100 protein-coding genes, 1 riboswitch and 1 other annotated feature (2 of these 102 cut by a window edge) are annotated in these 115,343 nt (G+C 27.8%); of the genes, 15 read left to right on the plus strand and 85 right to left on the minus strand.

Annotated elements, in window-relative coordinates:
- The 6 genes from OM90_RS00255 to OM90_RS00280 all read right to left on the minus strand — a co-directional run.
- A protein-coding gene (locus tag OM90_RS00255; RefSeq protein ID WP_058484875.1) for a GldG family protein crosses the window boundary here: on the minus strand, window positions 1-576 show its beginning. Its footprint begins 837 nt before the window's first position; the window shows 576 of its 1,413 coding nt (coding positions 1-576); its start codon is at window positions 574-576; its stop codon lies beyond the left edge, outside the window.
- Window positions 577-586: 10 nt separating this feature from the next.
- On the minus strand, window positions 587-1,450 hold the full coding sequence (locus OM90_RS00260) for an ABC transporter permease subunit (protein ID WP_058484876.1): 864 nt from the start codon (window positions 1,448-1,450) through the stop codon (window positions 587-589).
- On the minus strand, window positions 1,447-2,397 hold the full coding sequence (locus OM90_RS00265) for an ABC transporter ATP-binding protein (RefSeq protein WP_058484877.1): 951 nt from the start codon (window positions 2,395-2,397) through the stop codon (window positions 1,447-1,449). The genes OM90_RS00260 and OM90_RS00265 overlap by 4 nt, the downstream gene beginning before the upstream one ends.
- Window positions 2,398-2,511: 114 nt before the next feature.
- Window positions 2,512-5,622 carry an efflux RND transporter permease subunit gene (locus OM90_RS00270; protein ID WP_058484878.1) on the minus strand — a complete coding sequence of 1,037 codons (3,111 nt, stop codon included), beginning with the start codon at window positions 5,620-5,622 and terminating at the stop codon, window positions 2,512-2,514.
- Between the two features lie 35 nt (window positions 5,623-5,657).
- Window positions 5,658-6,938 carry an efflux RND transporter periplasmic adaptor subunit gene (locus OM90_RS00275; protein WP_058484879.1) on the minus strand — a complete coding sequence of 427 codons (1,281 nt, stop codon included), beginning with the start codon at window positions 6,936-6,938 and terminating at the stop codon, window positions 5,658-5,660.
- 23 nt (window positions 6,939-6,961) lie between these two features.
- Window positions 6,962-7,423 (minus strand): MarR family winged helix-turn-helix transcriptional regulator, encoded by a 462-nt coding sequence (locus OM90_RS00280; RefSeq protein ID WP_058484880.1) that lies wholly within the window; start codon window positions 7,421-7,423, stop codon window positions 6,962-6,964.
- A gap of 180 nt (window positions 7,424-7,603) precedes the next feature.
- Here OM90_RS00280 and OM90_RS00285 point away from each other — a divergent pair, with 180 nt between their 5' ends.
- A complete protein-coding gene (locus OM90_RS00285) occupies window positions 7,604-8,083 on the plus strand; it encodes an S-ribosylhomocysteine lyase (protein WP_058484881.1) in 480 nt (159 codons plus the stop codon).
- A gap of 325 nt (window positions 8,084-8,408) precedes the next feature.
- On the opposite strand, the gene pheT is transcribed toward OM90_RS00285, so the two are convergent.
- The 4 genes from pheT to OM90_RS00305 all read right to left on the minus strand — a co-directional run bounded on the left by pheT (window position 8,409) and on the right by OM90_RS00305 (window position 12,943).
- Window positions 8,409-10,796 (minus strand): phenylalanine--tRNA ligase subunit beta, encoded by a 2,388-nt coding sequence (pheT, locus tag OM90_RS00290; protein WP_058484882.1) that lies wholly within the window; start codon window positions 10,794-10,796, stop codon window positions 8,409-8,411.
- 12 nt (window positions 10,797-10,808) lie between these two features.
- Window positions 10,809-11,828, minus strand: a complete 1,020-nt coding sequence (gene pheS, locus OM90_RS00295) for a phenylalanine--tRNA ligase subunit alpha (RefSeq protein WP_058485027.1) — start codon at window positions 11,826-11,828, stop codon at window positions 10,809-10,811.
- 56 nt (window positions 11,829-11,884) lie between these two features.
- Window positions 11,885-12,101 (minus strand) — a binding site (T-box leader).
- An 81-nt stretch (window positions 12,102-12,182) separates the two neighbouring features.
- Window positions 12,183-12,422 (minus strand): hypothetical protein, encoded by a 240-nt coding sequence (locus OM90_RS00300; protein ID WP_058484883.1) that lies wholly within the window; start codon window positions 12,420-12,422, stop codon window positions 12,183-12,185.
- 278 nt (window positions 12,423-12,700) lie between these two features.
- Window positions 12,701-12,943 carry a hypothetical protein gene (locus OM90_RS00305; protein ID WP_058484884.1) on the minus strand — a complete coding sequence of 81 codons (243 nt, stop codon included), beginning with the start codon at window positions 12,941-12,943 and terminating at the stop codon, window positions 12,701-12,703.
- Window positions 12,944-13,185: 242 nt separating this feature from the next.
- Between OM90_RS00305 and OM90_RS00310 the strand changes: the two genes are divergently transcribed.
- Window positions 13,186-13,737, plus strand: coding sequence for a biotin transporter BioY (locus OM90_RS00310; RefSeq protein ID WP_058484885.1), 552 nt, complete (start codon window positions 13,186-13,188; stop codon window positions 13,735-13,737).
- Between the two features lie 119 nt (window positions 13,738-13,856).
- On the opposite strand, the gene OM90_RS00315 is transcribed toward OM90_RS00310, so the two are convergent.
- The 5 genes from OM90_RS00315 to trkA form a co-directional block, all read right to left on the minus strand.
- The gene (locus tag OM90_RS00315) at window positions 13,857-16,019 is read right to left on the minus strand and encodes a sensor histidine kinase (protein ID WP_058484886.1); all 2,163 of its coding nucleotides are present in this window, start codon (window positions 16,017-16,019) and stop codon (window positions 13,857-13,859) included.
- Window positions 15,997-16,686 carry a response regulator transcription factor gene (locus OM90_RS00320; RefSeq protein ID WP_058484887.1) on the minus strand — a complete coding sequence of 230 codons (690 nt, stop codon included), beginning with the start codon at window positions 16,684-16,686 and terminating at the stop codon, window positions 15,997-15,999. Before OM90_RS00320 ends, OM90_RS00315 begins: the two co-directional genes overlap by 23 nt.
- 176 nt (window positions 16,687-16,862) lie before the next feature.
- A complete protein-coding gene (locus tag OM90_RS00325) occupies window positions 16,863-18,236 on the minus strand; it encodes a sodium-dependent transporter (RefSeq protein ID WP_058484888.1) in 1,374 nt (457 codons plus the stop codon).
- Window positions 18,237-18,378: 142 nt separating this feature from the next.
- Complete coding sequence (locus tag OM90_RS00330; protein ID WP_058484889.1) at window positions 18,379-19,827, minus strand: TrkH family potassium uptake protein; 1,449 nt, start codon at window positions 19,825-19,827, stop codon at window positions 18,379-18,381.
- The gene (trkA, locus tag OM90_RS00335) at window positions 19,824-21,185 is read right to left on the minus strand and encodes a Trk system potassium transporter TrkA (protein ID WP_064505464.1); all 1,362 of its coding nucleotides are present in this window, start codon (window positions 21,183-21,185) and stop codon (window positions 19,824-19,826) included. Before trkA ends, OM90_RS00330 begins: the two co-directional genes overlap by 4 nt.
- A 161-nt stretch (window positions 21,186-21,346) precedes the next feature.
- Between trkA and OM90_RS00340 the strand changes: the two genes are divergently transcribed.
- From OM90_RS00340 to OM90_RS00360, 5 genes are all read left to right on the plus strand, one after another.
- A complete protein-coding gene (locus OM90_RS00340) occupies window positions 21,347-22,900 on the plus strand; it encodes a spore germination protein (protein ID WP_058484890.1) in 1,554 nt (517 codons plus the stop codon).
- A gap of 7 nt (window positions 22,901-22,907) precedes the next feature.
- The gene (locus tag OM90_RS00345; RefSeq protein ID WP_058484891.1) at window positions 22,908-23,999 is read left to right on the plus strand and encodes a GerAB/ArcD/ProY family transporter; all 1,092 of its coding nucleotides are present in this window, start codon (window positions 22,908-22,910) and stop codon (window positions 23,997-23,999) included.
- Entirely contained in the window at window positions 23,996-25,213 is a 1,218-nt protein-coding gene (locus tag OM90_RS00350; protein ID WP_058484892.1) for a Ger(x)C family spore germination protein, read from the plus strand. Before OM90_RS00345 ends, OM90_RS00350 begins: the two co-directional genes overlap by 4 nt.
- Window positions 25,214-25,319: 106 nt before the next feature.
- Entirely contained in the window at window positions 25,320-26,162 is an 843-nt protein-coding gene (locus OM90_RS00355) for an undecaprenyl-diphosphate phosphatase (RefSeq protein WP_058484893.1), read from the plus strand.
- 185 nt (window positions 26,163-26,347) lie between these two features.
- Window positions 26,348-26,896 (plus strand): NADH peroxidase, encoded by a 549-nt coding sequence (locus OM90_RS00360; RefSeq protein ID WP_058484894.1) that lies wholly within the window; start codon window positions 26,348-26,350, stop codon window positions 26,894-26,896.
- 48 nt (window positions 26,897-26,944) lie between these two features.
- Here the strand turns inward: OM90_RS00360 and OM90_RS00365 are convergent, their stop codons facing one another.
- The gene (locus OM90_RS00365) at window positions 26,945-28,888 is read right to left on the minus strand and encodes a 5'-nucleotidase C-terminal domain-containing protein (RefSeq protein WP_058484895.1); all 1,944 of its coding nucleotides are present in this window, start codon (window positions 28,886-28,888) and stop codon (window positions 26,945-26,947) included.
- A gap of 322 nt (window positions 28,889-29,210) precedes the next feature.
- Between OM90_RS00365 and OM90_RS00370 the strand changes: the two genes are divergently transcribed.
- Window positions 29,211-29,804, plus strand: a complete 594-nt coding sequence (locus OM90_RS00370; protein WP_058484896.1) for a chromate transporter — start codon at window positions 29,211-29,213, stop codon at window positions 29,802-29,804.
- On the plus strand, window positions 29,779-30,345 hold the full coding sequence (locus tag OM90_RS00375) for a chromate transporter (RefSeq protein WP_058484897.1): 567 nt from the start codon (window positions 29,779-29,781) through the stop codon (window positions 30,343-30,345). The genes OM90_RS00370 and OM90_RS00375 overlap by 26 nt, the downstream gene beginning before the upstream one ends.
- Window positions 30,346-30,388: 43 nt before the next feature.
- Here the strand turns inward: OM90_RS00375 and nifJ are convergent, their stop codons facing one another.
- From nifJ to OM90_RS00400, 5 genes are all read right to left on the minus strand, one after another.
- Window positions 30,389-33,925 carry a pyruvate:ferredoxin (flavodoxin) oxidoreductase gene (gene nifJ / locus OM90_RS00380; protein WP_058484898.1) on the minus strand — a complete coding sequence of 1,179 codons (3,537 nt, stop codon included), beginning with the start codon at window positions 33,923-33,925 and terminating at the stop codon, window positions 30,389-30,391.
- A 283-nt stretch (window positions 33,926-34,208) separates the two neighbouring features.
- Window positions 34,209-35,174, minus strand: a complete 966-nt coding sequence (gshAB, locus tag OM90_RS00385) for a bifunctional glutamate--cysteine ligase GshA/glutathione synthetase GshB (protein ID WP_058484899.1) — start codon at window positions 35,172-35,174, stop codon at window positions 34,209-34,211.
- Window positions 35,175-35,189: 15 nt separating this feature from the next.
- On the minus strand, window positions 35,190-36,593 hold the full coding sequence (locus OM90_RS00390; protein ID WP_058484900.1) for a glutamate--cysteine ligase: 1,404 nt from the start codon (window positions 36,591-36,593) through the stop codon (window positions 35,190-35,192).
- A gap of 115 nt (window positions 36,594-36,708) precedes the next feature.
- Window positions 36,709-37,125 (minus strand): arsenate reductase ArsC, encoded by a 417-nt coding sequence (locus OM90_RS00395; protein WP_058484901.1) that lies wholly within the window; start codon window positions 37,123-37,125, stop codon window positions 36,709-36,711.
- A gap of 18 nt (window positions 37,126-37,143) precedes the next feature.
- Window positions 37,144-37,512 carry an ArsR/SmtB family transcription factor gene (locus OM90_RS00400; RefSeq protein WP_058484902.1) on the minus strand — a complete coding sequence of 123 codons (369 nt, stop codon included), beginning with the start codon at window positions 37,510-37,512 and terminating at the stop codon, window positions 37,144-37,146.
- A gap of 234 nt (window positions 37,513-37,746) precedes the next feature.
- On the opposite strand from OM90_RS00400, the gene OM90_RS00405 reads away from it, so the two are divergent.
- Window positions 37,747-39,204 carry a polysaccharide lyase 6 family protein gene (locus tag OM90_RS00405; RefSeq protein WP_058484903.1) on the plus strand — a complete coding sequence of 486 codons (1,458 nt, stop codon included), beginning with the start codon at window positions 37,747-37,749 and terminating at the stop codon, window positions 39,202-39,204.
- 123 nt (window positions 39,205-39,327) lie between these two features.
- Here the strand turns inward: OM90_RS00405 and OM90_RS00410 are convergent, their stop codons facing one another.
- The 14 genes from OM90_RS00410 to OM90_RS13430 form a co-directional block, all read right to left on the minus strand.
- Window positions 39,328-39,750 (minus strand): DUF134 domain-containing protein, encoded by a 423-nt coding sequence (locus tag OM90_RS00410; protein WP_058484904.1) that lies wholly within the window; start codon window positions 39,748-39,750, stop codon window positions 39,328-39,330.
- Window positions 39,735-40,196, minus strand: a complete 462-nt coding sequence (locus OM90_RS00415) for a Fur family transcriptional regulator (protein ID WP_330381804.1) — start codon at window positions 40,194-40,196, stop codon at window positions 39,735-39,737. Before OM90_RS00415 ends, OM90_RS00410 begins: the two co-directional genes overlap by 16 nt.
- Window positions 40,197-40,234: 38 nt before the next feature.
- On the minus strand, window positions 40,235-40,591 hold the full coding sequence (locus OM90_RS00420; RefSeq protein ID WP_058484906.1) for a NifB/NifX family molybdenum-iron cluster-binding protein: 357 nt from the start codon (window positions 40,589-40,591) through the stop codon (window positions 40,235-40,237).
- A 17-nt stretch (window positions 40,592-40,608) separates the two neighbouring features.
- On the minus strand, window positions 40,609-41,475 hold the full coding sequence (locus OM90_RS00425) for an ATP-binding protein (protein WP_058484907.1): 867 nt from the start codon (window positions 41,473-41,475) through the stop codon (window positions 40,609-40,611).
- Entirely contained in the window at window positions 41,466-42,296 is an 831-nt protein-coding gene (locus OM90_RS00430; protein WP_058484908.1) for a nucleotide-binding protein, read from the minus strand. The genes OM90_RS00425 and OM90_RS00430 overlap by 10 nt, the downstream gene beginning before the upstream one ends.
- Before the next feature lies 1 nt (window position 42,297).
- Window positions 42,298-42,687, minus strand: coding sequence for a NifB/NifX family molybdenum-iron cluster-binding protein (locus OM90_RS00435; RefSeq protein ID WP_058484909.1), 390 nt, complete (start codon window positions 42,685-42,687; stop codon window positions 42,298-42,300).
- Between the two features lie 14 nt (window positions 42,688-42,701).
- A complete protein-coding gene (locus tag OM90_RS00440) occupies window positions 42,702-43,532 on the minus strand; it encodes an Mrp/NBP35 family ATP-binding protein (RefSeq protein ID WP_058484910.1) in 831 nt (276 codons plus the stop codon).
- 235 nt (window positions 43,533-43,767) lie between these two features.
- Window positions 43,768-44,865 (minus strand): type I phosphomannose isomerase catalytic subunit, encoded by a 1,098-nt coding sequence (locus tag OM90_RS00445; RefSeq protein WP_058484911.1) that lies wholly within the window; start codon window positions 44,863-44,865, stop codon window positions 43,768-43,770.
- 88 nt (window positions 44,866-44,953) lie between these two features.
- Window positions 44,954-46,246 carry a TRAP transporter large permease gene (locus OM90_RS00450; protein WP_242860832.1) on the minus strand — a complete coding sequence of 431 codons (1,293 nt, stop codon included), beginning with the start codon at window positions 46,244-46,246 and terminating at the stop codon, window positions 44,954-44,956.
- Window positions 46,228-46,743 (minus strand): TRAP transporter small permease, encoded by a 516-nt coding sequence (locus OM90_RS12545; RefSeq protein ID WP_058484912.1) that lies wholly within the window; start codon window positions 46,741-46,743, stop codon window positions 46,228-46,230. Before OM90_RS12545 ends, OM90_RS00450 begins: the two co-directional genes overlap by 19 nt.
- 77 nt (window positions 46,744-46,820) lie before the next feature.
- On the minus strand, window positions 46,821-47,876 hold the full coding sequence (locus tag OM90_RS00460) for a TRAP transporter substrate-binding protein (protein WP_058484913.1): 1,056 nt from the start codon (window positions 47,874-47,876) through the stop codon (window positions 46,821-46,823).
- Between the two features lie 222 nt (window positions 47,877-48,098).
- The gene (locus tag OM90_RS00465) at window positions 48,099-49,163 is read right to left on the minus strand and encodes a LacI family DNA-binding transcriptional regulator (protein WP_058484914.1); all 1,065 of its coding nucleotides are present in this window, start codon (window positions 49,161-49,163) and stop codon (window positions 48,099-48,101) included.
- Window positions 49,164-49,344: 181 nt separating this feature from the next.
- The gene (locus tag OM90_RS00470; RefSeq protein WP_058484915.1) at window positions 49,345-50,235 is read right to left on the minus strand and encodes a LysR family transcriptional regulator; all 891 of its coding nucleotides are present in this window, start codon (window positions 50,233-50,235) and stop codon (window positions 49,345-49,347) included.
- A 46-nt stretch (window positions 50,236-50,281) separates the two neighbouring features.
- Window positions 50,282-50,395 carry an ACT domain-containing protein gene (locus tag OM90_RS13430; protein WP_144428515.1) on the minus strand — a complete coding sequence of 38 codons (114 nt, stop codon included), beginning with the start codon at window positions 50,393-50,395 and terminating at the stop codon, window positions 50,282-50,284.
- Window positions 50,396-50,611: 216 nt separating this feature from the next.
- Here OM90_RS13430 and OM90_RS00475 point away from each other — a divergent pair, with 216 nt between their 5' ends.
- Entirely contained in the window at window positions 50,612-51,733 is a 1,122-nt protein-coding gene (locus tag OM90_RS00475; RefSeq protein ID WP_058484916.1) for an aldo/keto reductase, read from the plus strand.
- Between the two features lie 59 nt (window positions 51,734-51,792).
- Here the strand turns inward: OM90_RS00475 and OM90_RS00480 are convergent, their stop codons facing one another.
- The 5 genes from OM90_RS00480 to OM90_RS00500 form a co-directional block, all read right to left on the minus strand.
- Window positions 51,793-57,270 (minus strand): CBM96 family carbohydrate-binding protein, encoded by a 5,478-nt coding sequence (locus OM90_RS00480; protein ID WP_058484917.1) that lies wholly within the window; start codon window positions 57,268-57,270, stop codon window positions 51,793-51,795.
- A 450-nt stretch (window positions 57,271-57,720) separates the two neighbouring features.
- Window positions 57,721-58,731: a siderophore ABC transporter substrate-binding protein gene (locus OM90_RS00485; protein WP_058484918.1), complete on the minus strand. Its 1,011-nt coding sequence runs from the start codon at window positions 58,729-58,731 to the stop codon at window positions 57,721-57,723.
- A gap of 28 nt (window positions 58,732-58,759) precedes the next feature.
- A complete protein-coding gene (locus OM90_RS00490; protein WP_334292075.1) occupies window positions 58,760-59,512 on the minus strand; it encodes an iron ABC transporter ATP-binding protein in 753 nt (250 codons plus the stop codon).
- Window positions 59,512-60,462, minus strand: coding sequence for an iron chelate uptake ABC transporter family permease subunit (locus OM90_RS00495; protein ID WP_058484920.1), 951 nt, complete (start codon window positions 60,460-60,462; stop codon window positions 59,512-59,514). The genes OM90_RS00490 and OM90_RS00495 overlap by 1 nt, the downstream gene beginning before the upstream one ends.
- On the minus strand, window positions 60,462-61,406 hold the full coding sequence (locus tag OM90_RS00500) for an ABC transporter permease (protein WP_058484921.1): 945 nt from the start codon (window positions 61,404-61,406) through the stop codon (window positions 60,462-60,464). Before OM90_RS00500 ends, OM90_RS00495 begins: the two co-directional genes overlap by 1 nt.
- A gap of 217 nt (window positions 61,407-61,623) precedes the next feature.
- Between OM90_RS00500 and OM90_RS00505 the strand changes: the two genes are divergently transcribed.
- Complete coding sequence (locus tag OM90_RS00505) at window positions 61,624-61,968, plus strand: helix-turn-helix transcriptional regulator (protein WP_058484922.1); 345 nt, start codon at window positions 61,624-61,626, stop codon at window positions 61,966-61,968.
- A 180-nt stretch (window positions 61,969-62,148) separates the two neighbouring features.
- Window positions 62,149-62,817 carry an NAD(P)H-dependent oxidoreductase gene (locus OM90_RS00510; protein ID WP_058484923.1) on the plus strand — a complete coding sequence of 223 codons (669 nt, stop codon included), beginning with the start codon at window positions 62,149-62,151 and terminating at the stop codon, window positions 62,815-62,817.
- Between the two features lie 147 nt (window positions 62,818-62,964).
- Here the strand turns inward: OM90_RS00510 and OM90_RS00515 are convergent, their stop codons facing one another.
- The 6 genes from OM90_RS00515 to OM90_RS00540 form a co-directional block, all read right to left on the minus strand.
- A complete protein-coding gene (locus tag OM90_RS00515; RefSeq protein ID WP_058484924.1) occupies window positions 62,965-64,593 on the minus strand; it encodes a BCCT family transporter in 1,629 nt (542 codons plus the stop codon).
- A 279-nt stretch (window positions 64,594-64,872) separates the two neighbouring features.
- A complete protein-coding gene (locus OM90_RS00520) occupies window positions 64,873-66,060 on the minus strand; it encodes a cation:proton antiporter (protein ID WP_058484925.1) in 1,188 nt (395 codons plus the stop codon).
- Between the two features lie 56 nt (window positions 66,061-66,116).
- Window positions 66,117-66,175, minus strand: a riboswitch (Fluoride riboswitch).
- 56 nt (window positions 66,176-66,231) lie between these two features.
- The gene (locus OM90_RS00525; protein WP_058484926.1) at window positions 66,232-67,338 is read right to left on the minus strand and encodes a diguanylate cyclase; all 1,107 of its coding nucleotides are present in this window, start codon (window positions 67,336-67,338) and stop codon (window positions 66,232-66,234) included.
- Window positions 67,339-67,415: 77 nt separating this feature from the next.
- Window positions 67,416-67,919, minus strand: a complete 504-nt coding sequence (locus OM90_RS00530; RefSeq protein ID WP_058484927.1) for a GAF domain-containing protein — start codon at window positions 67,917-67,919, stop codon at window positions 67,416-67,418.
- Between the two features lie 208 nt (window positions 67,920-68,127).
- Window positions 68,128-68,559 carry a DUF2383 domain-containing protein gene (locus tag OM90_RS00535; RefSeq protein WP_058484928.1) on the minus strand — a complete coding sequence of 144 codons (432 nt, stop codon included), beginning with the start codon at window positions 68,557-68,559 and terminating at the stop codon, window positions 68,128-68,130.
- Between the two features lie 114 nt (window positions 68,560-68,673).
- Complete coding sequence (locus OM90_RS00540; RefSeq protein WP_058484929.1) at window positions 68,674-69,819, minus strand: CdaR family transcriptional regulator; 1,146 nt, start codon at window positions 69,817-69,819, stop codon at window positions 68,674-68,676.
- Between the two features lie 229 nt (window positions 69,820-70,048).
- On the opposite strand from OM90_RS00540, the gene OM90_RS00545 reads away from it, so the two are divergent.
- On the plus strand, window positions 70,049-71,191 hold the full coding sequence (locus tag OM90_RS00545; RefSeq protein WP_058484930.1) for a glycerate kinase family protein: 1,143 nt from the start codon (window positions 70,049-70,051) through the stop codon (window positions 71,189-71,191).
- Window positions 71,192-71,225: 34 nt separating this feature from the next.
- Here the strand turns inward: OM90_RS00545 and OM90_RS00550 are convergent, their stop codons facing one another.
- The 7 genes from OM90_RS00550 to OM90_RS00580 form a co-directional block, all read right to left on the minus strand.
- A complete protein-coding gene (locus OM90_RS00550) occupies window positions 71,226-73,352 on the minus strand; it encodes a DUF4962 domain-containing protein (protein ID WP_058484931.1) in 2,127 nt (708 codons plus the stop codon).
- 330 nt (window positions 73,353-73,682) lie between these two features.
- Window positions 73,683-75,398, minus strand: coding sequence for a dihydroxy-acid dehydratase (gene ilvD / locus OM90_RS00555; RefSeq protein WP_058484932.1), 1,716 nt, complete (start codon window positions 75,396-75,398; stop codon window positions 73,683-73,685).
- A gap of 154 nt (window positions 75,399-75,552) precedes the next feature.
- Window positions 75,553-75,981, minus strand: coding sequence for an RbsD/FucU family protein (locus tag OM90_RS00560; RefSeq protein WP_058484933.1), 429 nt, complete (start codon window positions 75,979-75,981; stop codon window positions 75,553-75,555).
- A gap of 21 nt (window positions 75,982-76,002) precedes the next feature.
- Window positions 76,003-77,283: a TRAP transporter large permease gene (locus tag OM90_RS00565; RefSeq protein ID WP_058484934.1), complete on the minus strand. Its 1,281-nt coding sequence runs from the start codon at window positions 77,281-77,283 to the stop codon at window positions 76,003-76,005.
- 50 nt (window positions 77,284-77,333) lie between these two features.
- On the minus strand, window positions 77,334-77,813 hold the full coding sequence (locus tag OM90_RS00570; protein ID WP_058484935.1) for a TRAP transporter small permease: 480 nt from the start codon (window positions 77,811-77,813) through the stop codon (window positions 77,334-77,336).
- A 30-nt stretch (window positions 77,814-77,843) separates the two neighbouring features.
- Complete coding sequence (locus OM90_RS00575; RefSeq protein ID WP_058484936.1) at window positions 77,844-78,905, minus strand: TRAP transporter substrate-binding protein; 1,062 nt, start codon at window positions 78,903-78,905, stop codon at window positions 77,844-77,846.
- Window positions 78,906-79,022: 117 nt separating this feature from the next.
- Window positions 79,023-80,162, minus strand: coding sequence for an iron-containing alcohol dehydrogenase (locus OM90_RS00580; protein WP_084757894.1), 1,140 nt, complete (start codon window positions 80,160-80,162; stop codon window positions 79,023-79,025).
- Between the two features lie 339 nt (window positions 80,163-80,501).
- Between OM90_RS00580 and OM90_RS00585 the strand changes: the two genes are divergently transcribed.
- Window positions 80,502-81,605, plus strand: a complete 1,104-nt coding sequence (locus tag OM90_RS00585) for a GntR family transcriptional regulator (protein ID WP_058484937.1) — start codon at window positions 80,502-80,504, stop codon at window positions 81,603-81,605.
- Window positions 81,606-81,703: 98 nt separating this feature from the next.
- On the opposite strand, the gene ptsP is transcribed toward OM90_RS00585, so the two are convergent.
- From ptsP to xdh, 32 genes are all read right to left on the minus strand, one after another.
- Window positions 81,704-83,428: a phosphoenolpyruvate--protein phosphotransferase gene (gene ptsP, locus OM90_RS00590; RefSeq protein WP_058484938.1), complete on the minus strand. Its 1,725-nt coding sequence runs from the start codon at window positions 83,426-83,428 to the stop codon at window positions 81,704-81,706.
- Window positions 83,429-83,440: 12 nt separating this feature from the next.
- Window positions 83,441-83,713, minus strand: coding sequence for an HPr family phosphocarrier protein (locus OM90_RS00595; protein WP_058484939.1), 273 nt, complete (start codon window positions 83,711-83,713; stop codon window positions 83,441-83,443).
- 19 nt (window positions 83,714-83,732) lie between these two features.
- The gene (locus OM90_RS00600; RefSeq protein ID WP_058484940.1) at window positions 83,733-84,998 is read right to left on the minus strand and encodes a zinc-binding dehydrogenase; all 1,266 of its coding nucleotides are present in this window, start codon (window positions 84,996-84,998) and stop codon (window positions 83,733-83,735) included.
- A gap of 5 nt (window positions 84,999-85,003) precedes the next feature.
- Entirely contained in the window at window positions 85,004-85,942 is a 939-nt protein-coding gene (gene pfkB / locus OM90_RS00605; protein ID WP_058484941.1) for a 1-phosphofructokinase, read from the minus strand.
- A 12-nt stretch (window positions 85,943-85,954) separates the two neighbouring features.
- The gene (locus tag OM90_RS00610; protein WP_058484942.1) at window positions 85,955-87,832 is read right to left on the minus strand and encodes a PTS mannitol transporter subunit IICBA; all 1,878 of its coding nucleotides are present in this window, start codon (window positions 87,830-87,832) and stop codon (window positions 85,955-85,957) included.
- A 13-nt stretch (window positions 87,833-87,845) separates the two neighbouring features.
- Window positions 87,846-89,960 carry a BglG family transcription antiterminator gene (locus OM90_RS00615; RefSeq protein WP_058484943.1) on the minus strand — a complete coding sequence of 705 codons (2,115 nt, stop codon included), beginning with the start codon at window positions 89,958-89,960 and terminating at the stop codon, window positions 87,846-87,848.
- 188 nt (window positions 89,961-90,148) lie between these two features.
- Window positions 90,149-91,150 (minus strand): ABC transporter permease, encoded by a 1,002-nt coding sequence (locus OM90_RS00620; protein WP_058484944.1) that lies wholly within the window; start codon window positions 91,148-91,150, stop codon window positions 90,149-90,151.
- Between the two features lie 11 nt (window positions 91,151-91,161).
- The gene (locus OM90_RS00625) at window positions 91,162-92,271 is read right to left on the minus strand and encodes an ABC transporter permease (protein WP_058484945.1); all 1,110 of its coding nucleotides are present in this window, start codon (window positions 92,269-92,271) and stop codon (window positions 91,162-91,164) included.
- Between the two features lies 1 nt (window position 92,272).
- Entirely contained in the window at window positions 92,273-93,127 is an 855-nt protein-coding gene (locus tag OM90_RS00630) for an ABC transporter ATP-binding protein (protein WP_058484946.1), read from the minus strand.
- 134 nt (window positions 93,128-93,261) lie between these two features.
- Window positions 93,262-94,038 (minus strand): GNAT family N-acetyltransferase, encoded by a 777-nt coding sequence (locus OM90_RS00635; protein WP_058484947.1) that lies wholly within the window; start codon window positions 94,036-94,038, stop codon window positions 93,262-93,264.
- Between the two features lie 196 nt (window positions 94,039-94,234).
- The gene (locus OM90_RS00640; protein WP_058484948.1) at window positions 94,235-95,350 is read right to left on the minus strand and encodes a copper amine oxidase N-terminal domain-containing protein; all 1,116 of its coding nucleotides are present in this window, start codon (window positions 95,348-95,350) and stop codon (window positions 94,235-94,237) included.
- A 668-nt stretch (window positions 95,351-96,018) separates the two neighbouring features.
- Window positions 96,019-96,423 (minus strand): hypothetical protein, encoded by a 405-nt coding sequence (locus OM90_RS00650; RefSeq protein WP_058484950.1) that lies wholly within the window; start codon window positions 96,421-96,423, stop codon window positions 96,019-96,021.
- Window positions 96,416-97,084, minus strand: a complete 669-nt coding sequence (locus tag OM90_RS00655; protein ID WP_058484951.1) for an ABC transporter ATP-binding protein — start codon at window positions 97,082-97,084, stop codon at window positions 96,416-96,418. The genes OM90_RS00650 and OM90_RS00655 overlap by 8 nt, the downstream gene beginning before the upstream one ends.
- Window positions 97,085-97,087: 3 nt before the next feature.
- Entirely contained in the window at window positions 97,088-97,498 is a 411-nt protein-coding gene (locus OM90_RS00660; RefSeq protein ID WP_058484952.1) for an FtsX-like permease family protein, read from the minus strand.
- The gene (locus OM90_RS00665; protein ID WP_058484953.1) at window positions 97,477-98,334 is read right to left on the minus strand and encodes a hypothetical protein; all 858 of its coding nucleotides are present in this window, start codon (window positions 98,332-98,334) and stop codon (window positions 97,477-97,479) included. Before OM90_RS00665 ends, OM90_RS00660 begins: the two co-directional genes overlap by 22 nt.
- Window positions 98,334-99,383: an FtsX-like permease family protein gene (locus OM90_RS00670; protein ID WP_058484954.1), complete on the minus strand. Its 1,050-nt coding sequence runs from the start codon at window positions 99,381-99,383 to the stop codon at window positions 98,334-98,336. Before OM90_RS00670 ends, OM90_RS00665 begins: the two co-directional genes overlap by 1 nt.
- A 331-nt stretch (window positions 99,384-99,714) precedes the next feature.
- Complete coding sequence (locus OM90_RS00675) at window positions 99,715-100,440, minus strand: putative ABC transporter permease (protein ID WP_058484955.1); 726 nt, start codon at window positions 100,438-100,440, stop codon at window positions 99,715-99,717.
- A gap of 38 nt (window positions 100,441-100,478) precedes the next feature.
- Complete coding sequence (locus tag OM90_RS00680; protein WP_202813773.1) at window positions 100,479-101,057, minus strand: TetR/AcrR family transcriptional regulator; 579 nt, start codon at window positions 101,055-101,057, stop codon at window positions 100,479-100,481.
- A 334-nt stretch (window positions 101,058-101,391) separates the two neighbouring features.
- Window positions 101,392-102,426 (minus strand): BMP family protein, encoded by a 1,035-nt coding sequence (locus OM90_RS00685; RefSeq protein ID WP_064505465.1) that lies wholly within the window; start codon window positions 102,424-102,426, stop codon window positions 101,392-101,394.
- Window positions 102,427-102,507: 81 nt separating this feature from the next.
- Entirely contained in the window at window positions 102,508-103,449 is a 942-nt protein-coding gene (locus OM90_RS00690) for an ABC transporter permease (protein WP_058484957.1), read from the minus strand.
- Window positions 103,449-104,504, minus strand: coding sequence for an ABC transporter permease (locus tag OM90_RS00695; protein ID WP_058484958.1), 1,056 nt, complete (start codon window positions 104,502-104,504; stop codon window positions 103,449-103,451). Before OM90_RS00695 ends, OM90_RS00690 begins: the two co-directional genes overlap by 1 nt.
- Before the next feature lie 14 nt (window positions 104,505-104,518).
- Window positions 104,519-106,033, minus strand: a complete 1,515-nt coding sequence (locus OM90_RS00700) for an ABC transporter ATP-binding protein (protein WP_058484959.1) — start codon at window positions 106,031-106,033, stop codon at window positions 104,519-104,521.
- Between the two features lie 125 nt (window positions 106,034-106,158).
- On the minus strand, window positions 106,159-107,415 hold the full coding sequence (locus OM90_RS00705) for an amidohydrolase family protein (protein WP_058484960.1): 1,257 nt from the start codon (window positions 107,413-107,415) through the stop codon (window positions 106,159-106,161).
- A gap of 28 nt (window positions 107,416-107,443) precedes the next feature.
- On the minus strand, window positions 107,444-107,935 hold the full coding sequence (locus tag OM90_RS00710; protein ID WP_058484961.1) for a nucleoside-triphosphatase: 492 nt from the start codon (window positions 107,933-107,935) through the stop codon (window positions 107,444-107,446).
- Window positions 107,929-108,750, minus strand: coding sequence for an XdhC family protein (locus tag OM90_RS00715; protein WP_058484962.1), 822 nt, complete (start codon window positions 108,748-108,750; stop codon window positions 107,929-107,931). Before OM90_RS00715 ends, OM90_RS00710 begins: the two co-directional genes overlap by 7 nt.
- A gap of 12 nt (window positions 108,751-108,762) precedes the next feature.
- On the minus strand, window positions 108,763-109,386 hold the full coding sequence (locus OM90_RS00720) for a hypothetical protein (RefSeq protein WP_144428510.1): 624 nt from the start codon (window positions 109,384-109,386) through the stop codon (window positions 108,763-108,765).
- Between the two features lie 20 nt (window positions 109,387-109,406).
- Window positions 109,407-110,720: an amidohydrolase family protein gene (locus tag OM90_RS00725; RefSeq protein WP_058484964.1), complete on the minus strand. Its 1,314-nt coding sequence runs from the start codon at window positions 110,718-110,720 to the stop codon at window positions 109,407-109,409.
- Window positions 110,721-110,734: 14 nt separating this feature from the next.
- The gene (locus tag OM90_RS00730) at window positions 110,735-111,814 is read right to left on the minus strand and encodes a 4Fe-4S dicluster-binding protein (RefSeq protein ID WP_058484965.1); all 1,080 of its coding nucleotides are present in this window, start codon (window positions 111,812-111,814) and stop codon (window positions 110,735-110,737) included.
- 146 nt (window positions 111,815-111,960) lie between these two features.
- Window positions 111,961-112,554: a TetR/AcrR family transcriptional regulator gene (locus OM90_RS00735; protein ID WP_058484966.1), complete on the minus strand. Its 594-nt coding sequence runs from the start codon at window positions 112,552-112,554 to the stop codon at window positions 111,961-111,963.
- 62 nt (window positions 112,555-112,616) lie between these two features.
- Window positions 112,617-114,314 (minus strand): adenine deaminase, encoded by a 1,698-nt coding sequence (ade, locus tag OM90_RS00740; protein ID WP_242860833.1) that lies wholly within the window; start codon window positions 114,312-114,314, stop codon window positions 112,617-112,619.
- Window positions 114,315-114,336: 22 nt separating this feature from the next.
- Window positions 114,337-114,933 (minus strand): nucleotidyltransferase family protein, encoded by a 597-nt coding sequence (locus tag OM90_RS00745; RefSeq protein WP_058484968.1) that lies wholly within the window; start codon window positions 114,931-114,933, stop codon window positions 114,337-114,339.
- Window positions 114,934-114,951: 18 nt separating this feature from the next.
- A protein-coding gene (xdh, locus tag OM90_RS00750; RefSeq protein ID WP_058485031.1) for a selenium-dependent xanthine dehydrogenase crosses the window boundary here: on the minus strand, window positions 114,952-115,343 show its 3' end. It continues 2,161 nt past the right edge of the window; 392 of the gene's 2,553 nt are visible here — the last part of the coding sequence; the start codon falls outside the window, past its right edge; it ends in the stop codon at window positions 114,952-114,954.

Consider the following 115,343-nt stretch of genomic DNA (forward strand, 5'->3'; position numbering starts at 1 on the left):
TTGTTTTGTTATGTAGTAAGGTAATTCAGTCTCATCGTGTCCTTTTAATGTATATAAAACAGTGTTTTTATCAGATATAACATATTGTATTGCACTGGTAACTTTCTGTTCTACTGCTAAAGACTCTGCAGTGGATTGAAAAGTGTATTGATTAAAACTATAATTAACTAGCTCATAAGGAGATATTACTTTAAATTTATTATTAGATCCTACAACTATCAAGCTTCCTGTTTCAATTCCTTCTCCATCTTTGTCATATTGAGAAGCAAATTGAGGATATAAAATAGGGTCCTTATATTCTATATGAATTTTTTTAGAATAACTACTATATTTTTTTAATATTTCATCAAAAGTAGGAGCTTCTTTTCCTGTTTCATATAAAGCATATATAGTAACATCTTTATCTAAATTATCTAATATATTTATAGTTTGTTCTGATAAAGAATAAAGTTTATTTTCTGTTAAATCTAATTTTAAATTTAATTTACCTGCTAATAAATTTATTACTATCAATACTGCTAGAACTATTCCTGTCATGGCTGTCATATATCCGCCAAACTTAAATTTTTTATTCATTTTATCCCCCCTAGCTCCAGCGTCTTTTTTCTATAGATTGAATAGTTAAAAATATGAATCCATAGGAAAAAGTAATGAAATATACCACAGAACTAACATCAAAAATTCCCATTTTAAAACTTTGATATCGTTTAAGCAAAGAAAACCACTCAAATATTTTTATCATAAATCCATCATATAAACTAACTTTAAAAATATAAATTGCTACCATTATCAATATTCCTACAACTAATACACAAATACTTATATATATATTTCTCATATTAAAAAATATATACGTAGCTAAAGCTAATACAAGTATTCCCGCAAATATAATAGAAGATATTCTATCTTTAGGAAGTGCTTGAACAATTGTATCCATAATCCAAAAAACAATTAAAACTACTACTGTTGCTACTGCTGCCACTACTTGACTATCTGTTAATGATGATATAAATATCCCTACAGAAATAAATGCAGCTCCTAATAAAAAGAAACCTATATATCCTCCTATTATTTCTCCCACTGCTAAATTTCCAAAAAAACTTAAAATAATAGGATATAATACAGTAATAAGCAAAGTAATTAAAAATAATCCTAAAGCTGCTAAATATTTCCCATACACTATCTCCCATACTTTAAGTGGAGTCGTCAAAAGTAGTTGATCTGTCTTTTGTTTAGTTTCTTCTGAAATTAATCGCATAGTAATCATAGGAACAACAAATAAAAAAATAAATGTAATACTAGATAAGACATCGTTATATACAGGACTTTGAGAATATAAATTAATAATTGAAAAAAAGATTCCGGATATTAAAAGAAAAAATCCCATAAAAATATATCCTGTTGCTGAAGTAAAATAAGAACGGAATTCTTTTCCAAAAATTGCTATCATAATATATCCTCCTTTTGACCATTTGTTACTTGCAAGAATATTTCTTCTAAAGTTAAATCTATAGATTTCATCATCAAAATAGGATAATTTTTCTTACTTAAAGCATAAAATATATTTTCACGAATATCTTTTTCCTCTTTTCCTTCAGCTAAAATATCTACTGTCCCTTCTTCTTTAATTCCTTGAAACTGAGCCTTACTTATATCTTCAATATTTTTTATTATATTCAAAACTTCTTTTTTTGGTCCTTTAACTCTTAAAAGTATTCTATTACTTTGACTAAGTTTTTTAGATAGATTTTCTGGAGTATCAATAGCTACTACTTCCCCTTTATTAATAATTAACACTTTATCGCAAACGGCACTTACTTCAGATAAAATATGGGAACTTAGAATAATGGTATGTTTTTTGCCTAAACCTTTTATTACATTACGGATTTCAATAATTTGCTTAGGGTCTAATCCTACTGTTGGTTCGTCTAAGATTAGAACTTCTGGATCTCCTATCATTGCTTGAGCTAAACCAACTCTTTGCTTATATCCTTTAGATAAGTTTTTAATTAATCTACTCTTTACATCATTAATTTTTACTGCATTCATAATATTATTTAACATTTCTTTTCTATCAGAGGCTTTTACTTTTTTTATTTTACATACAAATTGTAAATATTCCTCCACCGTCATATCTACATATAAAGGAGGTATTTCTGGTAAATATCCTATTCTTTTTTTAACTTCTTGTGGTTGTTCTAAAATATCAAATCCATCTACTTTAACTGTTCCTTCTGTAGCCGAAATATATCCTGTAATAATATTCATAGTAGTAGATTTTCCAGCTCCATTAGGTCCTAAAAATCCTAATATTTCTCCCTTTTCTACTGTAAAATTTATATTATTTACTGCATTAAAATTCCCATACTTCTTACTAAGATTTATAACTTGTATCAAAATATCCCCCTCCCTATAATATAACTGCTAATAATTTATCAAAAAATTTTTAATAAATTGTTAATAAATTATGAATAATAAAAAGCAGCCTAATGGCTGCCTTATCCATATTATTTACAATGATATATTTTTATTTTTCCTTCTTATTCTTCTTAATTTTCTAGATATATCATCAAATATTGTATAATTAAGCGGAATAATAACTAAAGTTAAAAGTGTTGATAAACTTAATCCTCCAATAACTGCTGTTGCAAGAGGAGACATGGTTTCAGCTCCTTCTCCTAACTCTAAAGCCATAGGAAGCATCCCTAAAATAGTTGTAAGAGTAGTCATAAGAATCGGTCTAAGTCTTGTAGGCCCTGCTTCTAGTATAGCCTCTTCTCTGCTATATCCTCTGCGTCTAAGTTGAATAATATAATCAATTAATACGATCGCATTATTAACAACTATCCCTGATAGCATTATTATTCCTATAAAGGAAGGCATGCTTAAAGTTCTTCCTGTTATAAATAATCCTAGAATTGCTCCTGTTAAGGCCAATGGCACTGAAAACATAATTGTAAATGGATGTAAAAAGGATTCAAATTGAGCTGCTAAAACCATATACACTAAGATAATGGCCAATACTAATGCTAACCCAAGGCTTGAAAAAGATTCCATCATCTGTTCTACTTCTCCGCCAAATTCATATCCATATCCATCTGGCATATTATATTGTTTTAACTTTTCATCTATCATATTTTTAGCAGTATTTACATCTATTCCAAAAAGATCTGCACTTACAGTTACTACTCTTTTTTGATTTTCCCTTGCGATACTTGCTGGACTCTTATCAATAGAAATATCAGCTACTTCTGATAAAGGAATATCTACTCCCATAGGTGAAGGAATTCCTATACTATTGATATCTTTTAAATATTCTATTTTGGATGGATCATATATAATCCTTACATCTATTTCTGTACCATCTACTTTATACTTTGTTGCTACAGACCCTTGCACTGCAGTTTTTAAAGTACTAGAGATAGTTGCCATATTAAGACCATATACTGAAGCCTTTTTTCTATTTATAGCAATTTGTGCTTCTGGAAATCCATCTTCAATAGAACTTGTTACTTCTCTTGTTCCTTCCACACTTTTTACAATATCTACAATATCATTTGAAATCAATTCTAATTGTTCTAAATCATCTCCCGAAATTTCTATAGAAATTGGACTTCCTCCCGTTGCTCCCATCATAGAGTCACTTATTGAAATAGAAAATTCAGCACCTGGAATATTGGATATAAGAGTTCTTACTTCATCTGCAATTTCATCTATTGAACGTTCTCTGTCTTTTACAGATCCTACATCAACAGTTAAACTAGCATGATTCGAGGAAACACTAGAACCAATCATTCCGCCACTACCACCTATATTTACGAATATCTCATTTATTTCTTCTATTTGTTCTAATCTTTTTTCAACAACTTCTACTACTTCAAAAGTTTCATCTATAACTGTCCCTTTAGGTAAATTTACATTAATAGTAAATTGCCCTTCATCAGAAGCTGGGAAAAATTCCATTCCTACTAATCCAAAAATAGGAATAAGTAAAGTACCAATAAATATAATAAATGTAATTAAAGCTGTTTTTATTCTATGATGAATACTCCAGTTGAGTATTTTCCTATATCCTTTGTCTATTTTATTCAATATAGAAGTCCAACCATCAAATATTTTAGTTGTTATTCTTTTTCTTTTTATATTGTCAATTTTTTCAATCTTTAAAATTTTAGAAGCCATCATCGGAACTAAAGTTAAAGCCATAATCAAAGAAGCTACTAACGAAAATGTCACTGTTAGAGCCATTTCTTTAAATATTGTAGCTGCCCATCCTTCTACAAACACAATAGGTAAGAATACAGCAATTGTTGTAAGAGTTGAAGCAATAACTGCCATACCAACTTCTGTGCTTCCTTTATCCGCTGCTTCTATTCTACTTTCTCCTTTTTCTCTATGTCTATATATATTTTCTAAAACAACAATAGCATTATCTACTAACATCCCAACTCCTAAAGCTAAACCACCTAAAGAAACCATATTAAGAGTTAATCCACTAAAATACATTAAAGCAAAAGTAGCAATAACAGATACAGGAATAGATACTCCAACTATTAATGTACTTCTTATATTACGGAGAAAGATAAAAAGTATAATTACTGCTAAAATTCCACCCATAATTGCAGTAAACGAGACATTTCCAATAGATGCATTAATAAACTCTGCACTATCATAAATTGTAGTTATATTTATATCATTTAATTCATCTTCTAATTTCTCTAATTCTTCATTTACTTTTTCTGATACTTTAACTGTATTAGCAGTGGATTGTTTTTGAATTGATAAACTAATACTTGGATTCCCATTAATATATGCGTAAGAATCCATATCTTTAAATGTTTCTTCAACTTCTGCTATATCTCTTAAATAAATTATCCCCCCAGCTGTAGTAATTGGAATATTTTCTATTTCTTCTATACTTTGAAATTCTCCTACAGAACGAAGGGTAAGTGTACTAATTCCTTGTTTTACTTCTCCTAAAGGAAGATTTAAATTTTCTGCCGCTATATATTGAGCAACCATTGAAGGAGTTATATTATAACCTATTAATTTATCTGGAAATAATGTTACTTTTATTTCTTTTTCTTTACCACCATTTACACTAACAGATGCCACTCCTTCTATTCGTTCTATTCTTCCAACTATTTTATCCTCTACTATATTTTTTAATTCTACTAAATCTTTTTCTCCACTAATTCCTATTTGCATAATAGGCATCATATTAGGGTCAGCTTCTAATATAATAGGTTCTTCTGCCTCTTCTGGCAAATAATCTTTTATCATATCTATTTTTTCTCTCATATCTAACATTGCAACATCCATATCCGTACCTTCATTAAACTCAAGTATAACCATTGAAGAACCATTAGAAGATGTTGAAGATATATTTTTTAAATTACTAACAGTACCAACTGCACTTTCTATTGGTTTTGTTATTAATGTTTCTATTTCTTCAGGTCCTGCTCCACTATACTCAGTCATAACTAATGCATAAGGAAGAGTAAACTGAGGTAATAAATCTACCGATAATCTTCCTATTGAAACTATTCCAAGTAATATAACAATAAACATTGCCATGACAGTGGTTACAGGACGATTTATAGATATTTTTGAAAGCTTCATTACTATTCTCCTTTCACTAAACAATACTAATTTGATTATTCTACAATTTCAACTTTACCACCGTCTTCAAGATAATTTTGTCCTCTTACTACTATTTGGTCTCCTTCTTTTAATCCTGTGACAACTTCTACTTTTTCTCCATTATCAAGACCTAATTCAACTTCTACTTTTTTAGCTTTATCTCCATCAATTACATAGACATAATCTATATCTCCTTCAGTTAATACTGCTTCTCTTGGAACTATTATGGTATTATCTACTGTATCAATAGAGAACTCTACTTCTGCAAACATCCCCGGTTTTAAAATACTATCTTTATTATCTATTTCTATTTTAACAGGATAGGTTAAAGTATTTTCATTAGCAACAGGACTAATCGTTTTAATTATACCTTTAAAAGGTTCATCAAAAGCAGATTTTACATAAATATCTACATCTTGTCCTGTCTTTATTTTATTTATAATTTGCTCTGATACATTTACGTCTACAAATACTGTATCCATTTGCACAATAGTGAAAGGAGCAATAGCAGCACTAACCATTTCTCCTGGGTCTATCATACGGCTGCTTACTATTCCATCAATTGGACTTTTAACCGATGTATCATTTAAACTATCATAAGCATTAGCTAATTGAATTTCTAATGCTTCTTTTGTGGCTAATGCTTGAGATAATTGATTTTGAGCTAATTCAACATTCTCTTCCGAAAGATTATTTATAAATAAATCATATGCTTCTTTTGCTGATTCATAATTAATCATTGCTGTTTTATATGCCGTTTCTAATTGATCTAATTGTTGTTTTGAAGCTGACCCAATATCATATAAAACTTTCGTATCTTCATATGCCTTTTTTGCGTCGTTAAGTTGAATTTCTGCCATTTTTAAAGAAGCTTCTAATTGGTTCTTTTGCTGTTCTTGCTGACTTCCTTTAGCACTTTCTAAATTTAATTTACTCATATTTACTGAAGCTTCAGCTGACTTAAGTTGTGCTTCTAAATTATTTATAGTATTTTGAATATCTCTTTCATCTAAAGTAAACAGTATATCTCCTTCTTTTACACTATCTCCAACATCAAAATTTACTTCCTTTACTTTACCTACTATTTTAGGGGTTACTGATATTTGCTGTTTAGGATTAATTTTCCCTCCATAAATTAAAGTATTAGAAATCTCTCCTTTTGAAACACTTTCTACCTTAACATAAGTTACTTTTTCTTCTTCTACTTGATTAGTTGATTCTTCATTTACTTGACTACATCCAACAACTGATAACCCTAATATAATTATTATTAAAACTAAATTTTTCAACTTCATATAAAATCCTCCTAGCCTTTTTATTAATCATTAAAAACATTATTTAATTTTTTTATTCCTTCTTTAAAATCTTGTTTTTTATTTTCATTTAAATTATTATAAAAATCATCAAATATTGTATTTAGCCTGTTATAAAACTTTATAAGTATATCTTTTCCTTTATCAGTTAACGATAAATAAACTTTTCTTCTATCTTTATCTTCTATATCATAAGACCTTTTTAAATATCCTCCCTTAACTAATTTAGAAACTACTATAGATAAACTACTATTACTTACGTTTAATTCTTTTTGCAAGTCTGATATAGTACACATTTTTAATCTATGAACAAAAACTAATATAGTAAACTGTCTGTCACTAATACAATGATTTTTATTACCATTAATATTAAATTCTTTAAAATAATTTTTATGCAACCATTTGGTTAAATTAAATATAAATTTTAGAAATTGTTCATTTAGATAATTTATTTTATTTTCCTTCATAATTATCACCTATATATTTATAATAAAATAGTTTTACAATAAACATATTATAGTGGGAAAATAATTTTATTTCAACATAATTTTCAAATAATATTCTATATTTTAAAAAACATATTTTTTATTGTAAAGTTACTTTATATAATACATAATAAATAATATAAAAAGATTGGAGGAATGATTTTGAAAAAAATTACTAGCTTTACCGTAAATCACATTAAACTTTTACGAGGAATCTATGTTTCTAGAAAAGATTCTGTAGGTAATGAAATAATAACTACTTTTGATATAAGAATGAAAAAACCAAATACAGAACCTGTTATTAATACTGCAGAACTTCATACCATTGAACATTTAGGAGCAACTTTTTTAAGAAATCATGAAATTTATGGTAAAAAAATAATTTATTTTGGTCCTATGGGCTGTCGAACAGGTTTTTATCTTGTAATCCATGGAGATTTTTCCTCAGAAAATATACTTCCTTTAATAAAAGAAATGTTTGAATTCATATCAAACTTTGAAGGAAATATTCCTGGTGCTTCTGCCATTGAATGTGGAAATTATTTAGATATGAATCTACCCATGGCTAAATATGAAGCAAGAAAATTTTTAGAAGAAATTTTAAACAATATAAAACAAGAAAATCTATATTATCCTAAATAATAATATTACAATTATCTCCTCACATATATATTTTTTTATTACATAAACTATTATCGAAAATATATAAAGGAGAATTATTATGATTAAATTCCCTAACTCATCTTTTCGTAAATACAGTTATCCTCAAAATAATAGTTTAAAATTAAGATCAATTAATTCTTTTTTAGTTTCTCAAAATTATATGCAATACGAAGATTGTGAAACATATAATAAAAAAGATAATAATATTAACAATTCGATAAAATAAAAACTTTTTTAACAACAAATGATTGTATTATAATAGGCATATAAAATAGTGCCTATCCTTTTTTGATAGGCACTATTTTTAACTTCTTAATTTAGCTCCTAATCCTTCTAAACCATTTAATATTTTTTTCATTGTCTTATTTACTTCTTCTTCTGTTAAGGTTCTATCAGAAGCTCTAAAAGTAATAGAATAAGCCACTGATTTATACCCTTCTTCTATTTGCTTTCCTTTATAAACATCAAATAATTTATAAGATTCTAAAACTTTTCCTCCTCTTTGTTTTATTATTTTTTCGATATCTTTTACTGGCATTGTATCTTCAACTAGCATAGCTATATCCCTTGTTACTGCTGGATATTTAGGAAGAGGTTTGTATTCTCTTTCTAAATTAGCATATTCTATTATACTAGGAACATCTATAACTCCTATATAGACTCTAGTGTCTATTTCATAATTTTTAGCTACATCAGGATGAACTTCCCCTATATAACCTATTTCCTTTTTATTAATAGAAATAATTGCTGTTCTTCCAGGATGCATCCAAGTTAAATCTTGTTTTAAATCATATTCTACTTTACTATCCATTCCTAGCTTTTCAAATAATACTTCTACTACTCCTTTTAAATCATAAAAATCTACTTTACCATACATACCTATAGTAAGTTTATTTATTTCCTCAGGTAATTCTTTTAAAGGCAATTCTTTTGGTATGTAAACTTTTCCTAATTCATAGAGAAAAGCTTCTTCATTTCTTCTGTTATAATTAGTAGAAAGAGAAGTAAGCATACCATTTAAAGTTTGAGTTCTCATTATACTAAAATCTTCTCCTAAAGGATTAGAAATTGTAATAACTTTTCTAAGGTCGCTATCTTCTTTAATATTTAACTTATCAAATACCTTAGGGCTTTCAAAAGAATAATTCATTATTTCATAAAAACCTTGAGCTTCTATAGTATCTTTTATTATATATTCTATATTTTGAGAATAAGATCTTTTTCCAACAGTTGGTGTTCCTGTTTCTAAAGTAGTTTCTATCTTATCATATCCATATAATCTTGCCACTTCTTCTGCTAAATCAGCATTTCCTTCTATATCAGGGCGAAATGTTGGTATAGTAACTGTTTTCGCTTCTTTATTTACTTTAAATTCTAGACGAGTTAAATAATCTATTATTTCATCTTCTGATAAGGAAGTTCCTAATAAAGCATTAATTTTTTCTATGGAATATGATATAGTCTTAGGTTCTCTTTTATTTGGATATACATCAACAATCCCACTAACTACTTCTCCTGCTCCTAATTCTACTACTAATTGAGCAGCTCTATTTAAAGCATCTATTACAATATTAGGATCTAATCCTTTTGAGTATTTTACTGAAGCATCTGTTCTAAGTCCTAATTTTTTAGCTGTAACCCTTATATTAGCTCCATTAAAATTAGCAGATTCAAATAAAATAGTATTGGTTTCTTCTGTTACTTTAGTTTCTTCTCCACCCATAACACCTGCAATGGCTAAAGGTTTTTCTCCATCTGTAATTAAAAGCATGGATTCATCTAGATTTCTTTCTTCTCCATCTAATGTCATAGTCTTTTCTCCAGGCTTTGCATTACGCACTACTATTTTTTTCTTCTCTAATTTTGAAAGATCAAAAGCATGCATTGGCTGTCCCATTTCAAGCATAACATAGTTTGTAATATCCACTATATTATTTATTGGTCTAATTCCTGCTGCTAAAAGACGTTGTCTCATCCATTTAGGAGAAGGTTCTATTTTTACATTTTTAATAACTCTTGCAGCATATCTTGGACATAACTCTTTATTTTCTATTTCTACTGAAATATAATCAGAAACATTTCCTCCTTTTTCATCTACAAAAATTTCAGGATAGCCAAAGGGTTCATTAAAAGTAGCTGCTACTTCTCTAGCAATCCCTACTACGCTAAAACAATCAGGTCTATTAGAAGTTATTTCATACTCTACTACTATATCATTTAGTCCAAAAATTTCTTTTACATCTTTCCCTAATGGGTATTCTTGTTGAAAAATATATATACCATGCTCTGGTGCTTCTGGATAATCTGTACGATCAAATCCTAATTCTTCAATAGAACACATCATACCTTGAGATTCTATTCCACGAAGTTTTCCAGTTTTTATTTTTATTCCTCCAGGAAGAGTTGACCCATTAAGAGCAACAGGCACATAATCTCCCTCTGAAATATTATTAGCTCCTGTAACTATTTGAAGTACTTCTTCTCCTACATCAACCTTAGTAATTACTAATTTATCTGCATTAGGATGTTTTTCTATGGATAAAATTTTCCCTACTACAACTTTATTAATCTCTTTTCCTAATTCTTCATAAGTTTCTACTTTAGAACCAGACATAGTCATTCTATCTACAAAAGTTTCTATATCACATCTAATTGGCACATAATCTTTAAGCCAAGACATAGGTATATTCATGCTTCTTCCTCCTTAAAATTGTTCTAAAAATCTAACATCATTTTCTACAAATAAACGTAAATCTTTTACTCCATATTTACTCATAGCCAATCTTTCAAGTCCCATTCCAAAGGCAAACCCTGTATATATATCAGGATCAATTCCTGCCATTTTTAAAACTTTAGGATGTACCATTCCACAACCTAAAATCTCAATCCAACCACTACCTTTACAAATATTACATCCCTTACCCCCACAAGCTACACAGGATATATCCATTTCTGCACTTGGCTCAGTAAAAGGGAAAAAATGAGGGCGAAATCTTACCTTAACCTTATCTCCAAATAATTCCTTTGCAAACACTTCTAAAGCCCCTTTAAGGTCTGCAAAAGTAATATTTTTATCTACTACTAATCCTTCTAATTGATGAAAAACTGGTGAATGGGTAGCATCTACTTCATCAGAACGATATACTTTCCCTGGGCATATTATACGAATTGGAGGTTTTTCCTTTTCCATTACCCTAACTTGAATAGGAGAAGTTGCTGTACGAAGCATAAAATTTTCATTAATATAGAATGTATCTTGCTCATCTCTTGCTGGATGTTCTTTAGGAATATTAAGAGCTTCAAAATTATAATATTCTGTTTCTATTTCAGGGCCTTCTGCTATTTTATATCCCATTCCAAGAAAAATTTCTTTTATTTCATCTACGACCAAATTCATAGGGTGGCGATGACCTAATCTTCTTTTTTTACCAGGCATAGTGACATCTATTACTTCTGATTTTAATCTTTCTTCCTGTTCTTTTTTCATTAATTCATTTTTAACTTCCTCTATTTTTTCCTCAATAGCTTCTCTTATATTATTTGCCAATTGTCCAATGGCTGGACGTTCTTCAGGAGATAAGTTTTTCATTCCACGTAAAACCTTAGTTAATTCTCCTTTTTTACCTAAAAACTCAACTCTAATTTCGTCTAACCTTTTTAATTCCTTTACATTATTTAAAAGGTCCATAGCCTTTTCCCTAATAGCTTGCAAGTTTTCTTTCACAATAAAAACTCCTTTCTCTATTATAAATTCACACATCAAAAAACTCCGTCCCCATAAAAAGGGACGGAGTATAATCCGCGTTACCACCCTAATTCCTACAAAAGTAGGCTCTCAAAACCCTTAACGGAGGTTAACCGATATTTCTTACTAAAACTTCAGAAATATAGCTCCAGTGGGAAATTCGATAATGAAAGAACCTGAGAATGCTTTCAGCCTTTGACATTCTCTCTCTGAAGGGATTTCATTATCTACTTTTAGCTTAAAAGCTAACACACCTTCATAGCCTTTAATATTTACTTACGTATCATTTTAACATATATCTCTATGTTGTCAAGATTACAAATCTAAAGCTTTTTAATTTAATTTATTATTTTTTTTAAATAATAAAATATAAGTCATCCATCCAATGAAAATCAATAGTACTCCTGTAAAGATTGTTGAAAATATCGTAACAACTATTTCAATACCTAATCCAATAAATACAAATAACAACAAAATCGTAGTAGCTAAGTCCGTACTACTATAAATTCCATAAAACACAACTACAATACCTACAATTAAACATAATATTATATTTCTAGTTAGTTTATTCATAATTTTTCCCCTTTTCTTGTATAACATTTTTATCGTTATATACGAAAAAAAATAAAATATGTACATCTCTAGAATCAGATCCAAAAGACATTATCAAAATTAATAAAAAACGTTGAGAAATACTAAAAAAGCAAAAAAGTACGCAAAAAAATAAAATATTAAAAAAGCTTGTAAGGCTCTTTTCATAAGGGTTTACAAGCTTTTAATGTTCTACAAGTGTCAAAAACGAGATTTTAACATATATCTTTATGTTGTCAAGATGACAAATCTAAAGCTTTTTAATTTAATTTATTATTTTTTTTAAATAATAAAACATAAATTATCCATCCAATTATAATTAATGGTACTACTATAAAAATTAGTCCAAATATTAGCCCAATTATTCCAAATCCTAATCCAATAACTCCAAAAACCAAACCAAACATAGCAGTGACTAATTTTATAATAATAGGAATTCCGTAAAATACAGCTACAATACCTAAAAATAAATATAATATTATATTCCCAACATGTTTATTCATAATTTTTTCTCCTTTTCTTGTATAGTATTTTTATTATTATATACGAAAAAAAATAAAATAAGTATGAATGTCAATAAAATTACAAATGGTAATATTTCTTAAGCTTATATTTTATAAACAACTCAAAATATATTGTTAACTTATATTTAAATATATGTTGACAATATCGTTTTTTTTATATATACTTCAAATATATTTTATAAAATTTTAATAATAGATTAACATCAGAAAGGGGTAAAACTATGGAAAATAAATCTCATTTATATCAAATGGTCTATATAGGAGTTGTGACAGCAGTTATTTGCATTCTTGCTCCATTATCTATTCCTATTGGATTAGTTCCTATTTCCTTTACTAATCTAGCTATTTATTTTGCTGTTTACATACTTGGAATGAAGAAAAGTGTTCTAAGCTGTATACTATATATATTGATTGGCTTTATAGGTGTACCTGTATTTTCTCAATTTACTGGAGGTCCCGCTAAACTTTTAGGTCCAACTGGAGGATATATTATAGGTTTTATATTTATGGCTTTAGTTTCTGGGTTTTTTATTGACCGTTTCTTTGATAAATGGTATTTATGTTTTACAGGTATGGTATTAGGAACGATTGTATGCTACATCCTTGGAACTATTTGGCTATCCTATCAAGCTAATTTATCTATTAGTTCTGCTCTTGGCGTAGGAGTTATTCCCTTTATTCCTGGAGACTTAATTAAAATTGTGATTGCTACCTTTATTGGTCCTCTTATAAGAAAACAATTAATGAAATCTAATATGTTTTTTAATTATTAATATTTAACGAATATAAGATTATTAAAGTAGATGATAAGCTTTTTCATGCTTTATGAATAGTTATAAAATAAGAAAAAAGATTGTATTTTTAATAAAATACAATCTTTTTTCTTATATAATTATAATCCACGAGGAACTACTATAATAGTTTTAAATAAATCTCCATCAATTTTAATATCTAAGTTTCCACCATGATTGTCTACTATAGATTTAGCTATAGCTAATCCAAGCCCAGAGCCTTCCGTATTTCTTGACTTATCTCCTCTTTTAAACCTTTCTAAAAATTCTTCTACATTTTCTCCTAATTCATATTTAGAAATATTTTTAAAGCTAATTACTACCTCATTATTTTTTTGTTCAATATTAATATACACCCTTGTATTATCCATGGAATATTTTAAAATATTATTAATTATATTTTCAAATACCCTCCACATTTTTCTACCATCAACTACTGCATATATATGAGAACTACTAGATGATACTTTAAAATCAAGGAGTGATTCTTTTATTTTTTCATCATATTCTGCTAAAGCTTGATTAATTAATAAAACTATATCTGCTTTTTCTTTTTTTAATTCTATATTCCCTGTTGCCATCTTAGATACTTCAAATAAATCATCAATTAATACCTTTAATCTTTTAGACTTCTTTTCTATAATCTCTATATATTCTTTTTTCTTATCTTCTGTAATATTTTCATCTTTAAGAAATTCCGTATAATTTATAATAGAAGTTAAAGGAGTTCTAAGGTCATGACTTACATTAGATATAAGTTCTGTTTTTAATCTTTCACTTTTTATTTCAGACATTCTCGATTTATCCATACCTGCTTTTAGCTTATTTATATTTTCTGCTAAATTGCTTAATAATCCTCTCCCCTTTAGATTAATATTTGCATTATTATTTCCCAATAGAATGTCTTCACTAAATTTTAAAATTTGATTAAAATACCCTAATTTACTAAAAACATAATAAAGAATTCCTCCTCCTAATATTAATGCAATGGGAATATATAATACAATTAACTCTATTCCAAAAAGAATAACAACTGCTCCTACTCCTAATACAAATATACTCCCCATAATAAATAGTATCTTAAATACTGCACTTTTAAATATAAAACTTTTTTCTAAAGATTTTTTTATCCTACAAAAAATACTATCTTTCCATTGTAATTTAAACTCATCTAAAGATTTAAATACTGGTATTAAAAAATATATTTGAACAATTAAAATTCCTAATAATATAGTATATACCATTAACTTTTGAATTTTTATGCTTAAATATTTAATATTAATATCAAAAAAGGTAATTCCTATTTGGCTACTTAAAAACAACATTAGTAACACGCTAAACAGACGGATATCTATAGGTAATCTATCATAATATTTTTTTAAGGGATCAACTGTCTTTAAAATATCTTTTCTATATTTTATACCTATTATAACAGCAGTTATAAAGGTGAAAATTGAAATTAAAAAATATATTAAAAACATAGTAGCCTCTTCTTTGTAATCATAAAAATTTTCCACGATTAAACTATGTTTATCCTTAGGAATAGCTATAAATCCTTGCAAATTTCTAGTAATAAAAAACCTATTGACTGATGTCATATTATCTTTAAGCTTCGTATGATAAGGAAACTCTTGTATGTAAAGGCTTGACTCTTTTAAAATATTGATATCTTGAATGTCATCTGAAAGATTAGAATATTTTTTCCCATTCGATTCTACTATATAATACTTTATATAATCCTGTTTATATAAAAATCTAGATTTAACATTTTGTATCTCATTTTGTAATTCATCTATTTTTTTATTTTTTATTTCTTCTACTAATTCTTCTTTTGTTTTTGTATATTGCTTTTTTATTTCTTCTATTTTTTTATCTCTTTCCCTTAATAATTCTTCAACATAAGCTACAGCATTATTATTAGTAGCTTCTACTATTCTATTTTCATATTCTAATTTAACAGAAGATATCTCTTCATTCATTGTAGTTTCATATTGTTCTTTTAAATTTTCTATATCATTATAATCTACTTCCATATTTTCTTTAACTTTATCTATATCTCCATAATCTAAATAAATATATTCAAATAAATCAATAAAATCCTCTATATCCTCTGCAAATTCTTCTGTTTTAAAATAACTTCCTTTTAATCTAAAATGAAATTGTCCTAAACTATCTCTTAAAGTTCCAAGACCATAGGAAAATAATAAAAGAAATATTATTCCTAAAATTATTTTACTTGATTTATTTTTCAATTTTATATCCAATACCCCACACCACCTTTAAATACTTTGGATCTTTAGGATTAATCTCTATTTTTTCACGAATTTTTCTAATATGAACTGCTACCGTATTTGCTGGATTAAAACTTGGTTCATTCCATACTTTTTCATAAATTTCATCAATGGAGAAAACTCTTGGAGCATTTACCATTAAAAGTTCTAAGATTTTATATTCCGTTGGAGTTAACCTAACATTTTCTCCATTTACTATTACTTCTTTTGTTTCTTGATTTAATATAAGTCCATTTATGTCAATTACTTTTTTAAGCCCTTCATATACTCCTAACTTCATATATCTTCTAAGTTGTGATTTTACTCTTGCCACTAACTCTACAGGATTAAAAGGCTTAGTTACATAATCATCAGCACCTATTTGAAGTCCTAATATTTTATCTGTATCCTCACTTTTAGCTGATAACATAATAATTGGTATATTTTTATCTTTACGGATTTTAAAAGTTGTACTAATTCCATCTTGTTTAGGCATCATAATATCCATAATAATTAAATGTACTTCATTGTGTTTTAAAATTTCTATTGCCTCTATCCCATCTTTAGCTTTAAGTACATCTATGCCTTCATTTTTTAAATAAATTTCAATAGCATCTCTTATTTCCTTTTCATCATCTACAATTAAAACTATATTTTTCATAATACACCTTCCTTTAATATTAAAAAAACTATTATAACATAATTTATCACCTCTCTTATTATTGATAAACTTATTATAAAAATCAATTCTAAAATATCTCTTAATAAAATTCTTAAATTTTTCTTAAGATTTAACAAAAAAAAGATAGGCACATAGCCTATCTCCAAAACAATATTTTAAGCAAATTTTTCTATATATCCGAAAACAAAAATAATCAAAACAATAATTGGTAAAATAAATGTAAGATAAAATCTTAATCCTTGAGGAAATTTTAGTCCTACTCCTGTATTGGCTTCTTTAATAAAGTTATCCCATCCCCAGCCATAACGGGTAACACAAAAAAGTACATATACTAAAGATCCTAAAGGTAATATATTATTACTAACTATAAAATCTTCTAAATCTAAAATAGTACTGCCTTCTCCAAAAGGAGTAATAAAACTCCACATATTAAAACCTAAAGCGGCTGGTAAAGATAAAATAACAATAGCAATAAAATTAATAAGTACTGCCTTTTTCCTTGATAAACCTATAAGATCAATCCCAAAAGAAACTATATTTTCAAATACAGCAATAACTGTAGACAAAGAAGCAAAAACCATAAATACAAAAAATGCTATACCCCAAAAACGACCCATGGGCATATGATTAAAGATATTAGGTAAAGTAACAAAAACAAGCCCTGGTCCACTATCTGGATTTACTTCAAATGCAAAACATGCCGGGAATATAATAAGACCAGCCATCACAGCTACAAAAGTATCTAAAATTGTGATATTTAGTCCTTCTCCTAATAAACTTCTTTCCTTAGAAACATAACTCCCAAATATAGCCATACTTCCCATACCAATACTTAGAGTAAAAAATGCTTGACCCATAGCTGCATAAATGGTGGACCATATACCATTTTCTTCTAATCCTTTAAGATTTGGCAATAAGTAAAATTTAAGTCCTTCTCCTGCATTAGGTAAAGTAACTGAACGAATTACTAAAGCAATCATTATTAAAAATAATGCAGACATCATAACCTTTGTTATTTTTTCTACTCCATTTTGGAGTCCTAAAGAACATACTCCAAAGCCTAAAATAGAAACAATAATCATCCAAAATACATTAGCTCCGGGATTTGAAATAAGTGAACCAAAAACTTCTCCTACTTCTTCTGGAGTAATATTAACAAAATCTCCTCTTATCATAAAAAATAAATAAGCTAACATCCAACCTGATACAGTAGTATAAAACATCATAAGTAGATAATTCCCTGCCATAGCAAACCATTTGAAAATATGCCATTTACTACCTTTAGGTTCTAATACATCAAAAGAAGTAGCAACACTTTGCTTACTAGCACGTCCAACAGAAAATTCCATAACCATAATCGGCAATCCTAATATTAAAAGAAAAATTATATATATTAGTACAAAAAGTCCTCCTCCATAGACTCCTGTAATATATGGAAACCTCCATACATTTCCTAATCCAATGGCACATCCCACTGAAATTAGTATAAATCCTAGCCGTGATGAAAAATTTTCTCTTTCTTTAACCATAACCTTCCTCCTTGTATAAATTTTCAATACTATTATAATGTATTTCTTTTAATATTAAAATATAAATTTATTTTTTATATCTTTTTACTGAGATTTTTTACACTATTATTTTATAAATAAAAAAGCCCATTATTTATGGACTTTATATCTCATTTCTCCAACCTTTAGGAGAAATTAACGCTATAATTGTAAATAATTCTAATCTTCCCAGCAACATAAGCAACGATAACAATATCTTACTGAAAGGATTAAAAAATACAAAAGTTCTAGTAGGTCCTACCATTCCAAAACCAGGTCCAATATTCCCAAGAGTAGCCGCTACAGCACTAGCCGCACTTTCTAAATTTATCCCTTCTAGAGAAATTATTATAGTAGATATAACAAAAATTAAAAAATACAATATAAAAAAACTTGTAATTGCTGATATCGTTTCTTCTTTAATTATTTTTTCTCCATTTTTTATTGGTATCATTGCTCTAGGATGAAATATCTTTTGAATATCCCTTTTTATAATCTTTAATAACACTAAAATTCTAATACCTTTTATTCCTCCTGCTGTAGAACCTGCGCATCCACCGACAAACATAAGCATAAATAAAATTGACTTACAAAAAGATGGCCATAAATCAAAATCATCTGTAGCATATCCTGTAGTAGTAATAATCGAACTAACTTGAAATAGAGCATCTCTTAAAGAGACTCCTATACTCTTTTGAGTATTCATTTTTAATCCCAAAGATATTAATATAACTGATACAAAAATAATCCCTAAATATAACCTTAATTCTTCATTTTTTAATACCTCTTTCCACTTTCCTTTAAATACTGAATAATATAAAGAAAAATTTATACCTGATAATATCATAAAAATAGAAATTACTATATGAATATATACACTGTTATAAGCTCCTATACTTTGGTTTCTTGTAGAAAATCCTCCTGTTCCCACAGTTCCAAAGGTATGAATAATAGCCTCAAATAAATTCATTCCTCCTATAAGTAAAAGCACTATTTGAATTATAGTAAGAGATAAATAAGTTATATATAAAAGTTTTGCTGTATCTTTTATTCTTGGAACAAACCTATCAGCAGTAGGCCCTGGGCTTTCTGCTTTAAAAATTTGAAAGCCTCCTACTCCAACCATAGGTAAAAGTGCAACTGTAAAAACTAATATCCCCATGCCTCCTATCCAATGGGTAAAAGAACGCCAAAATAAAATTCCTTTTGGAAGTTTTTCAACATCATTGATTATGGTAGCTCCTGTTGTAATAAATCCAGAAACCGTCTCAAAAATAGCATCTATAAAAGAAGGAATACTTTTCGATAATACAAAGGGTAATGCTCCAAATATAGAAATTAAAATCCAACCAAAAGTAGCTATAGCTAATCCTTCTTTAATTTTTATTACATTTTTCTTAACATTTAACTTATACATAATATATCCAATTATTAAATTTAATGTTATACAAATTAAAAAAGCATATTTATCTTCTTGATTATAATACATTGATATCAAAAAAGATGGGATCATAAATATAGCTTCAAAAATAAGCATAATGCCTAGTATCTTTCTTATTATTCCGTAATTCATTTGAAAAATCTGCCTTTCACTGGTTTTATAAATTTTTCTAAAGATTTAACATCCGATGATAAACAGAAAATAATTAACCTATCATTAGGCTCTATAATAGTATTCCCATTAGGAATAGTAACCTTCCCTTTTTGTACCACTGCTCCTATAATAATGCCCTTAGGTAATCCTAATTCGGATATAGGTTTTCCTACAATACGAGAATCTTTAATTGCTATTACTTCAGTAACTTCGGCCTGTTCCCCTAATAAAAGAGAAACTGAAACAACTTTTCCCCCTCTAATAAATTTAAGAATATTACTAGAGGCAATATTAGTAGGATTAAAGGCAACATCTATACCCAAATTATCAATTATCTTTACATAATTTGGTCTACTTATTTTTGCTATTGTCTTTTTTACTCCAGCTTGTTTAGCCATTAATGTCATAAGTAGATTTTGCTCATCATACCCTGTTGCAGAAATAAAAGCATCTATTGATTCTAATCCTTCTTCTTCTAAAAGATTAATATCAGTTCCATCTCCCTTTATAACTAATACTCCATCTAATTTTTCGGATAAATACTTACATCTTTCTTGATCTTGCTCAATTATACTAACTTTCACGTTAGATAGTTTTAATTTTTTAGCTAAATAATATGATATATTCCCTCCACCTAAAATCATTACATTTTTAGCTTTACCATTATCAGTATCTAAATTGAAATTTTGTGCTAACTTATTGATATTATCACAACTACCTATTACATGAATTATATCATTTTCAAGAAGCTTAGTATCTCCATAAGGAATAATAATATTATCATTTCTTGTAATAGCTGCTATAAGTAAATTTTCCATGTTATTAAGTTCTACTATTTTCTTTCCAACAAGCTCTGGAGAATTTTTTAAGCAGATATCTACAATAGAAACTTTCCCTTTAGCAAAATCTTCCGAATAAAAATTATAACTTTTAAGCAAATATCTGGCTATTTCATTAGCAGTAGCTAATTCTGGATTTATAATGTGGTCTATTCCCATTTCTGACTTTATAAAGTCTATTTGTTTGCTATATTCTGGATTCCTTATTCTCCCCATAGTTTTTTTACAACCTAATTTTTTTGCTATACTACAAATAATAACATTTGTTTCATCACTATATGTTGTAGCTATTAATAAATCATATGATTTTATATTTAACTCTTTTAAAGTTTCAATTTCCAATCCATTAGCTGGAACAGTAAGCACATCTAAATACTCATTTACCCTTTCTAAAACCTTAGGATTTCTATCTATCAAAGTAATATTAATATCTGTATTTATCATAGCTTCTGCTAGCTTATACCCTAATTTGCCAATACCAACTATAGCCACTTTCATGATTATCACCTTTCATTTTTATCATTATATCACTTAAGTTACTATAATATAATATTCAATAATATTATTTAATAGTTCATACATAAAATTATCTTTAATGAGATAATATATCTTTATAATCATAAAGTCAACCAAAATAATTATAAAAAAGAGGTGGAAAAATGCCCACATCTTATCGTAAACTCACTAAAAAAAATTCCTCACTATCGCCTTCTTTTAAAAAAAATGATCAAAATATTAATAAAGAAAAGTTAACCGGAGATTTATCTAAAGATTTAGAAACTCTTGAAAATATATTTTTTTCTTCTAAAAACCATGATTTCATTATTCGCCCAGTGTATATCTCTGCCCTTAATATTAAAGGAACTTTAGTATATCTAAGTGGGTGTGTATGTGTCAATACCCTAACCAAAGATATTATAGAACCATTAATAAATACTATACAGACTTCAGGAAATGACATTATATCAAGTATCATTAATAATATCATAACTAATAAAAATGCTAAAAAAATTACTGATATTCCCCTTATTACTAAAGCTATCATACAAGGAAATACCATATTACTTTTAGAAAATTGTAAAGAAGCTATTTGTTTTTCTACACAAGAATTTGAACATCGTGCCATAGAAAAACCCGTAATAGAAAATACTATAAAAGATTCAAAGGAAGCCTTCGTTGAATCTGCAGAAGTTAATCGTTCTTTAATAAGAAAATATCTTAAATGTGAAAATCTAATATCTGAAAGTATAGAAGTTGGAGAAAAATATAAAAACACCATTTACGTGATGTACATCGAAGGAATTGCAGACCCTGATGTAGTCAATGATGTAAAAAATAGAATTAAAAATATACCATTTGATACTATATTAAATGTTTCACTATTAGAACAATATATAGAAAATAGGAGTTATTCCCTTGTACCCACTTTACTATATACTGAACGACCTGATAGAGCTACATTTTTTTTAAGTGAAGGACATGTAATTTTAATTATAGATGGATCTCCGTCTTGTTTAATTGCTCCTGCTACTTTTTGGGCATTATTTCATGCTGCTGAAGACCAATATCAACGAATGCCTTACGGAAATTTTATAAGAATAATTAGACTTATAGCATTTCTTATTGCTCTTTTACTTCCTGCTTTATATGTTGCCATTACTAGTTATCATTCGGAAATGATACCCAGTGATTTAGCTGTATCCATAGCTTCTGCTAGAGAAGTCCTTCCTTTTCCAAATATTATAGAAGTAATTTTAATGGAAATATCCTTTGAATTAATAAGAGAAGCAGGAGTAAGAGTTCCCACTACCATAGGGCCTACTATAGGCATTGTAGGAGCTTTAATATTAGGGCAAGCTGCCGTAGATGCAAATATAGTTAGTCCTATTTTAGTAATTATAGTTGCTCTTACAGGTTTATCTTCCTTTGCTATTCCTGATTCTTCTTTAAACTATGCAGTTAGAATGATGAGATTTGTATTTATACTTGTGGGAATTTCCATGGGTTTTTTAGGAATTGCCATTGCTTTAATTGTATCCATTACTTATTTAGTTAATGTTACTACTTTTGGAATTCCTTTTTTATCTCCTATTGCTCCTAATTATCCTTCTTCCCATGACACATTTACTAGAGGTTCTCTTTTAAAACAAAAAATCAAACCTTTTAATATTTCAACTTTAAATCCTTTAAAAAGAAAAACTAGACGAAAGTAGTGATATAGTGATTAAAAAATATGATGGTAAGATTGGGGCTAAAGAGCTTTTTTCTATTATTTTCTTTGCTATCGGAATAAAATTTTCAGATTCAACTCCAAATCTACTTATTGATGCAGGATTAAATGCTTCTTGGGTAATTCCTATTATTTCTGGATTAATTATGATTATTCCTCTTTTATGCCTTCTTTCATTACTAAAACTTTATAAAAATAAAAATTTACTAGAAATTATTTCTCATCTTATGGGTAAATATTTAGGATTGATTATTATTTTATTACTACTTTTTTCTAGTTTAAAAAATACCGTCATATTTACAAGGGATTACACAGATATTCTTAGTACAATGTTTTACTTAAAGACTCCCATGCCTTTTATATTATTTATCATAATTATAAGTAGTGCTTATATTTCAAGTAAAGAAATTAACATAATAGGAAGTTTAGGTTGGTTTTTATTCCCTATTATGGAAGCTTCAACAGTTTTATTAATTGTAATGTCTTTTAACAAAATTGATATTCATTATATATTTCCTCTAGGAGGACCTGGAATAAAAACTATATTAAAACAAAGCTTATACTTTTCAACCATACTATGCGAATTAATTTTTCTTGCCATATTTTTCCCTAGGATAAGATTCTATGAACAATATAAAAAAGGTATTTTATGGGGATTTATTTCATCTATAATACATTTTTCATTGTTTATGTTAATTTATATAACGGTTTTTGGATATGCTACCTTATTAACTCTTAATTACCCTTTACATCAATTAACTAGACTAGTGCAAATAGGTCGTTTTATAAAAAATGTAGAAGCACTATTTTTAGGATTTTGGGCTATGGCCTCTTCTATACGTCTTGCAATTTATTTTTATATAACTTCTTCAATTTTAGCCTTTTTACTAAAAAAAAATGTAAAAACAATAATATCCTTTGTTTCAATTATAGTTTTTTTAATTGCATTAGTACCATCAAACTATGTATCATATATTTTACTTACTCATAAAATGCAATCTTACTTTTATTGTATTTCTATTATATTTTTCCCTGTAGTTTTGTATATAATTGCTAAATTGAAAGGAGATTACAAAAATTGAAACTCTTAAAATTCATTCCTATATTATTAATACCATTCTTACTTACGGGATGTTGGGATGAAATACAAATAGAAGAATATGCCTATGTATCAGTTATAGGTATTGATAAAGGTACTGATGATAAAATAAGTGTAACTTTTCAAATTATAAATCCTCAGATTGGAACGGCCACCTCAATAGAAGCAAACGAACCTCCTAGTGATATTCTTACTTTTCTATCTCCAGACCTTGTTTCTGCTAGGGATTTATCTAGCATTTCTATTGCAAGAAGATTGACTTTCTCCCATACAAACGCAATAGTAGTAAGTGAAGAATTTGCAAAAACAGACCGTTTTTTCCCATTATTGGAAGCAACTCAAAGAGATGTAGATATGAGACGAGAATTTAGCATTATTATCTGCAAAGAAAAAGCTTATGAATTTATTAGAAATAATAAACCACCCTTTGATACAAGAACTTCTAAATATTATGATTTTTTAACATCTAAATGGAAAGAAACAGGATTAGTTCCTCTATCTACTCTTCATAAAGTTTCTCAAAAAACTCTAGATGATACTGGTCTACTTTTAATGGCTTATGCTACTACAAAAAAAGAAGATGTAAAAACCAACTTTGATAGTGAAGGAGATTTTATTGCAGGGCAAATTGATAAAACAGATGATAATCCAATTCAAATGATAGGAGCTGGAGTTCTAAAAAAAGGTAAAATGATCGGGGTATTAACAGGAGATGAAACTAGATTATCTCTTATGTTAAGACCTCATGTAGTAACAAATAATATGTTAGCAACTTTTCCTGACCCTTTAGCAGAAGATTTTAAAATATCCGCAAAGGTAAGTAAAAGAAGTAATAAAATAGATATAAAAATAACAGATGACTATCCTATTATAGATGTTACTGTTCCTATAATACTTAGTATAACTGCTATTCCCAGTCAAATTGATTATGTAGAAAATATGGAAAATCAAAAAACCCTCATTAATTACTTAGAAAAACGTTTAGAAGAAAAAACTATGAAATTAGTTAAAAAAACTCAAAAAGAATTTGAAGGAGAACCTTTCTTTTGGAGTTATGTGGCAAGACAAAAATTTTGGCTTTATGAAGATTTTAAAAATTATAATTGGATGGAAAAATATAAAAATGCCAAAATCACTATAAAATACGATGTTAAAATAGAAGATTTTGGTAAACATAGAATAGACCTTAAAATATAATATTTTTAATATCTAAATATAAAAAGCATAAAATTTAATAGTACTTTTATTTATCTTTACATTATGTTAAAATTTAATAATATTGTGTTTATTGAAGGGGGATTATATGGAATATATAAGTTTTATAATTAAATCTATAATCTTAGGAATAATAGAAGGACTAACTGAATTTTTACCAGTATCTTCTACTGGACATCTTGTTATTTTTCAAAATTTAATAAAATTTAAGGGAATAACGGAAAATTATGTAGAAATGTATACCTATGTAATACAACTTGGAGCAATTTTAGCTGTCATTGTTCTCTACTGGTCTAAAATTTATGACACTTTAATAAACTTTTTCCCTCAAAAAGTAGGCTATGAAAAATCAGGGTTTAAATTCTGGTTTATGATATTTATTGCTTGTATTCCCGGTGGAATCTTTGGAATATTATTAGATGATTTAGCTGAAGAGTATTTATTTTCTCCAGTTCCTGTAGCACTCACCTTGTTTTTAGGAGCATTATGGATGATATATGCCGAAAGAAATTTTAGAAGCACTAAAAGACATAAAGATTTAAATGTAACAATAAAACAAGCAATAATAATAGGTTTATTTCAATGCTTAGCAATAATTCCTGGTATGTCAAGATCTGCTTCTACCATTATAGGTGGTTGGGTAGCCGGTCTTTCAACTGTTGCTGCTGCTGAATTTTCATTTTTTTTAGCTATACCTGTTATGGTTGGTATGAGCCTTTTAAAAATTATAAAAATAGGGGGTTTATCAACTATTACTTCTCAAGAAATGATATCTTTAGTAGTTGGTTTTATAACTTCTTTTATAGTGGCTGTAGTAGTCATTGATAGATTTATTACATATTTAAAGAAAAAGCCTATGAAAGTATTTGCATATTATAGAATGGTATTTGCTATTATAGTCTTATTATCTGGAATCTTAGGATTTTTCTAAAAATTTATATTTACATAAATAAATCATAAACTTAATATTAAATAAAAATTCGCAGTTTTTAGTATATAAATTATTAACTGCGAATTTTTATTTTTTTATAAAAACTATTGACAAATATTAAAATAGTGATAAAATAAACTTATAATAATTATTAAAAAATAACAATTATTAATGGAGGTATTGAAATGAAAAAATTTATTTGTACTGTCTGTGGTTATGTTTATGAAGGAGAAGAAGCTCCTGAAAAATGTCCTCAATGTGGAGCTCCAAAAGACAAATTCCAAGAACAAAGTTCAGAAAATTTAACTTGGGCTGACGAACATAGAATTGGTGTAGCTAAAGATGTTGACCCTGAAGTATTAGAAGGATTAAAACAAAACTTCATGGGAGAATGTACAGAAGTAGGAATGTATTTAGCAATGTCTAGACAAGCTGATCGTGAAGGATATCCTGAAGTTGCTGAAGCTTATAAAAGAATTGCTTGGGAAGAAGCAGAACATGCAGCTAAATTTGCTGAACTTCTAGGAGAAGTAGTAGCTGCTGATACTAAGAAAAATCTTCAAATGAGAGTGGATGCTGAACACGGTGCCTGTCAAGGTAAAAAAGACCTTGCTACTAAAGCAAAACAATTAGGATACGATGCAATCCATGATACAGTTCACGAAATGTGCAAAGATGAAGCACGCCATGGTGCTGCATTCAAAGGATTACTTGATAGATACTTTGGAAAATAAAATAAATATACATAAAAAAGAAAGGCTTAAATTGCCTTTCTTTTTTTATTATGCTGCATTTGGTAACTCTATATCCACTTCACTAATTGGGTCAATTGCTTTAATTCTTCCATCTACTTTTGCAGCGTTAAATCCATTCTTTTGAATATAATTAATTAATTCTTGGTCTAATGTGTTATATTCAGCAACTACCTTTTTATTTACTAACATATCATATCCATCTCCACCAGCTGCTAAGAAATCATTTGTTACCAATGTATAAGTTTTATTTTCATCTAATGGCTTTCCTACAACTTTAATTTCTACTACTCTATTCCCTGCTTCTTTACTTGGATCAAAGGTTACTGTCATTCCTGCGATATGTGGAAATGCTCCTAATGGTTCAGGATAAGTACTTAATCCCTGTTCCATCATAGCTTTTATATCTGCTCCTGTTACTTCAAGAACTCTAACTGTATTTCCAAAAGGTAAAACTGTAAGAACTTCTCCCTTTGTTACTTCTCCTGCTGGAATTGAAGCTCTAATTCCTCCGCCATTCATAAGAGCTACATCTGCACCACTTACATCTAGCATAGCTGCTGTAATAAGATTCCCTAAATTAGTTTCTTTAGTTCTTACATTTTCTCTTTCACCATCTAAATCAATAGGACTATTGGCAACTACTTCATTTTCTATTTTTTCGTTTTCAAGTTTTATTTTATCTATTAAAGTTTTAATAGTTTCATCTTCTTGTAGGTAACTTGCTTCTTCCTTGCTAAATAAATAACCATATTTACTTACTAATTCTCCATCTTTAAATGCTAATTGAACAACTCCTAAATTATTGCTTTTTTCTCCTGCTTGTACAATTAAAGTACCATTTTCTACTCTATTTTCAACGACACTATGACTATGTCCATCAATAATTACATCTATTCCTTCTACATTTTGGGCTAACTTAATACTCGTATCTTCTCCCTCAATTCCTAAATGAGCAAGAGCAATAATTACATCAGTTTGTTCTTCTAATTCCTCTACCATTTCTTTAGCTGTTTCTACAATATCGTTAAATTTAAGTCCTTTTGTATTATCTGGGTGAGACTTATATGTGGTTTCTGGAGTAGTAAGCCCAAATATTCCAACCTTAATACCACCTACTTCTTTAATTACATATGGAGTTAGGAAATCTGTTCCATCTTCATATTTTATATTTGCACCAAGAATTGGAAAGTTAGCCATCTCTTCTAATTCTTTTAACCGTTCTTTTCCATAATCAAATTCATGGTTCCCTGCTACCATAACATCATAGTTCATTTCATTCATGACTTCAATTGCTGCTTCCCCTTCATTTAAAGTAACAAGATTTGACCCTTGAATAGCATCTCCAGCATCAAGTAAAAGTACATTTTCTTGTTTTGCCTTTGTTTGATTGACTTTTGTAGCTATTTTAGCGTACCCCATGCCATCATAAGCTCCTTCTTCCATAAAGCCATGAATATCATTGGTATGAAAAATTGTTAAAGTGTCATATCCTGAAAGTTTTCCTTCTTCAATAAGTTCATTTACATTAATAGATTTTACATTAAAAGCTTCAATGGTCTTATCTAAAAAATCTTTTCCAAAATTAAATTCATGATTTCCCAATACCCAAATATCATCATTTATTGTATTTAAAACTTGAATCATTAGATGTATAGGAAGATCATTAAATAGTTCTTCACTATTATCTTGCACCGTATCTCCCATACCCATTAAAATAACATTGGAGTTTTCTTCCTTTTGTTTTTTTATTATAGTTTGAACCTTTGCTAGCCCTGCATCAGAGTCTTCAGAATCTGTAGCATAGTCATATGTATAAATTCGTCCATGAATGTCAGATGTACCAAGAATAGTAATTTTAACTACGTTAAAACTAGCTGCATTTACTGGCACTGTAACCATAATATTAGCTAGTAATATTGTAAGTCCTAATGCAATGGATAATAAACAGTTATATTTTTTCTTTCTTTTCATTTTGCCCTCCTCCATTCTTTTATGTTATATACTACATATACATTTTAATATATCAAATAAATATTTTCTATATTTTTTAATATTTTTAAATATTTTTTAACATTGACAAAATATTGATTTAACAAAAATTACATACACAAAATATATATTTGTAATTTAAAAATTGATTTTCTGTTTCTATAATAGATAATTTTTTATCATATCTTACCTAATACTTGTATTTATAATAAATTATTATATTATCATAATATGATATTATTTTACTTATAAATCCTTCCACTATATAATGTAACTTATAATATAAATTTTTAAGGAGGCACATATGAAACATAATTTTAAAACTTATATTAAACTTTTTACTTCAACTTTTTATATAAGTGCATTTACTTTTGGAGGAGGATTCGTTATTATCCCTTTAATGCGGAAAAAATTTGTAGAAGATTTAAAATGGATTGAAGAAGAAGAAATGATTGATTTAACAGCCATTGCACAATCTTCTCCCGGAGCAATTGCTGTAAATGCTTCTATTTTAGTAGGATATCGTGTTGCAGGACTTTTAGGAGCTTTAATAACTGTTCTTGGAACTATTTTACCTCCTCTTATTTGTTTATCTATTATATCTATGTTTTATACAGCTTTTAAAAATAATGCTATAGTTAGTGCTGCTCTTAAAAGTATGCAAGCAGGAGTAGCTGCTGTTATAATCGATGTTGTTTTAAGTATGGGAAACGATATTATAAAGCAAAAAAGTATCCTATCTATAATTATTTTAATAATTTCTTTTATTAGCGTATATTTTTTTAAAATTAATGTTATTTACATTATCATTACTTGCATTATTCTCGGAATTATTCAAGCCTTTTTAAATAATAGAAAGGATGATCATAATAATGATTTACCTAAAAATATTTCTTAGTTTCATGCAAATAGGTCTATTTAGTATAGGTGGAGGATATGCAGCTATTCCTCTTATACAAAATCAAGTTGTAGAAGTTAATCATTGGCTTAGTTTATCTACATTTACAGATTTAATTACCATTGCGGAAATGACTCCAGGTCCTATTGCAGTTAATTCAGCAACTTTTGTAGGTCTTCAAATCGCAGGATTACCTGGTGCTATTATTGCTACTTTAGGTTGTATTTTCCCTTCTTGTATTATTGTTTCTATTTTAGCTTATGTATATTATAAATATAGAAATTTAAGTACAGTCCAAAGTGTTTTAAAAAGCTTAAGACCTGCTATAGTAGCTTTAATTGGTTCTGCTGGCTTATCAATTCTTATTTTAGCACTATGGGGTGAAAATGGATTTTCTTTTAATTTTACAGATATCAATTTTTCATCACTGTTTGTATTTGTTGTAGGTATTTTTATTTTAAAAAAATTTAAACCTAATCCTATTTATGTTATAGGAGGGTCTGGAATTTTAGGTATCATATTTTATTTTATAACTTATTAAAAAACTCCTGTGCTTTTAAGCACAGGAGTTTAATTTTTTATTTTTATTCCATATTAGCTAATTTTTGATAAGCTTCAAATCTTTCTTTTGCATCTTTTTCTGATTGTTCGAATAGCTTATCTGCTATTTCTGGGAATGTTCTTGTAAGAGCTGAATATCTTACTTCATTCATTAGATATTCTTTATAATCTGCTGTTGGAGCTTTAGAATCTAATATAAATGGATTCTTTCCTTGTTCCTTAAGAAGAGGATTATATCTATATAAATGCCAGTATCCTGCTTCTACAGCTTTCTTACTTTCAATTTGAGCACATCCCATTCCACCTTTAATACCATGGTTAATACATGGAGCATAAGCAATAATTAAAGATGGTCCTGGATAACTTTCTGCTTCAACTAAAGCTTTAATTAATTGATTTTGATTTGCTCCCATAGCCACTTGTGCTACATATACATATCCATAGGACATCATCATTCTTCCAAGGTCTTTTTTCTTTATTGGTTTACCAGAAGCTGCAAATTTAGCAACGGCACCTGTTGGAGAAGCTTTAGATGCTTGACCTCCTGTATTAGAGTAAACTTCTGTATCAAATACAAGAACATTTACATCTTCGCCTGAAGCTAATACATGGTCTAAGCCACCAAATCCGATATCATAAGCCCATCCATCTCCACCAATAATCCATTGAGATTTTTTAACTAAGAATTCTTTTTTATCTAGAATTTCTTCAAAAATTTCTTTAGCTTTTGCATTGCTTCCGTCATAAGCTTCTAATAAAGGTAATAATGTTAATGTAGCTTTCTTAGAACCAGCTGCATTATTCATATTTTCTACCCAATCTTTTAAAGCTGCTTTCAATTCATCAGAAATATCTAACTCAGCTGCTTCTAATGCTATATCTTTAAGTCTATTTCTTATTTGTTTTACAGCTATATACATACCAAATCCATATTCTGCATTATCTTCGAATAAGGAGTTAGCCCAAGCTGGTCCATATCCTTTTTCATTTACTGTATATGGAGTAGATGGTGCACTACCTCCCCAAATTGAAGAACATCCTGTAGCATTAGCAATATACATTCTATCTCCAAATAATTGAGTTACAAGTTTTGCATAAGGAGTTTCTCCACATCCTGCACAAGCTCCTGAGAATTCAAGTAATGGTTGTTCGAACTGACTTCCTTTTACAGTGTTAACATTTAAAGGATTTTCTTTCTTGGATAAAGTCATTGCATATTCCCAATTTTCAATTTCTTTAGTTTGAGTTTCAATAGGTTTCATAACTAATGCTTTATTTTTAGCTGGGCAAACTTGAGCACAGTTTCCACAACCTGTACAATCAAGAGCTGATACTTGAATCTTATATTGATAATTTTCTAATCCTTTACCAATTGCTTTCTTTGTTTTAAATCCTTCTGGTGCATTGTTTGCTTCTTCTTCTGTTAATAAGAATGGACGAATTGCAGCATGAGGACATACATAAGAACATTGATTACATTGTATACAATTATCAATTTGCCATTCTGGTATTTCTACAGCAATTCCTCTTTTTTCATATTTAGCAGTTCCTTGTGGGAATGTACCATCTTCTCTACCAACAAAAGCACTAACAGGAAGTTTATCCCCTTCTTGTCTATTCATTGGTTCTAAGATTTTTGTAATAAATTCTGGTACATCTTTTGTTGCTGCTGCTTCTTCTTCAGCTTCAGTAGCATTAGCCCAACTTGCTGGAACTTCTATTTTCTTAATTTCTTTTATACCTCTATCTACTGCTGCATGGTTCATATTAACAATTTTTTCACCTTTTTTACCATAGGAATCTACGATAGCTTGTTTCATATATTTAACAGCATCTTCTATAGGAATAATATTAGCTAATTTAAAGAATGCTGCTTGTAATACTGTATTAACACGGTTTCCTAAACCAATTTCTTTAGCAATATGAACACCATCAATTGTATATAAATTGATTTTTCTTTCTGCAATGATTCTTTTCATTTTTGCAGGAAGTTTTTTGTCTAATTCTTCTAAATCCCAACCACAGTTAAGTAAGAAAGTTCCACCTTCTTTTAAGTCTGATACCATATCATATTTATCTACATAAGATGGATTATGGCAAGCTACAAAATTAGCTTTATTAATTAAATATGTAGATCTAATAGGATCTTTACCAAAACGAAGGTGAGAAATTGTTACTCCACCAGATTTTTTGGAATCATAAGCAAAATATGCTTGAACATACATATCTGTATGATCTCCAATAATCTTAATAGAGTTTTTATTAGCTCCTACTGTTCCATCAGAACCAAGTCCCCAGAACTTACAGCTAATTGTATTTTCTCCTGATACATCTAATTCTTCTCCTATTGGAAGAGATTTGAATGTAACATCATCAACAATACCAATTGTAAAACCATTCTTTGGATTGTCTGATTTAAGATTTTCATATACTGCAGCAATTTGTGCTGGAGTTGTGTCTTTAGAACCTAATCCATAACGTCCGCCTACAATAACTGGACGTTCTGCTTTATCAATATAAGCTGAGCATACATCAACATAAAGAGGTTCTCCAACTGCTCCTGGTTCTTTTGTTCTATCTAATACAGCTATCTTCTTAACTGTATTTGGAATTTGTTTTAAGAAATGTTCAATAGAGAATGGTCTATATAAGCGAACTTTAACAACTCCTACTTTTTCACCTTTACTATTTAAATAATCTACTGTTTCTTCTATTGTATCAAGCACAGAACCCATAGCAACAATTACTCTATCTGCATCAGGAGCTCCATAATAATTGAATAATCCATAATTTCTTCCAGTGATTTTATTAATTTCATTCATATAATCTTCAACAATAGCTGGAACTCTTTCATAGAAAGGATTAGAAGCTTCTCTTGCTTGGAAGAAAATATCAGGATTTTGTGCTGTACCTCTAAGAACTGGATGTTCAGGATTTAAGGCATTTTTTCTAAATGCTCTTACAGCATCCATATCAATTAATTTTTTATATTCTTCATAATCTATTAATTCAACTTTTTGAATTTCATGAGATGTTCTAAAACCATCAAAAAAGTGAAGGAATGGAACTCTTGCTTTTATAGCACTTAAATGAGCTACAGAAGCTAAATCAATTACTTCTTGAACATTAGTAGATGCAATCATTGCAAATCCTGTTTGACGGCAAGCCATAACATCAGAGTGATCTCCAAAAATAGAAAGAGCATGACTTGCTACTGCACGAGCACTTACATGAATAACTCCAGGTAATAATTCCCCTGCAACTTTATACATATTAGGAATCATAAGAAGTAACCCTTGAGAAGCTGTGTATGTAGTTGTTAATGCACCTGCTGCTAAAGAGCCATGAAAAGTTCCTGATGCTCCAGCTTCAGATTGCATTTCAACAACTTTTACTGTTTGACCAAAAATATTTTTCTTACCATTAGCAGCCCATTCATCAACATGTTCAGCCATAGGTGATGATGGTGTAATAGGATAGATACCAGCAACTTCTGTAAATGCATAGGAAACATGAGCAGCTGCTGTATTTCCATCCATAGTCTTCATAACTTTTGACATATCTTTACCCCCTTGAAATAAAAATATATTTATATAATACAATAGATAGCGTATATTGTATACATCTATTATATCATATTTAATACATTTAGTAAAATATCTTAAATATTTTTACTAAAATACCTTTTCCCCTTTGAATTTATTATATTATAAATCTTAAAAAATGCCAACCTTCTAAAAAAGTTTGAAGTTTTATTGGAATACTCAATTTTACCTTTAGATTTAATTTATAAAAATTTATAGCCTAAAGATATTATAACATGAAAAATTAATTTATACTATTTTAAAAACCTAATAAATCTAATAACTTTCTTTCTACATGTCTATTTTCCCCTTTATAAGGAAAATTGTGCATATAGATTGCTGGATTAAAATTTAATTCGATAATACTATGGTTGCCTCTATTTGGAAATTCATCTATATTTTTAATTATCATATCAACACCACAAATTTTAGCTCCTACCGCCTTTGTAGCATCTACTGCTATCTTTTTATATTCCTCTCCTATTATATCTGTAAAATCTATGCTTTCTCCTCCAGTACTTACATTAGAATTTTCTCTTAAATAAACTATTTCTCCTTCTTTAGGAATATAATTAATATCTTTCCCTTGAGATTTTAAATAATCTAATTCTATTTTCCCTAACTTAATTTTTTCAAAAGGAGTAGTATGGCCTTCCCCTCTTAAAGGATTTTTATTTTTTTCTTTTACTAATTCTTCAATGGTCTTATTCCCATCTCCTATTACATTAGCAGGAATTCTATGAATTATTCCTACTACTTCTTCACCCATAACTAAAAATCTGTATTCTTTTCCAGAAATAAATTCTTCAATTAAAACTGTATCATCATACTTTAAGGCTTGTTTTATAGCATCTATATACCATTCTTTAACATTATTTTCAGGGAGTATTACAACCCCTGTCCCAAAATTTGTATTTTTAGGTTTTATAACTGTTGCTTTATAAGCAAAATTTTCCCAAAATTTTTCTCCTTCTTCTATAGATTTTACTATTACTCCTTCTGGCACACAAAATCCCGATTCTTTTAAAATAATTTTAGTTACTAATTTATTTTCCATAATAAGGGGTGCAATATATGTATCTAATGAAGTCTTTGTGGCTTGTTTTATATATTCTATTTTATTTCCTTTTTTAAGACGAATAAAATTATCCTGTTCATCTAATATATCTACTTCTATATTTCTATTTTTGGCTTCTTCTATAAGAATTTTTGTAGAAAGTTCCATTTTTACCTCCTGAATTTATTTTATTTGTTTATTTAATATAGCTCGTCTAAGACCAAATTCTAAAAAAGTTTCATTACATTTATGCATTTCATTAATAATTTTAGAAGATAATATTCCTGATGTATTTAATACCTTTTCATATTCTTTATTAATTATATATTCATATTTTTTGTATTTTTGGCATTTATCCATAAATATTGCAATATCCCTGATTTTTCTAAAAATATCTTTGCTCCAATTTTTTAAATTAATTTTACTACCATCATAATTTTCTAATATTAAATTATCTTTTCTTCCATAAAGAGACACTAAATCATGATTTCTATTAATTTTTTTCATTATTTCTTTACTTATTTTTTCTGAAGTTTCAAATAAACAAAAGAGCATAAAAACATGCATAAAATATAATTGATCTATAGAAATCCCTGTTTTTTCAAAAGGATTAATATCTAAAACTCTAACTTCTATATACTTTATTCCCCTTTTTTGTAAGGCTTGCAAAGGAGTTTCTCCCTTATTAGTAGCTTGTTTAAATCTGATACAAGAATATAACTCTCCTTCTGTTTGAAGAATATTATCATTTAATTGAATTTGTTCACCATTCTTATAAATACCTAACTTTGTGAATTGGGGATTTTTTGTATTTAACAATTTTTTTACATCTTTTATATGTTCTGATAAACTATTATAACTTATATAATATTTATCTCTAGATATGTTTCCATATCCTAGTGGACTAACTCTTATTGATGTAGCGAAACTCAAATCTTGATTATTAAACGAACCAAAACTATTATCAAAATTTGGCGAAGCTCCAAAAAGATATATTAAAAGCCAACGATATTTTAAAAAATTTCTTGCCATACAAAAATAAATTTCATCTATAAATTGTCTTTTATTTTTACCTTGTCCAAAATGTTCAAATAAATAATCAATAATTTTATTTCCTAAAGAAAAATTATAATGAATACCTGATATCATCTGCATCTTTTTACCATATCTTATGGCTAAACCTCTTCTATATATTTCTTTTATCTTTCCTTCCTCTGTGTTATTAAATTTTGCAATAGGTATATCTTCTTCTTTAGGAAGTCTTGGTGGCATACTCATGGACCATAATATTTCATCTTTAAGAATTTCTTCTGTTTTTATATGCAAACTTTTTAATTCTTCATAAACTTTTTCTAAAGAGTTATATGGAAATGTAATAAACTCTAATTGACTTTCACCAAAATCCGTAGTAATATTAGGATTTTCTAATTTATCTCCTAATTCTTTTGGATGATTGGTTAAAGCAATATCTCCTGTATTAGTTATCCTGTGAGTTTCCCTTTCTAATCCCCACATTCCATCTAATAATAAGTTAACTTTATTATCACTATCAAATAAATTTAGTATTTTATAAAAATTCCAAGTCATAAAAACCCTCTATTCATATATATATTATAATTATATTATATATAAATTTATCAAATTATCCAATGAAAAAAGTTCTCATAAAAGAGAACTATTACATATAAATTTGTTAAAAATATTATTTTTCTAAATTAATTTCTTTGTTTTTAATTCTTCTTGCTAAATCTTTTACTTTTTCTTCTATGATCTTTGCAGTTTTTATGAATTCTTCATCGGATTTCCCTGATGGGTCTTCTAATCCCCAATCTTCTTCATATTTTGAAGGTAAATAAGGACAAACCACATTACATCCCATCTTAATTACAATATCTACCTTTGGGATATCTGTTAATAATTTAGACTTTTGAGTTTTATTCATATCTACATTATATAATTTTTTAATAATTCTCACTGCATCTTGATTAATCTGATCTTTTAATTGAGTCCCAGCAGAATAAGATTCAAATACATCTGAAGCAAAAAGTTTTCCTAAAGCTTCCGCCATTTGAGACCTACAAGAATTATGCACACATATAAAAGCCACCTTCGGTTTCATTATAATACCTCCATAATTTTATTTAAAATATAATTTTCCACATTTTAAATCATCACAACTTACTCCACTATCTTTATATCTTTTTAATTTTTTATAGTCTTTATTATATGGTTCAAGTTTAAAAGTATTATGACTTAATATTTCATTTATAAAAGGATATTCTTTTATAGTATCCTCATTAAGTTTGTAATATACATACTTTGCTACTTTATAATGGTTTACTATTTTAGCATTAGTTAGTTTATTTAGATGTCTTGACACATTTGATTGACTCATACTAAGCAAAATTTCTAACTCGCAAACACACAAATCTCCATATTTTAAAAGATTTAATATTCTTATTCTATTTTCATCAGAAAGAGCTTTTAAAATCTGTATTAAGTTCAAATCTTCTCCTCCTTAACTCATATGAACGTATTCATTTTTAATCATATGTTACTTTTATAATACTTAATTTTTGTTCATTAGTCAACATATTTATAATTTTTCTATTTAAAATTACAATTTTTTATTTTAATTCTTTATTTATTTAAAATTTAATATTTTTCAATTTTTAATCAAAATTTTTATTGGAAATCATATAATGTAAATGTATATTTTTATAAATAAAGGAGGTCAAAAATGAGAAAATTTTATACTATTATTCTTATTTTATTTTTAACTCTAAGTACTTTTAATGAAAAAATGAATGTTTACGCTACTTCTACTGAAACAAATAATATATATGTATCTACAAATGATGAATTAGAAGATGCGGTAAATAATGCTGTACCAGGTGATACAATTATTGTGGCAGATGGAAGTTATGAAGCTTTTAAAATTAAAAATAAAATTGGAACAGAAGATGCTCCTATTACAATAACTGCTGAAAATACATTAGGTGCAACCTTTGATGAAGGACAATTACACTTTTATGAATGTGAATATATTGTTTTTAAAGGCTTTGGAATCTATACAGATTCAGAAATTAAAATCGAGGGGTCCAATCATATACGTTTAACAAATAATCATATAAGATTAAATGAAGAAGATACGGATTCTTTAAAATGGATTAGAATTTATGGAGAAAACAGTGGTTATAATCAAATAGATCATAATATATTTGATGAAAAAACAAAACTTGGAAATTTTATTACCATTGATGGAACAAATGAAGATGATCATGGTTCTTGTGTTTCTTCTCAATATGATGTTATTGAATATAATTATTTCTATAACATTGGTCCACGGGCAGATAATGAAATGGAAGCTATCCGGGTTGGTTGGAGTGAAATGTCTGAATCAAGTGGCTATACAACTATTCAATATAATCTATTTGAAGAATGTGATGGTGACCCTGAAATTATATCTATTAAAACTTGCGATAATATAGTTAGATATAATACCTTTAGATCTTGTCAAGGAGTAGTAAGTTTAAGACACGGTAATCGCAATGAAGTATATGGGAATTTCTTCTTTGGAGAAGGTAAAGAAGGAACTGGTGGTATTCGTGTTTATGGTTCCGACCATAAAATATATAATAATTATATGGAAGGATTAACTGGTAGTGGATACTCTGCACCTATAATCTTAGATGGTGGAGATGTTGACACTAGTGGAGCTTTAAATAAACATTTTAGAGTATACAGAGCTGAAGTTGTTAATAATACAATAGTAAACTGTGATTATGGTATAGAAATAGGTACAAATTATTCTTATGCTCCTTCTGATTGTATCATTGCTAATAATCTAATTGTAAATTCAGAAAATGAAGCCATTGCAGAGTATAATGAACCAGTAAATATGACATATGAAGGAAATATAGTATCAGGTTCTGGAGATATTATCACATTTTCTTCTATAACTGATGATGAAATTAAATTTGTAGAAGAAGTTGAATTAGAATTAAGTAATGATGGACTTTATAGATTAAAACAAGATAGTGTATCAATAGATTCCTCTGTTGGAAATTATTCATATGTCACAATAGATATGGATGGACAGTCAAGATCTTTAGCTGATGTAGGAGCCGATGAATTTTCTTCTGACGATATTGTTATATATCCTTTAACTTCGTCAGATGTAGGTATAGATAATTAACAATTTTTTAGTTCTAAGGGGATATTTATTTTTTAATATATTCCCTTAATTTTTATTTACCTACTTTTTTATCTATATTCTTAAATAAAAATAGCCTCTTTTATGAGGCCTGTAAAAATTTATCTATCTATGACAAAATCTATTTCTTTTTTGACAAATAATTTCTTTAGAACCACAGTGAGGACAAATATGTCTATTATGTTCATCATTTAAATCATAAATTTCTCCACAATTTAAACATTTAAATTTACATGAACCTAAAGTATAGTTTCCTCCACTTATGTGTATTGCATTTCCCTTAGTTAAAGCTATAGTTACTTTTTTTCTTGCACTATCTATAATATTTTGAAAAGTTTGTCTTGAAACCTGCATTTTCTTCGCACATTCTTCTTGATTAAGTTCTTCAATATCTTTTAATCTCATAGCTTCGAGTTCTTCAACTTTAAGAATAATTTCTTCTATGTCACATTTTCTTTTTCCTAATGGTATAAAATAAGTATTTTCTGGGAAAAATTCTACTTTTCTACATTTTATTGGCCTTGGCATTTATTTACCTCCCTGCATCTTTTACACAATCCAATAAGCATTATATTAATATCATATATTTCCAGTTCATTCTTGTCTTCTATAACATTATTTAATTTCAAATATTCTAAGGAAATATCTTTTTCATCAATATCTATTATATCATGACATTGGATACATTTAAAATGTATATGCAGGGGTTTTTTACTATACATTTTTAATTCGTAATAACTTACTCCATCCACTACAATTTCTTTTATTATTCCCATATTACTAAATATTTTTACATTCCTATATATTGTAGCAAGACCAATATTCGTCCCTTTTAATCTATCATATATCTCTTCCACACTTAAATGCTTATTAGCAAGAAAAAATTCATTAATAATTAATTCTCTTTGTTTTGTAAATTTAAATCCATGTTTTTCTATTATTTTTTTAATTTTATCATAATATTCTACTATCAAAATATTATTTATCCCCCCGCTCATAAATACCTTTTTAACTATTCATTACAGTGTCCTGCATGTTGATGTTCCCTACATACACTTCCTGTTGATCTTAATTCATTTTTTAAATATTTATCTATAACTTCATCACTAACCCCTTCCACTCCTACTATTACTTCTATATTATTTTGATTAAATAACTGTTGGGCTGTTTCACCCATACCTCCAGAAATTATAACATTTATGCCTAATTCATTTAAATATTTAGGCAAAAATCCTGGTCTGTGTCCTGGGTTTTTAACAAACTCTTTATTTTTTATCTTATTTTCTTCTACTTCATATACTGTAAATCCTTCACAATGTCCAAAATGTCCACTAACCATTTTTCCTTCACTAGCAACTGCTATTTTCATTTTTAAATTCCTCCTTCTTAAAAATTATTTTTTATTTGATTTATATGTTCTTTAATATTTTCCCACATACTTCTTATAGCTTTATTAGCCATACTATTTTCATAATAAATAATAGGTTTTAATTCATTAATTGACTTTATAACTGTATCATCATAAGGAATTTTACCTACCAAATGCACATGATTTTCTTCACAGAATTTTTCAATATTTTCCGACATTACTTTGTTTATATCATATTTGTTTATACATACTAATGTAAGAATTCCAAAATGATTACAAAGTTCCATTACCCTTATAAAATCTTCCATTCCTGACTGAGTTGGTTCTGTAACAATAAGTACAGCATCGCTACCTGTAATAGATGAAATTACAGGGCATCCAATACCTGGAGAACCATCTATAATAATAAGGGTATTATCCTCTGTAACCTCTCTTATATTTTGACGAAGTTTAGTAATTAATTTCCCTGAGCCTTCAGCACCTATCTCCATATCAGCTCTTGAAATAACACCTTTTTTAGTTTTTGTTATATAAGTATTAGCAGTTTTATAATCTTCTAAAGTAATGGCATTTTGAGGACAAACTAAAACACAAGCTCCACATCCTTCACATTTAAAAGAATTTATTATGCCATTTTCTATAGCATCAAATCGACATATATTTTCACAAGTCTTACATCCGTTACAAATTTCTTTATTAATAACTGCTTTTTTTTCTCCATAAAAAACTTCTTTTTTTATATCTATTCCTTTATGAAAAAGATATAGATTAGGAGCATCCACATCACAATCTGCCTTAGCCACATCTTTAGCCAGCTCAGATAATGATAATGCTATTGTAGTTTTACCGGTGCCACCCTTTCCACTTATTACTGTTAGTTCCAAGGGAACACCTCCTTTAAATTCTTAACTATTTCTTTAAATGCTTTTTTATATTCTTCTATTTCTATAATCATTTTCCCAGAAGAATATGTTTCTGCCACTTTTCTACTATAATTTATAGTTCCTAATATTTTTATATTTTCTTTTTGACAATATTTTTGAATTCTATTATCTTTAGGATTATATTTATTAATAATAACTCCAAAAGGTATATGAAAATTTCTCACCAAATTTACTGCCATATTTAAATCATGTAATCCAAAAGCAGAGGGTTCGGTTACAAGTATCGCTCCATCTGCATATGAAAGAGAATTTACCACATTACAAGAAGTACCTGGAGCACAATCTATAAAATTTATACCATTAGGAAGGTCTTTTAATACATCTTTTATTACTGGTACTGCCATAGGTTCTCCTATATTTAATATCCCTCTTTTACAAATTATATTATTGTATTTACCTTCTTCTATTATCCCAATTTCTCTCTTTTTAAAACTTATAGCTTCATATTTACAAACTATCTTACAAGCATGACAGCTGTGGCAAAGTTTATCAAATAGAATAATATTTTTCTTAGTTCTTACTAGAGCATTAAACTGACATACTTTAGCACAATCTCCGCACAAAGTACAATTATTATCATTAATAACTGGATAATCTACTTTTACTTCTTCTTTTTTTAAATCTGAAGGATTTAAGAATATAAATCCATTAGGTTCTTCCACATCGCAGTCTATATAATTCCCTCCTGCCATAACTGCAAGATTAGTGGATATAGTAGTCTTTCCTGTACCTCCTTTGCCACTTAATATAGCTATGTTCAATTTATCTTCCTCCTCTAAAACCCCTTCTTGCTCCCATTCCTGCGTGAGCAGGGCCTGCTTGCGATATCTCTTCCAATTTTTGTTCTTTTAATAATTCTATAGCCCTCTCAACCTTCATGCTTCCACAAGAATAAACTTTTATATCAGAAGTTTTAAAAAGATTAAAACTATTAGGCCCCATATTTCCTGTAATTACAGCGTCTACATCTTCATCAATAATTTGCTGAGCTGCAGCTATTCCTGCTCCTCCTCCTGATACTTGTCCTCTATTTGCAATGGCTTTTATAAACCCTTTATCTGTATCATAAATTATAAAATAATTACATCTTCCAAATCTTATATCAACCATATCATCTAAATTTTTTCCTATAGAAGAAACTGCTATTTTCATAAAACATCTCCCCTTTATTTTTTATTCACTGAAGTTATTATCTTTTCAGTAATACTTTTTATAGTATCATCTATATCCTCCGTACTTTTACTTTTATCTTCCATAGCTATATTCGCTATATCTTGACACATAGGTAATTCTCCAAGAAGTTTTAAATCTAATCCTTCTAAAAATTCCTTTGTATTTTTGCTATCAAATATTCTAATTTTTTTATTACAATCTGGGCATAAAATATAACTCATATTTTCAACTACTCCAATAACTTGTATATTCATTTTTTTAACCATATTTACTGCTTTTGCTACTATCATAGATACTAAATCTTGAGGAACTGATACCATAACTATTCCATTAATAGGAATAGATTGCATAACAGTAAGTGCAACATCTCCTGTTCCTGGTGGCATATCAATAATTAAATAATCAAGGTCTTCCCATAAAACATCAGTCCAAAATTGTTTTACCATTCCTGCTATTAGAGGTCCTCTCCATATAACAGGCTGTTGTTCATCTTCCATAAGTAAATTAAGAGACATAACTTTAATTCCAGTATCAGTAGTAACTGGCAAAATCCCTAGTTCATGTGGTTTTGCTTTTTTATCTTTTACCTTTAAAAGTCTTGGTATACTAGGGCCTGTAATATCCGCATCCATAATTCCTACCTTATATCCTTTTTTACTTAACTCCTCTGCAATAAGAGCCGATACCGTTGATTTTCCTACCCCTCCTTTCCCACTCATTACTCCAATTATTTTCTTTACAGAATTGTATGGACTATTTTCTATCATACATTCTCCTTGTGTTGTACAATTATCTTTTGTAGGACAATTATCACAATTAGACACCTTTAACACCTCTTTTTTAGTTATTAGCATATGCTATTTATATTATATGATTGTTTTATGTTATTGTCAAATGCCATTTATAATTTTATAAAATAAAACCTTACAGTAAATAGAAAAACTATTTATCTGTAAGGTTAAGCTACCCTCGTATCATAAAATAATTCATAAATAAAAATTTTATATTTATATTTTTATATAATAACCCCGTTCCATCTACAAATGAAAAAACTAATTTTTATTTTATCTTTGGACCATAAAATTTAATTAATTCTATTGGTTTGTCTTTTGCTTTAATGGTAAATTCTTTACATACAGAGGGTATAAAATATTGATCAGTTGCATTTATATATCTCTCTCCATTAATTGAAATCAATTTTCCAAAACCAGATAGTATATAGATACCATAAAATTCATTTTCTCCTTTTAAGTCAATTTGAGAATTAACTACTATTTTTTCCATTTTAAAACATTCTGTATTTTCATAGTCTATAAGAGTAATTAATTCATTATCATTAATTTTCTTTTTTCTTTCAGGTATTTTATATGAATCAATTATCTCTTTTAAACTTTTCCCATCATAATTAAAACAATCAAACATTTTTTCAAAGCCTATGCCTTGATGACAAGATAAATCATCTATTTTGTAACCTGCCGGTGTAGTTTTTTCAACTCTTAATGTATAATCTGTAGGTTCCTGAATTTCAATTAAAGTACATCCTGGACCTATAGCATGGGGTAATCCTCCAGGAATAATATAAGTTTCGCCTTTTTTTACCTTTATTTTATGTAAAAAGGATAACATTTTTTCTAAATCTTGTTCTTCAAAACATTTTATAAATTCTTCTTTTGTAACATGTTCTTTAAATCCCATATACACACAAGGTTCTTCTTCTTCATCTTCTCTTGTATCTAATATATGCCAACACTCTGTTTTTCCATAATCAGAATTAAAATATTGCCTTGCCTTTTCTTTTGTGGGATGTACTTGTATAGTCAATCTCTCTTTAGAATCTATAATTTTTACTAAGACCCCCATTTCTCCTTTTAACTTTTTACTATGTTCTTTCCCTAGCATTTCTTCAGGATATGTTTTAATTAAATCTAGTAAACTGACTTCTTCATTATTTAATTGTATTTTACAAATTCCTTCAATTATACCTTCCCTTTGACTGTTATTAGCTTGTACAGTTGAGAGGATCCATAATTCTGGAAAATGATTATCCTCAATATTTTCTTTTCCCATCATTTCATCTATTTTTTTACCACCAACATACGTACGCCAAACTCGTTCTCCTTTTGAAAACAAGGGTTCATATAAGTCTTCTTTTTGCATTGAATTAGCAGACCTCCTCTGATTTGTTTAAAAAGTAGTTAATATATTATAGTATACTCTTATTAAAATTGATATTATTTAAAATTTATTATAATATTTTAGATGGAAGCCATAAACATAATTGTGGAAATGCTATAATAATAGTTAATAATAACAATATAGCTAAATAAAATGGTAAAAATGCTTTTATTGATTTTTCTATTGGAAGTTTTGCGATTGCACATCCTACAAACAAGGAATTTCCTACTGGTGGAGTACATAATCCAATTCCTAAGTTTAATATCATAATAACTCCAAAATGTATAGGACTATAACCTATTTGAGTCGCAACGGGCAATAGTATTGGAGTTAGCATAAAAATAAGTACACTCATATCCATAAACATTCCTGCTATTAAAAGTATAATATTAATCATTAACATTATTAATATAGGATTATCTGTTATACTTAACATTCCTTCAGAAATCATTGCAGGAACTTTCAAATATGCTAATATATATCCAAACATAGAAGACATAGAAATAACCGCCATAATTGTTGCTAATGAACTAAGAGAAGATACAAATACTTTTTTTAATTTTTTAAATGTCATTGTTCTATAAACAAAAGTAGTAATAATAAGACCATATATTGCTGCAATTCCAGCTGATTCTGTAGGAGTAAATACTCCACCTACAATACCACCTATAATAATAACAATAGTTATTAATCCTAAAATTGAATCAACTGTAGCTCTTATAGCTTCTCCCATAGAATATCTATCTCCTACTGGATAATTCCTTTTTACTGCTACAAAATAAGCTACTATCATAAGTACAATCCCAAGTAAAACTCCTGGAATATATCCAGCCATAAACAATTCACTGATAGATAATCCTCCTGCAGCAATTGCATAATAAATCATATTTTGACTTGGTGGTATAATAATACCCTGGATAGATGAGGTTACTGTTACAGCTACGCTATAATCTTTGTCATACCCTTCTTTTTCCATAGCTGGAATTAATAATGCACCAATGGATGATACATCTGCAACTGAAGAACCAGAAATTCCACCAAATAACATACTTACTACTATGTTCACCATAGCTGTTCCGCCTCTGATTCTTCCTACCAATACATTGGCAAATTTCATTAACTTATCACTAATACCCCCTTCAGTCATAATAGCAGCAGATATTATAAAAAAAGGAACTGCTAGAAATCCAAAATTATATAAAGAAGTAACCATTTTCTGAAATAAAAGAAATAAATCTATCTTTAAAAAAAGTGCTGTGATCAGACTTGAAATCCCTAATGAAAATGCAATAGGTATTCTTATAAACATTAAGAGTGCTAAAATTCCAAATAACATGATAACTCCTATAGTTTCTGATCCCACAATTCTTCCCTCCTATTATTACGAATAATATTTATTATCGAATTAATAAATAATACAATACTATATAAACACATCATTATAGCTGCTAAAATTACTGGAATATACATAAATATTTTAGGAATACCACTAACCGGTAATTTATTTTTACCAATAGACATGGTTATCACAAATAAATATTTAGTCATAATTACAGAATATATAGTAATTATAAGATGTCTTATTATATCTAAAATTTGTTTCACTTTTTTAGGGAACTTATCATAAAACATAACAATAGCTATATGATTTTCATAATATAATTCATTTGAAATAGAAAAGAAACCAAACCATATTAATAATAATAAAGAGGTTTCTTCTGACCAAATTAAAGGACTATTCATAACATATCTAAAAAATACATGTAGAGATGTAATAATTAACATAATTCCTAACAAAACAGAACAAAAATTTCTAAACAAGTCAATACATTTTGAAATAATTTTATCAATGTAGTCCATAATACACCTTCTTTCATTTAATTATAAAGGTTTATCCAATAATTAGAAATTACTGGATAAACCTTACTAACTTAAAATTATTGCATTGCTTTAATTTCTTCTATTATTGGTTTTAAATCTTCATATTCATCATACATTGGAGCAACTGCTTCTTGAAATTCTGTCATATCGACTTCTGTAATAGTTGAACCAGCTTCTATTACATCTGCCTTACATTCTTCTTGTTCTTTAACCATAGCTTCTCTTTGCCATTCAGCAGCCTCTTTAGCGCATTCTTGAAGAATCTCATACTGTTCTTCAGTTAATTTTTCTTTTATAGCATCGCTAGTTATAAAAACTCCAAATCCTGCAGTATGTCTATCTACCATATAGTATTTTGCAACTTCAAAATGTCCTGATGTTTTATAACTAACATAATCATTTTCTGCTCCATCTATTACTCCTGTTTGAAGAGCTGTAAAAACATCTGAATATGGCATTGGAGTAGGAGTTGCTCCTAAATATTTAATCATATTAACATTAGCTGCTGAATCCATAACTCTAATTTTCATTCCTTTTAAATCTGCTAAAGAAGTAGCTTTTTCTTTCGTATAAAAACATCTCCAACCAGAATCAAGAAAAGCTAAAACATTAATACCTGTTTCTTCAGCTAATTTTTTATTAATGGATTGTCCAATTTCTCCATCTGTTACACTCCATCTATGCTCATCACTAGAAAACATATAAGGAAGTGTGAATACTTCATATTCTTTTAAATATTGTGTTAATTGTATTACATTTACCCTTGCTAAATCTAATACTCCAGCTTTTACTTGTTCAGTAGTTTCTGCTTCTTCTCCTAATTGAGCATTAGGATAAACTTCTATCCTAACAGCCCCATTAGTTTTTTCTTCCACAAGTTCACTAAGTTTTTGTCCTGCTTGTGCTAATGGACTTTCAAGAGGTTGATTATCTGCAAGTTTTAACACAATAGTTTCTTGTTGTAAAGACTGGTCTTGAGATTGTTCTTGAGATTGTGTTTCAATATTACTTTCTGTTGAATTTGCAGTAGTTTCTTCCTTATTATTACACCCTGTAAATAACATTAGTATCAATGCTGAAATCAAAAACAAAGTAAAGATAGTCTTTTTCATTTTAATACTCCTTCCTCATTTTTTCGTTTTGTAAACTTAAATGAAAGAAACTTTTGATATTTTTAAAACTAAATTTGAAGTTATTCTATAAAACATTACGTTAATTTTTCATTTTAATTTATAAAATCTATATTTTTCGGATTATCAATAAATACTGTATTAATCATCTAGATTATTTTTATTAATTTAGGACATCGATTTCCTAAAATGCAAAAATATATATTAATTTTGTCTAGGGATATCCGTACTCTCTCTAATAATCAAATTCACATTTTTTGAATAATCTTCGAAAATTTTAGTTGTATCATTTTCTATCATTTTTAATAATAATTGTACAGTTTTTTTCCCTAATTCATATTTATTAATCTTAAGAGTTGTAATTTTAGGGTCAATTAAATTAGAAAAAAATGTATCATCAAAACCTATAATAGAATAATCTTTTGGAACTTTATATCCATTATTTTTAAGTACTAACATAGCTCCTAAAGCCACTAAATCATTCATGCATACAATCCCTGTAACTTCTTTACTAGTTGCTAACATTTTTTTTGCACAATTGATTCCCGTATTACAATCTGGAACAGAATCTAAATCTGTTAAATTTTCATTTTCACTAACAAAAAGATATTTTTTATAATCTGTTATTCCATATTCTGCAAGCGCTCTTTTATATCCTTCTAGTTTATCTTTACGAATGCGATTAGTAATAGGTGATAAAAACATAGCTATTTTACGATGCCCTAGTTCTAATAAATGTTTTGTAGATATATAAGCCTCATTGACTTTATTAAAACATATCACCCCCAAATTTCGATATTCTGGATAGGGTTGACCTTTGGTCCCTATAGATAATACTTTCCCTCCACGTTGAATAAAATTTTCTAGTGTCTTAGGCATATTATCTAAATAAATAGTAATGATTCCACTTACTCTATTCCCAATTAATGTTTCTAAATATTTATCTGTTCTTTGTTCTTCTCTATCACAGCTACAAATATGTATAGAATAATTATTAAGAATTGCTTCATCTTCCATTCCACGAACTATTGATGGATAAAATGGATTGGATATAGAGGGTAAAATCACTCCTATTGTGTAATTATTATTAGTTTTTAAACTTCTAGCAATAGTATTAGGATAATAATTCATTTTTCTTGCAGTTTCTTCTATCAACTTTTTTGTTTTAGGATTAACCCTATGTGTAGAATTACTTAATGCACGGGAAACTGTACTAGGAGATAAATTTAATTCTTTTGCTATATCATAAATTGTTACTTTCTTTTTCATCATCTTTCCCTTTCTGTTTGGAAATCGATTTCCTTATATAAAAATAATATCATTTTACATATCACATGTCAATATTTTTTATGAAATTTCACTAAATTATAAACTTTTTATTTTTACATTCGCTTTTTATTATGCAATATATTTAAAAATACCCTTAATTATTATAATAAATAGTATATATTTATGATATCGTTTCTTTAATACAAAATCTTATAAATTCATCAATAAATTGTTCCTTTTTATCCTTTAAATATATAAAATTAAATTCTCTAACTATATGTAAATCTCTAATAGGTACAATTTTTATACTCCCCATTTCTAATTCCTTTTTTATTGTTTCTTTTGAGATTATCGTGTATCCAAGATTTTTTTCAACTAATGATTTAATAGCACTAATACTTCCTATTTCCATATAATTATCTATATCTTTTAAAGCATAACCCATATTAATAAGTTTGTCTTCTAATATTTTTCTAGTTCCAGAACCTCTTTCTCTTAGAATTAAATTTCCTTTTATAACATCTTCTATATCTACAACCTTTTGTTTTGCAAAGGGATGATTTGAAGAAACAGCTAACACCAATTCTTCTTCTTTAAACTTTTTAAAATTAAATTTTTTCTTATCAAAAGGTCCTTCTACAATGGCAAAATCAAGTTTTCTATTTAATAATTTTTCTATAATATCTTTAGTATTATATACTTGTAAAAGTAAAGTAATGTTTTTATATATCTTTTTATGCTTCGCCAAAATTTCTGGAAGTACATATCCTCCAATAGTCATAGTGGCTCCTATATTATATGTTTTTAAAACTCCTGATTTATTTTTTATTTCTGTTTTAACAGTTCTATATAAGTTTTTTATTTCCTTTGCATATTTAAATAATATCTTTCCTTCATCAGTTAATTCTATTTCTCTCCCATTTTTTTTAAAAAGTTTGGCATTATAATATTCTTCTAAAAATTTAATATGTTGGGAAACTGCTGGCTGAGTTAAATTTAAAATTTCAGCAGTTCTCGTATAATTTTTTACTTGCGAAAGGGTTATAAAAGTATTTAACTTAACATCTATCAATTTCTTCCCTCCCAATATATTTATAAATAAAAAATTTAATTAGATCTTATCTTAAAATTTCATAACCTTCTTTAATAAGAACGTTAATAGCTTTATCTATGTATCCATTTTTAACTAGAATATAATCTGTATTATATGTAGAAATGACAAAAATACTTATTCCTTATTTTAAACTTAAATTTGAAATTTTTTAAAAATAATCTTATTTTAATAAATAAATTATAATATATATTTTAAACTAATTTAAAAACAAAATTAATATTTCTCAATCATTGAATAATAATTCTTTTTAAATTACAATTATATATGAACTTTATTGATAATATTACATTTTTATTAATTCCCCCTTTATTAATATTTTATGGAGGTATTTATTATGGCTAATTCACATATTGAATTTACTATTCCAAAACTTGGATTTGGATTAATGCGGTTACCAATGGTTGGAGAAGAAGTAGATATGGAACAAACTATATCTATGGTAGATTACTTTATGGAAAAAGGGTTTACTTATTTTGATACAGCCTATCCTTATATTAATGGTAAATCAGAAGTAGTAGTTCGTGAAGCTATAGTAAAACGTTATCCAAGAGAGTCTTTCCAATTAGCAACCAAAATGCCTGTTCTACTATGTAAAACTTATAAAGACCTTGAAAAAATATTTAATATACAATTAGAACGTACAGGAGCTTCTTATTTTGATTTTTATCTTTTACATGCCCTTAATCGTGATAGAATAATTCATGCTGAAAAAATCAAGGCATGGGATTTTATAAAAGATATGAAGAAAAAAGGCTTTATAAAACATATTGGATTTTCATTTCATGATACTGCAGAATATTTAGATAAAGTTCTTACATCTCATCCTGAAACAGAATTTGTACAACTACAAATTAATTACGCAGATTGGGAAGATAAAAAAATCCAATCTCGTTTATGTTATGAAGTAGCTCGTAAACATAATAAACCTATAATTATTATGGAACCAGTAAAAGGTGGTAATCTAGCTTCTATGTTACCACAAATACAAGATATTTTAAAATCTGCCAATCCAAAAGCTTCTATTGCTTCCTGGGCATTACGTTATGCTGCTTCATTAGATGGAATTATAACTGTATTAAGTGGTATGTCTAATATGGAACAACTAATTGATAATATAAATTCTATTTCTAATTTCAAACCATTAAATGAAGAAGAAAAATTAATTATTCAAAAAGTACAAAAAGAACTTTTAAAAATTAAAACTATCCCCTGTACATTATGTCAATATTGTGTAAAAGATTGTCCACAAAGTATAAATATTCCTAAAATTATTTCAATTTATAATACATATAAAGTTTACAATAATTTTGAAAAATCTAGAAATAATTATTCTAAACTTATAAAAAAATGGGGTAAAGCTTACGAGTGTATCTCTTGTAAATCTTGTGAATCCAACTGTCCACAGCATATTAAAATAATTGATACTTTAAAAGAAGCTGCGAAACAATTTGAATAATTAAATAAAAAATTATAAAAAAGGGTGTGATTTATTATCACACCCTTTTTTTATTATTACTATTGTATTGGAAGTAATACTGGTCCTGCTGGATTTGGTGCATATATATGCACTTCTGTTATACTAGTCCAGCCTTTTCCATAAGATCCATCAGATAAATTATAGTAACCATAACCATTGATTCTTACATAACGACCTTTTACTATTTGTGAGAATAGATAAGCTTCCATATCTGTAGTAGTTCCACTGCTCTTACCACTGTAAACAGTAACCCAATTATTACCGTCTTCTGATACTAGAATTTCTAGTTTTGTTTTTCTCACGTCTCCTTTAGAAAGAGCTATACCTAAATATCCAATCTCTTTTACTTCTCCTAAGTCGTATTGAATCCATTGTGCTGTTGTTTCTGATGGACTTTCTGATGACCATCTTGTTGATAGATCACCGTCTAATGTATTTTCTGGAACATTTCCGTCATTTTCACTGTCTGTTACAGCTACTGGAATTAATAGTACTGGTCCTCCAGATTCTACTATTTCTTTTTCAACTACTACTCCCTCTGATTGATTTCCTTGTACATCTACAGTTTTGATGACGAATTTATAATCATCATTATAAGTAACTCCTTGTATTGTATGTCCTGTTGCATTGCCATCTAATATATCAATTAATTCTCCTTCGCTGTAAATTAATATTGCATCTATATCTTGTTCTGGATTGTTCCATTTGATTACTAAACCTTCACTGTTTAAATCACTTTCTAGATCTTTAATATCTGAAACTTTTTTATCACTCAATGTTACTTTAGTTTTAGCCATCATAACTGAAGTAGGATCACTTTCTAATCCATTACTTACAGCACTTACAGTATAATAATATGGTATTCCATTAATTACATCATTATCTGTATAAGTAGTTTCTTTAGTCTTAGCTATAACATCAAAATCATATCCATTAATACTTCTTCTTACAATGTACTCTTCTGCATCTTCTACTGCATCCCAAGTTATTGTATGAGTTTTACTAGCAGATATTATTTGAATATTTGCAGGAGTATCTGGTAATACAATTTCTTCAGTTTTCCCTACTAAAATTAATTTTGGATATGTGTCTTCACTTGTTTCTTGAGTTGAACGGAACCAACCATAAGCATTATTTTGATCTTGGTCAGATATCATTAAAGCTACTATTCCATCTTTATTATCAGAATGATTTTTAATGTAATCTGTAATATCTAGTTCAACTTTATGATATTCTCCAAAGTTTACAGTAACTTTTCCTAGGAATGTAGCAGTTTCTCCTAATCCTACAACTTTTGCAGAACCTGGTTCATGGTTTGGAGAATTATTCCATGTTAAATCTGTTTCTGACCATGTGTCATCTGTTAAACCATGTATAGATATATCAATTGGTGGATATACTTCAGAGGAACTACTAGTTTTTCCTTCAAGTTCTATATAAGCTTTATCTATCTCTCCTTTAAAATTACTAATGTCAAATTTTAAATATCCTATTCTATCGTCACTACCTTTAGAAGTTCCTTTAAACTTCAATTGTTTTGATGTTGCAAAATTACTATCTACAGTTGAAGATTTATTTTCAACATAAGTATCATCTGTTGGATATAAGATAGTATCATTAGTCATAGGCTCAACTACTGCTTCTAAGGAATCTTGAGTTTCTCCTATTTCTGTATTACCACTTACAACATAAGAGTACCCTAAACTCTTATATACATTAGTATCTTCAAAACTTGTGCCTTTTACATTTCTAGCAATTACTTTATAGTTATCATCTTCTATTCCTTTTCTCTTAATATTATAACTTTCTACACCTTCTAATGCATTCCATTCTAAATTAACTTTATCTCCATCACGAGTAGCTGTAAAGTTAAGTGGTTTACCAATTCCCATAACTGGTTTAACTGCTAAGCTACCTTCTCCAGTTGGTATATAATCTAAATCATTAGAAATTGCCAACTTATCAATATTAGCAGCTTTAGAAGCTTTTATAATTATTGTGTTTTTACCTGCTTCTAAGTAAATTCCACTTATAACTTTTCCCCAATTAAATCCATTATTAGAACTACTTAATGCAATAGGTGTTTCGTTATTAATTGCTACATTAAGATTTTGAGTTCCTTTTGTTCTTAGAAGAATATTATAACGACCACTAGATGGCACATTTATTTCATAAGTAACCATAGCATCATCATTTACTGCAGTAATATATTGTCCATTAGAAGCTTCTGCTTGTGATGCATTAACAAATCCATTTACTGATGTTGCATACTCTGCTTCAATATATGCTATATCATCTTCAACTAAGTGTGTAATATGTCCTCCATTTACATCTCCATTAATTGCTAAAATATATGAATCTTCTCCTTGGGCAAATTCTTTTTCTGCTGTTATTATATAATAATATGTTTTTTCATTATCTAAGGATGAATCTGTAAAAATATTAGATTTAATATTTTTAGCAATAACTTCATAATTATTTCCTGTTGTACTTCTCTTAATAGTATAACCTTCCGCTCCAGATACCTTATCCCATGTTATAACAACGCTACCGTCTCCAACAGAATATTGTACATTTTCAGGAGCAGATAATACATCTAAAATTGGTTTTACTTCTATAACTTCAGATTTTGCACTTCCTTTAGAGTTAATAGCAGTTACTACAAAATAGTAAGTTGTTCCAGCTTTTAAGTCTTTAGCTATATACTTAGTATCTGAAACTGTTGCTACTACACTTAAGTTGGAAGGATTTGTACCTTGTCTTACTTCATATTTATAAGCATTATCAACTTCATCCCATTCAATAGTTACTTGATTTTGGCTTGAAGTAATTTTTACATTAGTTGGTTGTTGTGGAGCTTTTGTAGCTTCTGGTGTAGCTTTTATAATCTTAGAATCTCCACTTGTTCCATAAGCATTTTTTGCTTCTACACTATAGAAATAAGTTTTTCCATTTTCAACATCTAAGTCAATATATTCATTTTCTTTAACAATTTCAATTTCTTCTAAATTTGATTCATCTGTGCCTCTTTTAATTACATACTCTTCTGCTTGAACTGCTTCCCAAGTTAATTTAACCTTCTTATCATTTACTTTAACATTTACTTCTGGAACTTCTGGAGCTACTCCTTCTCCAAAATTAATATTTATATCTCCACCTTCTGCTACTTGAATAACAGTATATCCATCTTCTACACTAAATTCAATATTTTCACCATTAACTACCACTGATTCTGTTGGTACTCCAACTGGATTTTTAACTCTTAATTCTACAGTTTCATTTAAAGCAGCAATTGTTCCTTTATATTGAGTTTCATCACTAATATCTAATGCAAAGGTTATAGGTTTATTTGATACAAAAATATTTTCGCCTTTATAATCTAATGATGTTCCTTGTCTTACTGAAAAATGCTGTAACTCATTATTTGAATTTTCGTTAGTATATGCAAAAGTAGCATCTGTTGTAATATCTCCCAAAGAATTTTCAGCATTGTTTAATTGTTGCATAAAAGTATCTTTTTCATTATCTTTTACTACAGTTCCACCTACTACATCATCTGTACTTAAATCTACTACTTCTGGAATATCAGCATATTTAGAAAGAGGAACTATAATTTGCATAAACATAGTATCTTTTGCTATTTGTCTTGCATTTAAATATCCATAACTATTAAATGCTCCTGCTTCATAGTTTACTTCTCCTTCTTTATCTATAAATATAGATTCTTTAGAAGGAAATACCCAAGCTGCCATTTTTGCTTCTTGACCATATCTATCATCTTCATAAGTCCAAAGACGATAATTACCTTCTCCAGACATTTCTCCACGACCACCATGTAAATATAAATCATATTGCACTTCTTTATCACTAAATAACTGGTCTGCTACTACAAAATAATCTTGTCGTGGGAAACCAATAGCACGAATTTGTTTACCACTAAAATCATAAGAATTCTTTTCTGGGAAAGTAAATCCATCATAAACTGCTTCTTTTTCTTGGAAATCAAAGAAATCAGTATCCATATCATAACGTGATACAGGAGTAGTATTTTCGCTTACATCTTTTGGATGCTCTCCATTAGCAGTAATAACATTATGTGCTTCAGCTGTTAAATACCAGCTAGTTCTTATCCCTTCTCCATAACTATTTCTAGAATATCCAGAATCACTTGCCATCATTTGATTTTCTGCATGGATGATAAAACTTAAATGATCATAATGATAGTGATTATCTGCTTCAGCTACCCCTTGGAAAAGCAAATATCGAGAATTTGGATTATTAAAATTCCAATCACTTCTAAAAACTGTTTGCCCACTATTATTCATAAAAACTGTTCCTGAAACATCTGGCTTAATCTGTTCAATAGTACTATCATATGTTAAATATTGGTCTATATCCCATGTATCATCATAGGATGCTCCTGTGTAAGAGCCATCTGGTTCCCAAGGTCTAAAATCTGTATTAAAGTAAGACCATTGTAAAATATTTGCCAATTTTGCAGTAGAATGTAAATCTGTATCTGTATCTTTATATTGAGATGCCACCATATGTGTTGGAGCAGGTTTTATCCATGAATCCTCTACATTTGGCATCCATCCTCTTCCATTTCTTATTTTAACTGCCCATTCAAAAATATTTTTATATTCTGGGAAATAATTTACACCAGACACATTTTTATAATGATATAAAAATGGAATTAAATTTACCAATGAATAAACATAATAATGTGCACCTTCTCTATAATGACCATCTTTATTAAAGAAATACAAAGTATTGGTATTTGCTGCTTCTAAGGCACGATTTAACCATTTTGAAGCATCTGGATGATCAGATAATGTAAGTGCTAATGTACCTAATCCCCAAGCTGGTTTAGATAAATGGTTATGTGGTCTTGGACCCCAAGTGTATAAATTTTCATATACTACTTGAGCTTCTTTTGCTAAACGTTCTCTAATAATTTCATCATCTTCATCTGATAAGTATGGTTGAATCCAGTCATAAGCTGTTGCAAAATTTTGAGCCCAAACAGCTCTATAAATTTCGTCTACTCCACTTCCTGAAACTGTAGGGTCCATTTCATATATAGGACCATCAAACGCTCTTTTTAAAGCTTCAGTAGCCCTTAATCTATATTCACTTTTCCCTGTCATCAAATACATAAAAGCATTATATTTTGCTATTCTTGACATATTCCCATAATACTTATGTATATCCGTATCACTATCAGTAGCACTAGGAATATCTGTTGGTATTTCCATAGTCAAATAAGGACTGTTAGAAATTTCTTCCCATAATTCAGCTGTAAATGAATCTTCATTTTTCTTTTCTTTAATTTTTTGAATATCACTTTTTGTAAACCATAAAGATGGATGAACTTCTTTTTCCGGTAATACTGGCTCTTCTGAAACTTTAAAACCATCATAAGTTTCATAGTTTGCTGCCATTACATAACTTTGATTAAAGAAAAGAGAAACTACTAAACTTAAGCAAACCATAAGACTTATAAACTTTTTCATTTCTTATCCCCCTTTAAAAGCCCCTTTTTTAACATTTAGTTAGTAAAATTTTTAGCTTTAAATTATTTATTAAGTTTTTATAATAATCACACTCCTTAACTATATATATTTATGATAATTGAAACAATAAAATAAAAATAATTATATAAAATAATATATATATAACTCTATAATTACATATAATTATCTATTACGCATACACACACTTATTTCGCTTTTAAAAAATTGTATCATAATTCTAATTTGTTTGTCAAGTTGCATATTGTATGTATCTAAATATAATAAAAATATATTACTATTAAATATATATTAATATTAATATATATTTTAAAATATTTTTTTATATCAATATTGCATAAAAATACTTTTGTTAAAGATAATAATTTATAAAAAGGAACTCTTTAGCTTTTCAAATCTAAAAAGAGTTCCTTTTTATAAAAAATACTTATTTTATTTTTCTATAGCAGCTTTTATTTCATCCAGCATTATTTTTGTTCCTTTTAAACCTCCTGGTGATACATACCAAACTTCAGGGTCTACATATATGATATTATCATTTTTATAAGCTTTAGTTTTTTTAACTATTTCATTATCAAACATTTCCTTTGTACTTATACTTCCACCACTAATAGCTGTTTTATCAACAATGAAGATATAGTCTGGATTTTGTTCTAATATATATTCAAAGGAAATATTTTGTCCATGGGTACTAGTTTCTATATTTTCAGCTACTTGTTTAAATCCAAACTCTGTATAAATCATACCAAATCTTGAATCTTCTCCAAAGGCACTCATTGAACCATCATTAGCTAAAAGTACAATTGCATTTTTATCTTCTTCTTTAACCTTATTATTTATATCTTCTATATCTTCTTTTATTTTTGCTAATTCTTGTTCAATAAAATCTTCTCTATCAAAAATTTCTCCTAAAATATTAAAATTATCAGTAATGATATCTATATAGTCAGCTCCTGAAAGCTCTAAATATACAGTAGGTGCTATTTTAGAAAATTCTTCGTATAGTTTTGCTTGTCTTGCTGAAATAAATATAACCTCTGGTTCTAATTCAAATATTTTTTCAAAATTAGGTTCAAATAAAGTTCCTACATCTACATATTTATCATCATTAAATTTTTCTAAATAAGCTGGTATATTAGATTTAGGCAATCCCTTTACTTCAATCCCTAACTCATCTAAAACATCTATTGTAGCATAATCAAAAACAACTATATTTTTAGGATTTTTATTTACTACTACCTCTCCTAATTTATGATTAATAGTAATTGTCTCTGGTTCTGATTCAGATTTAGTTTCTATAGCTGATGTATCATCTTTAGATTCTATATTTTCTGTAGTTTCTACTTCTATAGATTCTACACTTTCTGTAGTATTAGAACTACACCCCATAACTCCTAAGGCAAAAATTACAATTATTGATAATAAAATAGTAAGTTTCTTCATTTTCTTCCCTCTTTCGTAAATTTTTTAATTAATAATATACGCATATTTTATTATTTTTGATATCATATATATCAAATCCTATATCATAAATATCTTCTAAAATTTCTCTCTTTATTATTTCTTTCACCTCCCCTTCCTTAGCAATTTTTCCATTCTTTAAAATAACAATATAATCTGAATAGCAGGAAGCAAAATTAATGTCGTGAATAACTATAGCTACTGTTTTCCCTAATTCATCAACTAATCTTCTTAAAGTCTTCATAATATCTACTGAATGTTTCATATCTAAATTATTAAGAGGTTCATCTAAAAGTATGTATTCTGTATCTTGAGCTATAACCATAGCTATATAAGCTCTTTGCCTTTGTCCTCCACTTAATTGATCTAAATATCTATCTTGTATATCTTCAAGTTTCATATATCTAATGGCTTCATCTACTAATTCCCAATCTTTAGATGTAAGTTTTCCCCCTGAATAAGGAAAACGTCCAAAACTTATTAAATCTCTAACAGTAAGTCTTATATTAATATGATTAGACTGTTTTAAAATAGCTACTTTTTTAGCTAATTCCTTAGTATCCCAAGAACTTATTTCTTTACCGTCTATAAAAACTTCTCCTTCATCTTTTCCTATAATTCTACTTATTATAGACAATATAGTGCTCTTTCCTGCTCCATTAGGTCCTATAAAAGAAGTAATCTTTCCTTTTTTTAATTTAAAACTAACATCATTAACAACTTTATTATCTCCATATTTTTTTACTAATTTTTTTGCTTCTATCACATTTTACCCTCCCTTAATAAGGTATGTATAAAATAAATTCCTCCAATAAAATTAATAATTACACTAATAGGGGTGGCAAAATTCATTACCCTTGAAACAATTAATTGTCCACCAACTAAAGTAATACTACCAATTAACATAGAACCTAAAATTAAATAATAATGTTTATAAGTCTTTAGATATACTCTAGTAAGATTAACTACTAATAACCCTAAAAATATTATAGGTCCTACTAAGGCTGTAGATATAGATACTAATATTGCTGTAACAACAAGCATCTTTTTTACAACCTTTTTATAATTTACTCCTAAATTAATTGCATTTTCCCTTCCTAGAGAGATAACATCTAGGTTTGGTAAAAGCTTGTAAACATAAATTAACACTAATAATTCTACTAGAAACGCTATCCATAAAATTTTGGAATTCATATTATTAAAACTTGCAAACATACTACTTTGTATTGATAAAAACTCATTAGGATCTATTATAAATTGCATAAATGATGAAATACTTTGAAAAAAGGTTCCTAGAACCATTCCAACTATCACTATAAAAAATACATTATGGCTTTCTTTACTAAAAAGAAATCTAAACAATATCATGGAAAATAAAATCATAGATCCTACAGCCATAAAAAAATTCCATATTGGATTGGCACTTATTAAAGAATTAGAACCAAATATAAACACTATACAAGTTTGAATAAAAAGATATAAAGAATCTAAACCTAATACACTTGGTGTTAATATATGATTATTAGTTATAGTTTGAAAAATCACCGACGAAAACGCTATAGATGTTCCCGTTAGTATAATTCCAATTATTTCAGGTATACGTCTTGATAAAGCGTATTCAAAGTTTTTACTATTTAATCCTATAACAAGGAAAAATATTATTAATATTACTAATATAATAAAGAGGAATCCTATTTTTCTTTTATTTTTCATTATTTGTTCCTCCTTATAAGTAAATAAATAAAAATAAAGCTTCCTATTACCCCTACCGTAAGTCCTATAGATACTTCATAGGGATATATTATTACCCGGGATATAATATCACAAATTAAAAGAAATATAGCTCCAAATAAGGATGTAGATAAAATATTTTTATTCAAATTATCGCCTTTATATATACTAACAATATTAGGCACTATAAGACCTAAGAAAGGAATCTGTCCTACGGTAATAACAATTATAGAAGATATTAATGCCACAATAGTAACCCCTAAATTTACTATATTGTTATATTTTAAACCTAAATTAGTAGAGAATTCTTCTCCCATTCCTGCTATAGTAAACTTATTAGCATATAAAAAAGCTATAAATACCAACGGTATGCTAATGTATAAAAGCTCATATCTTCCCTTTATAATCATAGAAAGATTTCCCTGCATCCACGCCGATATGTTTTGAATTAAATCATATTTATATCCAAAAAAAGTTGTTATAGAGTCTATTACATTTCCCATCATTATTCCAAGAAGGGGTATTATTATTGTGTTTTTGTATTTTATTTTTTTCAAAACTCCCATAAATAAAAAACTCCCTAATAAAGCAAACAAAAATGCTATAAGCATTTTTAAAATAACATTTTGTGATGAAAATAACATTAAAGAAACTAAAATTCCAAGTTTAGCAGAATTAATAGTACCTGCAGTTGTTGGAGAAACAAATTTGTTTTGGGTTATCTGCTGCATTATAAGACCACTAACACTCATACCTATTCCTGCTACAATGATACTAATAAGTCTAGGAATCCTAGTTAAAAAAAGTATCTCTATACTATCTAATTCTAAATGATATAAATCTACTATAGATACTTCCTTAACTCCAATAAATAATGATATTGATGACAAAGCAATTAATATAAAAATTAAATATCTATTTTTCATATAACCTCCTAATTTTAAAACACTCATTACTCCCATAGTTGCAAAATAATAAATTTATAGTATAATTTGATATGAAAATGATAATTATTATTATTTATTTTCCCTTAATTAGTATAGCATCTATCTCATATAAAAAATTAAATATATTTAGTTTTTTATAACTAAATTAAGTTATTTTAAATATTATTCATATGATAATTAGGAGGTATATATAACGATGATAGTTAGTGACAGAATATGTAATTTTCATATAAAAAGAGCTATAAAATATATGGAAAATAATTATGATAAGGATTTAAGACTACATAGCATGGCAAAATTTTTAGGATTAAATAAACACTACTTGAGTTATTTATTTAAAAAAGAAACTGGTATAACTTATTCTGACTTTGTAAATTACATAAGAATAGAAAAAAGTAAAGAATTAATAAAAAATACTAACTTATCTATATTAGAAATAGCATTATCAGTAGGATATAATAATCAAAATTACTATACCATTGCTTTTAAAAAAATACATGGTATCTCTCCTTTAAAATATAGACATACAGTTACATCATAAATACTTGATTGTTATTTAACTTTAGAATATATTCCAAAAGTTAATTTGGAATATTTTTACTGATAATTCATCTAAAATGTAAAAGATATGTAAAGATAAAAATATAGAATATTAAATAACATTTTTTATAAAACTAAATTTAAAACTCTTTATTTTAAAATACAAAAGGAGAGAAATACCATGGATAAAAAAATTGAATTATTAAAAGCTTATAATTTTAGATTTGCATGTAAGGAATTTGACCCTAAAAAGAAAATATCTGATGAAGATTTTGAATTTATTTTAGAAACAGGAAGGCTCTCCCCAAGTTCCTTTGGTTGGGAACCATGGAAATTTGTAATTGTTCAAAATATGAATATAAGGGAAAAATTAAAAGAATTTGCATGGGGTGCAAAAAAGCAATTAGACACAGCTAGTCACTTCGTTCTTCTTATGGTAAGAAAAGCAAACTCCTTAAAACCCGATTCTAAATACATTAAATACATTGCAGAAGAAATTGAAAAATTGCCACAAGATATTCTTGATATGAAATTAAAGTTTTATAAAAACTTTCAAGAAAATGATTTTGATTTAACCGATGATAGAAAATTATTTGACTGGGCTTGTAAACAGGTATATATCCCCTTAGGAAATATGATGACTGCTGCTGCTTTTATTGGTATTGACTCCTGCCCAATAGAAGGCTTTGACAGAGAAAAAATCGAAAATATTCTGAAAGAAGAGAATATAATCAACACAGAAGAATTTGGGGTAGGAGTTATGGTAGCCTTTGGATATAGAAATCCCGAAGCACCTATGTTCCCAAAAACAAGAAGACCTATAGAAGAAGTTGCTAACTGGGTTAAATAGTTTTTCAACCATTATTCAAATGTAAATTTAGATTATCTAAGTAATTTTATATAAAAATCAGATAAAATTTATAAACTAAAGTAAATAAAAATCCAGTAGAAATATTAGTACATTTAATTTCTACTGGATTTTTTATATCAACTTATTTTATTTAACATTATTTATACTCTGTATTACCATCAATTTTTTAAGTCTTTTCTTTAATCTAATAACTGTATTAAATTCATGTTTTTTATAACTTATCTGTAATTCTTTAATTAATGAAAACATCATAATAATAAGAAGTATTGAAAAAGGTAGTGCCGTAATAATTACCGCTGATTGAAGGGTTTTTAAGGCTACTTTTCCTCCAAGGAATAAAACTGATAAAGCTATAAGTCCTTCCATAGCAGCCCAAAAAACTCTTTGAGTTTTTGGAGAATCTTCTTTTCCTCCACTGGTTAAATTATCAACTACTAAAGAACCAGAATCACTACTGGTTACAAAGAATAAAACTACCGCTATAATTCCTACAAAAGATAATACCATCTGTATAATATATGAATTATTTAAGTATTTAAACATTTCAAACATTGAAGTTGCTATATCACTATTAATGGCTTTTTCTATTACTCCATTGTATAACTTATTAGTATAAACTCCTGAAGCTCCTAGTATTGTCATAGCAAATGTAATTATTACAGTAGGAATAATTACAGTTCCAATGGCAACTTCCCTAATAGTTCTTCCTTTAGAAATACGAGCAATAAAAGTTCCTACAAATGGAGTCCAGGTTATCCACCATGCCCAATAAAACACTGTCCAATTACCTTGCCAAGCAACATCATCAGGTTTAACTGCTGTAAATAGTCCTATATTAAAAAATTCTTTCATGTATAATCCAAAAGATGAAAAATAGGTGGACAAAGTATATACTGTAGGTCCTATTAATAAAATGGCAAATAATAACCCTCCACTAATAAACATATTAGCTTGACTTAAAAATTTAATACTCTTTGATATTCCACTAACAACTGATAGAGTAGCAATGCATGTTATGATTATAATTAAAGTTATTTGGACTTTATAATCCATTGGGATACCAAATACATAATTTAAACCTGAGTTAATTTGTTGAGCTCCAAGTCCTAAAGAAGTAGCTAGTCCAAATAATACTGCCAATACTGCAAAAACATCTATTATATCTCCCCATATACCAAAAATCTTATCTTTTATCAATGGATAAAAAAGACTTCTAAGAGAAAATGGTAATTTTTTATTAAAAGAAAAATATCCTAATCCTAAGGCCACTAATCCATAAATTGCCCATGCATGAGCTCCCCAATGCATATACATAACTTTAAAATTATCAAATGTAGACCCTGTACTAAGTTCTTGTGGTATATTAAGATGATAAATAGGTTCTGCCACTCCATAAAAAAATATGCCAATACCTATTCCTGCACTAAATAACATGGCATACCATGAGAAATTACTATATTCTGGTTTAGCTTGAAACCCTCCTAAACGTATTCTGCCAAACTTAGAAAGTCCTATAACTATTAAGAATATAAATGCTCCATTAATAGTTAATACATATAACCAGTTAAACTGTTTATTAAGAACATCATTGATATTACTAAAAATTGTCGCAGATTTATCTGGCATTACAATAGTAAAAATTATAAATCCTAAAACTAAAAAAGCAGATACTAAAGACACAAATAAATTCATGTCGAATCCAAACTTTTTAAAATTTCTTGACTGTAGCTTTTTACTTAAATTTTCTAACTCCATACTTCTCTCCTTTATATATTATTTCTTATTATTACAACTGACAACTCTAAACTCATTCCAAAGATGTCTCTATCCTATGCCAAAATTATAACATTCTAATTTAATTATGTCAAAAAACCAAAGTTTCTATTCTTCTTAAAATACTTTAAAATTTTGCAATATATAAATAATTTTATGTTAATCTCTTAGGCATAATAGTTAAATTACTAAACACTTTTAAATATATTTTATATAATTTTTATAAAATTTAATTATATTTTCAATTTCAATTATTTTAAATTAATTTATACTATTTTCTAATAACTTTTCTGATAAATAATGAATTCCAATCGCTCCTAATGGTGCAGTTATCAATATAGATAATACTGCAATAGCTAAAATCACATCTCCTCCTTCTACTCCCAAACTTAAAGGGAGTCCTCCAATAGCAGCTTGAACTGTTGCTTTTGGAATATAAGCAATAATACAAAATAATCTTTCTTTTAAGTTATATTCACTGCCTAATAAAGCTATTAAAACTCCTATACTTCTCCCTATTAATCCTACTAATATTATTATAAATCCTATTTTCCCAGCTTCTAAAGCTACAGTAATATTTACTTGTGCTCCGACTAACACAAATAATAAGATTTCAGCTAATATCCATATTTTATTAAATTTATTAGATAAACGTTTTCCTACTTCAGGAAGTTTCTCAATTATCACAAATCCAATAGTCATTACTCCTAATAAAGATGCTATCTCTAATTTAGATTTTAGTATATGTTCTATTTCATTAAGTAGTATTGCTAATCCAAGTATTAATAATACCTTTTTTGTATCTCTTAAATGATATATTTTAAAAATTTTTATCAGTATAAGTCCAATAACTCCTCCAAATATAATTCCTAATATAATGGATAAAGGTATATTTAATAGTCGAACCCCAATATTTATTTTAGAACCACTATAAATTCCTAAAAAAGCACTAAATATTGTAATAGCAAAAACATCATCAATAGATGCTCCTGCTAATATTAATGTTGGTATTCTTTTTTTCATCCCAATATTATTTTCCATCAATCTAAGCATAGAAGGAACTACCACAGCGGGAGAAACTGCAGCTATAATAAAAGCTAGTATCCCTCCTTGTACAAATGAAAAATTTAAAAATTTCATAGAAGCAAACATAATAAAAGTACCTTCTATTAAGCCAGGGATAAAACTCATTTTAAGGGTAGCACTTCCAACTCTTTTTAAATCATCTTTATTAATCCCAAGGCCTGCTCTAATTAAAATAATTATTAAAGCAATTCCCCTTAAATCCTCTGATATATTCATCATATCTTTTTGCAGTAAATTAAACCCATAAGGTCCTATACAAATCCCCAATATTAACATTCCTAATAATCCTGGTAATCTTAACTTTTCAAATATTCTTTTTGCTGGTAATCCTAATAATAAAATTACTGCTAAACTTGTAGCCATAATATTTCTCCTTTCTAATCATAAAACATAAAAAACTCCTACAAAAAATATTAATATTTTTTGTAGGAGTCATTAGCATTATGCGATTCAGGTGAACTCCATCACCATTTATTAAATTTACTAATAAATTATAATATATTCTATAATACATGTCAATGAATTATCAAATCCCTACTCAACACAATTTATACATTCATTATCATATAATACCACTTTATCTCTTCCTGTTCTTTTTGCTCTATATAAAGCACTATCTGCTTTTTCTTTTATTTCATTTATATCTTTAATGGTTTCTGGATAATTAGCTACACCAATAGAAACTGTTATATTTATAGATTTTCCTATAGATGTTATAAAAGAATGATTTTTAACAGCTATTCTAATTCTTTCCGCAATATCTACTGCCTTTTTAGACGAACAGTTAATTAACATAACTGAAAATTCTTCCCCTCCATTTCTTGATACTATATCAAAATCCCTACAATTTTTTACTAATATCTTTCCTAATTCTTTTAGAACCATATCTCCTACAGCATGTCCATATGTATCATTTACTTTTTTAAAAAAATCTATATCAATAAATAATAAAGATAATTGCTCTTTATTTTTTATAACCCTATTACAAATAGAATTGAAAACTTCATCAAATTTTCTTACATTGTTTAAGCCTGTTAAAAAATCCTTTGTTGATTCAAGTCTGTACTTAGCTAATAATTCATTAGAAGCTATAATATATTCAATATATCTATATAATATAAAGCTAACTATAAAGTTCATAATCCAAAATATAATATTCATCTCAATTAAATAATGATACTCAGGAATTAATATAGCCCAAGAAATAGTAACAATAATATTATATAACAAAGCTGTATTAAGCCATTTATTTCTCAAAGTCTTAGTTTTATTTATAATTATAGGAAATAATATTCCTACTATTATCATATCTATAAAGGCTACAATAGAAGGATTTGTTGCACCAAAGTATATTATACGAAATATCCCTATTATGATACTTGTAATAATAGCTGATATAAAGCCACCAAATAATGCGGACAAAGTAATAGCTACACCTCTAAAATCTATAATAACATCTTGTATAACATTCACACTATATAACATTAATATAATTCCTAATATACTATTTAGAATCGCAAATATAATTTGAAGTATCAAAGAAGAATTTTTATTAATTCTATTTTCTTTTAAAAAAACTTGATTTAATATGGCTATAAATGCAATTATTATTGATGCATTTATAAATAAATCTTCAATCATTTACTTCTATTGCTCCTTTTATCCATTTATATAAATTTACATTTTATCTATTAGTATTTACACAATATTTCTTCTCTTTAAAATTTTTCTGGCCAATCAATATGTCTATTTAAAATATCTACAAAATCTTTTAAGCCCTTGGCATCATTTTCATCAAATCTAGCTTTAATAGGACTATCAATATCTAACACCCCTATCAACTTACCATCTTTTATAATAGGAATTACTATTTCTGATTTTGAAATAGGGTCACAAGCAATATGTCCTTTAAATTCATGTACATCTTCTATTACTTGTATTTTTCTTGTCTTCGCAGCAGTACCACATACTCCTTTTCCTAAAGGAATTCTTACACAAGCTACTTTCCCTTGAAAAGGCCCTAACACTAATTCTTCATCCTTATATAAATAAAATCCTGCCCAATTAATATCCTCCATTAATTGATATAATAGGGCAGAGGCATTAGATATATTGGCAAGCCAATCTTTTTCATCAGCAATTATTCCCTTTAAATATGTATTTAGTTCTTTGTAAAATTCTTCCTTACTATTAATATTTATTTTATCTGTTCCTTGAAACATATTTTTCTCCTTTCATTCAAATATTTTGTTTATAATTTTAATTATATAATACTTTATATTTTTTAATTAATTTTATTATATCATTTTATTTATAATAATATTGAACAAAATTTATTATTTTTAAATATTATATTTAAAATATAAAAACCCTTCTTTACAAATAAAACTAATATTTTGTAAAGAAGAGTTTTATATATAATATCAAAATCTATAAATAAATAAGTAAATCATTCATAAATTCCTGCTCTATTTTTACAAGTCTATGAGCTAACTCTATACTTTCTTTAGAGGCATTTTTATATTGATTAAGATATCTACTTACAGATTTAATTCCCATATTACATCCATCAATCATTAATTCTGCAATTTTATCATCATCATTCTTTAACATTAATTTCATTTCTGTAGTAAGCCAAGAAAAAGTATTCACCATAGACTTAGGGTCTTTTTCTTCTTCTCCACATTCATTTAACATCTCATGACATTTATCTCCTATTTTAATATGTTTATCATTATATTTATTGATAAGTGATTTAAGCCCTTTATCTTTAATATGAGAAATTACTTGTTCCATACTATTAGTAGCAGATTTACATCCTGCATTACATTCCCTTAAAAGTTTAATAGTATCTTCGTTCATAAATCTCATCCCATTTCAATCTAGTTTTTAATATTAGTATAAAGATATTTTATATTTTTATTCAGATATTTATTAACTACTTAATTAGTATGGTAATAAATACAATTATTATTTTTATATATGCAATAAGTAATAGCATAAATAGTTTAAAAATTCTCTTTCCCTATTATTTTTAACTGGATTAGATGAAAAATAATCCTTAATTTTATTAAGTCTAAAGTTTAAGGTATTCCTATGAATAAAAAGCTGTTCACTGGAGTTTTTAAAATTATAATCATTTTCATTTAATACTGGAATAATATCTATTATATTTTTTTCTATTTTCTCATCTATGAATTGTCTTAAAGGTTCAAATATAGATAAAACATCTGTAAAGGCTATCCTAGAAATAAAAAAATCTGAAAGATATTCATAAAAAAATATCCCCTTTTTTGTTGTTTTTATATTATTACTTAACCATTTTGCATGATAATAGGAGTGAGAATACTTTTCAAACTTATTTTGAATAGACCCCACATAAAATTTACTATTTATATTATTTTTAAGAGCCCATCTCAAATAAGAAGATAAATACTCTTTAATTAAATACTTATAGTCTTTAAAAAATCTATCTTTATCAATTTCAAAAGATTTAAATATAACTATATCCCTATTATTTAATACGCAGGATATATCTTGACTTAAATGAAGTCCGCTTTCTTTTATTTGTCTTAAACCCTCTTCTAAAATTTCTATTTCTAATTTTTCTTCAAATCTAATTATAATGGGAATTCTATATATATTATCTTTATAATTTAATCTTTTAGCTAATTCATATATTTCATCATTTCCCACATCACTTCTTATTAAACAGTTAATAAAAAATTCCTTTGAAGCTTTATGTTTATAAAATACTTGTTTGCTTAATTCGTATTCTAACATGGTTTCCAGGGACATTTTTAATATTAAGGCTATATTTTTTACTTCCTCTGGAATCCCTGTTATCCCTATTACTCCAATGATTTCATTATTAAATTTTAATAGCATATTAATACCGTTTTTTGTTCCTAGGTGTTCTTCATTGGGTTCTACATAAAGGATTTCTTTCTTTTCTTCTATCATTTTATAGGATATTTCATGATATGAGCCTATTCTTTTTTTATTCTTACTGGCAATAATTATTCCCTTTTCATTCATTATATTAACATTATAATCCGTATACCCTGAAAGATTATCTATAAAACGATTTGCTATTTCGTTAAAATATGTGAATGTATTCATAATCCACCCTCTTATAAACATTAATAATGTAAGTATATATTAATAAAAAAATAATAACAATATACTATAATTTGCTTTTATTGATATATTTTTATAATTAAGAATTATATTTTGTATAGTAAACACAATTTTTATTTATAATTTTGTCCCACTAGACATATAAATAAACTTATACATTTGATAAAATTATCTACATAAAAATATATTCTAGAAGTTAGGTTGTGATAAAATGAAAATTTTAATTGCATCAGATTCTTTTAAAGGAAGTATGAGTTCTAAACATATCGCTGATATTGTTTCTGATGAAGCAAAAAAAATATTTGAAAACTGTGAAATTGTAAAAATCCCTGTTGCAGATGGTGGAGAAGGAACTATAGATGCCCTTATATCTGTTTTAGATGGAAAAAAGAAAAAACTTGAAGTCACAGGCCCTCTATTTCAGAAAATAGAAACAGAAATTGGTATAGTTGATAATAAAAATTTAGCTATAATTGAAATGGCTAAAGCTGCTGGATTAAATTTAGTGGATATAGCTAAAAGAGACCCTAGATATACTACCACTTATGGAGTGGGAGAACTAATAAAATACGCTCTTGATAATGGTTATAAAAATATAATTATATCCATTGGTGGAAGTTCTACTAATGATGGTGGTATTGGAGCAATACAAGCTCTTGGTGGAAAATTTCTTGATAAAGATAAAAAAGAAGTAAAAGGAATAGGAGATTGTCTAAAGGATATTCATAGTATAGATATTTCTAATCTACACCCTAAAATTAAAGATACTAATTTCACTGTAATGTGTGATGTTAAAAATCCTTTAACTGGCGAAAATGGTGCTACTAGAGTGTATAGTAAGCAAAAAGGAGCTACTAAAAATATTGAAGACTATTTAGAATTAGGAATGCTTAATTATGAAAAAGTCTTAAAAAAATATATGCATCTCCCTGATGAAGAAATCCCTGGTGCAGGAGCGGCCGGAGGACTTGGTATAGCATTAAAAGTTTTTCTAAATGCTACTTTACAATCTGGCATAAATACTATGTTAGAAACTATTAATTTTGAAGAAAGATTAAAAGATGTTGATTTAGTTATTACCGGAGAAGGGCAAATGGATTGGCAATCAGCCTTTGGAAAAGTTCCCTGTGGTATTGGATTAGTTTGCAAAAAATTAAATATCCCTGTTATCGCAATTGTTGGAAGTATGGGTAAGGGTGCTGAAGATATTTATAACTGTGGAATTAATACTATTATCCCCACCATAAATTCTATAATGACCCTTGATGAGGCTATTAAAAATTCCGATGTTCTTCTTGCTAGTGCCACAAGACGAATACTTAAAGCTGTAAAAATAGGGTTAACTATGAAATAAAAATCCTCCTCAAATTTAAGGAGGATTTTTATAATTATTTATTTATAATTTCAAATTTGTTAGTTTTATTAGGGTTTTTAAATACCTCTTTACCATCTATTTCTAAATTAGTTCCTTGGTATAAAGCATATTTTACTATTTTTTCTCCTTCTTTTATTACTGACACCCAATTAGCATCTGTTTTTATTCCTTTATAATTAATTGAGCCATTTTCTGAGTATATAAACTTTTCTATAAATTGACCTTTTTTAATTTCAACTCCTATAAAGTCATTTCCCTTAATATGTTTTACTTCTAAAGGTTCATATTCAAAACTAGAATGTGGATATAAAACATTTAGAAAATACATATTTTTTTCTCTTTTATCATTTTCAATGCAAAGAGTTTTTAATATAATTTCTCTTATGTCATCTGGCCTTTGAGGTGTCATTATTTCATTTATTACTGTTCGTTCTACATTATATTTTGCGTTTTCCGGAAATACAGGATATATGCTTAATGCTCCTGTACCATTTTTAATTACAAATGAATTATCACTTTTTTGTTTTTTTGCAAATTGTTCTCCATGTAATCTCCAAGTATATTTATGTTCCATATCACTTTTTAGTTCATCTAGTAAAATAAAGTATCCCATTTCACTATATATTACTCTTCTTGCATTTCTATTTAATTGCATCTCAGGATAATATAATTTACTAGACTCTAATGTACAAAAAGTATATCCGTCTTCACTAATATAATCTTCTACACAAGCAATTTGATCTTTTTTTACATCTCTCCATACATTATAGATACCCTTACAGTTTAAATCAAATAATTCTGGGTCTTCTAGGGTTCCTTCGTCCCATATTTTTTCTCCTACACATCCTGTATCATCTACTGTTATCATATTGTGCACTTTAGCTCTTGATGTCCTATGAAATCCTTCATCTATAGCTAATCTACTACCATATCCCATTAAAATAAAACTATTAAAATCTACATGATAATGAGTTAAACTGCGAGTTCTCCATCCATTTGCTAGATCTAATTCCCAAGATTTTTCCCATTGAGCTTTTCCTCCTGGAGGACTTGCTTTAATAGAAAAATGAATTGCATCTTCATCCCATGATGAACGGATAACTACAAGTCCTAAGTCAGGGAAATATTTAGTTAATGGTAAATCTTTTGGGTGTTTTTCAGGAACTGTTTCATCATACCATATATATTCTAAAAATGCTTCTGGCATAATACCTGGGAATATTTTACTTTGATATGCTTCTCTAAATAAAAACTTATTTTTAACTAAGTTTCCAAACCATTGAGCATATCCATTATTATATTCACTTGCTATTTTATAATAAGCAGATATGGAATTTGAACTTCTCGTATCATGAACATCCGCAAAATTTACATTTTCCTCCCAATTAGGAGCAGATTGATATAATCTAAAATAAAATGTATTTTTTAAGAAAGGAGTATTAAAATAATCAATTCCTTCTTTTTGCCTAATTAAATCTGCTGCAGCTAATAAGAAATTAATAGCATATCTCCAATATCCAGTTCCTTCATAATCACTACCATCTTGAGGCATCCAATTAAATACTTTATCAAAATTATCTTTAATCGTGTCTATCCACTTTTGAGCTTCTTTATATTCTGGAACTATAGCGTAAGCTGTAGTTAATAATCCTGTATAATTTATCCAGTTATGATTTTGCCAGTAATCTGTTGACCAACAATTTCCTCTATTTTCTTCTCCATAATTATACATTTTATTACCTTGAAGAATTAATTTGTCAAGGAATTCTTGCTTTTCTTCTGGTTTTAATTTATCTCCTATCCAATTATAAGCTAATCCAAAACCAAAAAGTAGCCATGATGCACTTAAATCTACATCAACTAAAAAACCATAACCCCATCTTTCATATCTACAAGCTGTAAATATCCATCTTTTGGCTTCTTCTAAATATTGTTCTTGTTCAGTCAATAAATAAGCTAAACTTAAGTTAGCTGCTGCCATACCCATATATGTAATACTTGTTGGTGGATGTTCTTTTGCAAGTTTTTGACTTTCATACCATTTACATTGTTCTAATAATCTTATTAAGTGAGATTTTCTAATCGTTAATTTTTCATTACGCAATTTTTCAATATCTTTAATTAACAAATATTCTTTCATTAAATATCTCCTTTCAAAATTTATATAATAATTTTCTTTATCTTTTGTTAAATAATATTACTATAATCCTTTATTTATCTTTTATTTTATTATACTATTTTGACAATTGCATTTCAAAGTATTATTTATAATTTTATATTTAATTCTCGTCATTAATCAAAATAATTTCTATTAAATTATTTTTATACAATTTATAATACATAAAAAAGAGGATACTTTATATTCAATAAAGGTCCTCTTTTTTTATATTTTATCCGTCTTATTAATACCTTAGTTGTATTTGTTAGGAATGCTATCAACATATATCAAATATACTTACATACTCGATTTTTATTCCATATATCCGCCTTTCATAGGAGAAACGGCGTGTTCAGAATATATTTTAAGTACACCTGAAGTATATTTTTTCTCTTTTGGCTTCCAAAGTTTTCTTCTTTCTTCTAATATTTTATCTATTTCATCCGGAGTTTTATGTTCCCCATTAATTCCTACAATTCTCAAAATTCGTTTTTCAATGTCTATTTCTATTAAATCATCTGTTTCTACTAAAGCAATAGGTCCTCCCTCAGCAGCCTCTGGAGATACATGTCCAATAGCAGGACCTTGAGATGCTCCTGAAAAACGTCCATCTGTAATTAAAGCAATTGAACTACCTAATTCTTCATCAGCAGATATGGCTTCTGTAGTATAGAACATCTCAGGCATACCACTGCCTTTTGGTCCTTCATATCTAATAATTACAGCATCTCCTGGTTGGATTTCTTTTTTTATAATTGCTGCTATTGCTTCCTCTTCACAGTCAAAAGGTTTTGCTTTTAGTATTGATTTAAACATAGCTTTAGGTACTGCACTATGTTTAATAACTGCACCTTCTGGAGCAAGATTTCCTTTTAAAATTGATATTGCTCCTTTTTTACTAATAGGATTATCAAAAGAATATATAATATCTGTTTGTTTTATACCGATTTTTTTAAGATATTCATCACATTTATCATAAAAACCATTTTTCTTTAAATCTTCTAAATTTTCTCCTAAAGTCTTATTAGTTACTGTCATTACATCTAAATGAAGATTTCTTTTTATTTGTTCCATAATCATTGGTACTCCTCCAGCATAATAGAAGAACTGAGCTGGCCATTTACCTGCTGGACGAACATTTAAAAGATAATGAGCATTACGATGCATTCTATCAAAAGTATCTGCATCAATTTCTATTCCAAATTCATGAGCAATAGCAGGTATATGAAGTAATGCGTTAGATGAACCAGAAATAGCTGCATGAACCATAATAGCATTTTCAAAGGATTTCTTTGTCACCATTTCTCTTGGTTTCATTCCCTCTTTCGCAAGATTAACAGCCTGTTTTCCAACTTCTTTAGCCATAGCTAAAAGCTCTTTACTAGTTGCTGGCATTACCGCAGTTCCAGGAAGCATTAATCCTAGTGCTTCTGCCATAACTTGCATAGTACACGCTGTTCCCATAAAAGAGCAAGCTCCACAAGAGGGACAAGCATTATGTTTATAATAGTTAAACTCTTCTTCAGTAATTTTCCCTCTCTGATACATTGCACTATAGACCCCAATTTGTTCTAAAGTCAGTAAATCAGGACCTGCATTCATAACTCCTCCAGTTAACATAATAGATGGTATATTTACTCTACCTATAGCCATCAAATGAGCTGGAACAGCTTTATCACAACTAGCGATAAAAACTCCTGCATCAAAAGGAGTCGCACCTGCATGTATTTCTATTAAATTAGCAATAGTATCCCTAGATACTAAAGAATAATTAATTCCATCATGCCCTTGTGCAATACCATCACAAATATCAGTGGCAAAATAACGTGCAGCTTTTCCTTTTGAAGTATTTACTCCTTCTACGACTTCATTTACAAAATTTAATAAATGAACACTTCCCGGATGACTGTCTCCAAAAGTACTTTCCACCAATATTTGAGGTTTAGATAAATCTTCAACACTCCAACCCATACCTATTTTTAATGGGTCCATTTCTGGAGCAATTTTTCTTATTTCTTGACTTCTCATGCCATTTCCTCCATTCAATATTTATTTTATAAATCTTTACTCTCTAAACATTTTCATATATTTCTCTTATACATTTTAAATAAAGCTGCCAGCAAATTTAATCTGCAGGCAGCTTTAAAATCCCCGTTTCCATTTAAAATAAAATTTTAATTTTTTATTTTATAACACCTTTTCTAATAATAATATTTGCAAATCTTTCTGTTTCACCTGTAGCTACAATAGCATAGGCTTTTGAAGCTCTGTCATAAAATTCTTGTCTATCTAAATAATTAATATCAATTGTAAAATCCTCCGTTGCATTTTGAGCAATAGTTTTATATTCATTAGAAATATCACCTTTATAATCACTATTTGGAGGAATTTTCATTAATGTAACCGGTTCTTTTATATAATCTAAGGGAAATAATTTTAATATATCTTCTAATAAAGGCTTTATTCTCATTCCATCGTATCTTATAAGCCTTTTTGCATGTGAAGCACTTGGAAAATTTCTATCTCCTAATACAATTTCATCTCCATGTCCCATTTCCATTAAAATCTTAACTAGCTCTGGTGAAAGACTAGCAGGTATACACTTAAGCATAATTACAACCCCTATTCTATATTAAGTCATTAAATTAGGTAAAAGCATAACTATTTGTGGGAAATACGTTACTAATAATAATACGGCTACCATGGCTAAGAAAAAAGGAATAAACGCTTTAATAGATTCTGCTATACTTATTTCTGCTATTCCACAAGATACAAATAAACAAACTCCTACAGGTGGGGTAAATAACCCTATTGCTAAATTCATAATCATTATTACTCCAAAATGAATTATGTCAATCCCTAGTGATGTAACAACTGGTAATAATATAGGTGTAAAAATTATAACAGCTGGACTTAAATCTAACCATGTTCCAACAAATAACAATAAAAGATTAATCATTAAAAGAATTAAGAATGTATTATCAGTTATTCCTAAAATTAAGTTTGCTAACATTTTAGGAACTCCTTGGCTAGCAAAAAGCCAACCTAGGGAACTAGCTGTAGCGATCATAACTGCAACCATTCCTGTTGTTACAGCTACTTCTACAAAAATTCCTCCTATATCAGATAATTTAAGCTCTCTATAATATAATGTTCCAAGAAGAAATGAATATAATGCTGCAATCCCTGCTGCTTCTGTTGGAGTGAAAAATCCACTTATAATTCCACCTAAGATAATAATGATTGTCATTACTGCTGGAATACTTTTAATTACTATTTTTATAGCATCTCTTACAGGAATTTTAGTATCTACTGGATAATTTCGTTGTCTAGTAATTATATATGTAACAAGCATTAAAGCTAAACCAACTAATATCCCTGGAATCATTCCTCCTAGGAATAATTTTGCAATAGATGCTCCAGAAGCAACCCCGTATACTACCATTGGAATACTTGGTGGTATTAATACTCCTATTGTAGAAGATGTTGCCGTAACGGCAACAGAAAAATCTCTATCATAACCATTATCAATCATAGTAGGAATTAAAATTCCTCCTACGGAAGCAGTATCAGATGTTGCTGATCCTGTTATTCCTGCAAAAAACATACTTGAAACAATATTAATATAAGCTAGTCCACCTCTTAAAAATCCTACCATTACTCTAGATAAATTTATTAAGTCTGTAGTTATTCCTCCAAGAGCCATAAATCTTCCTGCTAAAATAAATAGAGGAACTGCAATTAATGTAAAAGAATCCATCCCTACATACATTCTTTGAACGCTTACAATCATAGGAACAGCCCCATTGGTAACAGCCATTCCAACCATTGCAGCAAGTCCTGTACATATGGCTATAGGCACATTAATAAACATTAAACCAATCATTACAATAAATGATATTAAAGCTACCATAACTATTCGCCTTTCTTAATTAAATTATTATAAATGATTTTATAAATTGCTTACATTTTATGTGATTTTGATTTAAACATTTCAATTAAAAAGTACACTGCTAATATCAAAAACAAAATGCCCGTAATAGGAATAACAGCATAGAAATATGACATTGGAATTCTAAGAACTGATGCTAATTGTTTATGCATAATTTTAGTTACTTGTATTCCATAGAATGCTAACGCAAAACCAAAACATCCAATCAATATATATATGATAATTTCGTTTATAAACTTAGCTGTTTTACTAAATTTATTAGCAAAATAGTCTATTCCTAAATGGGCTTTCTTCTTCATTGCAATACTGCTTCCTAAAAAACAAAACCACATAAAAGTAATACGAGATAATTCTTCAGTCCAAGCAAATGGAACTTTCATAAAAGTTCTTGAAAATATTTGTAACAAAATAGTTAATACCATGATTATCCCTATTACTTTTATTACATTTTCAATTATAATGTCATATAATATATGTATTATTTTTCCCATACTTAATTCTCTCCTAGAATTTAATTCTATTTATTTCATAAATGCATCTATAATATCTTGTCCAATTTTATCTGCATATTCATCATATAGAGGTTGTAATTTTTCAATAAATGAAGATTTATCTGGAACTTCTACTATAGTCATTCCTTCAGCTTCTAAAGCTTCTAAAGTTTCTTCTAAGCTCTCTGCATCTAATTGTTGAGCATAAACCCCTGCTTCAGCTGCCTTTTCTAAAACAATTGTTCTAAGATCTTCTGGTAAACTATCTAAGAAATTTTTATCAATTGCAATTACATTAGGTGTACAAAAATGTTCTGTTAAAGATAAATATTGTGTTACTTCATATTCTTTTTGAGCTAATATAATAGCTGGTGCATTTTCTGCTGCATCAACTACGCCTGTTTGTAATGCCATATATCTTTCAGATGCTGCAACTGGTACAGCAGTAGCCTCTAATAATTCCATAGTTCTAATCATAATTGGACTATCCATAACCCTGATTTTTAATCCTTTAAAATCTGAAACATCAGTAATTGGACCTTTAGAGCTATATACACTTCTTGGAGCACGAATCATCCATCCACCTATAACTATATTAGTCTTTTCTTCAAGTTTTTTAGATAATATTTCTCCAATACCAGATTCTATTACTTCTCTTGCATGGTCCATCCCTTTTACTACATAAGGTAAATCAAAAACCATAAAGGAATCATCTATAGAATTTAATACAGATGTATTAATTTCTGCTGCTTGAATACTTCCCATTTGTAAACTAGATATGTAATCCTTATGGTCTCCTAATTGTCCACTATCAAATACTTGTACATCGATTCTTCCATCTGTAGCTTTTTCTACCTCTTCTTCAAAATAATAAAAAGCTTTTACATTATTATCATCTAGGTTACTTGGAGATGCCATCTTGAGTACAAATTCACCTTTTTGAACATTACTATTTTCTGTTTGTTCAGTTCCTTCATTTGAACTAGTATTATTAGTATCTTCTTTTTGTGAACTACCACATGCAGCCAAAGATGTTATAAGTGCTACCATTACAAATAAAGTTGTAATCATTTTTAACTTTCTTATTTTCATAAAAATCCCCCTTGAATTTATTTTCATTAATTCGATACATGTAATAAAACATGTATCGAATTAATTGTAGCATATCTAACAATAGAAATCAATATTTTTTTATTTTTTTGTGCATTTTTATTTACTTATATTAATTGCTTTTACTAATAATTCGTTGTCTACTGGTCTAGGATTACATGTTATGTGACCTGTAGAATTTTTAATGTTTTCTAATACTTCGTCCATATCTAAGTTTTCAGGTAAATATGGAGTTAAACTATCTGGAGCATTAATTGCACTTCTGATTTCTTTAACTCTTTCAATTGCTAATTTCCCATTTTCTAAGTCGGATTTATTATAATCATATACTCCTAAAGCTTTTGCAATCTCTGCATATTTCTTTGTTGAATATTCAAGATTTAATTCCATAGCTGTTGGAAGAAGTATGGAGCATGCTTCTCCATGAGGAATTTTAAACATAGCTCCAACAGGCTGAGCTATTATGTGAGCTATTCCTATTCCTGCTACTAACGCACATCCACCTAAGTAACTTCCTATAAGCATTCCCATTCTGGCGTCTATATTTTCTGGTTCATTACAACAAGTAATTAAATTTTTATTAATTAGCTCAATTGCTTTTAAACTATACATTTCTGAAAAATAATTTGCATTTAAAGAAACATAAGATTCTATAGCATGACTTAGAGCGTCCATTCCAGTTGCAGCTGTAATTTTTTTATTTAATCCAACTGTTAAAGTAGGATCTAAAATTACTATATCTGCAATCATATTATTATGATAAACGCTCTTTTTTAATTTATTATAGTTATTAGTGACAACACTAACTTTTGTAGCTTCTGAACCTGTTCCAGCAGTTGTAGGGATAGAAATTAACATAGGGCAAGGTTGTGTAACTTGCTTCCCTTCCATTTGATACTGTTCTATAAGTCCACCATTAGTACTAAGCATTCCTATAGCTTTTGCAGCATCTAATACACTTCCACCACCTACTGCAACAACACTATCACATTTTTGTTCTAAGTAAATATCTCTTCCTCCATTAATAATAAATAAATCTGGTTCTGTTTTTACAGTATAAGGGAAGAATTCAACATTTGCATCTGTTAATTTTTTCATTATGTTTTTACAAATAGGATTTGTTTCATCAAACATTACTAAAAACGGTTTTTTTAGCTTATTTGTTTCTAAAATATTAGGTAACTCTTCAATAGAATTTTCTCCATAAAACACTTGTCTGTTATTTAATAGTTCTAACACCTGATACATCTCCTTTAAAATATTGTTACTTGTATTTAAAACATGTTCCTTAAACATAATAGCTTATTTTTTTATTTGTGTCAATAATAATTTTGTTATTTATAATAAATTCATTGATTAAATTTTGCACTAAATTATATAATTATATTGTAATTTTGCTCATAATATTTTCTAAAGTTATTTAATATTAATAATTATTTTACCAAAATATTACAATTATTTTTTAATTAAAATATTTATTTTAAAAATAACATGTTTCTAATCATGTATTGTACTAAACTTGAATTTTAAAAAAATATTTTGTATAATAAAAAAAAATATATTAGAAAGGTTATTTATATGACTACTAAAAAAAATGTAAAAAAATACAAATATATAACGGTATATCAAGACCTTTTAAATAAAATATTGACCGATATATTTCCTGTAAATTCTATGCTTCCCAGTGAAAAAGAACTAAAGAGTATGTATTCAGTAGAGAGAACAACTGTAAGAAAAGCTCTTGACCTACTTGTAAAAGACGGGATAATAGAAAAACATCCTGGAGTAGGTGCTAAAGTTATTAGAAAGAAAAAAGTTGTAACTGAAAATTCTAATGATATAACAAATGATACTATTTTATTCTTTTTAGCTAAAACAAAAAATAATAATGACAGATTAACTCAACCCTTTTATGCTTCTTTGTTTTATTACATAGAAAAAGATTTGCAAAATTTAGGATATAAAACTATATATTCAACCCTAAGCCCTAATGATAATATTAAAGAAATATTAAAAAAATATACTTATGCAGGCATAATATTTGCAAGTTTTGGAATATTGAAAGACCATATAGATTTTGTAGCTTCAACTAATATTCCCTTTGTTGTTGTAAATAATGATTATATGAATGGACTTACTGTTATGCCCGATAATTTTTTAGGTGGATATCTAGCTACAAAGCATTTAATTGAATTAGGGCATAAAAAAATAGGAGCTTTAAAAGGTTTAAGTAAAGATAAATCTTGTCAGGATAGACTACTGGGTTTTAAAGTAGCTTTACAAGAAAATAATATAGAATTTAATGAAGAATTCCAAAGATCTACTAATTGGGAAGCAGAATCAGGATATGAAAATATGAAAGATATGATCCTTAATAACAAAGAATTACCTACAGCTATCTTTGCTTTTAATGATGCTACTGCTCTAGGAGCCATCCGTGCAATAAATGAAATGGGACTAAAAGTCCCTGATGATATCAGTATAATTGGTTTTGATAATATATCACAATCTGAATATGTTTTTCCACAACTTAGTACAATAGATACAAATGTTCAAACCATTAGTAAAACTGCAGTTTTATCTCTTTATGCAAAAATTAAAAAATTTGATCTTCCAAATATCAAAATGGTAGTACCTGTTACTTTAGTTGTTAGAGGTTCTACTGCAGAACCTAATAAATAACATTTCTAATACCATAAGCATCTCCCTTTTATTTTATAAATAAAATTTTTAAAACTGGCACTAATACTAAGTTTTATAATAGTATTAGTGCCAGTTTTTTATAATATTTCTTTATTTAATTTAATTAAAGCCTCTTTAATTTCACTTCCTGAATTTAATAATAATATATTCCTAATATTTTCATCTAATTGTTTATTGGAAATAGATCTAATTATCCATTTTGCTTCCATTAGTAAATTAGGAGACATGCTTAATTCATTAACTCCAAAATATAACCACACTGGTATTAATAACGGATCAGAAGCAGCTTCTCCACAAATTCCTACCCATTTATTATTATTTTTAGCAGCCTCTATTGTGTTTTTTATTAACCTTAATACTGCTGGATTATAAGGAGAATAAAGATTAGATACATGTTCGTTAATTCTATCAACTGCCAGAGTATATTGAACTAGATCATTAGTTCCTATACTAAAAAAGTCTACTTCTTTAATAAATAAATCTGCTAAAACTGCTGTTGCAGGTGTTTCTATCATCATTCCAATTTCTATATTAGAATTAAAAGGTATATTCTCCTTTTCTAATTCTAATTTAGCTTTTTCTAGTAATTCCTTTGCCTTATTCAGCTCTTCCATAGAACAAATCATAGGAAACATAACTTTAAGATTTCCATATACGCTAGCTCTTAAAATAGCTCTTAACTGAGTTTTAAATATATCTTCCTTTTTTAGACATAATCTAATTGCTCTAAATCCAAGAAAAGGATTCATTTCTTTTGGCATTTCTAGGTAATCTAATTGTTTATCTCCACCAATGTCTAATGTTCGAATAATTACTGGTTTTTCTTTCATTAAAGTAGCAACAGATTTATATGCTTTAAATTGTTCTTCCTCAGAAGGTAAGCCTTCTTTCCCCATATATAAAAACTCTGTTCTAAATAATCCTATGCCACATCCTTCATTATCTAATACATATTTTGCCTCTTTAGGATTTCCTATATTTCCTGCTAATTCTATGGTAAAACCATCTATAGTTTTGGCAGATTTCCCTTTAACTTGATTAATCTTTTTTATATACTCCTTATGCTCATCTAATTTATGTCCTAAAATTTGTAACTGTTCTTTTGTTGGATCTATATATATTTCCCCTGTACTTCCATCAAAAGCAACTTTTTGATTGTTGGACAACTTTTCTAATAAATTATTATTTACTCCAACAATAGCTGGAATTCCTAAAGTTTTTGCAAAAATCCCTGCATGAGATGTTTTGCCTCCTAATTCCGTAATAAATCCTAAAATTTTAGTAGTGTCCATTTGAGCTGTTTGAGAAGGAGTTAAATCCTCTGCAATTAATATTACAGGTTCTTCTATATGAGATAAATCTTCTTCTACATTCCCTGATAATATTTTTTGTAATCTTCCTTCTATATCTTGTAAATCAGCTGCCCTTTCTCGCATATATTCGTTATCCATTTGCTTAAATAATAATATTAAATTTTTCGTCACTTCATGTAAAGCATATTCAACATTACAATTATTTTCTTCTATATAATTTTCAACTGATTTTACAAGTTCCATATCTTCTATCATCATTTTATGAGCATGAAAAACAGCCGCTTTTTCTTCTCCTAATGACTTTAAAGTTTTTTTATAAATAGCATCTATCTGGCGAATACCCTCTTTTCTAGCTTTTTCAAATCTCATTTTCTCTATATCTATATTTTCTATTGTTTTTTTACTAATTTCTTGCTTTGACTCCTTTAATATTAAAGCTTTTCCTATGGCAATCCCTGATGATACTGGTATTCCAGTTAGAGTCGTCATCTAAAAGTCCTCCTATTCACCAAATCCATTCTCAATTAATTCAGCCAATGCTTTTAAAGCTTTTTCTTCATCTAATCCATCAGCTGTTATTGTTATTTTATCTCCTTTTGCAGCTCCCATGCTCATAATTGAAAGAATACTTTTGGGATTGCAAATTCTACTATTATCATCATTTTTTATTAATTGTAATTCACATTTATATTTCATTGCTTCAGCTGCCAATAGTTGAGCAGGTCTAGCGTGAAGTCCTTGTTCATTTATTAAAGTAACTGTTTTTTTTATCATTTTATGTTCCTCCTATTAGTTAACATTCAACATTAAAGTAATTTAATAAGTATTTTTCTGCTTCATAAGACCATAGGCCATTATTATTATTTACTATATCTGCTAATCCTGCATATAACTCATTTTCTTCTTTTAACTTTGGTAAATCTTCAAGTGCAATTAATGGCATATCAATTTGAGTATATATAAGTTTCTTTCCTCCAGGTATATTAGGAAGATTCATAATTGTATCAATAGCACTATTTAATCCACCTACATGGGTTATCATAACTGCAGGATTAATTAACCCTTTTGCTGACATCTCTAATGATTCTCTCATATCATCAGCATTACCTCCAGTAGAACCCATGATATGAGTTGGTGTATAATGTACATTATAAAAATTTACTTTAGCAGAGAAATTTGTATCTGTTGGACCTGCAAAAAAGTTCAGACATCCATCTTTCCCTAAAATTTTATCTCCTTCCTCAACTAAGGAAGCAACAGGAGCATATACAAATACATCATCATATCCTGTATTACCACTTAAATTCATTAAATATGAAACACTATCTTCAATTTTAGATGTATTTACAAATACTAATTCTACTCCATTTGCTTTTGCTTCTTCCTCTGGGAAAAGTTTACGAGCTCTATCTAATCTTTCTTGATTAATATCTGTAACTACTAATAATTTAGGTTTTCTATCACAATGTAGTGCATAGTCAATAGCTCCTAGACCCATTGGTCCTGCTCCTGCTAATAATGCCATTTTACCGCCTTCAACAATGCCCATATGATGTACATACTTACCTATTTCTGTATGATAATTTGAATGAAATCCTCCTATAATACAGGACATAGGTTCTGCTAGTGATGCTTCATAAAATGCTTTACCTTTATAATCTAATAAAAATCCTAATTCCATTACTTGATGTGGAATAATAGTATAAGTTGCATTTCCCCCAAAATATTTAAAAGAATATCCTGGTGCATCAGGTGTCCCTTTATAATTTAGAGCAGGTTGTATAGCAAATTTTTGTCCTGGTTTAAATTGGTTTTTCCACTTATCACCTACTTCAACAATAACTCCTGCAAATTCATGTCCCATAATTGTGGGATTTGTAGCAATATCATTGGGAACTCTTTTATGCTTTTCCCCTTGTATAACGGCCTTATAAGTGGACATACATATACTATTTGTTATAACTTTTACTAAAATTTCATCATCTTTTATTGCTGGGAGCTCAAAAGTTTCCAATTCTAAATGATTAGCTCCATATAATCTAACTGCTCTTGTTTTCATTACTCTCACTCTCCTATCATTTCTAATTCTACTTTATTTTTTAAATCTTCTATTTCATCTAAATTACCCATTATAGTTCCTTCATGGGAAATAGTAGCAGTGCTTGCTGCAACTGATAATTTTATAGCTTCTTCTAAAGGATATCCGTTATCTAGAGCATATGCTAAAGCTCCAACCATGGAATCTCCTGCTCCTACAGTACTTTTCACTTCTACTTTTAATGCTTTTACTTTTATACAATTATTTTTGGTAATTACTAATGCTCCATCACCACCCATAGAAACTACTATTATTTCTATTCCATATTTAAAAAGTAATTCTTTTGTTAAACTAATACACTGATTAATATTCTCAATTTTTTTATTAAATAATCGTTCTAACTCATCAATATTAGGTTTAATTAAATATGGACCAGCTTTTACTCCTTGCTTTAATAAATCACCATCAGCATCTAGAAATACTTTTACTTTTTTTTCATTGCACATTTTAATCCATTTATTGTAAATATCACTTCCTACATTTGATGGAACACTCCCAGCTAAAACTAAAATATCTCCAGTCTTAACTGTTTTTAAAATTTTCTCTTCAATATTTTTAATTATTGTATAATCTACTTCTCCACCTTTTTCATTAATATCCGTAAATGTATCATTAACCTTATCAACAATTTTTATATTTGTTCTAGTATTCGTATCTTTTTTTACAAAATCAGTATCTATCCCCATAGATTTTAGTTGTTCTTCTATAAATTCTCCTTTATTTCCTCCTATTATGCCTAAAGCTACACTTTTCCCTTTTAAATTTTTAATCATCTTAGAAACATTTATTCCTTTGCCACCAACATCTTCTCTAGCATCAACCACACGATTAACTTCATTGATTTTAAAATTATCTATTATAATGGTTTGGTCTACAGCAGGATTTAATGTAACTGTATATATCATAAGCATCTCCTCTTATTTCTTTGTAAATTTTTCATATACAAAATCAACATCTTTTGTTGTACGTAATTTTTCCACCATATCTTCATCATTTAAGATTTCTGCTAAATTTGATAAAATCATTAAATGTTCATCTCCTACACCAGCAATCCCAATAATTAAATAGGCCTTTTCTTCCCCAAAATCAATACCTTCTGGATACTGAAGGATACATATCCCTGTATTTAATATATCTTTTTTAGCATCTCCAACTCCATGGGGAATAGCTGTTCCATTTCCAATGTAGGTAGTTAATTTCTTTTCTCTTTCTATCATTGCTTCTATATATGATTCATTTACATATCCACTATCTACTAAAAGTTTTCCCGCTTCTTTAATAGCTTCTTCTTTAGAAACACTTTTTAATCCAAGTTTTATATTTTTCTTTAATAATATTTTGGAACTACCCTGTTCTTGTTCACGATCTTCGTTACTATTTACTTCATTTTTAGAAAATGTTTTGGTACTATTATTTTCTTTTAAATATTGAACTAACTCATCATAAACAGGAGTTGAAATAAATTCATCTATAGAAATATGCTTTGCATTTGGAGCAACTTTCTTAGCTCTATCTGATAATTTTTCATGGGTAATTACTATATCTGCGTCTTGCGGTATTTGGTCAATTGAAGTATTTTTAACTTCTATATTAAGTCCTGCTTTTTTAACTTTTCCTCTTAAAGTACTAGCACCCATGGCACTTGAACCCATACCAGCATCACAGGCAACGATGATTTTTTTAACGTTTTTAAAACTATTAGTTTTTACAACACTAGATTCTTTACCTTTTAGTGCTACCATTTTTTCCTTTGCTTCTTCGAAACTCTTATCATCTTCATTTTTACTACTAGCTTTTATAAAAAATGATGCAACTATAAAACTTACAATAGTAGATACTAAAACACCTGCTAATACTGCAAATCCTTCACCTTTGGGTGATAAAGCCATTAAAGTAAATATACTTCCTGGTGATGGTGTTGCCACTAATCCAGCTCCTAAAATACTAAATGTAAATACACCACTTGCTCCTCCAGCAATTGCAGCTAATATTAATATTGGATTCATTAATACATAAGGAAAATATATCTCATGAATTCCACCTAAAAAATGGATAATTATTGCACTTGGTGCAGACTGTTTAGAAGACCCTTTAGAAAATAAACTATATGCAAGCAAAATTCCAAGTCCTGGTCCTGGATTTGGTTCAAGTAAAAAGAATATAGATTTCCCGAATTCAGATACTTGTTCTACCCCTAATGGGCCAAGTACTCCATGATTAATAGCATTATTTAAGAAAAGTACTTTTGCAGGTTCTATAAAAATTGATGCTATAGGTAAAAATCCTGCTTGAACTATTGTATCGACTCCTTTTCCAAGCATGGAACTTAAACTTTCTACTATGGGGCCTATTCCTAAATATCCTACTCCAGCAATAATTCCTCCAATAATTCCAGCTGAAAAATTGTTTATAAGCATTTCAAACCCTGTAGGTATTTTATCTTCTATGAGCTTATCAAACTTTTTAATAATAAATCCTGCTAAAGGACCCATAATCATTGCACCAATAAACATAGGCATACTTGTTCCTACAACTATACCCATAGTGGCTATAGCTCCTATTACACCACCTCTAGTATCATAAACTAGTTTCCCACCAGTATATCCGATAAGTAATGGTAATAAATAATAAATCATAGGCTCAACTAATGAAGCTAATTTTTCATTTGGAAGCCACCCTTTTGGTATAAAAAGCGCTGTAATTAATCCCCAAGCAATAAAAGCTCCAATATTAGGCATTACCATGCCACTTAAAAACCTTCCAAACTTTTGAATGGTTTCCTGTGTTTTGGCCATATTTTACTCCTCCTTATGATAATAAATCATAACTCTTGTTTTGATAAAAATCTTCTAGAATTCTATTTAACTGTTCATATAAAGTAATTTCATCATGATTTTTAAGGGCTTTCCCAAAGTTGCTACTAATAATAACTCTAGTAATTTCACTTAATACCTCTAACTCATATCCTTTTGTATCTATAGGAGCAACCATAACTGCAATAGTATTAACTTCATACTTTACTCCTCTTTTATCTGTTGTTTCAATTGTATTTTTTAATCTTATTACCATAAAATAAAGTTCATCAATTACTTGAGACCTACAATGTAATAAAATCATTCCTTTTTGTCCTAATAAAGTGGCTCCTTTTTCTTCTCTATCTTTAAATGCTTGTATTAATTGGTTTTTTTTAATAGCATCAGAAATTATTTTTTCACTTACAATTTTAATTAATTCATCCATATTACTGCATTTCACATCTTTAATAAGAAAAAAATTATCCAAAATCTGTAATATACTTTCACTATATTTATTAAGAATATTTAATTTTTCTTTTAACGATATTTGTTGTTTTTTAAATCCTTTCGTTGAGGGTACATAATTATCTAAAAAATTTTTTATTTTTACTTTATCTTCCTTAGTTAGAATATTATTTACAAGTACTGTTGGTATGGATGTAATATTTATAGGTACAGTAGTAATAATGAGGTCAATATTTAAATTTTTTAAAAATGTTTCATCTAAATCTATGGTAGAAATCGTATCTATTATATTTACATTATTAAATTCCTTTTTTATTTCTGAAGCTAAAAGTCTAGAAGCTCCTATCCCATTAATACATGCAATTACCACTCTAAATTTTTTATTAATTGCCCTTGTTTCTCTTTCCATAGCGGCTCCTATATGAGTTGCTATATAAGCTATTTCATCTTCCGGAACTATAATTTTTTCCTCATTTTCTATTACTTTTACACATTGTTTGGTCACTTGAAAAAGTTTAGGGTAAGAACTTTTTATATCTTCTAATAAAGGATTAACTATATCAAGATTTAATTTTATTCGATTAATAGCAGGTCCTAAATGTCTAACAAGACCAACTAAAAGTTTTTGATTATCTTCTAAATATGCTCCTGTTTCTACCTGCGCAATATAAATCATCTTTTTAGCAAGTTTTATTAAGTGGTAATCTTCTATAATAGAAATTGGGGAATTGTTAGATACTTCTCTTCTTTTAGCTCCTTTGATGTGCATAGTTAGATATTTTATTTCATCTGAAGGGATATACAATTGTTTTAAAACATCATCTTTACTTAGCAAATCTTTAATAATCTCATATTCTGGACCATTTAATTGATGCTCAATGTATGGCTGTATAGATAAAGTTAAATACATATTTTGCTTTATTCTTTTTAAAGTTACTAAAAAATAAAGCATTACCTCAATAAATGAATTATCAGAAAGTTGATATCTCATGCGTTCTTCTAAATAGTTTAAAAGTGTCTTTATTCTGTCTATATATTCCACTTCCATTAATTCTATTAAATAATCCTTTACATCTTTTTGATAAGAAGAAAGATTTATTGGCTTTGTAAAAGTTTTATTTTCTATAAAATTTAACAAATCTGATTCTTTAACATTTTCATAAATTAATGCAACCATAGCTTTTCTTATAGAGATTTCTCTTCCTTTAATATATACCCCAATACCTTGTTTTCTAATTAATTCTATACCATATTTTTTAAACCAAGTTTCAATATTATCCAAATCATTACTAATCGTTCCCTCTGTAACACCAAATAATTTGCTAAAACTATATATCTTTCTTGGTTCATATGTCTGTAATAATTCAAATTTAAGACGAATATATCTAAGTTGGGGAGTAAAAAAAATGTCTTCTTTTTCTCCTTTTAACGATTTACGTATTTCTTCTCTTTTGGTATCATTAGCTAATATTCTGATCCCTATCCCCTTTTTTCTATCCAGTGATACTTGAAATTTTTGAAGCCATTTTTTAATAAAATTCATTTCCCTTAAAATAGTTCTAGAACTAACCCCTATTTGTTCGGCAATATATTGATTAGTTATATAATCAGATTCTTCTAGAAGAATATATAAGATTTGTTTAGTTCGTGAAGTTAACTTCATGACTTACTTCCTTCCCCAATAAACCAATATAATATAACTAATAAATATCACTTTGTATTTAAACTAGTTTAAATACTTAAGTGTAATTTTATTTTATTATAGCCACACTTAAATTTAAAGAAAAAGAAAATTAGATATGTCAACTATACTTTATGACATAATTATAAAAACAAAATTTAGGCATATTGTTATTCTAAGCCCTTTCTTATACTTTTAGCTATAAAAACATATACTATAACACTTAAAATAAAAATTATACCTGCATAGATTAGAAGTTCTGACCATGTTCCAGTCCCTGATAAAACTAAATCATTTCCTTTATATGCCCAATAAAATGGGTCCCAATAAAAAAATTTTTGCCATTTATCCCCTAACATTTCAATGGCTAAAACTCCTCCAATCAAGGGTAAAAATAATAATTTTACACTTCCAGCAGCATTCATTACATCATCATTTGTTAATCCTTGTACAATTCCTAGCAATATGCTTAATATGCTAGATATTAGTATTACAAGCAATAATTTTAATATATTTATTTCTCTAAAACCTGTTATAAATATTAAAGCAATACTCCCAAATACAGAAAAAAATATACCCAAGATACTTTTCCCTATAAGAAAAGTTAGTCTAGTTGTAGGAGTTAAGTTTATAGCACTTATTGTATTATCCATCTTTTCTTCTATGATATTTAAGGTTATAAGCATTCCTCCAAGAATAGATATAAATAATATAGAAAGATTAACTAAAGTCTTTTTAAGGGGTGGAACTTTTCTTCCAAATTCTATAATTTCTGCATTGGTATCATCCATTTTAATATCTAATTCATAAAAAGTTTTTAGCAATTTAGCATACTCAACTATCACTTCTGGTTCATTTCCCTGTGTCATTATATAGTGCTTTTTAGCTTCTGGTAATATTCCTATTATATTATCCCTTTTTTCTACTCTTTTTTTAACTTCCTCTACAGTATCAAAAAGCTCTATATGGGCAAATTGCTCTAAATAATCTATCATTTCTTGATTTTCACATTTTAGAAGAGCGAGATTAATGGTAGTATCATTTATACTTGGGGTAAATATATTAATTAGAATTGCAATTATAATAGGAACAATTATAATATACAATGATAAAAAATCTTTTAGATTGACTTTTAAATCTCTTAAAAAAATTATCCATATCCTTTTTAACATATTAATCCTTCCTACTCTAAAAGATTTCTTTTATATCTTTCATTTGAAATAACAAATAAAATTATCCCTGTAATTAAAAATCCACCTGACACACTTAGAATATATATAAAATCATTATTCCCAATAAGTATTGTCTTAAATCCTTCCAGCATAAAATAGGTAGGAATTATTTTAATCCAACTAGGATCCCAACTTGGAATAAAATATGCAATATTAGGCAAAATCATTAACATCATAACCACATATAAAACACCAAAAGCCTGCATAATATTTTTATAGAAACTTGCTATTAAAAGACCTAAACTAGATGAAAAAAATCCAGTAACAATTAGTAACACTAAAAGCAAAATATAATCAGGTTTAAATCCCATTATTGGAATAAGTACTATCAAGCTTGATATTATACTAGTAAAAGATGTAACTCCCACCTTACTCATAAGATACTGCCAAACTGGAGAAGGTGTTATGGCATAGGCCTTTATTACCCCTTCTTTTTTATCTAAAAAAATATACGCTGCTATAATAAATAGACCCATAAGACTTCCATTAAATACTAATACAGAGGGTAATATATTTTCTCTATCTGATAATAATTCATAATTTGTAGATATAGATCTAACATCTTGATTATCCATGACTTCTTTTAAAGTATCCGCCTCTTCTACATGAAGTATCTTTAATAGATTTTTTAACCTTTGAGATTCATAACCTTGTAAATAATATTCGTATTTTACATTATTTTCATCATCTATTTTTATTATTCCAGAGGTTTTTCTTTCTTTATCTGCTATGTCTATAACATCTTCTTTATTATTTAACACATAAATTTTCTTATCTTCTGTAATATATAAAAGGGCATCTTTTTTCTCATTATCTATTTTCACTTTAACAACTTCAGCTTTTTTATCTATATCTTTATATAATATTTCTTCTAAATACATATCCTTTGCTTCTTTTGGCATATCAAGATATATGTATTCAGAACTTTTACTGTCAAAAGTCGCAGGAACTGCAAATAAAAATACAAATAATATTAAAAATGCAACAAATAGTTCGATATAAAAATAATAACCCCTAGAAGCAAGTTTAAGTTCTTTTATAAAACTATAAAAAAGTTTCATATTATATAAGTCCCCTTCCCGTTACTTTTATAAATATTTCTTCTAGGGTTGCTTCTTTTGTATGCATTGTCCTTATTTCATATCGACTTATTATATTTTGAAGAGATTTTTTATCCTTTTCTAATACCGTAGAAAGCTTTTCTGTTATAATCTCTCCTTCTTTTACATATTCTACTTCTACCAACTTATCTCCATATTGAAGTTTTAGATTCTTAGGTGAGTCTATTAGTTTTATTTCTCCATCCACTATAAAGGCCACTCTATCACAAAGCTCATCTGCTATAAACATATTGTGAGTAGTTAAAAATACAGTTACTCCTTCCCTATTTTTTTCTTTTATTATGCTTTTTATGTTTGCGGCAATGGAAGGATCAAGTCCTGTGGTAGGTTCATCTAAAAACCATAGTTTAGGATTATTTATCATGGATCTTGCAAAGGTTAATCTATGTTTCATCCCCTTTGAAAAATTCCCTGCCTTTATATTTTCTTTTCCTTCTAAACCTACAAGTTTTAGAAGTTCTATAGAATCCCTTGTCGGAACATCAAACAATTTTCTGTAAAAATCTAAATTTTCCTTTGCAGTAAGCTTACTATATACATTAGATTGTTCAAAACTCATACCTATTTTATTAAACATCTCTTTTGACATATCCCTAACATTATATCCTGCTACTATAGCTTCTCCTTTTTGAATCCGTAAAAGCCCTGTAAGAATATTTTGAGTAGTGGATTTTCCAGCTCCCGATGGCCCTAAAAATCCAAATATTTCTCCTTCATTTACTTCAAAACTTACATTTTTAACTTGGTAATTTTTATCATTATTATAAGAGTGATATAAATTTTTAACACTAATCATAAAGCCACTCCTTTTTTAGCCCTTATATTTTATTTTATCCTTTTTTTACTATATCATTTAAGTATTATTGTTTTTTTAATATTTTCCATATAAAAAACGCATCTAATATAAACTAGATGCGTTTTTTATTATTCTTATTTCACCCATAAATAATTATTGTTTAATCCAATTTTTCCAAATCCCAGTCGGCTATAAAAATAAAACATTTTCTTTTCATTTGAGGTAATTAAATAGAAATCATTAACTCCCTTTTCCTCATATATTAATCTCATCATTTCATTTATAAGTATTGTACCAAGGCCTCTATTTCTATATTTTTCACCTATTAATAAGTCCTCAAGTTTTGCAATATTATTATGTAAAAATGCTGTTCCAAAACCCTCTACCTTTTTATCTAATGTTAGTTGATAAAATAGAATCTTTTCTCTAGAAAATAAACGTTCAAACATTTTTCTTCTCTGATTAGCCACTTCTTCACCAAATTCAATATCTTCTTTATAATTAAAATTTAATGCTTCTTCTAGCATACTAAAATTATCAATTTTTTGTACAGATACAAAATTTGGAATCTCTGTCTTTCTATTAGCATAATTTGTTTGCATCCAAAGATATTCTGTATGCTCAAAACCTTCTTTTTTAAGAAGCTCATGTATAGATTTAGGAACTTTTTTATTTAAATCAACTCTATATTGTATATGTAGATTCCCTTCTTTTCTTTGCTTATAAATATCTGTTTCAACTAATTTTCTTAGTATTTCTTCTTCAAAGGAAACATCTATGGTTGCTAAGTTATAATCGTACAATCCTTTAAACTCACTGTTTTCGTAATAAATGAATCCTTTTCCCTCTCTTACTGAAGTCACATATTTCAAATAAGAGTTTTCACATTGTGCATACTTTTCACTACTCATAAAGCTTCTCCTTATAACTTCTTTAAATATTATTGTTAATTTTCATCTCCTTGCCAACTAAAATAGAATAGCAACTCAGCTACTCTACTCAAAACACTGGCTTTCCCTTTATATATTAATTCATAAGCAACTATAATCGCTTTTTCTTGATAATTATACTTTCCTTCCAGGGAATTTATTAGAGTTTATTTAATATCTAATATTCAGCCATTTCATCTGGATTTTCCTCCACTAATGTTTTTTCATCTAATGTAAATAATGTTATGTTTTTTGATGAAAAGGGAGTATATGCTTTTTCTACTGAATATTTTTCTTTATATATAGGAACATTGGGATTCCAATAAATCTCACGAACAACTTCTTCATCTAAATCCAACCTAATATAAGTATTATAATTCAAATAAAAACAAGTGCTTTCTATAGACTCTTCTTCAAATTCTTGTTCAAATATAAGAAAATTTTTATCTTTTATATTTGGCCATTCTCCTACTTTCACCTTCTTATCAAAACTATTATCTCCTATCAATTTTAATAGTATATGATTTTGATTATCATTTAATATAGCTATTCCACGTAATGAGTCTAATTCTATTTCACGTATACTACCATCTTCATCTACTTCCCTACTCCATGTACATACAGCCACTCCATTTTTTATAGTATAATAATTCATTATGTGAAACCTCACCCAATCATCATTAGAGTCTGGGTTATATTCAATATACTCAAAAAAATAATTTTCATCTAATTTATTTGTAGGAAATATGTATTTTAAAAAAAGCTTATCTCCTTTCGCTTTTAACCCTCCTAATCTTGGAGATTCTAGCATAGCAAATCGTTTTGTAGTCAAGTTATCACTTTTTAATGCTTGATATACTTTATATCTCATAGATTCTTTATCATATATGTTAATAAAATTATATTCCTCATCATATAAAACAACCCCATCTAATGCTTCTACAAAAGATTTAACTGGAATATAAATAACCCCATTTATTATCTCAGGTTCCTTTAATAATTTTTTCTCTTCCCCATTATGGGTATATGTCAAATCATCTATTCTAAATATTAAGGTATTATCACCTTTTATAACCGTTGCCTGCCTAATATCAGAGTCCCATATCACTTCTGCTTTTAATTCTTCACTGCAAATTTCTAATGGCATAAGGATAGTATTATCTTCTACAACTATTGTTACATCATTTCTTTCAACTCCATTGATAAATAAGCTAGGAACTTCTTTAGCAAATAAAGGTTTATAACCCATAAAAAAAATACCTATCATCAATATAGTCATAAATATTTTTTTCATATATTATCTCTCCATTCCCTCCATTTTCTTTATAGTGATTAAAATAACCTCTAAATTCATTTTTAATAAAATATTATATTTTCCTTTTATTAATAACTCTTTAATTTACAAGATAATATAAAAATTATATTAGCTATTTCATAAAATATTATTTATTATAAATACTTTTAAATCTTTTTATCTTATATATAGTAAAAATTAAACAACTAAATGTTGAAATGAGACATATAATGTTTATTGAATAGGTTACCGGAAGAATTACTTTTGTCAAATTAACTGTATCTACTATCCATATAATAAAAAAAATCATAGACATTATTAATAAATTTATATAATGTTTCTTCTTTTTTAAATACATAATAAAAATTATAATTGAAATAAATATAACGAAAATTATCTCGTCAGCTGAAACCTTCATCGGAATATCACTTGTAAAAATGTTACCTAAAATAAATTGGAATACAAAAAGAATAAATATTATAAAGTCAATTAACATATTTAAATCCTCCTAATTTCTTTATTATATCGTCTAGTAATTTAATTTTATTCTTTAAATCTTTATATTAATTAAAATTGTTAAGATTTTTATTTCTGCATTATTTTTATATGCTTATTATAATTTATAAGTTGTTTGTTTATTATTTTTTAATTTTATACTATTTATTAATTTAATTGGATATAGTAATAGACCCTTCTGTATCCTCATTAATTTTTATAAGTACTTTCCAATCCCCATATTTCTTATTTGTTTCTATTGTTTCTTGAACAAAATCATCAATTGAATATTCCTTTACTAAAGTATCATCTGGATCAAATAATTGCACTAAAATTATGCCCTCTGATACTGCCCCTTCAACCTTTATTTTGCTTGATGTTTCTTTACTTACAGAAATTATTTTTTCATACTGATTAAATTCCGGTTCATAATCTTCCTTATGAAAATTCAATGTAGAAGAATAAGTATATTCATCAGTATTTTTTTTGCTACCACATCCTGTTAAACATAACGCCAATAATAATACATAAAATAAATAAATTACAGGTATAAAAAATAATATTTTTTTCTTACACATTTTCTAATATCCTCCCATCTAAAATATGAATTGTACGACTTGCATAACTTGCTACTTCCTTATCATGGGTAACTAAAATTATTGTTTTCCCTTGTTTGTTTAATTGTTGAAGCAAATTCATAAACTCCAGCCCATTTTTATGGTCTAGCGCTCCCGTTGGCTCATCTGCAAGAATAATATCTGCCCCACTGGCTAAAGCCCTTGCTATAGCTACTCGCTGTTGTTGTCCTCCTGACATTTGTTTTGGACGCTTATATAGTTGTTCTTCTATCCCAAGTTGTTTTGCTACATCTGTAACTATCTTTTTACGTTCATGTAAAGAAAGATGTCTTCTAAGCAATGGTAATTCTATATTCTCAAAAGCTGTATATTTTTCCATCAAAGCAAAGTTTTGAAATACAAAAGTAACTTTTTTATTTCTAATTTCACTTAATTTTTTATCTTTCAATTTATTTACACATATTCCATCAAGAATATACTCTCCTTTACTAGGACGGTCCATACACCCAATTATATTTAATAATGTAGTTTTACCTGAGCCAGAAGCCCCCATGATAGCAACGAATTCTCCTTTACGAATTTCAAGACATATATCATTAAGAACTTTTGTAATAATATCTCCTGTCCTATATTCTTTATAAATATTTTTAAGCTGTATCATACACTACTCTTCCTCCTTTATTAACATAGCAGGTTCATAACGAGACAATATGTATAATGGAACAGTCATTACTATTGCCAAAAATACCATAAGCAAAACAATAAGAGAAATAAGAGAATATGTTCTTAATGTAGATAAATAAATTAAATTAAAGGCACTTATTTTTGAGTTAACATAAGAATAATATACATATATAAAAGATAAAACTACAGCTATAATTTGCAATAGTAAAACTTCAAAAAATATAGATTTCATAATACTTTTCTTAGTATATCCAAATGCAATACGAATTCCATATTCTTTTTTATTTAAAAGCACTGAAACAGAAAGAACAGAAATAATGGATATAGCAGAACAAATAATAACAATCCCTGCAAAAAGTACATTTAATTTTAATATTTTATAGTTGTCCACAGTCCATTGTTCAAAAAATCCCTTATGGAAGTAACTCTTACTTTCATCCCTAATTCCATTGCTTTACTATTAATATATTCAACAATATCTAATGTTTTAGCATCTGTACTTACAAATATTTTCCCTGCAGTGGACTGTTGTGTTATTGTATCTGTTATATCTATTTCTGAAAATGGCGCAATAAACTTATGATTTAATGAAATAGGGGGCATTGTTATGGCATCTGAATCATTAAACCATTTCGCAGAATCAATATATCCTTTTACTATATACTTAGCATTATTACGAGATAAAGTAAGAACATCTCCAACTGATATTACATTTTTAAAATCTGCTCCAAGATATATAGGAAGATAAATTTGCCCTTCCTTTTTTATTGGCTCCATATCAACTGGCTGCAATGGAAAATTAATTATTTTTAAAATAGATGGGTCTATAAAAATAACTTCTGCAATCAAAGGTGCTTGTTCTCTAAATGTTCCAGCATAGCTTTTTTTATTTAATTCCAGATAAGAAGTATTATTTTTAAGCTCTGTAAAATATTCTCCAGATTCATCGTAGGCTGCACAAATAGTTCCAAGGTCACTTCGGATAAAATTTTTTAATTCATCAATTTTCTTTCCAGCATTTTCAGCATCTTCAATATAGCTTAAGTCTATTCGATATATTTTCTTTAAATCTGACGAAAACATTTTTTTAACCATCTCTCCTTGTACATGGAAAGATAAGGCATTTGTAACAGTAGTCAAAAAAAGTAAAAATGAAATAATATTTAGTAAAAGAATTAATAAAGACCTTCTTTTATTATGAAATATTGTTTTTATTGCAAGGCTCACTATAGTTTTACCCCCTCAGAAGGTTGTAGATTTAAAATATATACAGCTGGAATAATCATAGAAATAATCACTGCAATTCCCATAGCAATAATAAAACCTATAGCCATGGGAACAAATTTTTCAAAGTTTTGAATTTGAGTAAAAGATAATGAAATTCCTGTAATAATACTTAATATTGCAGAAATAAAAATTAATTGAAATAATTCCTTAGATAATAAAACTATTACTGAAAAATTGGTATACCCAAATGCCTTTCGAATAGCTATTTCATGTCTTCGTACAACTACCCAATAATAAGATAATATTATGGTATTTAAAAGTGCAAAAGCAAATAATCCAATAAAAATCACATTATCCTGATTAAATACACCTTCAAAAATATTTTCTCGTGTAATAACATCTGAACTTGTAATTCTAGCTTCTGGTATAAGTTCTTCTAAACTCTTCTGAATTTTTGTGTATGCTGAATATACATTATTCTTATTGGAATAAATATTAATATACAATCTATCTTGTTCATCTATTCTATTAGGAAAAATATAAAAATAATCTTCTCCATTTATAATAAATAAGTTGTTAACAAAGGGATATGTTTTATCATCTAAAATATTCTGTATATCAAATGTAATACCATTAATACTTAATTTTTTATTTCCCTTTATTGTAGTTTCTGAAGCTATCAATGAAAATTTCTTTAAAGAATCTATTCTCTCCGATGAAGGTAGAGAAAATGGCTCATTTTGTTTTAATACAACTTCTGGATTAAAAACATTATCTATCTGGTCAAAATATAATGGCATATTATCTAAAACAACATTACAAGTATCAACATCTTTCATAAGCATTAGTAATTCTTGGGGAGAAATTGGCTTCGGCAAAAAAATAGTTGCTCTAACTTGATTGCGATATACATATTCATTTTTTTCTCTAATAGTATGTACTACTTGTAATGTTGACGTTATTCCATTATATAAAGCTATAAATGCACTAAAAAAACAAATAATAATTAAAACACTAACATTAGAATATCTTTTTATTACTGCAAACAAAATCCTCTCCTCCTCAAGTCAAAAGATAACCCGCTTAAATATGAAATTTTTTACAAAAGTAAAATTCATTCTTTTTCTCAACTATCCCTATCATGGATAAATAAAAAACAGTAAATTTTCACTCCAAATCCAAACACATATTTGTTTTAAGTAAATAACTTGAAATATATATAATATTATATATTTTTTTAATATTATATATTTAATTCTAAAATTAATCAAATATTGCTATACTTTAAAAATTATAAATTAAAAGCTTCAGCATTTTATGCCATCCTATCTTTTATTTTATAATAGGAAGGCAATAAATACTGAAGCTTAAAAAATATCTTTATCTAACTTTTTCTTTAACTTTAATCTTGATTTTTTTAAATTCATTTTGTAAATATTCCCTAATTTCTTGGTTTAGTTTTCCAATCTTTTTGAATTTTAATTTAGGAAATGCTTGAAAAATCCTTTTATATTGTATAATCTGACCGTAGAAATTTTCCAATGGCTTCTTATATTGCCGTAACACAATCTTTCTTAAGTCTATTATTTCTGTTACAGATTTTATAGTATCAAAAATAAAATAAAGAATTATAAATACATTAATAAACATTTTTATTGATATATTTAAAAAAGAAACATATTTTATAATTATAGGATGTATAAGATTAATTAAAATATAGGATAATATCCCCCAATATATAGAATACTGCAGACATACCCTTCCATGTAGATTTAAAAAGAAATCACTATAATCCCACCATTTACAATTAAACATTTTTTCTAAAATATATCCTGTAATATATTCAAGAATCGTTGTTAATATCATAGCTACAAATATTTGAATAAATATATTATTCGAAACAATACTAAAACTATTATTAAAAACTGCAAATACTTGAATAATTAATATTGCTCCAAATCCATATATAGGGCAGAAAGGCCCACTTAAAAAACCTCTATTAACAAATTCTTTTTTCTTTATACTATTATAAATTGTTTCAATAACCCATCCAATAAAAGAATATAAAGCAAAATATATTATAATATCAAAAAAATACTTCTCCATAATTTTCCTCCTTACCAAGCATTATAATAAGCTCTTATCTATTCAAATAATATCTCTACTAAATCTAAAGTTTCAGATAAATCTTCTTCATCAGCAAGTAAAATTTGTATAGCTGTACCAAACATTGAGCCTAAAATAAATCTTGATAAAGATTTTGGAGAATATCCTTTAATATTTTTTATTTGAATAGTATTTAAAATATACTTTTCTATAATATTTGATAATTCTTTAAATAAATTATTTAATAAATTTTTAAACTTAGGAGTCCAAAGTGCTAATCCCGTAAAATCATATAGTAATTTAAAAAGTTCAGGATTATATTTTAGTAAATCTTTAAAATATTTTATTAAGGCTACTACCCTTTTTTTAGGAGATACTTCCCTCTTTAAACACTCCTCAATTTGTATCAAATATTTTTTTATCATCATTTTTACTACTTCTATAAATAATCCTTCTTTATTTTTGTAATAATAATTTAACTGACTAAGAACAACTCCTGCTTCATTGGCAATATCTCTTAATGAAACATTGGCATAACCTCTAGAAGATATACATTTTGAAGCAGCAATTAATATTCTTTCTGACTGATTTAACTTATTCATTTTATCCTTTATCATATTTACCACTCCTTACAATTCGGACATCCGACCTAATAAAATCATATCATTTTTATAATACTAAATCAAGTTATACTTGAAAATATTTCATTTTTGATTTTTATAAACAATAACTCATAACCATAAATTTTTTCTATAATAAATCTAAACATTTTAGAATGATTTTCAACTTTATTAAAGTTAAAATATTTTTATTCTATTAATTTAACAAATAAATTTCCTATAAAAAATAGTCGTCACTTTCTAATACCACGTTAAAATAGAAAGGACGACTAAAACATATTTTAAAATACTTTAAAACATTTTTATTTAATTATATTCAAAAGAATATTATTTATTCTTCAATAAATGTACCTTCTTTTATTTGTTCGACAATTTCTAAATATTTTTCTTTAATATCCTCTGGAACATCATCACTAAAAGTTCCAACACTTATAGCTCCATTGGAAAGATCTCCATAAATCGTTTTATTTCCATAAGTGCCTTTTTTGACATCTTCCATACAAATTTCTAACATGGCTGCATTATCTGTAACAACGCTACCAATTACTACATCAGATTCTTGTATAGCAAGTAAATCGCTTGGTTGTCCAATATCATATCTATTTTCATAATTCGATAATGCTTCTCTTGCACCAGAATCTACTGCACTAGCATCTCCAAACATAACGTCTACGTCATTCATAGTAACCATGGAATCAGCAATTTCTTTTCCTTTAGCGGAGTCACTAAAAGACCCTGCATAAGCAGAATAAACTTGAATATTTGAATTAACTGCTTTAGCTGCTTTTTCATAAGATTCCAATTTAATTTTTGTTGTATCTAGTTCCATTCCTCCAATAAATCCTATACTGTTCGTTTTTGACATCAATCCTGCCAAAGCACCTGCCATATATCCTATTTGCTGTGCATCAGGTAATAAAGATACAATATTATCTGTTTCAACTGTACCATTTAATAATGCAAAATATACATTAGGATAATCTGCTGCTACTTCTTTAACTGCATCTGTATATTGATTACCCGGTGCGAAAATTAAATCAAATCCCATATCAGCATAACTTCTCATTGTAGGTGCAAAATCAGCAGTTGTAAGATTATCTGTATACTGTGTTTCAAATCCACACTTTTCAGCTGCTGTAATCATTGCATTATAACATGCTGCACCCCAACCTCCATCAGAAATAGAAGAATCTAAAATCATTGCAACTTTATAAGTTTTATCTTCTGTTTCACTTTCTGACACATCATCACTCTCAACTTGAGATGTGCTTCCTGTCGTTGACGTAGAATTAGATGATGCACATCCTACCAAAATTGTAGCAAACATTACAATAGTTAAAATTAAAGATATTATTTTTTTACTCATAATATTATCCCTCCTAAAATTTGTTATTTAATAATTATTTATTTAAAATAAGTTTTTTATAATCAAAGATATTTTTTATACTTATCGTTCTTCTCTAAAATATGGTTTTCCATTCGCCTTAGGACCTGCTTTTTTTATTCCAAAAAATGCAAGTACAAATAAAGTAGAAAGATAAGGAATCATAGCTAATAATTGATATGGTGTACCTGAGCTCATAACTTGAAGACGAAGCTGTAGAGCATCAGTAAATCCAAATAATAGTGCTGCAAGTAATACTCCTCCAGGCATCCATCTACCAAATATAACAGCAGATAATGCAATAAATCCACGTCCAGCAACAACTCCATCAGAATATGTACTAATATATGCTGTTGTTAGATATGCTCCTCCTATACCTGCTAATATGCCACAAATAATACAAGCAATATATTTATTTAACATTACATTTATCCCCATAGACTCAGCTGCTTTAGGAAATTCTCCAATTGCTTTGTAATTAAGTCCTAGCTTCGTTTTACTAAAAAAAACATAAGTAAGAGGTACTAATAAATAAGCAATATATACAATAGGAGTATGATTGAAAAATACAACTCCTAAAACAGGAATTTTATTAAGAATAGGAATAGGCACTGTTTTCATTAATGTTGCTTGAACCAAAGTTGAACTAATTCCAAAATATATTTTATAAATAAATGAGGCTAGGGCTGGAGCAAAAATGTTAATTGCCATACCATATACTATCTGTTCTGCTCCTAAATGAATTGTACAAAAAGCATAAATCATATTAATTAATATACCACTTATAGCTCCTGCTAAAATTCCCAAATATGGATTTCCTGTAATATAACAAATGAGAAACCCACTAAGAGCACCAAATGTCATTATTCCATCTAATCCTATATTAACTAAACCAGCTCTTTCTGAATATAATTCTGCTAGTGCCACAATAAGAATAGGCGTAGCCATACGCACAGTAGATAAAAGTAATTCCTGAATAAAGATAATATCAAATACTGTTTCCATTACAATGGCTCCTTCCTAGGCTTTGAAAATACATTGCTAAAAAATTGTCTTATTTTAGGAAGGTTAATAAATGCACTTCCCGCTACAGCAAAGACAATTACTAATGCCTGAATAATATCTATTACAGATGTTGGCATTCCGCTTCCCACTTGCATAGTTGTTGCTCCAGTTCTAAGAATTGCAAATAAATAAGCTACTAAAACAGTTCCTATAGGATTTAACTGCCCTATGAGTGCAATAGCAACTCCATCAAACCCATATCCTTGTCCAAAACCAGACATTAATCTAAACTGTGTTCCATGTAATTCTACACTTCCTCCTAACCCTGCTATTGCTCCAGATATAATAAAAGAAAACAACATAAATTTTTTTACAGGCAATCCATTAAATTGAGAAGCAATTTGATTTAAACCTACTGCTCTAAGTTTAAATCCTTTTGATGTATAAAATAGAAAATAATAAATAATCAAAGTAAGGATTAATGCTATAACAATTCCATAATGAACTCGTGATTGACTAAAAATCCTTCCTAATTTTACTGGAACAGAAGCAGTTTGTGGAACATTACCTTCTCTTAAGGGCCCCGTATATAAATATCCCATAAATAAAATAGCTACATAGTTTAACATGATACTAACAATTATTTCATTTAAACCTCTAGTTATTTTAAGAATCCCAGGAATAGCACCCCAAATTCCTCCAGCTATAGTCCCTAAAGTAAGACTGATTATAATTAAAGGAATTCCTGTTATTCCTTTTAAAGTTGTAGATATCCATATACTTACTACTGCACCCATGACAAACTGTCCTTCTCCGCCAAGATTAAAAACACCACATTTGTAAGCAAAAGTAGCTGCTAATCCAGTAAAAATCAAGGGAACAGCTTTTATAACAGTCTCTCCGATATTAGCTGGTGTACAAAATGCACCCTTAAATAAATATGTATAAGCTTCCATAGGATTGCCACCAATTATTGTGATTAAAATAGCTCCTATTATAAATGAACATAATACAGATATTACAGGTACAAAAATTTTAATTAACATATTTTTCATTTATTTATCCTCCTTTACTCTGCTTTTCCAGCCATTGCCAACGAAATTTCGTCAATGGGTGGATTATCTCCAGAGTAAATACCTACTATTTGTCCTTCAAACATTACTGCTATGCGATCGGATAATTTTAATATTTCATCAAAATCCGCACTGATTAAAATAACCCCACATCCTTTATCTCTGGCACTGATTATTTTATCATGCACATATTTTGTAGCCCCTATATCCAATCCTCTTGTAGGATGAACCGCTACTAAAAGTTCTGGCTCCATTTCAAGTTCTCTAGCCAAAACAATTTTTTGCTGATTACCTCCTGAAAGATTTCTAACTTCTTGGTCAATTGAACTACATCGAATATCATACTTTTTTTTCATCTCATTGGAATATTGATTAATTATCTTTTTCTTTAAAAATAGTCCTTTTTTCAAAGAAAACTTTGATTTTTCAATAGATTTTAGTATCAAATTTTCTTTTACACTCATATCACCAATTAATCCCATTTTATTTCTGTCTTCTGGTATATGGGAAATATTAGAATTTATAAAGTCATTAGGATCAAATTGGGCTACTTTTTTACCATATAAATAAATATTTCCCTCATGAGGTGTAATAACCCCTGTAACAACTTGAGCTAATTGGGACTGTCCATTCCCATCTACTCCAGCTATTCCAAGAATTTCTCCCTTACCAACTGTTAAAGAAATATCCTTTATCCCATTATGCTTTGATTCCTTATTAAAACTTATATGTTCTAAAGCTATAATATTTTCTTTTGTTTTAGAAACCTTTTTATATTTACTAGATACCATTTTTTTGCCAATCATAAGAGCTGCTAATTCTTCTGCATTTGTTTTATTTTTATCCAATGTTTTTATTGTATGTCCCATTCTAAGAATTGTAATACGATCGCTAATTTCCAAAACCTCGCGCATTTTATGTGATATAAAAACAACAGATTTCTTTTCTGATATTAATTTTTTTATAACTCTAAATAATCCCTCTACTTCTATATCAGTTAATGCTGCTGTCGGTTCATCTAAAATTAGTAGTTCTGCTCCTCTATATAATGCTTTTAATATTTCTACACGTTGCTGTTCTCCTACTGAAATTTCTGTTATTGGTTTATCAATTTCAACATTTAGTCCGTATTTAGATGCTAATTCAAGAATATCTTTTTTAATACGGTCTTTTTTTATAAATATTGATGAATCTTTTGTGACTCCTAATATAATATTTTCAAATACCGTCATGGCTTCTACTAACATAAAATGCTGATGAACCATACCAATCCCAAGCTTCATAGCTTTTGATGGAGAATCAATTTTAACTTTTTTACCCCTATAATAAATGCTTCCACTAGTAGGTTGATATAACCCAATAAGTATATTCATAAGTGTACTTTTCCCTGCTCCATTTTCTCCTAAAAGTGTATGTACTTCTCCTTCTCTAATAATTAAATTAATATCTTTATTTGCATAAATATCTCCGAATTTTTTTGTAATATTTTTCATAACAAGTAATTCTCTCATCTACAAACCCTCCTTTCATCAAAATCGTAGCTTTATTTTTAATTTAATATTAAAAAAAGATATATAAATATCCTTAGATATATATACATCTTTGTATAAAAATTAATTATTTAGTTAAATCCTTTTTATACTTCTTCTCCTTCAAGATATCTAGCTATAATATCATTTTTATCTCCACAATAAATAAACCTTTCTAACTTTTCTAATGGACTTAATTCTTTAATTACATTTTGATTACTATCTATAACAATTGCATCAAATAAATAACCCTTTTCAAAACTTCCTGTTTTTCCAAAAAAACTACCATTTAGCTTCGTTGCCAGATAAAATGCTTCGGATTCTGTTAATATTCTTTCGTTATTATTAAATATATGTCTAATCTTTGAACTTTGTATTGCACTCTTAATAGTATTTGTCATAGATATCATATGTCCTGCTCCAACATCTGAACCAAGTCCAACTTGAATGCCCATATCTAAATATTTTGTTACAGGCATAATTCCACTAGATAAGTTTATATTAGCATCTGGACAATGTACTAAATATACATTTTTATTTTTGGCCATTTTAATTTCTTCTTCTTCAAGATAAATTGCATGAGCCATTATTGTTTTTTCCATTCCATAAAGTTGATTTTTTAAATATACATCAGAATAATTTTTATTACTAGGGAATAAAGATTTTACCCATTTTACTTCATCTTTATTCTCAGATAAATGGGTTTGTACTGGTATCTTTTTTTTAACTGATAAATCCCCTAACTTTTTAAGCAAATCTAATGAACAACTAGGGGCAAATCGTGGAGTAATTATTGGTTTTATTAAATCTTCTTTGCTATTATTATCAATAAACTCTATAGTTTCTTTTAATGAATCGTCAGTAGTTTGAAGTAAATTTTCTGGTGCATTTTGATCCATATTCACTTTTCCAACAAATGCAGATATCTTCCTCTTTTTTATTTCTTCTATAAGTATTTGGTTACTATTATTATGAATTGTTCCAAAAATACATGAACGAAGAGTTCCATTATCATATAAATCCTTTACAAATGCTGAATATATCTTCTTTGCATAATTTTCATTAACAAATTTCATTTCATTTTCAAATGTATATTTATTCAACCAATCTATTAATTCTAAATCTAAGCCTACTCCCTGTTGTAAATATTGAGGTGCATGAACATGTAAATCAACAAAAGAAGGGATTATAATTGCGTCTTTATAATCTTTTACTTTAATTGGTTCATATTTTTTAGGCAAATTTTTATATATACCTAGCACTCTTTTATTTTTAATTATCAAAAAACTTTTTTCATGTATTTCAAAGAAATCTTTCTCTTTTGTAAATATAAAGTTTCCTTTTAGTATTTTGAGGTCATTCAATATCTCATCACCAACTTCTATTATCAAATTATTCTAATTTTAGGATATTAATTTGCTTTATAGAATATTTTTTTATAACCTTATGAACAAATTTATCTCTAGTTGCAATGTAAATTTCATTTGCTTCTAATAATATTTTTCTAAAAATTTTATCAAATCCACAATTTTTAATCTCTAAAAGACCTATTTCATCCAAAAATATTGGCGATATACGTTTTTTAAGCATATCTTCTATTTTATATTCAATAATATTGAATGTCTTATTAGAAAAACGGTAAGGCCCTAAAGACACTCCATTATCCCAATTATCAAAGTCCCTGTTATAAAATAAATAATCCTCCCTTATTATGAAAGGATATTTTTCTCTATTCGATAGTTGAATAGCATCATATCCTATAATATTGCCATTTTTCATTCTCTTAACTGATACAAATCCATCACCTTTATTTATTTTTTCATATATTTTTATTAACCTTGTTGTCTTTCCTTGATTTCTTTCTCCTACAACAATATTTACCATTTTATTTCAGCTGCCATATGTTTATGTCCTTTTTTATTATAGACAACAGATAATATCTCTGAGGCAATGGAAATTGCTATTTCTTCTGGAGACCCTCCTCCTATATCTAAACCAATAGGTGCATAAAAGTTCGTTAATTCAATTTTTCTTCCAAAATTCTCATATGTTTTTTCCACGAATTCTTTTAATTTTTTTTCTGAACATAACATACCTATATATTTAGGTTTTAGTTTTAATTCAATAATTTTATTCATTACATTGTAATCATACTTATGAGAAGGAGTACAAATTACAACATAACTATTATCTTTAATTCTTTCTTTTTCTAAAAATTCCGAATAATTAGATAAAACTTTTCTATCATATATCTTAAGACTATCATAAACTTCTTTACGATCATCAATCAAAGTAACATAAAAATCCATAGTCTTTAATACATTTGTTAAAGCTTGTCCAACATGTCCTGCTCCAAATATATAAACATATGCTTTTGGACCAATATATTCATAAAAAAGAGAAACCTTTCCGCCACATGCCATAGGAAGAGTTTTTGTATCTTCAACAATCTTTCCTTCATTTAATAAATATTTTTCTAATACACTTTTCTTTTCATTAATTAAACTTTTACATTTTTCTCTAGCATAATATTCTATGGCTCCTCCTCCTACTGTTCCAAAGGAGGAGCCACTTTCTCCTACTAACATTTTTTTACCAACAACAGATGGTGTACTTCCCATACTTTCAACAACCGTAACCATCATACATTGTTCGCCAGATTTCTGCATTTTTATTAGTTCTTCATATATTTCATTCATATATATCCCTCATTATATTAAATATTGTATCAATACTGCTAAACCTAAAGTAGTAAATGCATAAACAGGCTTTACTTCTAAATTGTTTTTAACTTTGTTATTTACTAATAAGAATACTATAACTAAAAATCCATTTATTAATCCATTAATAACTAAGAAATTAAATCCATTTTGAAATGATGCAATATATTTTCCAACATTACCTGTAAATAGATATATCCCTACTAGGTAAAACATATACATCAATCTCCAGCCAATACTTCCTATAATCGCTGCTCCTACATATTCTTTTGTATTATTTTCTCCTGCCAAGAATGGACATACAGCAGCAACTATCATAGATTCAAGTATAATTGATATCATAGGATTAATAGTTTTAAAAATACTTAATCCTGGTAATAATAAATCTATAGCTTTTATTCCTGCTGATATAAATCCTATTAACAATAGTGAAGACCTATTTCCTATTGATTTATAAGCTCTAACTAATATAACACTTGCTATTGGAAACATAATCATTCCAGATACTGAATAAGGTATTAAATGTAAAATATATCCTAAAGTAGCCTCTAAAATACCCCATATTCCTCCATAAAATATTATTTTAAATAAGTTTTTTGATAATTTAATATTCATAATTAAATTCCCCTTTCTATTTATTTTATTTTTTTCCAAAGTGCTGCAGCACATTTTTTAGCGTCCTTTAATTCTTTTGATATATCTTGTAATAATTTATAATTGCTTATTCTATGTACTCCCTTTACCCACACCTCCTTTGGATGTAACTGTTCTAAAATTCCATATACAAAATGCCCAAAGGCATTTTCTTTAGTCATAGGAGTAATAGAATGATATGGTACCAACATCAAATCTGATTCAAACCCCTCACTTAAAGAACCTAATAAGCATCCCAATCGTCTGCTGACAAATTTGTAAGAATATAAAATACTTTTTCGTAAATATTCTATATTAAAAGAATTAGGGGCATTTATATTAGACGAATAAACTAAAGTTTGATAATCTCTAGCCAACGAAAAACCTAATCCATCATTGCCTACTATAAAAGGAATATCTAAATCTATGGTTCGTTTAACTTGAGGTAATCCCACCCCATTATTCATATTTGATGATGGATTAAATGCCATTAACCCTTTAGTTTGTTTTATTAATTTAAAATCTTTTTTTTCTAGGTATATTCCATGAACATATATACTATCTTCTCTAAGAAGATCATATTTTTGAAATCTTTCTAAAATTGATAATCCAGAATGATTTTTTGTCCAATTAATGTCCTCTATACTTTCTCCTACATGAACATGAATAGGAATTTCTTTAGTAATTTTTGATAATTTTTTTAAACTATCATCTCCCAAACTGAAGGAAGCATGTAAACCTATTAATCCTCTTGCATCTTTATTTTTTTCTTTTTCCATTTTTTCATAAAACGATATATTTTCATCAATACATTCATCTATATTAAATCTGTCACTTGTTTCAAAGCAAAATATTCCTCTAAGTCCTATTTTATCTACAACAGCTTTTTTTAATATGCTTAAACTACCACTAATCATTTCTCCACTTGCATGATGATCTATTACCGTCGTTATCCCATTTTTTAAAAAATTTTCTCCACTTGTAATACCACTATAATAAATCTCTTCTTCTCCTAACCCCCTATCAAGTTTCCACCAAAGTTGATTTAAAATATCTTGAAAACTTTTAGGATTATACGGAGTCAGCCATCCTCTTGCAAAAGTTGAGTAAATATGTGTATGTCCTAAAACTAATCCAGGTAAAACAATACCACCTTTTCCATCTATCTCTTTATAATCCTTTTTATTTTGATCTTGGATATAATCTTTATATTCTTTCATTGTACCTACTTTTAATATCTTTTTATCAAAAGCAATAAATGCATTTTCCAAATACTTTTTAAAATCATATAGAGTAACATTTTTTAATATCACCATACAAGTTCCCCCTATTAAAAACTTATGGCATTCTTAGGACATATACTTTTACAAAGTGTACAACCAAAACAATATTCTTTATTTATAATAATTTTATTATCTACTTTACTCATTGCAAAATAAGGGCAACTTTTAATACATTTTTGACAAAGTATACAAGCTTTTTCATCAACATTTGGATATATTGGTTCATATACTGTATCCGGTATGTTTAATGGTGTATCAATTACTTCTTGGATACTACTAAATCCATAATTTTTAAGCGTTTGTGGTAATTCGTCAATGATTTTTTTATAAAGATCTATTCCTTTAAGCATTGCTGCTGATAACATCTGTACCAGATTTGCTCCTGCTAATAAGAATTCTAATACATCTTTAGCAGAACTAATGCCACCAACTCCAATAATCTTACACTCTGGAACTTCTCTTTTTATTTTAGCAATCATTGCTAAAGCTATAGGTTTAATAACTGGTCCAGACATCCATGCTTCTCCTTTTGTATTGCCCATAACAATTGACCTCTTTTTTAAATCAATACTCATAGTTGGGCCTACAGAATTAATTGCAACAACTCCATCTCCTCCAGATTCTAAAACCATCTTAGAAAAAGCTACTGGGTCTGGCATATGTGGGCTAAGTTTCATGAATACTGGTTTATTAGTTAAACTTCTTATTGTCTTAATAGTTTCTGCTATTATAGATAAATCTTTTCCCACATAATGAGTTGAAATTTCAAAAGCATCTGCAAATGGATCTAGAGCTGGGATTAAAATTTTCATATCTTCTTTTGTATATCCTGTACTAATTATTAATGGAGATTTAACCTCCTTTTTAATATTAGGAAGATATTTATTAACCCAACATTCTAATGAATATTCTGACCATAATTCTACATTTAAAATATTATTTTCTCCTGCAATAATACATGGACGTGGAACCATTGCTCCATTTATCGAAATAGTTTTTGTAACCATTGCTCCTAATCCCATTTTATTAAGGAAAATTATCTTTTCATCATCTCCTACTAATGGACCTGAAGCTGGCATTAACGGATTTTTAAATTTCATTCCCATAAAACTAGTACTTAAATCCATATTAATACTCCTATCAAACAAATTTAAAAAACAAAAAGGAGCCCACTTTTGTAGGCTCCATTACCTTCTAAATATCACTTTTATTTTATTTATTTTTTATATTTCAATTATAATAAAGTGTTATTATTAAGTCAAGTATAATTTTACTATTTGACCAAATTATTTTTTTCCATTTCCTTTATAATTAATTCTTTACAATATTCAAAATACTTTTCAACAGAAAAAGCCTCTGAATCAATTAAATATTGAATAGTTGCTCCCTCTAACAATGAAATAATCGCACTTGCTAATAAAACTTTTTTATCTTTGTCATAATTAGGGGCATATGTCTCAATTAATTCTTGTAACTCATTTCTCCATCCATAAAATGAATTTTTAAACTCTTCTCTAAAACTTTCATTAAATCTTGAGTGAACCCAAAAATCTATTTCAGCGTAATCATATTTTTTTTCTTCTTTAATAAATAGTAGTTTTTGCTTAATAAATACATCTAATTGACTTTCTAATGTATCATCAGCATTTTTTCTTGCTTCTTGTCTTATCTCTCTACAACGTCTCGCTACTTCTTTTTGAGCGTCTAATAATAATTCATTTTTTGATTTATAATAATAATGTAAATTTGATTGAAAAACTTGAGCTTTTTCAGCAATACTACGCATTCTTGTACCACTTATTGTTTTTTCCTCAATTACATCAAGCGTAGCTTGTATAATTTTATTCTTTGTTGGTTCTTCTTTCATTATATCCTCCTATAATATCCCTTTATATTTTAAATATTTATTTACTATTATAACATCAAACATTATAATAATAAATTATCTTCTACATTTACAACTCCAAATGTTGTAAGCTTAAGTTTTGGCACCACTGGCAAACTTAGAAAAGATAAAGTCATAAAAGGGTCTATTTCTTTGTTAACACCAAGTTCATAAGCTTTCTCTTTAAGTGAATTTAATATATCGATTACAAGGTTTGCTTTCATATCACTCATTAATCCTGCTATTTTTAATGGAAGCTTATTTAATGTTCTACCATTTAAAACAATTACCATACCACCGCTCATATTTCTAAGCTCATTTACAGCTAAAACAATGTCTTCATCTTTAGCCCCTATTGCAATAATATTATGAGAATCATGAGAAATACTTGTTGCAATGGCTCCTTTTTTTAGACCATATCCTTTCACATAAGCAATTCCAATATGACCAGTATTTTTATGCCTTTCTATTACACATAACTTGAGAATATCATTTTTAGTATCTATTCCTGTCGCACATCCTTCATCTTTTGTAATAATTTCTCCAGGGATTAATCCAATTAGTGGCAAAGGAATATTATTTTTACGAATTTGCTCAATATTAAGTGGTTCTAAATGCATTGTATTAAAAACTTCTGGATATTCTTTTTCATAATAATTTATGTTTAACTTATTATGTTCTGTTTCTTCTAATACATTTATTCCTTTCTTATAAACAGAAACAATCGAAACTTCATCTAAATCGTCTAATACAACAAAATCTGCATCAAATCCTGGAGCAATCGCTCCTTTATTTGATAAACCAAAACATCTAGCAGCATTATATGAAGCTACCTTATAAGCAAGAATTTTATCTACTCCTTTTTTAATTGATTTTCTAATAATATAATCTATATGTCCCTGTAATAATAATTCTTCAGGATGCTTATCATCTGTAGCAAAAACACACCTTTCATAATATTTATAACTAATAAGTGGTAAAAGAGCTTCTAGATTTTTACATGCTGTTCCCTCACGTATCATAATCCATAATCCTTTTTGGAGCTTCTCTAATGCTTCATTAAATGTCGAACACTCATGATCAGTTTTTACACCAGCAACAATATAACCATTTAAATCAATACCAGAAATAAAAGGTGCATGTCCATCTACCTGTTTACCAGATTCTAAAGTATATTTTATTTTCTTAATTATCTCATCATCTTTTTCAATAACTCCATAATAATTCATCATTTCAGCAAGTCCTAAAACTCTTTTTTCTTTTAATAATTCATTGATATCGTTACTATTTATAATTGCACCAGATTCATCAAACTGAGTAGCAGGAACACAAGAAGGTATCATAAAGTATACATCAAGAGGAATATTTTTTGTTACATCTAACATAAAATTAATTCCTCTTTTCCCACAAACATTAGCTATTTCATGAGGATCTGTAATAATAGAAGTTGTTCCATGTTTTAAAGCAATCTGCGAAAATTCAATCGGATCTATTAAGGAACTCTCTAAATGAATATGAGAATCAATAAAACCAGGAACAATTATTTTATTTGAAAAATCAAGCTCTCTTTCTCCTAAATAATTTCCTATACCTATAAAAATTCCATCACAAATTGCAATATCAGCTCTAATAAATTCATTTGAAAAAACATTTAAATATAAGGTATTTTTCAATACTAATTCTGCTTTTTTTCTACCAGCTGCTACGTCAATATATTTTTCTATGTTTATTATTTTACTCACCTCCTTCAAATGCATCGATTTTTTATAAATTTATTTTTTCATTATAAATAAATAATAAATTTTCATAATCTTCTTTTGTATCTGCATCTAAGAGAATCCCTTTATCATTTACCTCTATTTTTTTAATGGGAATATTAGTAGAATTTATAGCATTTTTTAATCCTCCATCTCCACTATAGGAAAGAATAGAATAAATCAATGAACAATCTATTAAAATGGGATGTCCTCCTATACTATTATAAACAGGTTTTGCCAAAAGTTCATTGCTCTCTATTAACTTTTTTATACTTTCATCTGAAAATAATGGAATATCACATGGTGTAAAAAGTATTTTTTCGCATCTATTTTTTAAGTATCTTAAACCTATTTTTACTGAATCAAACATTTCTGTTGTCCTATAATTTTCATTTCTAATACAAATAACATCTGTATCAGATAAATGAGATTCTAATTCGTTAGCTTTAAATCCAGTAACAATAACAATAGGATCAATCTTTGCTTTTTTAAAAGTCAAAATAATTCTTTTTATAATTGACCTTTCACCAATTTTCATCATTGGTTTGAAGTCTTTCATACGAGAAGATAGACCAGCTGCAACAATTAGTCCTCCTATTTTCATAATATCACCTTTTTAATATCATAATCGATATGCCGTATTATTCATTGGCAATAATGTTCTAAAAATACCATCACGTTTATAGTATGCTAATTGAATAGCTGGTGCCGTAGGTATTAATGGAATTTCACCAACACCTTTTGCTCCATAAGCAAGCTCTACATTATTCTTTTCTACTATTATAGTTTCTATTTCTGGAATATCTGTAGAACGCCAAAGTCCTAGATTACCATATGTAGCTTGTGGTTTCCCATTTATCATTTTCATATCTTCTGTTAAAGCATATCCAAGCCCCATAACTACTCCACCTTCAATCTGTCCTTCAACATTTGTAGGATTAATTGCTTTACCAACATCATGAGCTGCCACAACTTTTTTTACTTTTCCATCGTCATCTAAAATTACCACTTGAG

It is taken from the genome of Defluviitalea phaphyphila, from assembly GCF_001466305.1.
GTDB lineage: Bacteria > Bacillota > Clostridia > Lachnospirales > Defluviitaleaceae > Defluviitalea_A > Defluviitalea_A phaphyphila.

Bases quoted from the DNA above. Each gene is read 5' to 3' on its own strand.
- pheT (WP_058484882.1), bottom strand. From the start codon at position 10,796: ATGAATATACCTATGTCTTGGCTTAAAGATTATGTGCCAATTAGATGT.
- OM90_RS00685 (WP_064505465.1), bottom strand. From the start codon at position 102,426: ATGAGTAAAAAAATAATATCTTTAATTTTAACTATTGTAATGTTTGCT.
- OM90_RS00495 (WP_058484920.1), bottom strand. From the start codon at position 60,462: ATGAAAAATAAAAGAAAAATAGGATTCCTCTTTATTATATTAGTAATA.
- OM90_RS00535 (WP_058484928.1), bottom strand. From the start codon at position 68,559: ATGAACGAAGATACTATTAAACTTTTAAGGGAATGTAATGCAGGATGT.
- pfkB (WP_058484941.1), bottom strand. From the start codon at position 85,942: ATGATATATACAGTTACATTAAATCCTGCTGTAGACCAAACCATTATA.
- OM90_RS00360 (WP_058484894.1), top strand. From the start codon at position 26,348: ATGAAAAAATTTATTTGTACTGTCTGTGGTTATGTTTATGAAGGAGAA.
- OM90_RS00445 (WP_058484911.1), bottom strand. From the start codon at position 44,865: ATGCAAAAAGAAGACTTATATGAACCCTTGTTTTCAAAAGGAGAACGA.
- OM90_RS00730 (WP_058484965.1), bottom strand. From the start codon at position 111,814: ATGGATTTAAGTACTAGTTTTATGGGAATGAAATTTAAAAATCCGTTA.
- OM90_RS00710 (WP_058484961.1), bottom strand. From the start codon at position 107,935: ATGGTAAATATTGTTGTAGGAGAAAGAAATCAAGGAAAGACAACAAGG.
- OM90_RS00545 (WP_058484930.1), top strand. From the start codon at position 70,049: ATGAAAATTTTAATTGCATCAGATTCTTTTAAAGGAAGTATGAGTTCT.
- OM90_RS00340 (WP_058484890.1), top strand. From the start codon at position 21,347: ATGCCCACATCTTATCGTAAACTCACTAAAAAAAATTCCTCACTATCG.
- OM90_RS00680 (WP_202813773.1), bottom strand. From the start codon at position 101,057: ATGATAAAGGATAAAATGAATAAGTTAAATCAGTCAGAAAGAATATTA.
- OM90_RS00475 (WP_058484916.1), top strand. From the start codon at position 50,612: ATGGCTAATTCACATATTGAATTTACTATTCCAAAACTTGGATTTGGA.
- OM90_RS00540 (WP_058484929.1), bottom strand. From the start codon at position 69,819: ATGAATACATTCACATATTTTAACGAAATAGCAAATCGTTTTATAGAT.
- OM90_RS00310 (WP_058484885.1), top strand. From the start codon at position 13,186: ATGGAAAATAAATCTCATTTATATCAAATGGTCTATATAGGAGTTGTG.
- OM90_RS00595 (WP_058484939.1), bottom strand. From the start codon at position 83,713: ATGATAAAAAAAACAGTTACTTTAATAAATGAACAAGGACTTCACGCT.
- OM90_RS00650 (WP_058484950.1), bottom strand. From the start codon at position 96,423: ATGTGTAAGAAAAAAATATTATTTTTTATACCTGTAATTTATTTATTT.
- nifJ (WP_058484898.1), bottom strand. From the start codon at position 33,925: ATGTCAAAAGTTATGAAGACTATGGATGGAAATACAGCAGCTGCTCAT.
- OM90_RS00460 (WP_058484913.1), bottom strand. From the start codon at position 47,876: ATGAAAAAGACTATCTTTACTTTGTTTTTGATTTCAGCATTGATACTA.
- OM90_RS00370 (WP_058484896.1), top strand. From the start codon at position 29,211: ATGAAACATAATTTTAAAACTTATATTAAACTTTTTACTTCAACTTTT.
- OM90_RS00690 (WP_058484957.1), bottom strand. From the start codon at position 103,449: ATGGAAACAGTATTTGATATTATCTTTATTCAGGAATTACTTTTATCT.
- OM90_RS00485 (WP_058484918.1), bottom strand. From the start codon at position 58,731: ATGAAGAAACTTACTATTTTATTATCAATAATTGTAATTTTTGCCTTA.
- OM90_RS00480 (WP_058484917.1), bottom strand. From the start codon at position 57,270: ATGAAAAAGTTTATAAGTCTTATGGTTTGCTTAAGTTTAGTAGTTTCT.
- OM90_RS00530 (WP_058484927.1), bottom strand. From the start codon at position 67,919: ATGTTTCAAGGAACAGATAAAATAAATATTAATAGTAAGGAAGAATTT.
- OM90_RS00625 (WP_058484945.1), bottom strand. From the start codon at position 92,271: ATGAAACTTTTTTATAGTTTTATAAAAGAACTTAAACTTGCTTCTAGG.
- OM90_RS00260 (WP_058484876.1), bottom strand. From the start codon at position 1,450: ATGATAGCAATTTTTGGAAAAGAATTCCGTTCTTATTTTACTTCAGCA.
- OM90_RS00375 (WP_058484897.1), top strand. From the start codon at position 29,779: ATGATTTACCTAAAAATATTTCTTAGTTTCATGCAAATAGGTCTATTT.
- OM90_RS00640 (WP_058484948.1), bottom strand. From the start codon at position 95,350: ATGAAAAAAATATTTATGACTATATTGATGATAGGTATTTTTTTTATG.
- OM90_RS00600 (WP_058484940.1), bottom strand. From the start codon at position 84,998: ATGAAAACAAGAGCAGTTAGATTATATGGAGCTAATCATTTAGAATTG.
- OM90_RS00550 (WP_058484931.1), bottom strand. From the start codon at position 73,352: ATGAAAGAATATTTGTTAATTAAAGATATTGAAAAATTGCGTAATGAA.
- OM90_RS00275 (WP_058484879.1), bottom strand. From the start codon at position 6,938: ATGAAGTTGAAAAATTTAGTTTTAATAATAATTATATTAGGGTTATCA.
- OM90_RS00365 (WP_058484895.1), bottom strand. From the start codon at position 28,888: ATGAAAAGAAAGAAAAAATATAACTGTTTATTATCCATTGCATTAGGA.
- OM90_RS00355 (WP_058484893.1), top strand. From the start codon at position 25,320: ATGGAATATATAAGTTTTATAATTAAATCTATAATCTTAGGAATAATA.
- OM90_RS00500 (WP_058484921.1), bottom strand. From the start codon at position 61,406: ATGAAAAATAGATATTTAATTTTTATATTAATTGCTTTGTCATCAATA.
- ilvD (WP_058484932.1), bottom strand. From the start codon at position 75,398: ATGAGAAGTCAAGAAATAAGAAAAATTGCTCCAGAAATGGACCCATTA.
- OM90_RS00515 (WP_058484924.1), bottom strand. From the start codon at position 64,593: ATGGAGTTAGAAAATTTAAGTAAAAAGCTACAGTCAAGAAATTTTAAA.
- OM90_RS00635 (WP_058484947.1), bottom strand. From the start codon at position 94,038: ATGAGTAGTGAAAAGTATGCACAATGTGAAAACTCTTATTTGAAATAT.
- OM90_RS00435 (WP_058484909.1), bottom strand. From the start codon at position 42,687: ATGAAAATAGCAGTTTCTTCTATAGGAAAAAATTTAGATGATATGGTT.
- OM90_RS00465 (WP_058484914.1), bottom strand. From the start codon at position 49,163: ATGAAAAAGAAAGTAACAATTTATGATATAGCAAAAGAATTAAATTTA.
- OM90_RS00565 (WP_058484934.1), bottom strand. From the start codon at position 77,283: ATGGTAGCTTTAATATCATTTATTGTAATGATTGGTTTAATGTTTATT.
- OM90_RS00570 (WP_058484935.1), bottom strand. From the start codon at position 77,813: ATGGGAAAAATAATACATATATTATATGACATTATAATTGAAAATGTA.
- OM90_RS00410 (WP_058484904.1), bottom strand. From the start codon at position 39,750: ATGCCAAGGCCAATAAAATGTAGAAAAGTAGAATTTTTCCCAGAAAAT.
- OM90_RS00700 (WP_058484959.1), bottom strand. From the start codon at position 106,033: ATGAGAGAATTACTTGTTATGAAAAATATTACAAAAAAATTCGGAGAT.
- OM90_RS00390 (WP_058484900.1), bottom strand. From the start codon at position 36,593: ATGACTTGGAATTTTTATAAAATACTAAATTTATTTGATAGTGATAAT.
- OM90_RS00630 (WP_058484946.1), bottom strand. From the start codon at position 93,127: ATGATTAGTGTTAAAAATTTATATCACTCTTATAATAATGATAAAAAT.
- OM90_RS00510 (WP_058484923.1), top strand. From the start codon at position 62,149: ATGGATAAAAAAATTGAATTATTAAAAGCTTATAATTTTAGATTTGCA.
- trkA (WP_064505464.1), bottom strand. From the start codon at position 21,185: ATGAAAGTGGCTATAGTTGGTATTGGCAAATTAGGGTATAAGCTAGCA.
- OM90_RS00720 (WP_144428510.1), bottom strand. From the start codon at position 109,386: ATGAATATTAAATTATCAAAAAACTTATTTAAAATAATATTTTATGGA.
- OM90_RS00585 (WP_058484937.1), top strand. From the start codon at position 80,502: ATGACTACTAAAAAAAATGTAAAAAAATACAAATATATAACGGTATAT.
- OM90_RS00520 (WP_058484925.1), bottom strand. From the start codon at position 66,060: ATGGCTACAAGTTTAGCAGTAATTTTATTATTAGGATTACCAGCAAAA.
- OM90_RS00330 (WP_058484889.1), bottom strand. From the start codon at position 19,827: ATGAATTACGGAATAATAAGAAAGATACTAGGCATTATGCTTATTTTT.
- OM90_RS00610 (WP_058484942.1), bottom strand. From the start codon at position 87,832: ATGGCCAAAACACAGGAAACCATTCAAAAGTTTGGAAGGTTTTTAAGT.
- ptsP (WP_058484938.1), bottom strand. From the start codon at position 83,428: ATGACGACTCTAACTGGAATACCAGTATCATCAGGGATTGCCATAGGA.
- gshAB (WP_058484899.1), bottom strand. From the start codon at position 35,174: ATGGAACTTTCTACAAAAATTCTTATAGAAGAAGCCAAAAATAGAAAT.
- OM90_RS00620 (WP_058484944.1), bottom strand. From the start codon at position 91,150: ATGTTAAAAAGGATATGGATAATTTTTTTAAGAGATTTAAAAGTCAAT.
- OM90_RS00675 (WP_058484955.1), bottom strand. From the start codon at position 100,440: ATGGAGAAGTATTTTTTTGATATTATAATATATTTTGCTTTATATTCT.
- OM90_RS00395 (WP_058484901.1), bottom strand. From the start codon at position 37,125: ATGAAACCGAAGGTGGCTTTTATATGTGTGCATAATTCTTGTAGGTCT.
- OM90_RS00325 (WP_058484888.1), bottom strand. From the start codon at position 18,236: ATGGTTAAAGAAAGAGAAAATTTTTCATCACGGCTAGGATTTATACTA.
- OM90_RS00745 (WP_058484968.1), bottom strand. From the start codon at position 114,933: ATGAAAATAGGAGGACTAATTGTTGCAGCTGGTCTATCTTCTCGTATG.
- OM90_RS00615 (WP_058484943.1), bottom strand. From the start codon at position 89,960: ATGAAGTTAACTTCACGAACTAAACAAATCTTATATATTCTTCTAGAA.
- OM90_RS00405 (WP_058484903.1), top strand. From the start codon at position 37,747: ATGAGAAAATTTTATACTATTATTCTTATTTTATTTTTAACTCTAAGT.
- OM90_RS00505 (WP_058484922.1), top strand. From the start codon at position 61,624: ATGATAGTTAGTGACAGAATATGTAATTTTCATATAAAAAGAGCTATA.
- OM90_RS00305 (WP_058484884.1), bottom strand. From the start codon at position 12,943: ATGAATAAACATGTTGGGAATATAATATTATATTTATTTTTAGGTATT.
- OM90_RS00735 (WP_058484966.1), bottom strand. From the start codon at position 112,554: ATGAAAGAAGAACCAACAAAGAATAAAATTATACAAGCTACGCTTGAT.
- OM90_RS00715 (WP_058484962.1), bottom strand. From the start codon at position 108,750: ATGAATGAAATATATGAAGAACTAATAAAAATGCAGAAATCTGGCGAA.
- OM90_RS00725 (WP_058484964.1), bottom strand. From the start codon at position 110,720: ATGGTGATATTAAAAAATGTTACTCTATATGATTTTAAAAAGTATTTG.
- OM90_RS00695 (WP_058484958.1), bottom strand. From the start codon at position 104,504: ATGAAAAATATGTTAATTAAAATTTTTGTACCTGTAATATCTGTATTA.
- OM90_RS12545 (WP_058484912.1), bottom strand. From the start codon at position 46,743: ATGGACTACATTGATAAAATTATTTCAAAATGTATTGACTTGTTTAGA.
- OM90_RS00655 (WP_058484951.1), bottom strand. From the start codon at position 97,084: ATGATACAGCTTAAAAATATTTATAAAGAATATAGGACAGGAGATATT.
- OM90_RS00270 (WP_058484878.1), bottom strand. From the start codon at position 5,622: ATGAAGCTTTCAAAAATATCTATAAATCGTCCTGTAACCACTGTCATG.
- OM90_RS00575 (WP_058484936.1), bottom strand. From the start codon at position 78,905: ATGAAAATAAGAAAGTTAAAAATGATTACAACTTTATTTGTAATGGTA.
- OM90_RS00420 (WP_058484906.1), bottom strand. From the start codon at position 40,591: ATGAAAATAGCAGTTGCTAGTGAAGGAAAAATGGTTAGTGGACATTTT.
- OM90_RS00280 (WP_058484880.1), bottom strand. From the start codon at position 7,423: ATGAAGGAAAATAAAATAAATTATCTAAATGAACAATTTCTAAAATTT.
- OM90_RS00560 (WP_058484933.1), bottom strand. From the start codon at position 75,981: ATGCTTAAGTGTATACCTGCTAGTCTTTCACCAGAGCTAGTTAAGATT.
- OM90_RS00320 (WP_058484887.1), bottom strand. From the start codon at position 16,686: ATGAAAAATATAGTTTTAATTGTAGATGATGAAAAGGAAATAAGAGAT.
- OM90_RS00300 (WP_058484883.1), bottom strand. From the start codon at position 12,422: ATGAATAAACTAACTAGAAATATAATATTATGTTTAATTGTAGGTATT.
- OM90_RS00525 (WP_058484926.1), bottom strand. From the start codon at position 67,338: ATGATTGAAGATTTATTTATAAATGCATCAATAATAATTGCATTTATA.